Annotated in this window: 79 protein-coding genes (2 of these 79 cut by a window edge); 62 read left to right on the plus strand and 17 right to left on the minus strand. The window is 52.3% G+C overall.

All coding sequences use genetic code 11. From position 1 onward, the window contains the following. The 12 genes from MHI43_RS01555 to MHI43_RS01610 form a co-directional block, all read left to right on the plus strand. Positions 1-410: the 3' portion of a response regulator gene (locus MHI43_RS01555; protein WP_036664855.1), read on the plus strand. 355 nt of this gene lie to the left of the window's left edge; the window shows 410 of its 765 coding nt (coding positions 356-765); its start codon lies off the left edge, out of view; it ends in the stop codon at positions 408-410. A 170-nt stretch (positions 411-580) separates the two neighbouring features. Next, complete coding sequence (locus MHI43_RS01560; RefSeq protein ID WP_036664854.1) at positions 581-1873, plus strand: sugar ABC transporter substrate-binding protein; 1293 nt, start codon at positions 581-583, stop codon at positions 1871-1873. A gap of 26 nt (positions 1874-1899) precedes the next feature. Beyond that, positions 1900-2592 carry a hypothetical protein gene (locus MHI43_RS01565; protein ID WP_036664853.1) on the plus strand — a complete coding sequence of 231 codons (693 nt, stop codon included), beginning with the start codon at positions 1900-1902 and terminating at the stop codon, positions 2590-2592. A 26-nt stretch (positions 2593-2618) separates the two neighbouring features. After that, the gene (locus MHI43_RS01570) at positions 2619-3566 is read left to right on the plus strand and encodes a sugar ABC transporter permease (protein WP_036664852.1); all 948 of its coding nucleotides are present in this window, start codon (positions 2619-2621) and stop codon (positions 3564-3566) included. Further along, complete coding sequence (locus MHI43_RS01575; protein ID WP_036664851.1) at positions 3556-4413, plus strand: carbohydrate ABC transporter permease; 858 nt, start codon at positions 3556-3558, stop codon at positions 4411-4413. Before MHI43_RS01570 ends, MHI43_RS01575 begins: the two co-directional genes overlap by 11 nt. A gap of 35 nt (positions 4414-4448) precedes the next feature. Next, positions 4449-5804 (plus strand): FAD-dependent oxidoreductase, encoded by a 1356-nt coding sequence (locus MHI43_RS01580; RefSeq protein WP_036664849.1) that lies wholly within the window; start codon positions 4449-4451, stop codon positions 5802-5804. A gap of 304 nt (positions 5805-6108) precedes the next feature. After that, positions 6109-6705 carry a hypothetical protein gene (locus MHI43_RS01585; protein WP_036664847.1) on the plus strand — a complete coding sequence of 199 codons (597 nt, stop codon included), beginning with the start codon at positions 6109-6111 and terminating at the stop codon, positions 6703-6705. A 252-nt stretch (positions 6706-6957) separates the two neighbouring features. Then, positions 6958-7410, plus strand: coding sequence for an HNH endonuclease (locus tag MHI43_RS01590; protein ID WP_036664846.1), 453 nt, complete (start codon positions 6958-6960; stop codon positions 7408-7410). A 494-nt stretch (positions 7411-7904) separates the two neighbouring features. Next, a complete protein-coding gene (locus tag MHI43_RS01595; RefSeq protein ID WP_036664844.1) occupies positions 7905-8378 on the plus strand; it encodes a DUF5381 family protein in 474 nt (157 codons plus the stop codon). Positions 8379-8558: 180 nt separating this feature from the next. Then, positions 8559-9812 carry a mechanosensitive ion channel domain-containing protein gene (locus MHI43_RS01600; RefSeq protein WP_036664842.1) on the plus strand — a complete coding sequence of 418 codons (1254 nt, stop codon included), beginning with the start codon at positions 8559-8561 and terminating at the stop codon, positions 9810-9812. Positions 9813-9887: 75 nt separating this feature from the next. Beyond that, entirely contained in the window at positions 9888-10874 is a 987-nt protein-coding gene (locus MHI43_RS01605) for a glycoside hydrolase family 43 protein (protein ID WP_341283215.1), read from the plus strand. Positions 10875-11087: 213 nt separating this feature from the next. Then, entirely contained in the window at positions 11088-11762 is a 675-nt protein-coding gene (locus tag MHI43_RS01610) for a uracil-DNA glycosylase (RefSeq protein WP_036664839.1), read from the plus strand. Between the two features lie 120 nt (positions 11763-11882). On the opposite strand, the gene MHI43_RS01615 is transcribed toward MHI43_RS01610, so the two are convergent. Both MHI43_RS01615 and MHI43_RS01620 read right to left on the minus strand, forming a co-directional pair. After that, positions 11883-12653 (minus strand): response regulator, encoded by a 771-nt coding sequence (locus tag MHI43_RS01615; protein ID WP_036664838.1) that lies wholly within the window; start codon positions 12651-12653, stop codon positions 11883-11885. After that, a complete protein-coding gene (locus tag MHI43_RS01620; RefSeq protein WP_036664836.1) occupies positions 12653-15592 on the minus strand; it encodes a histidine kinase in 2940 nt (979 codons plus the stop codon). Before MHI43_RS01620 ends, MHI43_RS01615 begins: the two co-directional genes overlap by 1 nt. A 265-nt stretch (positions 15593-15857) precedes the next feature. Here MHI43_RS01620 and MHI43_RS01625 point away from each other — a divergent pair, with 265 nt between their 5' ends. The 3 genes from MHI43_RS01625 (at position 15858) to MHI43_RS01635 (ending at position 20667) form a co-directional block, all read left to right on the plus strand. Next, positions 15858-19478: an S-layer homology domain-containing protein gene (locus MHI43_RS01625; RefSeq protein ID WP_036664995.1), complete on the plus strand. Its 3621-nt coding sequence runs from the start codon at positions 15858-15860 to the stop codon at positions 19476-19478. 294 nt (positions 19479-19772) lie between these two features. Continuing rightward, a complete protein-coding gene (locus tag MHI43_RS01630; protein WP_012818536.1) occupies positions 19773-20192 on the plus strand; it encodes a DUF1259 domain-containing protein in 420 nt (139 codons plus the stop codon). Between the two features lie 55 nt (positions 20193-20247). Continuing rightward, positions 20248-20667, plus strand: coding sequence for a DUF1259 domain-containing protein (locus tag MHI43_RS01635; protein WP_012818537.1), 420 nt, complete (start codon positions 20248-20250; stop codon positions 20665-20667). 64 nt (positions 20668-20731) lie between these two features. Here the strand turns inward: MHI43_RS01635 and MHI43_RS01640 are convergent, their stop codons facing one another. The 5 genes from MHI43_RS01640 to MHI43_RS01660 all read right to left on the minus strand — a co-directional run bounded on the left by MHI43_RS01640 (position 20732) and on the right by MHI43_RS01660 (position 26270). Further along, on the minus strand, positions 20732-20908 hold the full coding sequence (locus MHI43_RS01640) for a hypothetical protein (protein WP_012818538.1): 177 nt from the start codon (positions 20906-20908) through the stop codon (positions 20732-20734). Between the two features lie 184 nt (positions 20909-21092). Beyond that, positions 21093-22094 carry a 4-hydroxythreonine-4-phosphate dehydrogenase PdxA gene (pdxA, locus tag MHI43_RS01645; RefSeq protein ID WP_036664834.1) on the minus strand — a complete coding sequence of 334 codons (1002 nt, stop codon included), beginning with the start codon at positions 22092-22094 and terminating at the stop codon, positions 21093-21095. Beyond that, positions 22091-23386: a four-carbon acid sugar kinase family protein gene (locus tag MHI43_RS01650; RefSeq protein WP_036664833.1), complete on the minus strand. Its 1296-nt coding sequence runs from the start codon at positions 23384-23386 to the stop codon at positions 22091-22093. The genes pdxA and MHI43_RS01650 overlap by 4 nt, the downstream gene beginning before the upstream one ends. A gap of 54 nt (positions 23387-23440) precedes the next feature. Then, the gene (locus MHI43_RS01655) at positions 23441-24424 is read right to left on the minus strand and encodes a 2-keto-3-deoxygluconate permease (protein WP_036664831.1); all 984 of its coding nucleotides are present in this window, start codon (positions 24422-24424) and stop codon (positions 23441-23443) included. 160 nt (positions 24425-24584) lie between these two features. Continuing rightward, complete coding sequence (locus MHI43_RS01660; protein ID WP_036664993.1) at positions 24585-26270, minus strand: sigma-54-dependent transcriptional regulator; 1686 nt, start codon at positions 26268-26270, stop codon at positions 24585-24587. A gap of 240 nt (positions 26271-26510) precedes the next feature. Between MHI43_RS01660 and MHI43_RS01665 the strand changes: the two genes are divergently transcribed. The 22 genes from MHI43_RS01665 (at position 26511) to MHI43_RS01770 (ending at position 59050) form a co-directional block, all read left to right on the plus strand. Continuing rightward, positions 26511-29297 carry a glycoside hydrolase family 3 C-terminal domain-containing protein gene (locus MHI43_RS01665; protein WP_012818543.1) on the plus strand — a complete coding sequence of 929 codons (2787 nt, stop codon included), beginning with the start codon at positions 26511-26513 and terminating at the stop codon, positions 29295-29297. 343 nt (positions 29298-29640) lie between these two features. Then, on the plus strand, positions 29641-29841 hold the full coding sequence (locus tag MHI43_RS01670; protein ID WP_012818544.1) for a cold-shock protein: 201 nt from the start codon (positions 29641-29643) through the stop codon (positions 29839-29841). A 222-nt stretch (positions 29842-30063) separates the two neighbouring features. Continuing rightward, the gene (locus MHI43_RS01675; RefSeq protein ID WP_012818545.1) at positions 30064-30306 is read left to right on the plus strand and encodes a cold-shock protein; all 243 of its coding nucleotides are present in this window, start codon (positions 30064-30066) and stop codon (positions 30304-30306) included. A 66-nt stretch (positions 30307-30372) separates the two neighbouring features. After that, complete coding sequence (locus MHI43_RS01680) at positions 30373-30600, plus strand: helix-turn-helix domain-containing protein (protein WP_012818546.1); 228 nt, start codon at positions 30373-30375, stop codon at positions 30598-30600. Between the two features lie 325 nt (positions 30601-30925). Further along, entirely contained in the window at positions 30926-31384 is a 459-nt protein-coding gene (locus tag MHI43_RS01685; RefSeq protein ID WP_036664830.1) for an Hsp20/alpha crystallin family protein, read from the plus strand. 157 nt (positions 31385-31541) lie between these two features. Then, positions 31542-32246 (plus strand): PspA/IM30 family protein, encoded by a 705-nt coding sequence (locus MHI43_RS01690; protein ID WP_187293020.1) that lies wholly within the window; start codon positions 31542-31544, stop codon positions 32244-32246. A 27-nt stretch (positions 32247-32273) separates the two neighbouring features. Then, entirely contained in the window at positions 32274-33305 is a 1032-nt protein-coding gene (locus MHI43_RS01695; RefSeq protein ID WP_009593950.1) for a TFIIB-type zinc ribbon-containing protein, read from the plus strand. Next, positions 33302-34102 (plus strand): TPM domain-containing protein, encoded by an 801-nt coding sequence (locus MHI43_RS01700; protein WP_036664829.1) that lies wholly within the window; start codon positions 33302-33304, stop codon positions 34100-34102. The genes MHI43_RS01695 and MHI43_RS01700 overlap by 4 nt, the downstream gene beginning before the upstream one ends. A 20-nt stretch (positions 34103-34122) precedes the next feature. Continuing rightward, a complete protein-coding gene (locus MHI43_RS01705) occupies positions 34123-35142 on the plus strand; it encodes an SPFH domain-containing protein (RefSeq protein ID WP_036664827.1) in 1020 nt (339 codons plus the stop codon). A 380-nt stretch (positions 35143-35522) separates the two neighbouring features. Continuing rightward, positions 35523-37748 (plus strand): AraC family transcriptional regulator, encoded by a 2226-nt coding sequence (locus tag MHI43_RS01710; RefSeq protein ID WP_036664826.1) that lies wholly within the window; start codon positions 35523-35525, stop codon positions 37746-37748. Positions 37749-37922: 174 nt separating this feature from the next. Further along, positions 37923-38858 (plus strand): ABC transporter permease subunit, encoded by a 936-nt coding sequence (locus MHI43_RS01715; protein ID WP_036664824.1) that lies wholly within the window; start codon positions 37923-37925, stop codon positions 38856-38858. Positions 38859-39042: 184 nt separating this feature from the next. Further along, complete coding sequence (locus MHI43_RS01720; RefSeq protein ID WP_012818553.1) at positions 39043-39909, plus strand: carbohydrate ABC transporter permease; 867 nt, start codon at positions 39043-39045, stop codon at positions 39907-39909. A gap of 107 nt (positions 39910-40016) precedes the next feature. Next, positions 40017-41567, plus strand: coding sequence for an extracellular solute-binding protein (locus tag MHI43_RS01725; RefSeq protein ID WP_012818554.1), 1551 nt, complete (start codon positions 40017-40019; stop codon positions 41565-41567). Positions 41568-41883: 316 nt separating this feature from the next. Continuing rightward, the gene (locus MHI43_RS01730; RefSeq protein WP_012818555.1) at positions 41884-44781 is read left to right on the plus strand and encodes a DUF4855 domain-containing protein; all 2898 of its coding nucleotides are present in this window, start codon (positions 41884-41886) and stop codon (positions 44779-44781) included. 413 nt (positions 44782-45194) lie between these two features. Beyond that, positions 45195-45383, plus strand: a complete 189-nt coding sequence (locus MHI43_RS01735; RefSeq protein ID WP_012818556.1) for a hypothetical protein — start codon at positions 45195-45197, stop codon at positions 45381-45383. A 368-nt stretch (positions 45384-45751) separates the two neighbouring features. Beyond that, positions 45752-46864 (plus strand): BMP family ABC transporter substrate-binding protein, encoded by a 1113-nt coding sequence (locus MHI43_RS01740; protein WP_012818557.1) that lies wholly within the window; start codon positions 45752-45754, stop codon positions 46862-46864. Positions 46865-47260: 396 nt separating this feature from the next. Continuing rightward, on the plus strand, positions 47261-48793 hold the full coding sequence (locus MHI43_RS01745; protein WP_012818558.1) for an ABC transporter ATP-binding protein: 1533 nt from the start codon (positions 47261-47263) through the stop codon (positions 48791-48793). Beyond that, the gene (locus tag MHI43_RS01750) at positions 48786-49841 is read left to right on the plus strand and encodes an ABC transporter permease (RefSeq protein ID WP_012818559.1); all 1056 of its coding nucleotides are present in this window, start codon (positions 48786-48788) and stop codon (positions 49839-49841) included. The genes MHI43_RS01745 and MHI43_RS01750 overlap by 8 nt, the downstream gene beginning before the upstream one ends. Before the next feature lie 6 nt (positions 49842-49847). Continuing rightward, positions 49848-50801 (plus strand): ABC transporter permease, encoded by a 954-nt coding sequence (locus MHI43_RS01755; RefSeq protein WP_012818560.1) that lies wholly within the window; start codon positions 49848-49850, stop codon positions 50799-50801. 221 nt (positions 50802-51022) lie between these two features. After that, positions 51023-57229, plus strand: a complete 6207-nt coding sequence (locus MHI43_RS01760) for a 5'-nucleotidase C-terminal domain-containing protein (protein WP_341283216.1) — start codon at positions 51023-51025, stop codon at positions 57227-57229. A 346-nt stretch (positions 57230-57575) separates the two neighbouring features. Further along, the gene (locus MHI43_RS01765) at positions 57576-58064 is read left to right on the plus strand and encodes a sigma-70 family RNA polymerase sigma factor (protein ID WP_012818562.1); all 489 of its coding nucleotides are present in this window, start codon (positions 57576-57578) and stop codon (positions 58062-58064) included. A gap of 68 nt (positions 58065-58132) precedes the next feature. Beyond that, positions 58133-59050 (plus strand): hypothetical protein, encoded by a 918-nt coding sequence (locus MHI43_RS01770; RefSeq protein WP_235201864.1) that lies wholly within the window; start codon positions 58133-58135, stop codon positions 59048-59050. Between the two features lie 138 nt (positions 59051-59188). Here the strand turns inward: MHI43_RS01770 and MHI43_RS01775 are convergent, their stop codons facing one another. Next, positions 59189-60064: an AraC family transcriptional regulator gene (locus MHI43_RS01775; protein ID WP_012818564.1), complete on the minus strand. Its 876-nt coding sequence runs from the start codon at positions 60062-60064 to the stop codon at positions 59189-59191. A gap of 155 nt (positions 60065-60219) precedes the next feature. Between MHI43_RS01775 and MHI43_RS01780 the strand changes: the two genes are divergently transcribed. Then, on the plus strand, positions 60220-61539 hold the full coding sequence (locus MHI43_RS01780) for a sulfatase-like hydrolase/transferase (protein WP_036664822.1): 1320 nt from the start codon (positions 60220-60222) through the stop codon (positions 61537-61539). A gap of 118 nt (positions 61540-61657) precedes the next feature. Here MHI43_RS01780 and MHI43_RS01785 read toward each other — a convergent pair whose 3' ends face one another. Further along, positions 61658-63574, minus strand: coding sequence for a beta-N-acetylhexosaminidase (locus MHI43_RS01785; RefSeq protein WP_036664821.1), 1917 nt, complete (start codon positions 63572-63574; stop codon positions 61658-61660). 442 nt (positions 63575-64016) lie between these two features. On the opposite strand from MHI43_RS01785, the gene MHI43_RS01790 reads away from it, so the two are divergent. From MHI43_RS01790 to MHI43_RS01830, 9 genes are all read left to right on the plus strand, one after another. Further along, a complete protein-coding gene (locus MHI43_RS01790) occupies positions 64017-65030 on the plus strand; it encodes a LacI family DNA-binding transcriptional regulator (protein ID WP_036664820.1) in 1014 nt (337 codons plus the stop codon). A 158-nt stretch (positions 65031-65188) separates the two neighbouring features. Then, on the plus strand, positions 65189-66859 hold the full coding sequence (locus MHI43_RS01795) for an ABC transporter substrate-binding protein (RefSeq protein ID WP_036664819.1): 1671 nt from the start codon (positions 65189-65191) through the stop codon (positions 66857-66859). Between the two features lie 101 nt (positions 66860-66960). Continuing rightward, a complete protein-coding gene (locus MHI43_RS01800; RefSeq protein WP_235201872.1) occupies positions 66961-68871 on the plus strand; it encodes an ABC transporter permease subunit in 1911 nt (636 codons plus the stop codon). Between the two features lie 12 nt (positions 68872-68883). Further along, complete coding sequence (locus MHI43_RS01805; protein WP_036664817.1) at positions 68884-69714, plus strand: carbohydrate ABC transporter permease; 831 nt, start codon at positions 68884-68886, stop codon at positions 69712-69714. Positions 69715-69741: 27 nt separating this feature from the next. Then, on the plus strand, positions 69742-71886 hold the full coding sequence (locus MHI43_RS01810) for an alpha-L-rhamnosidase C-terminal domain-containing protein (RefSeq protein WP_036664816.1): 2145 nt from the start codon (positions 69742-69744) through the stop codon (positions 71884-71886). After that, the gene (locus MHI43_RS01815) at positions 71886-74309 is read left to right on the plus strand and encodes an alpha-L-rhamnosidase N-terminal domain-containing protein (RefSeq protein ID WP_036664815.1); all 2424 of its coding nucleotides are present in this window, start codon (positions 71886-71888) and stop codon (positions 74307-74309) included. The genes MHI43_RS01810 and MHI43_RS01815 overlap by 1 nt, the downstream gene beginning before the upstream one ends. Positions 74310-74417: 108 nt before the next feature. After that, a complete protein-coding gene (locus MHI43_RS01820; RefSeq protein WP_036664814.1) occupies positions 74418-78251 on the plus strand; it encodes a DUF5722 domain-containing protein in 3834 nt (1277 codons plus the stop codon). A gap of 48 nt (positions 78252-78299) precedes the next feature. Further along, the gene (locus MHI43_RS01825) at positions 78300-80984 is read left to right on the plus strand and encodes an alpha-L-rhamnosidase (RefSeq protein ID WP_036664812.1); all 2685 of its coding nucleotides are present in this window, start codon (positions 78300-78302) and stop codon (positions 80982-80984) included. A 398-nt stretch (positions 80985-81382) separates the two neighbouring features. After that, positions 81383-88969, plus strand: a complete 7587-nt coding sequence (locus MHI43_RS01830) for a pullulanase (protein ID WP_036664810.1) — start codon at positions 81383-81385, stop codon at positions 88967-88969. A gap of 215 nt (positions 88970-89184) precedes the next feature. Here MHI43_RS01830 and MHI43_RS01835 read toward each other — a convergent pair whose 3' ends face one another. Genes MHI43_RS01835 through MHI43_RS01850 form a run of 4 tightly spaced genes read right to left on the minus strand, consistent with a single transcriptional unit; the run spans position 89185 to position 93624 of the window. Beyond that, the gene (locus tag MHI43_RS01835; RefSeq protein WP_036664809.1) at positions 89185-89961 is read right to left on the minus strand and encodes a PHP domain-containing protein; all 777 of its coding nucleotides are present in this window, start codon (positions 89959-89961) and stop codon (positions 89185-89187) included. A 37-nt stretch (positions 89962-89998) separates the two neighbouring features. Beyond that, a complete protein-coding gene (locus tag MHI43_RS01840) occupies positions 89999-90808 on the minus strand; it encodes an energy-coupling factor transporter transmembrane component T (RefSeq protein WP_036664992.1) in 810 nt (269 codons plus the stop codon). Continuing rightward, positions 90783-92741: an ABC transporter ATP-binding protein gene (locus MHI43_RS01845; RefSeq protein WP_036664808.1), complete on the minus strand. Its 1959-nt coding sequence runs from the start codon at positions 92739-92741 to the stop codon at positions 90783-90785. Before MHI43_RS01845 ends, MHI43_RS01840 begins: the two co-directional genes overlap by 26 nt. Continuing rightward, on the minus strand, positions 92734-93624 hold the full coding sequence (locus MHI43_RS01850) for a hypothetical protein (protein ID WP_036664806.1): 891 nt from the start codon (positions 93622-93624) through the stop codon (positions 92734-92736). Before MHI43_RS01850 ends, MHI43_RS01845 begins: the two co-directional genes overlap by 8 nt. A 198-nt stretch (positions 93625-93822) precedes the next feature. Between MHI43_RS01850 and MHI43_RS01855 the strand changes: the two genes are divergently transcribed. The 4 genes from MHI43_RS01855 (at position 93823) to MHI43_RS01870 (ending at position 98741) form a co-directional block, all read left to right on the plus strand. Further along, positions 93823-94665 (plus strand): MurR/RpiR family transcriptional regulator, encoded by an 843-nt coding sequence (locus MHI43_RS01855; protein ID WP_036664805.1) that lies wholly within the window; start codon positions 93823-93825, stop codon positions 94663-94665. Positions 94666-95097: 432 nt separating this feature from the next. Continuing rightward, a complete protein-coding gene (locus MHI43_RS01860) occupies positions 95098-95841 on the plus strand; it encodes a hypothetical protein (protein ID WP_012818581.1) in 744 nt (247 codons plus the stop codon). Between the two features lie 15 nt (positions 95842-95856). Beyond that, positions 95857-97545 carry a VWA domain-containing protein gene (locus MHI43_RS01865; protein ID WP_012818582.1) on the plus strand — a complete coding sequence of 563 codons (1689 nt, stop codon included), beginning with the start codon at positions 95857-95859 and terminating at the stop codon, positions 97543-97545. A 56-nt stretch (positions 97546-97601) separates the two neighbouring features. Then, a complete protein-coding gene (locus MHI43_RS01870; protein WP_036664804.1) occupies positions 97602-98741 on the plus strand; it encodes a toxic anion resistance protein in 1140 nt (379 codons plus the stop codon). A 77-nt stretch (positions 98742-98818) separates the two neighbouring features. Here MHI43_RS01870 and MHI43_RS01875 read toward each other — a convergent pair whose 3' ends face one another. Then, positions 98819-99442, minus strand: a complete 624-nt coding sequence (locus MHI43_RS01875; RefSeq protein ID WP_036664802.1) for a helix-turn-helix domain-containing protein — start codon at positions 99440-99442, stop codon at positions 98819-98821. A gap of 245 nt (positions 99443-99687) precedes the next feature. Here MHI43_RS01875 and MHI43_RS01880 point away from each other — a divergent pair, with 245 nt between their 5' ends. From MHI43_RS01880 to MHI43_RS01910, 7 genes are all read left to right on the plus strand, one after another. Next, positions 99688-100635 carry a phosphotransferase gene (locus MHI43_RS01880; RefSeq protein WP_144374186.1) on the plus strand — a complete coding sequence of 316 codons (948 nt, stop codon included), beginning with the start codon at positions 99688-99690 and terminating at the stop codon, positions 100633-100635. 313 nt (positions 100636-100948) lie between these two features. Continuing rightward, positions 100949-102547 (plus strand): ABC transporter substrate-binding protein, encoded by a 1599-nt coding sequence (locus tag MHI43_RS01885; protein ID WP_036664801.1) that lies wholly within the window; start codon positions 100949-100951, stop codon positions 102545-102547. A gap of 99 nt (positions 102548-102646) precedes the next feature. Then, positions 102647-103597: an ABC transporter permease gene (locus MHI43_RS01890; protein ID WP_036664799.1), complete on the plus strand. Its 951-nt coding sequence runs from the start codon at positions 102647-102649 to the stop codon at positions 103595-103597. A gap of 15 nt (positions 103598-103612) precedes the next feature. Beyond that, positions 103613-104518 (plus strand): ABC transporter permease, encoded by a 906-nt coding sequence (locus MHI43_RS01895; RefSeq protein WP_012818588.1) that lies wholly within the window; start codon positions 103613-103615, stop codon positions 104516-104518. A gap of 22 nt (positions 104519-104540) precedes the next feature. Further along, entirely contained in the window at positions 104541-105563 is a 1023-nt protein-coding gene (locus tag MHI43_RS01900; RefSeq protein ID WP_036664798.1) for an ABC transporter ATP-binding protein, read from the plus strand. Further along, entirely contained in the window at positions 105547-106533 is a 987-nt protein-coding gene (locus tag MHI43_RS01905; protein WP_036664797.1) for an oligopeptide/dipeptide ABC transporter ATP-binding protein, read from the plus strand. The genes MHI43_RS01900 and MHI43_RS01905 overlap by 17 nt, the downstream gene beginning before the upstream one ends. Positions 106534-106575: 42 nt before the next feature. Continuing rightward, on the plus strand, positions 106576-106995 hold the full coding sequence (locus MHI43_RS01910; protein WP_009593933.1) for an OsmC family protein: 420 nt from the start codon (positions 106576-106578) through the stop codon (positions 106993-106995). Between the two features lie 157 nt (positions 106996-107152). On the opposite strand, the gene MHI43_RS01915 is transcribed toward MHI43_RS01910, so the two are convergent. Beyond that, positions 107153-107566, minus strand: coding sequence for a DUF2500 domain-containing protein (locus MHI43_RS01915; protein WP_036664795.1), 414 nt, complete (start codon positions 107564-107566; stop codon positions 107153-107155). Between the two features lie 274 nt (positions 107567-107840). Continuing rightward, positions 107841-108434, minus strand: a complete 594-nt coding sequence (locus tag MHI43_RS01920; RefSeq protein ID WP_036664794.1) for an NAD(P)H oxidoreductase — start codon at positions 108432-108434, stop codon at positions 107841-107843. 203 nt (positions 108435-108637) lie between these two features. Between MHI43_RS01920 and MHI43_RS01925 the strand changes: the two genes are divergently transcribed. Both MHI43_RS01925 and MHI43_RS01930 read left to right on the plus strand, forming a co-directional pair. Further along, positions 108638-108976 carry a helix-turn-helix domain-containing protein gene (locus tag MHI43_RS01925; RefSeq protein WP_009593955.1) on the plus strand — a complete coding sequence of 113 codons (339 nt, stop codon included), beginning with the start codon at positions 108638-108640 and terminating at the stop codon, positions 108974-108976. A gap of 389 nt (positions 108977-109365) precedes the next feature. Next, complete coding sequence (locus MHI43_RS01930; protein ID WP_036664793.1) at positions 109366-111384, plus strand: bifunctional diguanylate cyclase/phosphodiesterase; 2019 nt, start codon at positions 109366-109368, stop codon at positions 111382-111384. Positions 111385-111488: 104 nt separating this feature from the next. On the opposite strand, the gene splB is transcribed toward MHI43_RS01930, so the two are convergent. Next, positions 111489-112514: a spore photoproduct lyase gene (splB, locus tag MHI43_RS01935; RefSeq protein WP_012818594.1), complete on the minus strand. Its 1026-nt coding sequence runs from the start codon at positions 112512-112514 to the stop codon at positions 111489-111491. A gap of 228 nt (positions 112515-112742) precedes the next feature. Between splB and MHI43_RS01940 the strand changes: the two genes are divergently transcribed. Both MHI43_RS01940 and MHI43_RS01945 read left to right on the plus strand, forming a co-directional pair. Then, positions 112743-113903, plus strand: a complete 1161-nt coding sequence (locus tag MHI43_RS01940; protein WP_051425403.1) for a GntR family transcriptional regulator — start codon at positions 112743-112745, stop codon at positions 113901-113903. 452 nt (positions 113904-114355) lie between these two features. Continuing rightward, a protein-coding gene (locus MHI43_RS01945; protein WP_051425402.1) for a glycoside hydrolase family 125 protein crosses the window boundary here: on the plus strand, positions 114356-115343 show its 5' portion. The gene runs 248 nt beyond the window's last position; 988 of the gene's 1236 nt are visible here — the first part of the coding sequence; it begins with the start codon at positions 114356-114358; its stop codon lies off the right edge, out of view.

Consider the following 115343-nt stretch of genomic DNA (forward strand, 5'->3'; position numbering starts at 1 on the left):
TTCGGCTAACCTTGAATTCTTCAAATCGATATGCGGGTGGGACTGAGCCTCATAGCGAGGCGGACGGGGGGCCGCCATCCAGCGAGGGGCGCAGGATGATCCGGAAGCTGAAGGCGTATATCGCTGAAAACCCCGATGGTGATTTGCGTCTGCAGACGTTAGCGGAGATGGTGCATTTAAATCCTTCCTATCTAAGCCAGCTCTTTAAGCAGGAAGGGGGCGGCAATTTGTCCGATTATATCGCCGAAACGCGCATCCGGCGTGCCTGCAAGCTGCTGGAGACGACGAACCTGAAGGTTTACGACATCGCCCGTTTATCGGGATATCAAAGTCCGAAGCATTTTATGCTGGTATTTAAACAGCATACCGGAATGACGCCGGGAACCTATCGGGAGTTATACAGTGTGTAATACTACATAACAAATTATGTTATGTAGTTCTTTTTTATGGACTAAAACGGAAATAACCTAAAAAAATCGTACCTTTTCTGAACGTTTAGTGATTTTTTATATGACCATATGTAAATATAATTAACCTCATCACAACCTTAACTTGAACAATGCAGAGGGGGAAGCGGTATATGAAAAAATGGTTGACCGGTTTATTGGCATTAACACTTGGTGTGGGGCTCATGGGCTGCGCCGGGAAAGAACAGCCGAATCATACGCCAGGCGAAGCCAGTGGCGAGAAGGTACTGCTCAAATTCGCGACATGGGGAAATCCGGCGCAGCTTGAGCTGTACAAAGGGCTGACCGACGCCTTCACACAGGAGCATCCGAATATTGAGGTGCAAATTGACACGATCCCGTTTGCGGACTATCAGCAAAAAATGTCCGTACTGGCGGCAGGCCAGGAGCTGCCCGACATTGCCTGGGTATCAGAGCGGATGGTACCGCAATTTATGGCCAACGACATTCTGGCCGATGTCACCGATATCGTTCAGGATGATGCTTTTGACATCGATGACATTATACCTTCGACGCTTGAACTGTTTCGCCAGGACGACAAGCTATATGGACTGCCGTTTTCCACTCCGCCCAGCGTGGTGTTCTACAACGAAGATTTGTTCAAGCAAGCGGGTTTAAGTACGCCGAACGAGCTTGCGGAAAAAGGAGAATGGACGTGGGAAACGTTCGAAGAAGCCGCAAAAACGATCAAGACGAGCGCTGCTTCACCGAACGTTTACGGGGCTAACTTCTTCCGCGATTGGAAGACATGGATTATTCTCGCTTCGTATTCTTGGTCAAACGGGAGCGGACCTTTTAATCCAGAGATGACGGAATACACATGGAATGATCAATACGGGGTTGAAACCTTGGACATGCTGAAGCGCATGATGTTTACGGAAGGCTCGCACCCGAAGGCGGGAGAGCAGGTTAATTTTGAATCTGGGCAAATCGGCATGATTTTCGACAACTATAGCTTTGTATCCAAAGCCAGGGAGATCCAAAATTTCAAATGGAGCATTGCGCCAATGCCATCGGGCTCGAAAGGCAGCGTTCCGATGATGGGTCAGGCGGGTTACGTGCTATTTAAAGAGGGAAAACATCCGGAGGAAGCCAAGGAACTGCTGAAATTCCTTGCCGGCAAAGAGGGTGTGCAGAAAACTTCGGCCTTCTTTGTGCCGCCGCGCCAATCGGTGTTGAACTCGGATGAGTTCCTGAGCGTGGAGGGCAATCCGGATGCCGGGCACATCAAGCAGGCGGTCATCGACGAAATGCCTAAAGCGGTTGTGCAGCCGGGACATATCCGCTGGCAAAACATCGACACGGAGATTTTGACGGGCTTTGACGAGTTATTTGCCGGGCGGGGCGAATCGCAGAAAATTCAGGATGAGGTAAAAAGCAAGGTGGATGCTCTGCTGAGCAAATAGAGGCAGTTACGTTAGGAGGAACGGGCATGAATCGTTTGGATAAAGCATTAAACGAAGCGCCGGGGCTGCAGCTGTTCGTCAGCCTCCCGGCCAATGACATCAAGCTTGCAGAGGCAGCCTTGGCTTCGGGCGCCGACGGATTGAAAGTCCATATCAACGTAGGGCACCGGGCCAGCGGCAATCGTTTCGGCACGCTGGACAGCTATGCCGACATGTTCAAGGACATTCGCTCCCGCTTTATCGGCCCCCTTGGAATTGTGCCCGGAGGCTCGGTGGAAGAGGTAAACGCGGAGGAAATCACCCGGCTCCCTGAGCTTGGCGTCGATTTCTACTCGATTTATGCCTTTCATCATCCTGCTTTTCTTCTGCAGGCCCCGGGATTGGCAAGAACGTTTGCGATCGATAGCGAGTTCGACCGGGGCCTCGTGGAAGGAGGCCGGACCTTCGGCATCAGCGCGCTTGAGGCTTCCATCGTTCCCGGCCATGAATATGGTACCAGGCTTACCCTTGCCGATCTGCTTCATTACCGCTGGCTGGCGGCACACGGCGGTTTGCCGGTCATTGTGCCAACGCAGCGTAAAATCGGCCCGGAGGATATCCCGGCCTTGGCCGATAGCGGCGTCAAGGTGCTGTTGGTCGGAGCGGTGGTCACGGGCAATGAAGCGGAAGGCATCCTTAGGGAGGTTGCCGCTTTACGGAATGCAATCGATCGTCTGTAGAGGTGCCCCACAAGGAGGAAAGCGACATGACCACACTTGAAACGATAAAATCTGAAGGGCCCGGCCGTCCATTCCGAAGGAAGGCAAGGAAGACCAGGTCTTTAAACCGGGGAGACCATTTGGCGGGCTGGCTGTTTGTGCTGCCGATGGTGCTGGGGTTCGTTCTACTGCTGCTTGTCCCGCTCATAATGGCGCTTTATATGAGTTTTACCGATTGGCCGCTGCTGGGTGAGGCCAAGCTCATCGGATTCGAGAATTACCGCACGATTGCGGGGGACGCAGAATTTTGGCGCGTGCTGGGCAATACGCTTTATTTTGCCGCCGGACTTGTTCCGCTGAACATTATTTTGGCATTGCTGCTTGCAATCCCGTTATCAAAAAATATTCGCGGAGCCGGCTTTTTCCGGACATTGATCTTTATTCCGGTTATGACCTCGCTGGTGGTCTGGTCGATTGTCTGGAAGTATATGTTTGCCACGGATTCCGGGTTCATTAACCAGCTGCTGCGTATGATCGGCATTACCGGACCGGCCTGGCTGTACGATACCCGGCTTGCCATGCCCGTTGTTATCGTGACCAGTCTCCTGAAAAATGTCGGTTTGAATATGGTGTTGTTCATTGCGGCGCTGCAGCAGGTTCCGGCGCAGCTCTACGAGGCGGCCAGGATCGATGGCGCAGGGAGAATGCGGATTTTTTTCCGAATTACCGTACCCATGATCACGCCGACGATTTTTTTGACCCTGATGATGACCATTATCGGTTCGCTGAAGGTGTTCGGACAAATTTACGTGATGACACAAGGGGGGCCTTCCGGAAGCACCAAGGTGCTCGTCTACAACATTTGGGAACGAGCCTTTAAGCTGTTCGAGTTCGGATATGCTTCTGCGCTGGCTTATGTGCTGTTTATCATCACCCTGCTGCTTACGCTGGCACAATGGCAGATGAGAAAAAGGTGGGTTCTGAATGAAAGCTAGTCTATTTGCTAAAAGGGGCAACCCGGCAGGCGGGAACCTGTTCCATTATCTGCTGCTGCTTGCCGTTTCCGTGGTCATGATGGCCCCGTTCGTGTGGATGGTCTCTACTTCGCTCAAACAGCCGGCCGATGTGTTTGTTTTTCCGCCGCAGCTGATTCCGTCGCCGATACGATGGGCGAATTATGCGGAAGTGCTGGAGACGATCCCGTTCCATCTGTTTTATGGCAACAGCGTATATATCGCCCTTCTGGTTACCGTGGGCACCGTGCTTTTCTCTTCCATGGCGGGGTATTCGTTCGCACGAATTCCTTTTTGGGGGAGAAGCCTGGTGTTTCTGCTGCTGCTGAGCACGATGATGATTCCGAACGAGGTCATTGCCATTCCGATGTTTCTGTTTATGCGTGAGCTGGGTTGGATCAATACGCATTTACCGCTGATTATTTTGCCTATATTCGGCGCGGGCGGTGTGTTCGGGGTGTTTGTGATGCGGCAATTTTTTCTGGGGATTCCGAAGGAGCTGGAGGAGGCAGCGATGATCGACGGCTGCTCGCGGCTGCGGATTTATTCCACAATCATGTTGCCGTTAGCAAAACCCGCGATCGCCACGCTGATCATTTTCACGTTTTTGACGAGCTGGAACGATTTTTTTGATCCGCTGATCTTTATTAATGACCGTAAGCTGATGACCTTGCCGCTGGGATTATCACTGTTTACCGACGAGTCGGGGACATCGTGGCATCTGCTGATGAGCGCTTCGGTTATGGCGACATTACCACTGCTCATTGTGTTTTTCTTTGCGCAGAAGCAGTTTGTCGAAGGGGTATCCATGACGGGTCTCAAGGAATAGGGGAAATAACGCTTAAAAAGGAGGAGTAAAAAGAGATGGACAGCAGGACACGGATCATGGAGGCGGACGTGGTAGTTATAGGTGCGGGGCCGGCGGGCATTGCCGCCGCCATTGCCGCCGGCAGGCAGGGGGCAAGCGTCATCTTGATTGAACGGTACGGATTTGTCGGCGGGATGTCTACGGCTGCCGGAGTTTATCCTTGGATGACGTTTCATACACAGCGAGGGGAACGGGTCATCGGCGGCATTGCACAGGAAATTGTGGAGCGCCTGATGGAGCGTGGGGGCTCGCCCGGCCATCTTCGCGATACCGTCGGTTTCGTGCATACGCTGACGCCGTACCATCCAGAGATATATAAGGTGCTTGCCGTCGATATGCTGCGCGAAGCGGGGGTGAAGCTCGTCTCGCACAGCTTCGTTGACGAAGTGGGACGTGAAGGCGAATACATCCAGTCCGTGACCCTTACTGGAAAATCGGGGCGAATCAAGGTGGATGGGAAGATGTTCGTCGACGCGTCCGGGGATGCGGACGTCGCTTATCTGGCGGGAGCGCCGACGCTTCAGGGGCGCGAAGGCGACGGGCTGTCGCAGCCGATGACGATGAAATTCCGGATGCGGGGTGTTGACGTGGAGGCGATTCGGAAGGCGATGATTGCTGATCCCGACAACTTTTATCACAAGACGCCGTTTGCCGAGCTAGAGAAGGAGCTTATTCCGCTCACGGGGGTTTCCGGCTTTTATAAGGAGTGGAAAGCTGCCGAGGTCCCGATCAACCGCGATCAGGTTCTGTTGTTTATCGGACCGGAGAAGGATGAGGTGCTGATTAACTGTACGCGGGTACAAGGCTTAAGCGCGACCGATGTCGAGGAACTGACTTTGGCGGAGGAGGAAGGGCGCAAGCAGGTGCTGATGATGGCGGAATTTTTGAAATCGCGGGTGCCCGGATTTGCCGAGGCCTCCATTTCCTCGGTTGCCCCCCAGATCGGAATTAGGGAGTCGCGCCGAATCGACGGTCTGTATCGGTTAACGATGGAGGACGTGGTGACGGGACGACATTTTGAAGACGGCATTGCGCGGAGCGGTTATCCGGTTGACTTGCATGATCCGTCAGGCAAAGGGATCATGGAGGCTACCATCGAGAATGACGGTTCCTACAGCATTCCTTACCGCTGCCTGGTGGCCCGAGGGCCAGTAAATCTGCTCGCGGCAGGGCGCTGCATTTCCACCACGCATGAAGCTCTGGCGACCACGCGCTTGACGCCAAGCTGCATGGCTACGGGAGAAGCGGCGGGCACGGCGGCGGCCCTGGCCAGCAAGGCGGGAATTACCGCGGCGGAAGTCGATGCATCGCAGCTCAGGGAGATACTGCATGCCCAAGGGGCGATTGTGTGAAGAGACGCGGGCTAGAAGAAGCAGGTTGTTGCTACTCTTGATTTTGATTCTCCAATCTGCACTGTTATTTTTTGGAGTCCAGCACATTGAAAGATTAAGTAATGGATATTATAATATTTTCAAACCAACTTTCACCTATTAATGGAAAATAAGTCCTCTAGATGATTAGGGGGCTTTGTTCGTCTTCCTTGGGATTGAGTGAAAAAAGGGCAACTCATTCTCAGCAGACACTTGCTAACAAGAACTCTAGGAATAAATTCTTTAGTTAATTTCATCCTTACTCTTACACAGGAGGTACAAGTAGATGTCCAACATAATCAAAGTCGGTGGGCTTAAACTACTGTTCTTCTGTGCAGGCCTGGGATTCATTCTGCTTGGCTCCGGGTGCGAATCGAAGACGGAAGAAGAGGTGCAACCAGAGGTTGTAAGCGTATCTGCGGAAGAAATGATAGCCATACCTTGGAATGAAGGATGGTCACCGGCCATCAGCGTCACCCCGGGCATCCCGTTTGAACTGAGGGGCAGCGATGAAATAGCGTATGACCTATCAGGCGATACCGACTACTTATGCGTGGAAATCGAGGGCAGGCTTGAAAGCATACGCAAGGCGGGAACCTCAAGGAAAGCGGGAGAGCGTGTTTACTGGAGTCCCCTTTGCGGGGAACCTTCAGCTGATCTCGCCGAAATTGAAGCCTCATGGGTAACCCTCGTGCGGAAGCAGGAGGGATATTCGACCGGATTGGTTCTGGTCGGGATTTCGCCAGAACGGGAGAACGGGAATGGAGGATCGACGTTCAAGGCAAACATCATCGCAAGCTTGGCTTTTCCCCAACAAGACGGGGCTTACCAAGAGATCTCCGACGAGGATTTAAGGGATCTTGAAGCCGAATATAAAAAATAATCCCATCGAATAGTGCTGGTTACGGGATGCTTCGGTATCACATACGATGTCGGCTAGAGTTGCGAAACAATGTAATCCAGGTGACATCAAAACTTGACTAAGCCCGTAGAAGCTTGTGTGTTGTCGTTATCTTCGGGCAGGGGTTCGACTCCCCTGCCTTCACCATGATGAACATCATCCGCATGAGGATGGTGTTTTTGTTTTATATTAATACTATAGGCTAGAGCATGTCGTACAGATGGAGTGAAACCGATGAATCATAGTCATGATGGAGAGGAACCATTGATAACGGTACTCAATATGGATGGTCAGCAACTGACACCATGTTTGCCCCATCGGGCTTGGCGGGAAGTTGAGCGATCGCGGGCTGTCTGGGTTGATGAGCAGACGATCCAATTGCTTTATAATCCGTTCTTATTTCGGGACTATCGCAAAGCTGCACTGAAACGAGATCATCACACTTGTTTGTGGTGCGGACAACACGCCACGACAGTGGACCATATGATCCCCTCAAGCAAAGGCGGCTCGGATCTTCCGTACAACCTGATCGCTTCATGCAGCGAATGCAATACGAAGCGAGGAAACCGTTCTGCACTGTCCTTTCTCAAAGAAAACGCACACGCTGTTCCAAATCTTATGAAGCTTAGCTGGCGTATCTTTATAGCTAAATACAGACATCGTCAATTGAAAAAAAGAGGCACTTAAGTAAAGGCTTAGAATTGTTGTTTTGACCGACCGAAGTCTATGCAGAAATCGTGACGCGCTCATTCATTTTGCCGACATTAAAACTGTGGCCTATGTGGTGTTGTCTTCGGACAGGGTTAAGCTCCCTCGCCTCTCTCATACCGATATAAAAGCGGCCGTGATTATGTTAGGAGGGGAGATAGTTCGGATTAGACAGCGTGCAGGAAATACCTAGAATACAGAGGTAAGTTGGAGAAAGACTTTTCGAAGAAGTGGAATTATCTTCCTTTGTTCAATGAATTTTCATTACCTTTGTGCTTTTAATCACAAGTGATGGGGCATGAGAATGCTAGTTTAGAGAAGTAAACAAGATAGAGCTTCATCATGATATATTGAGAGTAAAAGAAACGGCTCTTTGATACAATAGAGGTATCACCAGGCACAGCTAAAGCAGTCGAAAGTGGAGTTAGCTGGATTAAAGGATTGTTCAAATAATTTTTGAAAGGCGCTAAATCATGAACGCGATATCTTATCGAAAATCCGTGGCATGGGGCAAAGCACTTGGCAGTTTACTGTTTGTGCTGGCCTGCCTGTTTCTGCTGTACGCGGCCTTTTTTATGGATACTTCCTTTATTCGTAAATTTTTTTGTATCACTTCAGCCATAATAGGGATTCCGTTTTTTGGAGGTTATCTGTTTGTCAGCTTGCCAAAGGCGCTGAAATCAGACACGCAGCTGTTGATCTACGATCAAAATTCCATTTCAGATGGAACGCGGACCATGGCCTGGACGGAGATTACAAGTGTCAGCTATAGCGGCCCATCCATTCGGAAGTGGCTGCTTCCGAAATTCCCTGTGCTGATTTTTCATTTGAAAAACAGAAAGACCTGGACCGTGAATACGTATTATTTGTTGACTGATACCGAAATTCAGTCTGTCATGAAACGCCTGCGGGGGTTGATCAGCCGTAACGGGAAGGAAATGAAATAGATCTGATCGAATCAGACTAAGAGAGCACCCTTTCGGTGCTCTTTTTTTGTTTTTCAAACAGACCGTCTTACACCAAGCATCTTCCAAATAAACCCAGCGATGTCTTATCTTGAACTTTGCGCAGTACTAGAATCTCCTCTATAATAATAGGCTAATCTTAAACTGCGTCAGGAGGAAACAATGGACTTTATCAAAAATCAACTAGACGGAAATGGCATGAGCGAACAAACCATTGGATATCTCTCGAATATGATCATGGTCGTTTTTATCGCGGTGGTCTCCATACTGGCCAATTTTATTACCAAAAAAATCGTGCTGAAGACGATTATTCATATCGTCAACAACAATCGGTACACATGGGACAATATCATCGTGGAGAAAAAAGTGTTCCACAAGCTGTCGCATCTTGTGCCGGCAATCATTATTTATTTTTCGGCGTCCATCTTTCCGGCGTACCAAATTCTGATTGAAAAAGCGGCCATGACGTACATGATTATCGTCACCATCACGGTGTTGAATGCGCTGCTTAATGCTTTTGATGACATTTATCGTTCATTTGAAGTTTCCAAAATCCGACCGATTAAGGGATACATTCAGGTGGTGAAAATCGTTTTGTTCATCATCGGCGGCATTGTGGTGATCTCGAACCTCATCGGGCAGAATCCTTTGATCATTCTCAGCGGGCTTGGTGCTCTATCGGCTGTTCTGATGCTGGTGTTCAAGGACTCCATACTGGGCTTGGTGGCAGGCGTTCAATTATCATCCAATGATATGGTGCGTGTCGGCGATTGGATTGAAATGCCGAAATACAATGCGGACGGCGACGTCATCGACATTACGTTGAATACGGTAAAAGTGATGAATTTCGATAAAACGATCACGATGATTCCCAGCTATGCCCTCATCTCGGACTCGTTCAAGAACTGGAGAGGCATGCAGGTATCCGGCGGCCGAAGAATTAAGCGAAGCTTCTATGTCGATACGAGCAGCATCTGCTTTTGCACCAAGGAAATGATTGAGGAATTTCAGAAGATTCACTACCTTACCGATTATGTCACGACCCGATTACACGAAATTAATGCATACAACATCGAGCATCAGATCAATACGGAAAGCAACGTGAACGGCAGACAGCTTACGAATGTGGGCGTATTCAGGGAGTATATCCATCAATACCTGCGGAATCATCCGAAAATCCATAAGGATATGACGCTGATTGTCAGGCAGTTAGCGCCGGGAGATAACGGACTGCCCTTGGAAATCTATGCGTTCAGCAATGATACCAACTGGGGTGTGTATGAATCGATTCAAGCGGATATCTTTGACCATATCTTTGCCGTTGCGCCGACCTTCGGGCTCCGTGCCTTCCAAAATCCAACCGGTCACGATATCGTCCATCTCAAAGAAAGCCCGGAATATTCCCGGGGATATTGAGAACGATTCCGAGGGTAGTTCAACGAGTTACAAGGATTTCACGCGGGAGGAGATTGGCTATCCGTTGTAGAAGCAATGGTAGAACGAGGCTATCGCTCAATCGAGCGCCATTGGTCGGCGGGCGATGCCCTCTCGCTCGAACTCGACATGCCCAGCACAGGAAAGGAGTGTCTACCATTGAACATCAACAATCCGATCATACCCGGCTGGTATGCAGATCCCGAAGCCAGAACGTATGAGGGGAAGCACTGGATTTATGCAACGCGATCCTTCACGGAATATACGATGCAGATGAATCTGGACGCATTCAGTTCCGACGATTTGATCCATTGGGAGAAACATGAAGGCATTATCGAGATGGCGGATTTCCCATGGATATGGAGGGCGGTTTGGGCACCGACCCATATCGAGCACCAAGGGAAATATTATCTCGTGTTTGCATCGAACGATATCCAATCGAACGAGGAAACCGGCGGCTTGGAAATTGCCGTTGCGGACCGTCCGGAGGGGCCGTACAGAGGCTACTTGGGGAAGCCGCTCGTGGATAAGTTCATTCATCAGGCACAGCCGATCGATGCGCATCTATTCAAGGACGAAGATGGAACGATCTATCTGTATTATGGCGGATGGGGGCATTGCAACGTTGCGCGGATGAACGAAGAGATGACGGGATTCGTTCCATTGGCCGACGAAGGTAATGAAATTTTCCGTTCCATTACGCCGGAGGGATACGTGGAAGGTCCTTGTATGATTAAGAAGGACGGACTTTATTATCTGATGTGGTCCATGGGCGGATGGACGAATGGAACCTATCGCGTAGCCTATGGCGTAAGCGACAGCCCGCTCGGTCCATTCAAGAATGAAGGCACGATTCTGGAGCGTCAGGAGCCGATTGCCGAAGGACCCGGCCACCATGGCTACTTGCATTTGCAGGAGAGGGATGAATGGCTTATCGTGTACCACCGGCGAATCATTGGAGACACCGAGCCGGGCCATCGCCAGTTATGCATCGATCGCATGCGGATCGGCAACGGCAAGATTGAGCCGGTCATCATGACTTGATGTAGGGGAATCGATCAACATCCGTGGCCGAAGGTGGATCTGCTGAGCTATAATTCGCCTCCATATACAACCAAATTGAAAAAGCGACCGTAATCGGTCGCTTTTTTGCGTCTTCGTGAGGGTTAGGTGTCAGGAAAATACCGAAAATAATCCGTATGATATAATCTAGTTATATCTTATTTTTATGACCATGGCAGGAGGAAAGAACCCGAAATGGCGATATTGAAGAATGACTGGGCGACATATTTAGAGCAGGAGTTTACGAAGCCATACTACTTACAGCTGCGGGGATTTCTTATTGACGAATATCGGACGAAGACCATTTTTCCCGATAAATACGATATTTTTAACGCGCTGCACTATACGCCGCTGGCCGACACCAAGGTGGTCATTTTGGGCCAGGATCCTTATCATGGACCGGGACAGGCTCACGGCCTAAGCTTCTCTGTCAAAGAGGGCGTCAGCACGCCTCCTTCCTTGCAAAATATGTATAAGGAGCTTCAGGATGATCTGGGCTGCTTCATTCCCAATAACGGCCATCTGATAACATGGGCGAAGCAGGGGGTACTGCTTCTAAATACGGTGCTCACCGTAAGGGCCCATGAAGCGAATTCTCATAAAAACAGGGGATGGGAAAGCTTTACGGATAAGGTTATTGAGACGATCAACCGGAAAAATGAACCTGTCGTGTTCCTGTTATGGGGAAGCCACGCCCAGAAGAAGGCGGAGCTCATTACGAACCGGCAGCATAAACTGATTCGTTCGCCGCATCCGAGTCCGTTGTCTGCGCATCGAGGCTTTTTTGGCAGCAAGCCGTTTTCTCGCGCTAACGAATTTCTACGCAGTATGGGGATTCAGGAAGTGGATTGGCAGATTCCGAACTTGTAAGCGGAAGGAGAGGGCATTAGCGAAACCTCTGCATTCTGCAAGCGATAGTATCTAAACAAAAAACCACATCCGCATCAGGATGTGGTTTTCGTTTACTATTAAGGATGGACTTTTGCTTTTCTAACGGCCCGATTCGAAAGCGTAGGCCCACAGATATCCTTTCGATTCCAATAGAAGGGCATCCGGCCTTTCTTTCGGCTTCATGACGATGCTGTTGTTCGCATTCATGATGTAACCATCATTCACTCGTTCGATGACGATGGGCATATCGAGCTCCATAAACAGCTGACGCATCCGGTAAATCGTATTATACAGATTGGAAATTGCGCGTTTTTCCTCCACGTTCGTCCAGAGATCATCAATGATTCTCCACTTCGGGCACAATTTATTCTCATGCAGCAGCAAATAGTAAAACAGCTCCTCCGTGATGCGGGTAGGCCATTTTACAAGCTGCTCGCCTTTCGTAACGGAAGCTTCCCCATATAACTGGACATCGAACTCCTTCTTCTGTGCCTGCTTGGGTCTCTGGCCGTAATACTTCTGAAGGCGTTCATCCAGCTGCTTCACCATATTGATGGTCATCGGTTTCAAGAGATAATCCAGGGCTTGAACGCGAAAGGCTTGCACGGCATATTGCTGGTGAGCGGTCGTGAAGATCACAGGCACGTCGATCCCATTCTCCACCAAGTTCTGAGCCAGCTGAAGTCCCGTCATTCTCGGCATTTCAATGTCGAGCACGAGTGCGTCCAGATCCAGCTTCGGTATTTCCTGCAGCGCATCGAACGGCGATTCGAAGCAGCCTACAACCTGAAACGGGCCATGCGTTTCAAGCAAACGGGCATGCAGGCCCAGAATCGGTTTCTCATCCTCCACGATAATGATCTTCCACATTACCCTTGTCCCTCCTTCACGGGAATCGTTATTTGAATGGTTGTTCCGTTGCCCGGCGACGAGTGAAGTTCCAGGCTTCCTTGGGTAAGATCATGTACGCGACGACGTACATTCGTGAACCCGATTCCGGCATTGGCGGCCGTTCCCCCCATCAACTGAGCGCACTGCGCGGCCGACATGCCTACTCCATCATCGGCGACGCGTATGTTCAAGCAGGATGCGTGCAAGGAAATGGTGACCTGGACATGTCCCGGACCTTCCTTGTCGAATAGGCCGTGGCGTATCGCATTCTCGACTAAAGGCTGCAGGAGCAGGCTAGGAATCCGAACATGCTCCGCTACAATGGACGGATCGATGTCATAAGCAAAGGTTAAACGTTCGCCGAATCTGGCTTTTTCCACCTCGACATAGGCCTCGATAATCTCCAGCTCCTTCTGCAGGGTGGAGAATTGTCCATCCCGGCTCGTCTCGAAGATATAACGCAGGAATGAGCTGAGCATCGTTAGAAGATAGGCTGCACGCTCCCCATCCGTATAGCAAAAGGCAATGATGTTGCTAAGCGCGTTGTATAGAAAATGCGGTTTAATTTGGGTCTGCAGAAATGCCATTTCATACTCAATCGCCTTCAGCATCGACTGCTTTGTTTGTTCCGCAGCGTTCAAGCGGGCCATCAAGGTCTCTTTGGAAAAAGGCTTCAGCAAATAATCATTGGCGCCGGCTGCAAAAATCATTTCAACATGTCTGGGATATTCGGAAGAAATCATCATCAAGATCGGCAGATCCATTAAGGATGCCTGTATACGGATTTGCCGAAGCAATTCCAGACTATCCATGTCGCCTGGAATGATGTCATCCATGATCATCATCGCGATTTCCGGATGATTCCTGTAGTAGTCAAGCGCTTCTTGAGCCGAATAAGCGATTCGTACCTTGTAAGCGTCCCCCAGCATATCCCTCATGACTTCCGCATGCATCACGTCATCATCCACAATCAGGAGCGTTCCTAACGTCCGATCTTCTGCGTGCGCCGCAGACTGTAGATCGTATTCATGCTCCGCTGCGTTAACCGGCTCTTTACATTCGCTGAAAGCCAGGGTGACCGTAAAGCGAATGCCGCGTTGCAGGCGTTCATATGCGATGCATCCATTCATCTGTTGGACGAGTTCCTCCGTCATCATAAGCCCCGAAGAATGCGGGCGTTCCCGATTCGCTGCCATGGATTCGCCGCTTGACGTCACTCGAAGCAGGACTTCCGTGCCCACCTGTACGGCTTCAATGCTCAGCTGATCATCTACGGTATCGTGAGAGATCTCGGTCATGATTCGGATGAATACCTGCGTCAGGCGCTGCTCATCCGCCCATACGTAAAGCTGCTTCGGAATCTGTTCGTTGATTGCGATCTTCTTCTTCGTGAAGGTAAACTGCATCAGCTGAATGACATGGAGCATGACCATCCGAACATTGGTGGACTTGAGCTGGATCGCGTAATCATCAAACCGAATGCGGGTGAAATCATGCAGATCCCTCAATAAATACACCATGTTCCCCATCAGCTGTTCAGCCAAGTACAATTGCTCGCCTTGCTTCTCGCGATGGGGCTCCCGGTTGATGGACCCCACCAGATGAACGGCATCGTGCAGAGGCCTCTGCAGGTCCTGCGTCGTGACCTTCAAGAAGGCATCCTTCGCATCGTTAGCCTTCTGCAGCCTGGTGCTCAGCTTCTCCGATTCCTCGGCCCGGTTCATCAGGCGTATGCCCAGAAAAACATTCATCGTCATGACAAACCCGACCAGCCCGATTCGGTTCATATAGTTGCGCCCGGTGAAGAATAAGCTGTCCGATGAAGCGCTTATCGCGAATACGGCTAGAAACAGAAGCATTGACATGAGAATGACGGCTTCATTCTTACGGATGTTGATTCGCTTCTTCATCGTCAGATAGAAGATGCGAATAATAATGCCTAGGATTAATCCATCGTTGTAATAAAAGAGCGGATACTGCGTAATCGACATGGTTCTGGCCGGGAGAACCGCATTAAAGAACGCGTAGGCCAGGATCGGCAGAAACAGCAGATACATCGTCTTTCGGCTCATGATGGAAGGAATCATTTTGACGATAAAGACAATCAGCAAGGTGGAGGCCAAGAAGGTCAAGCTGTCCTGCAGGCGAAAATAGAGCTCAAAGGGAAATGACGGAAACTCCCGAATGAACAGCCGCTCTCCTCGCAGCACGATGACCCATGCCAATAGCAGAAAGTGCAGACCGCTGTACAAGAAAGCCTCGTCCTTCGTTCGCAGCATGTAGATCGTGATATGGAACATGCTGAACAGCAGCAAACATAAGGTAGCCGTCCATTCCAAGGAAAGATCCCGCTGTACGTCTTCCTTCATCTGCTCGGCGTCGCCGAAATCGATCGGCAGGACGATGCCGCCTCTCGTGTTATAGAAATTGGAGGCATGAATGGTAATCAGCAGCTGCCGGCCCTCCGGTTTAAAATACGCTTCATAGGCAGGATTGTCTGGGGTTGTCGCATGTTTGGTTGCTGCCACGGTCCCTATTTTCGATAGGGGTACGCCATCAATATAGATGGTATGGGCAGACCAGATATTCCGAACACGGAGACCGATCTCATCGGTCCAGTGGTCCGGCAGGTATACGATTAACTGGTAGGATCCCCACTCGACATCCGATGCCCAGGGACCGGGTACTGAAAGATAATCGGTTTCGCTTGAAAAGTCGGCCGGGTCGACAAAAGATTCGGCGGTGAATTTCCAATCGCCGGCTAGCGATACAAACGGCGAATCCTTGAGCTCTCGCAAGTCAAGCACGCCGTCTACGGCTTTGATATGGACGGCACCCGTATCCCGGTCGCTAAAAATCATATAGAGAATGGCGATTAAGGCGCAAATTGCACCCAGATAACCCATCCATTTCTTCATGTATAGTCACACCCTTATGGACTCTATCATATGGCAAAGATCTCTCAAAAATCTACCTGTCGATAATAGTCGAAATTTGAGAGATTTTTGAGAGATGCTTCTGATATGTTGAAATTAACAATTTTTACAATCTGCTTCGTTGGAGGGAGTTATCCGCACAAATTTATATATCTGAATGGTACAAGGGGTCAAGGGTCGTTGTTGGATGTCATACGATTACTAACTTACAGGATGGGTGAAATAGTTGAAGAAAAAGATAATTTCAATGATCGTGGCAACGCTGTTAATTGTTACGCATATGCCAATGGCATATGCGCTCTCGCCGGTAGCAGAGGTTTACTATAATGCCGGAACGAGCATCTATGATTCCAGTGATTTTGAGAGCCAGTTGAATGATGCAATTAAAGCCCGGTTGAGCGCACAAAGCGTAAATCCTAAATATGTGTCCATCATGGACGCGAGCGCAGACCGGACAACGGTAACAGATACGACGTATGTGCATGCCGGATATGACAGTTGGTATATAGATCAATTTGGCTATGCGATTCCCCCGGCGGTTGAAACAGCCGATTACAATCACGTTCAAGCTTCCAACGGCGGTAACACGTTAACCTTCTATGGTTATACCTCGCCCGCGTATAAGGATTTCATGCTGACGCAGGAAAGCCCTTCAGGTAAGAAGATCATTACCTTCGACATGGATGAATCCAAAGTGGATTACCACAGCATGGAAGGCGGCGGTTTTCTATTTAATACCCAAATCGACGTCAGCGGGAAATTAAGCGGGTATGCGATTTTATATGTTCAAGGTGCCATCAATGTATATAAGATCGATGGCGTAGACGCAGCCGCTCTGCACAATGAAACGTGGAGTCCTTTGAGTTCCATGTCAGGCGTTACCTCCATCGGAAGTTTTCCGAAAGGGGCATCCACCCACCACAGCATTAAAATCGTCGTAACGGATACGACGCTGAGCATGTGGGATAATGGCGACCAAATCATTCGTAATCTAGCCCTTCCGGACGTTTACGGAGATGAATTTGGTCCGATCGTCAGCCATATAGGCCATGGCTGCGAGATCATTTCGATTTTTTCATTCGACAATATGAAATTATATTCAACTTCGAGCAAGCCGTTGGATGTAGCGGTCGATAATATCCTGTGGGGGACGTCGCCGCTGCGCTATGTCGTGAACATTAACGATGACCCTCGCGGGGATTTGGATCAGGGATCGAATCAAACCAAGCTGACGGAAGCGTTCAATAACAAAGGCACACAGTATATCGGCGTTACGGAGTCGACTTATACGGACACCAACGATGATTTTATCCGCGGTTTGAACGAAGGCGGACTGCATGTCGATTCCGACAAATCAACCGACGACATCATTCAAGAAATTGCGAATCGGATCGCGGATCAACTGATTTCCGATTATAAAGAAGCCATTCAAGCCATTGAAACGGCAGAGGACAAAACCGATATCGAGTATCATTTTGCCGACACGAAAAATTCGGTGAAAAACAATCTAACATTGAAGCAAGACGATGACGTCACCACCGTCTGGTCCTCCGACCAGCCGTCGGTCATTGCACCTGATGGAACCGTGACGAGACCGGTTACGAACCAGTCGGGAACTTACGTGACCTTGACGGCAACCATCACCAAAGACGGGCTGACAAGCGAGAAGACGTTTACCGTCTATGTTCTTGCCGCAGATCCGGCTCCTTTAAGCACATTGAGCGCTGTTGCGGGCAATCAGCAAGCGACATTGAAATTCCCTGCTTTAACAGGTGCAACAAACATCGTGGTCGAACAGTCTACCGACGGTACCAACTTTACGCAGGTAAAACCATTGGAGGCGCTGGATGCGGCTTCAACAAGCGCAACCGTAACCGGATTAACGAACGGTGAAACCTACTATTTCCGACTGAACGTCGAATCCGGACTATATGACGGCGTATCCAACGTAGTCCAAGCCTCGCCGTCGAAATCGTTAACCACGTTATCGGCAGATGCAGGCAATGGGCAAGTGACATTGACTTTCCCGGCATTGACAGGGGCAACGAGCATTGTGGTTGAACAATCTACGGACGGCACCGCGTTTACTGCGGTTAGCCCGTTGGAGACATTAGATGCTGCTTCTACAAGTGCAACCGTAACCGGATTGACGAACGGCGAGACCTATCATTACCGATTGAACGTCAAATCGGGTCCATATGCTGGCTTGTCCAATGTGGTTCAGGCTTCCCCTTCGGAACCGATCACCACGTTGTCGGCCGTTGCGGGCGTCGGACAAGTGACATTGAATTTCCCTGCTTTAACGGGGGCAACGAACATCATTGTGGAAAAATCTACGGACGGCACCACCTTTACGCCGGTCAGCCCGTTTGAGACGCTGGATGCCGGATCAACGAGTGCAATCGTAGCCGGTTTATCGAGCCGCGAAACCTACTATTTCCGACTAAATGTCGAATCAGGTCCACATGCAGGTTTGTCCAATGTGGTTAGCATCAAGCCGAACGCGCCTGCGGTACCGGCAGAAGATCCGCCTGCAGGGAATACAAACGTTGTACAGCAACCTGCACCTACTATGAAAACGGACGTTGTTGTTTCCGATCAAGCCAACGGGGGCAAAGTCGTTCAGGACAAAATTACGAAGCTCGTCGGAGACAGCCTGAAAGTATCGGGGAAAATAAAATCGGCAAACGGTCAAGAATTGAATCTGCCGAATATCGCAATGAACCAGGACGGCAGCTTTACGCTTCCGAAAGTTGCACCTGGCGAATATACGTTGTCGCTGAACGTGATCGCGCCTAACGGGGAGAAGCTGGCTGGTCCTGCCGGCAAGCTGAGCGTCGATAGCAATGGAAATGCCAAGTTATCGGTTGATCTAGTCGATCCATATGGCACGATTCTCGATAAGGTGACGGAACAGCCTGTTGCAGGCGTGAAGATGCAATTGTATTGGGCAGATACGGAGCTGAATCGTTCCAAAGGCAGAGTGCCGGGAACGCTTGTCAATTTGCCTGAGCTTCCTGATTTTGCACCCAACAAGAACCATAACCCGCAAATGAGCTCAGACAGCGGTCAATATGGCTGGATGGTTTACGCCAATGGCGATTACTACTTCTTGGGCGAGAAGAACGGATACGTTGTTTTTGACAGCCGTACCGATAAGCGTGAAGAGCGCTTTGGCGCTGACAGCTATATTAAGGACGGAGTCATCCACGTCGGTGACACGATCGTGAAATTCAGCTTCTCCCAGGAGCCGAAAGTGAAGGCCGCAGGCGATCATCGCGCATACATGGTCGGATATCCTGACGGCACGTTCCAAGCGGATCGTGGCATTGTCCGGTCCGAAATGGCTGCGATCCTGTCTCGTTTGTATACATCCGCAGCGAGCTCGAAGAAAGTATCGTATTCGGATGTGAGTGCGAAACATTGGGCAACGAACGCGATTACGACCGCAACCAACAATAAATGGATGGTCGGTTTCGGCGACAATACATTCAAACCGAAGAAGCAGATCACGCGGGCGGAATTTGCACAGATTCTCATGAATTTGTATAAATGGGACGCTGTCCAGGAGATCACATACACGGACGTAGCGGGACACTGGGCTGAAAAAGCCATTGCAACGGCTCAGGAGCAAGGTGTGCTGTTCGATTTCACGGAGGAGACCTTCCATCCGAATCAGCCGATTACGAGATTAGAGGTTGTTCGAATCCTGAACCAACTGCTGGATCGTAAACCTTGGGATATCAAGGTTGAACCGAAGTGGACCGATGTTCCGGAAAATCACGACTATTATTCAGACATTATGGAAGCTTCGATTCCGCATGGGTTTGAGCAGCTTGAGACCGGAATTGAAGATTGGAAGGAATAGGGGCGTCAGTGAAATGTGGCTGTAAATAGTCACGGTTCGCCTCCACGCATACTTTAAAGACCACCTTTTTAAGGTGGTCTTTTGCCGTTGGATATACATTTTTGTTCTGCGAAACGACGTATATATATAATTTGAAGACGACAGCATCATAAGGCTGTCGCCTTTAAGTTTTAGAGTTGGGTATAGATGCAGATATATTAATATCTTTTTATTCTTATAAATAAGTTATTGGTCCAATACTATTTTCTCCTTCGATCATATGATACCAAGAATACGATTAAAGGAGGACTTATCATGGCTGAACAGGTTAGAGTGAGCCCGCAATTCAAAAGGCTTTGCAACCAATTTGGAAGAATCCTAGGCGGCGAATCGGAAATCGAAGAAGGTCCGGTTTGTTTTGTCACGCGGATGACGAACTTAAGAGAGACGATTTTGGGAAGAAGAACGCGTTCCCCTTTGGTTCAAATGCAAATGTTTTCGTTTGAATCGCTTGATCAGTCGGGCCGTGCGCTTTGTTTGGGTGAGACTGCCGTGCATCAAAACCAGGTGAATCGATTGATGTCGAATCTCCGCAAACGGGGAATTAAAGTAACGGCGCTCCATAATCACTGGCTAAAAGAACAGCCTCGTTTAATGTATATGCATTGGGAATCGATTGACAATCCGGTTGCGTTTGCCAGAAAAACAAAAGAATCCATTGCATTCTTGGGTTAATGCGGTTGAGTCATATCGTTCATATTTCTATCATTTCATGAGAGGATGATTACGTATGGCGGAAGTGCAAGCAAGTCCTCGCTTTAGAAGATTATGTGACCAATTCTCAAGTATTTTAGGCGGAACGGAGCATGAAATTACAAAAGGCCCAGTTTGCTTTGTCTCCAGAAATAGAAGAGTAAACGCATCTATCTTAGGTAGACGTACCACTTCTCCTTTGATCCGTTACCAACTCTTCTCGTTTGAATCCCTGGACAGTTCCGGTCGCGCGCTTTGTTTGGGAGAAACGGCTCTCTTCCAAGGCCAAGTGAATCGATTGCTGTCGAATCTTCGTAAGAACGGGATTAAAGTAACGGCCGTCCACAATCACTGGTTGTTTGAAAATCCCCGCCTGATGTATGTTCACTGGGAGTCCGTCGATGATCCCATTGCATTTGCAAGAAAAGTAAAGCGTTCTATTGCATTCTTAGGTTAACTATCGGATGGAAAAATATTAGAAAAGCGACCGTAATCGGTCGCTTTTTTACGAGGTTACTGCCCTAGTGATAGTTCTTGGACTCATTCTCCTTGTATTTGCCGTCGCTGTCATGCAGAGCCTGTTTCCGGCGATCATTGCGGGCTTGCTGCTGTTGCTGGGCCTCATGGCTGTTCACGGGTGTCTCTGCCAGTTGTTCCACCGTGTTGATCAGATTTTTGTCCGGTTGGTTCGTGCTCAATGGAAGGGTCCTCCTTATTTACTGGAATCGATTGTGATGTTTATTATGTGCTGGCGGTCGTGCAGCTATTCGTACTCCAGCTTTGGCTTGAACGAGGGCCTAGATTTGTTCTCTCCAGGCATAGAAAAAAAAGACCCGGCGGAAGCCGGGTCTTTTACATATGACATCTTCGATCGTCAAACGATTATATTTGATCCTTCGGGGCAAGCTCAATGGCAGAACGAATCGCGGCGAGCATGCTCTTGTCATCGGCGATGTTCTTCCCTGCAATATCGAAGGCTGTGCCGTGGTCGACCGAGGTGCGGATGATGCCGCCTTTCAGTCCGACCGTTATGTTCACGCCCTCTTCGATGCCCATGACCTTGATCGGCGCATGTCCCTGGTCATGGTAACAGGCCACGACGATATCGAAATCGCCTCGGCCAGCTCTGAAGAATAACGTATCCGCAGGGAGGGGGCCGACTACATTAATGCCTTCCTGCTGGGCGCGCTGGATGCCCGGGAGCAGCTTTTCTTCTTCTTCGCCGTTACCGAACAATCCGTTCTCGCCCGCATGCGGGTTGATTCCGCAGACCGCGACTCTGGGATTGTCGAAACCGGCCTTTTTCAAGGTATCGTGGGCCAGTTTGACGACGGTATACGTTCTTTCCGGGTTGATGCTTTGAATGGCCTCGATCAATCCCATATGCGTCGTCAGATGAATGACCCGCAGGTTCGGGGTCGTCAGCATCATCGAGAAATCCTTGGTATCCGTGAGATCAGCCAAAATTTCGGTGTGACCCGGATACATATGTCCGCCTTGATGCAGAGCTTCCTTGTTCAGCGGAGCCGTGCAGATGGAATGGATCTTCCGCTGCTTCGCCAGATCGATGGCTCTGGCCAGAAACTGAAAAGCGGCATCTCCCGCGACGGCCGATACCTCGCCGAATGCAAGGTCAGCCGGCACGAGGTCCAGATCAATGACGTCTACGGTGCCGAACTCGTATGTTGCTTCGGCTGGCTCTTGAATGGCGTTCACCTTCAGGCTTGAGCCGATAATCGGAAGCACGCGTTCTAGTATTTTAGCGTCGCCGATCACGAGCGGGTTGCAGTTATCGTACATCTCCTGATGGGATAAGGCCTTCATAATGATTTCGGGTCCGATGCCTGCCGCATCGCCCATCGTAATTCCAACCGTCGGTTTCATGCTGGATTACCTCCTTTTATCGTTTGAATCGCATGGATAAATACGTCCGGCTTGCCGAATCCGCCTGCCTTGGTGACCACATACAGATCGTCGATCCCCAGAAATTTCGAGATCGGCACGCCGATTTCCAGCTCGTCCAGCAATTCGAAGCCGCTAATGCTCCATTGCATGCAGATTTGTTTGGCCGTGTCTCCGCCTGTCATGGATACGCCCTTGAAATAGCCGTGCTCCAGCAGCTTGGCACAGATCTCTCCCATGGCGCGCACAATCTCATTACTGACCTCGGTGTGATTGAGCCCGCGGGCTTCGCCTACGGCACGGGCCTGTTCGATGTCGGAGGACTCCGCCGTGGAATAGATCACGATATCTTTGCCTTCCAGTGCGTGCAGCTTGACTTCTTGATAGACGCGATTCATTTCTTCCATACGCTCCGCTGAATCGGACACAGCCTTATAGGACTCGAAATGCACGGGAACCACGTCGGTATGTTCCAGCAAAAGCTTTAGCTGGGCACGGGAGTTCTTATTCACGCTGCCGACCACGGTAAGGATCGGTCCCTGATTCTGCGCGATGGCAAGCTCCCTCGGTTTGGACGAAATATGATAATGGGCTGGCAGATAGTTGGCAATGCCTGCGGAGCCTGCCCACGCGAACTTGTAGGGAAGCTGACCGGTGATGTGCAGGATGAACTCCAAATGAGCTTCTTCCGTGGAATCGATCAGCACATACGGTATGTTATGTTCTTGAAACTCTTTTAATTTGCCTTCAATGCGGCCTGCTCCAGCTTCCAGGTCACGGACTGAGATCTCGCCGACGGCATACTTGGTTTGCAGCTTCAGCAAGTCGGGAAGATAGGAGTGGGTGACAGGCGTTTTGGGATCATGGGCAATCTCGGTTTCGGCTAACGGTACTCCATTCAAGTAATGGGTAGCGTTGAGAATGGTTCGATTGTTCTTGGGATAACCCGGAGCGATCATCATAAAGTCCGGCTTCACCACATCATATAACGCATCAATTTCGGTCCCGATATTGCCGCGCATGGTGGAGTCCATTTTTTTGAAAATCGTATCAAACCCGGCATCGGTTAAAAATTGAGCGGCCCGGCTTACTCGCTGATAAGCTTCTTCAGGTGTTATGGAACGGCTGTCCGTATCAAAAACAACGGCATCGTAATGACGAATGTTGTCTTGGTCCATATCGAACAGAACGCTTGTTTTAAGGCCATGACGAGCGAGTTGGACCCCGCTGTCATTGGCACCTGTCAAATCATCTGCAATGATGGCTAATTTCATGCAGTTACCTCCTCCTTGAGAAAAACGATGCAATCGAGGGGTTAGGGATAACCTCTATGCTGCAGGGTTGTTGTATTTTTCGACGCCGCCTGATTTCTCCAGTCTCTTGGACAGGAAACCAATGAAGACAGGCAGCAGTATGGCGGTCGTCACGACGCTCGCGGCGATTTGCACGGTCGCGATTTCGGCAATCGGCGCGAAGGAAGCATTCGCGGCGACGATCGCAGCCGGCGTGCCTACCGCATTACCCGCCGTGGAGCCTTCGGAAGCACCGACAATCGGATTCCAGCCGATTGCCTTGAACAGCAGGAAACCAATGCCGCCCGTGAGCAGTACCGTCAGCACGCCAAGCAGAATACCGCTGAGTCCGCCTTGAATGATGGATGAGAAATTGATGCCCATACCGAGCGAGAAGGCAAAGAACGGAACCAGCTTGTCGCTGCCTTTATGCAGCCAATCGGCCATATTCCGGTCCAGGTTCCCGATGACGACGCCGACGAGCAGCGGAAGCAGTACGGCAACGAAAGACATCGGCGAGAACATGCCGTTGGCAAAGCCCATGGCGCCGAAGATTGAGAGCGCCACCATCGTCAAGAACGGTCCGTCGCTTAATGCGAGGAAAGGATAGGCAGCTTTGTCATCCTCTTTTCCGTATTGTCCGGCTAACGCAATATACAGTCCGCCGTTTGAATTCGTCATCGCGGCGATAATGGCAAGTGGGGCAAGACCCAGGAATAATCCATTGGAATCCGCAAACAGGATGGCGACCAAACCTAATAATGCGCCTATCGCCCATTTAAACACAAGCAGCGTGACGCCTTTTCCGACCGACGAACCCGCTGTTTTGAACGTAATTTGCGTGCCGGCAATCAATAAGAAAAGGGCGATGAGCGTACTCGAGCTGTTCACGAATAAGGCTTCCGTAAACCCGCCGATCCGCAAAGCGTTTGGTGCGAATGTATTGATGCACGCTCCGATGAGGAGGGGAACAACCATCATACCGCCAGGGATACGATCTAATGTCGCTTTAATTTTCATAATGTTAGCTCCTTGTGTAATCGTTTTATTGAAGCGCTTGCAGTAATTATACTAGTTCAAATTGTTTGTTTTAGCAACATATAATTTCTGTAAATGAGATAAATCTAATAAATTGTTTAAAATTGCAACACTAAAGATAAAAAAAGACGTAAACTTAAATTTATTCTTTAAGTTTACGCCAAAGCGTGGCCCGATTAATCCCTAATCGTTCGGCTGCTCTAGATTGGTTATTCTTTTCCTCGAGGAGTACGTATTGAATAATGCCTTTCTCGATCTCTTTAAGCGTCCCTTTCAACGGAATAGGGTTTGAGGCTGGAGGCTGATGATCGAGCAAGCGTGCTAGTGTATCGGCTGAAATCACATAGTCGGTTTCGTTCATCGCAGCCTGTTTAATGAGCTGCTTTAATTGGCCGATCGTCATGTGCGCAGCATTCTGTCTTATCAGCTGCAAGGCATCTTCCTTTATTTTGACCGCCGCCGTCCCGTATTTTTGATGGTATCGGCTTAAAAAGAGCTGAATAAGCGAAGGCAGATCCTCCAAACGGTCCGAAAGCGAAGGCATGATGATCGTATTCAGGCTCATGTTCGGGGTTTCGTGTAGGTCAAGTGCCCGATCGCTAAGTATGAATACGCCAATCCGCCTATTTAGGCAGGTCTCCACAAATGCTATCAAACTCGGATCCTGTATGCATTCTTCCACATGGATGAATTCCACGGTCCTGGCTTTGGACAGCGGAAGGGTTCCTAACTGATCCGGGGAAACCTGGGCTAAATCGATCTGGAGCAGCAATCCGCCGTCCGCGTACAATTGATGAATATACTTCACGATGAAAGATTTGCCCGTATTTTCCCGGCCAAGCAGATGAATGGGCTCATGATGTTGATACAGAGCTTGGATGCTTGCCAACGTGGTGCGCATGGCAGCGGATTCGGCAATCATCGGCTCTGCTAATGGTTCAGCGTAGGCTTTGATGCCTGACTGCGCAAATTCATAGGGCCGCCCTTTTTCCAAGGCGTATACTTTATAGCTTCTGTTATCCAATGTGGTTTCATAGGCTGTGACCGAAAGCTGGTAATCGTCCATCGTAAAAACATTCTGCACTTGGGATTTGTGGAATTCTACATTAGTATTGATCAGATAGATATGGTTATCCGTCAAAGGGCTGTGCTTAAAATCGGCTAATTGCTCATATACGATTTCATTCTGATCGTTAAAAATCACGAGATTGGGGTGTTCTTTGGCAACCAGGTCGTTCAGAATGGCCGAGACGGTATGGTTGTTGCTCAGGTAGCGGTAGATGAGCTGGGCATCGTCCAGGGCTCGCATGATGGATTCTTTGCCGGAATGGATGAGGAGGCCCTTTAACCCGTAAGCCTCGGCCGTATGGACGGTGATGACATCCCCGACTACCTGCCGGTATCCGGCAGCTTTCAGCTCCAGCAATAACCGTGCAACATCTTCGGAGCTGTGTATGGTATACACTTTTAAAGGCAGATCCATTAAATCAATAATCGATTGGGCGCCCGATGTAATATTGGAAAAGCCGACAATGGCGGTTTTTCCGTTAAACTGGCTCGCCAGCGTCAAGGAACGGATCATGTCGTATCCGGACAGGTGGACGTCAATGACGGGGATGGATACCGCGGCTTTAATCAGCTGGGCCGTTCCGCCGCGGCTGATAATCACCTCGGCTCCGTTGTTTTGAGCCGAAGCTGCCAGCTCGGCCCCTTTTTGCAAATCGCCGACGGCGTATTGTATGTCTAACTGGGGAAACAGAGGAATGCATTCTTGTATGATGGGAACCATCGCTTCATAAGGAGCGATCATATGGACACGTATACGCATAACTGATCCTGCCTTCATTCAAAATCATCCAATCGCATATCCGTGTTGACGGAATATAGATGTTTACATTATTATAGCCAACTTCATCGCATCCTGCGAACATTGCACTGTATTCCCCTACGGAATTTGTTACTATGATAGTACATAGATGCCTAATACCTATTATTGGAATTCGTCAGGCATTTACAATCTTTCTTCATATGGCTTGGTGATTTGGAGAAACAAACAGGAGGGAACATATTGAGTACACAGAGAGTGGGAGCTCCTTTGGAAGGCTTTGCGGAGTTCAGCCGAAAAGTTGCCGCCGAAGGTGCCGTACTGTTAAAGAATGAAGGACAGGCTCTGCCCCTGCAGTCGAACGAAACCGTTTCCGTTTTTGGCAGGACGCAGATCCATTATTACCGCAGCGGTACGGGGTCGGGAGGCAGCGTTCATGTTTCCCATACAACGAATCTGCTGGGCGGTCTTCGGGATCAGAAGGGCATCGCCGTCAATGAAGAATTGGCTGCTGTTTATGAGAAATGGATCGAGCAGAATCCTTTCGATAACGGCGGGGGCGGCTGGGCGGCTGAGCCGTGGCATCAGAAGGAAATGCCTTTGACCGATGAGCTGGTCTCCGCGGCAAGACGGGTATCCGACAAGGCGATCGTTGTCATCGGGCGGACGGCCGGTGAAGATCAGGATAATGCCAATGAGCCGGGCAGCTACCAGTTAACGTCCGAAGAAAAAGCCATGCTGCAGCAGGTGACCGCACACTTCGAGCAAACCGTTGTAGTCCTGAATGTATCCAACATTATCGATATGAGCTGGATGCTCGATGAAGGTTATGTGCACCCGATTTCTGCAGTCATTTATGCTTGGCACGGCGGCATGGAGGGCGGTAACGCCATTGCAGACGTATTGGCGGGCAAGGTGACGCCCAGCGGCAAACTGACCGATACGATTGCTTATTCGATCGAGGATTATCCATCGACCCGCAATTATGGCAATGAGCTTAAGAACCTGTATCAAGAGGATATTTATGTGGGCTACCGTTTTTTCGAAACGTTTCGACCCGCAGCCGTCCAGTATGAATTCGGGTTTGGATTATCCTATACGCAGTTCCGAATCGAGCCGCAAGAAGCCAGGCTCGCGGTTAGAGAGGGAGCACAAACCGTTGAGATCGGCGTGAAGGTGACCAATATCGGGACCGTCTATGCAGGTAAAGAGGTTGTGCAAGTTTATTATGAAGCACCGCAAGGATGGCTGGGTCAGCCTGCCAAAGTTCTGGCCGCATTCGGGAAGACGCAGGAGCTACAGCCGGGGGAATCGCAGCAGCTAACGCTCCAGTTCCCGGTTCATGCCATGGCCTCCTATGACGATGCAGGCGTGACGGGCCACCGTTCAGCCTATGTATTGGAGGCCGGAACGTACCGTCTGTACGCGGGAACCAGCGTGAGAAATGTGCAGCCTATCGGCTTGGATGGTCAAGAAGGTTATGTTGTAGAAACGCTGCAAGTTGTCGAGCAGCTTCAGGAAGCCATGGCGCCAACGGAGAGCTTCACGCGAATGAAGCCGGGCGTTCGCAGGGAGGACGGCTCGTACGAGCTTACATTTGCGGAGGTGCCGAAGCGCACGATTGCCATGGAAGAGCGCATTCACTTGAACCTGCCGCCGACCTTGGAGCAAACGGGCAATCGAGGCTATACCTTAAGGGACGTCCATGAGGAGAAAGTCAGCATGGAGGCTTTCATCGCCCAGCTTAGCGATCAAGATCTGGCGGTCATCGTCAGAGGAGAAGGCATGAGCAGTCCGCTGGTTACGGCAGGGACGGCATCGGCTTTTGGCGGCGTGAGCGACCGCCTGCTCGACTACGGCATTCCGGTGGCTTGCACCGCGGATGGACCGTCCGGTATTCGGATGGACAGCGGGCAGCAGGCAACGCAGGTAGCCATTGGCACCCTGCTTGCAGCTACGTGGAATACGGAGCTGGTCGAAGAGCTCTATGTGATGGAAGGCCGGGAGCTGCTTAGCTACAACATCGATGCGTTGCTTGGTCCTGGTCTGAACATTCGGCGCAGCCCGCTGAACGGTCGCAATTTCGAGTATTTCTCGGAAGATCCGCTCATCTCCGGCGCCTTTGCTGCGGCGTGCACGCGCGGGATTATGAAGGGCGGCTCCAACGCCACGCTGAAGCATTTTGCCTGTAATAACCAGGAGAAGCATCGGAGCAAAGTCGACGCCGTCGTATCCGAACGGGCCCTTCGGGAAATTTATCTGAAAGGCTTTGAAATCGCGGTGAAGCAGGGCGGGGCGAACTCCATCATGACCTCGTATAACCCAATCAATGGGCACTGGGCGGCATCCAATTATGATCTGAACACCACGATTCTGCGCGGAGAGTGGGGATTTCAGGGCATCGTCATGACGGATTGGTGGGCCATTATGAACGACGTGGTAAACGGAGGCCCGGCCGATCGGAAAAACACGAACTGGATGGTCCGTGCCCAAAACGATTTGTACATGGTGGTCATGAACTACGGAGCAGAAATCAACGCCTGGGAAGACAATACGCTGGCATCCTTGGAAAATGGTACGCTGACCCGTGGAGAGCTGCAGCGCAGCGCCATGAACATCTGCCAATTCCTGATGCATGCGCCGGTCTTCTCTAGAAAGCAGGTGATCGAGGAAGCCGTGGGTTCATTTAAAGCCGATCCTTCCCTCGAGTCGGTATCAGCGCAAGCCTTATCGGAGAGCACGCAAGTGAAGCCGGCTGCAGCGGGATCAACATATATGAAGGTGGAGGAATCCGGTGAGTACCGAATCATTGTGCGCATCATGTCGCCGGAATCGGAACTGGCCCAAAGCGCCTGCAACGTCACGCTGAACGATCAGCCGGTAACCACGATTCAAACGAATGGCACCGACGGCAGATGGATTCGGCAGAAGCTTGTCAAAGTGGAGCTGGAAGCGGGTTATTACGAGATGAAGCTGGACTTCGTCAAGCCGGGCTTGCAGATCGAGTGGATTGAATTTAAAGGGGTTTAGATCTAAACACTATGGGATATCGCAAAGTACCGTTTAGCCTGATTCATTGATACATGAAATTAAATGGTAAGTGTCCGATGCTTCTCTTTTGAAAATAACGAAGGCGGCCCGCTCATGGAGCGGGCTTCTTTTAGGGTTTCTTAAAAATTTCGGCAGTGAATTGGAAAACATTCGTCGTTTGCTATTCCACATCCATTGAGGTATAATAAGTTTATTGGGATTTTGACCTGAGATTCACATATTGCAGAGGGTTATTATTTTGATTAGGAACCTTGTGCAATATGTGAATTTTTTGTTTTTTAACCAAAAATGAGAAAATCATATAAATTTAGGAGGTGTTTCTATGCAAACAGGAACAGTGAAATGGTTTAACGCAGAAAAAGGCTTTGGTTTCATCGAGGTTGAAGGCGGCGAAGACGTATTCGTACACTTCAGTGCAATCGCAGGTGACGGCTTCAAGTCGCTTGACGAAGGACAGCGCGTTGAATTTAACGTAGTCCAAGGCAACCGCGGACAGCAAGCCGAGAACGTTGTAAAACTGTAGACTCGTGAAAGGATCCCCAAACGTATCGTTTGGGGATTTTTTTATAAGATATCAGAAAGTATAAATTTCGGAGGATCTGCTGCCTGATATCGCAAGAAAAACTACCGCTAAACGCGGTCCGTCTTCTTTTAGAGTACGTCGATTGACGTATTTCTTATAAAGGGTAGGCTTGCTAGTTTAAAGCACGAAAGTATTAAAAAATGTAGCTGAGGGGGAAATGCATTGTCTTATTCTTGGAATAAACCACTGGAAAATCTGCCGGAAGAGATGACCGCGATCTGGTCTTGTACGAAGGAAGGGTGTAACGGTTGGATTCGAGACAATTTCTCGTTCAAGGATGTTCCCGTTTGTTCACAGTGCGCCTCGTCCATGGTCAGCAGCAATAAAATCCTGCCGATTCTCGTTTCGTCGGATCAGCAAATCAAGCTTTACCGCAAGAATCAGCGCAAGGACGCGAAGTCGTAGGGCGGTTCTCACGGTCCCATAAACATTCTGCCCTCGTTCGTTGCGTACAAGAAAGGTTGAGATTTCATGCAGGCATTCGAAGATTGGAATCTAAAGGTGAAAAAAACGTTTAATGCTACAAGTAACAAGGAGGTATTAACCGTTTCTGAGGCAGGTCATTTGTTAGGTCTGTCCAAAGATCAAATGAAGATCTATGTCGATCAGAATAAGCTGACTAAGGTTCCGATCATGCGAAGTGTGCATCGATACCTTTTGTTGAAAAGTGAAATCGATCGAATTATGGAAAAGCAATAAAACAGAGCAGTATTGTGCTTATACAGAGACAGAGCCTCAAGCTCTTCGATCAGTATCGCCTTCCATATGAATATATAAGAGAAGAGGGTGCCCTAAGGGCGCTCCTTTTTTTCATGCTCCCAGTCGATCGGTGGAACTTTTAAACGAATCACATTAAAGGTCAAAAAAGGTCAAATTTAAAGATTCAAACAATTCTCTTAATCAAACCGCCCGATAACGAGCTGTTTTGGCGCAAATTCCTGCATCATCGGTTTTGGCATTTAAACGTTCCGGGCATATAATAAAAGCGTAAGGTCAAATAAGGTCAAAGAAAGGGGAATTCATGATGTTTGAATTGATGCCATTCGGCAAGCGCAGAGAGGATGCCTTCGGACAACTGATGAAGTCATTTCATGATGCCTTTAACGACGCTTTTCCTGATGATGTATTCGCGCCGTTCAAGGGTTCGATGATGTCGTTTAAGACGGACGTCAAGGAGACGGAGCACGCTTATCTGGTTGAGGCGGAGCTGCCCGGTTTTCGAAAAGACGACATCGAAATCAGCTACGCTGACCCTTACTTAACGATCAAAGCCGTGCGCAAGGAAGATCAGAGCGTGGAGGATACGAACCAGCACATCGTCCGCAAGGAGCGCCGTTACGGCGAGTATGTGCGCAGATTTTACGTTCAGAACATAGCCGAGGACCAAATCGACGCTTCCCTGAAGGATGGAGTCCTTAAGCTTGAAATACCAAAAAAGCCTGAACCTGGTAAGAAACGCATCCAGATCCGGGATGATGTCTAATATATATGCCCTCCGATCCATAAGGTCGGGGGTATTTTTTTGTGCTTTCTTAGTCATAAATTTACATATATGCCAATGAATTTCGGCAAATGAAACCTATCTGGAGTATATAGGGTATTATAAGTTAAATGTAAACTTTTCGAGGGGGACGCACATGATGGGAATCTTATCGAGGTTTAAGGATATTATGAGGGTGAATGTGAATTCGTTATTGGAACGGACGGAAGATCCGGAGAAAACGATCGATACCTATATGCGGAGTTTGAACGGCGATCTGGGTAAGGTGAAAGCGGAGACCGCTTCCGTGCTCTCGGATGAGCGGAGAGCGAAGCGGGCACTGGATGAGTGCAGCGCCGAAATCCAGAAACTGCAGCGATATGCGGAGAAGGCCGTGGAAGCGGGAAATGAAGGCGATGCCCTGAAGTTCCTGGAGCGAAAAGCAGCGCATGCCGAGAAGCTAAGCGACCTGCAGGCAGCTCACGAATCGGCTTCCGCAAACGCCGTCAGGATGAAGCAATTGCAGGATAAGCTGGGGTCGGATATGAGTCAGCTGGAAGCTCGCTATGCCGAGTTGAAAGGGAAGATGGCCGCTGCGAAAACCCAGCAGGAGCTGAATGCCGGCCGATCCTCCTTGGGCGGTGCCAACGCGGCATTCCATACCATGGAGGAGAAAGCGAGCCGCGCTTTGGATGAAGCGGAGGCCCTGGCTGAGCTGCGCGCAGGAGCGAAGGAAGATGACCTGGACGATTTGATCGCGGAGTTGGAGAAGAACATGGGCAAGGACGGAGCTGCCCCGACTTCACCTCCTAATGCCGAGGATGAACTGGAAGCGATCAAAGAAAAGCTGAACAAGAAGGAGTAACCATTTCATTGTTATCGAGGTGAGCAAATGCCGGTAATTGAATACAAATGTCCGAACTGCGGCAGCGGCATGGTTTTTGACGGCGATACGGGAATGTTGTCTTGCCCCAGCTGCGGAAGAAAAGACAATATCGAGGAAATCCCCGACCCGCTGAAGAAGCAGGTGTTCGCGGAAGACGAGGTAAAGGAGTACCATTGCAACAGCTGCGGAGCCGTGATCGTGACCGAGCCGGAGACCAGTGCCACGACCTGCAGCTTCTGCGGATCGGCCGTCGTGCTCAGCGACCGGTTGAGCGGCGAGCTGGCACCGGTGAAGGTCATCCCTTTTTCGATTACGAAGGAAGAGGCGATGAAGGCGTTCAAGAAATGGTGCCGGAACGGCCTTTTGACGCCAAGCGGATTTATGACAGCGGACCGGATCAAGGGCATCACCGGGATCTACGTCCCCTTCTGGCTGTATGAGCTGCATAATCGGGTTGAGGTTCATGGCCAAGGCACCAAGGTGAGAACTTACACGCAAGGAGATTACCAGTACACGGAGACCGAGCATTTCGACATCTACCGGAAGATTCGCTTGAATTACGTGAAGGTGCCGATCGATGCTTCGGAGAAAATGAACGATGAGCTGATGGATAAGCTGGAGCCATTTCCCTATCAGCAGCTGAAGGAATTCAAGACGCCGTATCTCGCCGGGTACATAGCGGAAAAATACAGCCATGACGACGAACAGCTTCTTCCGCGCGCTAAGGAAAAGATCAGCTCCTTCATTGATTCGTATATTTCGTCGGCGGTCTCAGGATATACGACCGTGAGTTATACCAACAAACGGATCGATACCACCAAGAAACAGGCGGATTACGTCCTTCTTCCGGTATGGATGGTGCACTATGACTACAACAAATCGGAGTATACGTTTGCGATGAACGGACAGACGGGCAAGGTAGTCGGCAAGCCGCCGATCAGCAAAGCGAAGGTGGCCGGGTGGTTCGCGGGCATTTCGGGCGTCTCCTTGTTATCCTTGAAGCTGATCTCCTGGGCGATGGGGGGAGGGTTCCTGTGAGAAGACGATATGCGTTATGGGCGGTCTTATTTTTACTAACGGTTAATTTGATAGCGCCCTCCGGGATCGTCAAAGCCGCGGATGATAAGCCTTTGATCTTTGATGAAGCGAATCTGCTTAGTCCGGAAGAACGGAATGAGCTGAATGCGATGGCGAATGAGTACGGCGCCGAACGCGAGACGGATTTTATGATACTTACCGTTAACAGTGTCCCGAATGATGATTATGAGTTATGGACCGAAAACTTTTACGATGAGTATGCCCCCGGATATGATAAGCCGCACGGGAATACCGCTATTTTAACCATTGTAATGAGTGCTCGTGACGGTTCTCGTAACGTGCATTTGGAAGGTTATTATAAGGCTGAGAAGTATCTCGATTCCGGGAGACTGACCAAAATACGCAGCAAGATTACTCCGGACTTGTCGAGCGGCAATTACAAGCAGGCTTTTGAAAAATACATCAAAACCGCTCATCGGTACATGGGCTTTGAGCCGGACGTGAACCCGGATAATATTGTATTTAATCTCTGGTTTCAGCTGGGAGCTGCCGCTGCCATCGGCGCGATCGCCGTGGGCATCATGGCTTACCGCTCCGGCGGGCGGGTCACGGTTAACAGCCGGACCTATGAGGATGCCAGCACATCGGGGATCTTGAATCAGCAGGACCGATATATCAGAACAACCGTGACAAAGCGGAAAATAGAGCGCAACACGAGCAGCGGCTCGGGTGGCGGAGGCGGAGGCGGCGTCACCGGCGGCGGCCATTCGCACAGCAGCAGCAGCGGGAAATTTTAATGGGAAGGGATGGAGCATCAATGGGATTTTTCAAGAACCAATTCTCCAACGTAGTGGAATGGGAAGAGTTTAGAGATGACATGATTTTCTGGAAATGGCGCAATCGGGAGATCAAAAAAGGAAGCAAGCTGGTCATTCGCTCCGGTCAGGATGCGATATTCATCAATAACGGCAAAATCGAAGGGATTTTCGAGGATGAAGGCGTATATAACATAGACTCAGACATCATTCCGTTCCTTTCTACCCTAAAGGGTTTTAAATTCGGCTTTAACAGCGGTATGCGCGTGGAAGTGCTGTTCGTTAACACCAAGGAATTCACCGTCCGATGGGGGACGCAGAACCCGGTCCTGATCCCGACGCCGCAGCTGCCGGGCGGCATGCCGATCCGTGCCAACGGCACGTTTAATTTTAAAGTGAACGATTACGTAACGCTGATCGACAGGATTGCCGGGATCAAAGAGAGCTACCTTGTGGAGGACGTGAAAATCCGGATCAGTTCGGTTCTCGATCAATTGTTGATGAAGTGGATCAGCCGCGAAGGCAAGGACATGTTCAATCTGCAGGCGAACGCTTCCGACATCGCCAGAGGGATTCGGGAAGACCTCGACATGGAAGTGATGGACAACGGGATGACGATCACCGGCTTCCAGGTGATGAGCTTCAATTATCCGAAGGAGATTCAGGATATGATCACGAAGACGGCCTCCCATGAAATGATCGGCAATCTGCAAAAGTACCAGCAGGTCAGCATGACGGACGGGATCGCGTCCGGCAAGGTGAAAGGCGGCGGTGCGGCTTCGGATATGGCAGGCATGATGATGGGGATGAACATGGCCAATGAAATGATGAAAAATATGAATCAGAACCAGGGCCAAAACAATCAAAATCAAAGCCAGCAGTCTCCGGCCGCGAAGGAGCAATCCGCCCCAGCAGCCTCGTCCTCTTCCGAAGGAAACAAGAAGCCCAATTTCTGCCCGAACTGCGGCGCGAAGAACGAAGGGGCGAACTTCTGTCCAAATTGTGGTCATAAGCTGGGTTGAATGAAAGCCAACAGCACGAATAAACGCACAACCTTGGGATGGACATAAGGTTTTGATGTCACGGTTAAAACGATGCGAACTGCGTTATTTCTTCTATTAAAAGTCAATTTAACTCACGACCCCCTCACTCATAAAGTGAGGGGGCTTTTTTGCTATGAACGCCGTAGCTGAGTTATGTATCTACCTTTCCGCAGGAAGTGGCTCACAACTGGAATGAAGAACAGCCTCCGAGGGCAGGAAGGAAGGTGCCGCAGCGCGAATCCGGAGAAATAGAACTTGACGGACAAATGAGAACTAGGCAAATGGAAAAGGGGTACATTATGATAGGACATATCGGTCATAAGAGAACTCCGAAAGACGAAGGGGGACAGGGGGATACTATGTTCAGATCGACATCCTGGCGCATATTTGTGATTAGCGGCATCTTTTTTGCAATGACCATCATACCGTTCTCGTTGTTTCTGGCCAACCGGTTTTCTCATTTCGCATACTCGCAGATGGGAACGTTTAATCAGGACCGCATCGACGAAATGGCGGAGCGGGTCGAGTACATCCTGGCCAAGCTGAAATGGTACAGCCTGACCATGTACGAGGATCATTCCGTGCAAAACTGGATGTATGCTTCAGCCGACAACCTGCTTCAAAATGCCAGCACGATGGGGGTGTTATCTAAATATTTATCTCACGAGCCTTATATTGAAACCGCTTACTTATTCAGCATCCGCAAACGTGAGGTGATCGACGCCAAAGCTGGATTAGTTTCGTTCGAGGAATTTGCCGATCAGGCGATGCTGCAGCGAATCGAGCGCACTCCCGGGAATTTCCTCCGCTATTTTGATCACCGGATAGGAAACCAATCGTATTTGGCGCTTCAGCTTCCTTCGACACCTGTGCAGAAAAGCCGGGACGGGTATCTTGTCGTCCTGTTTGACAAGAAGGAGCTGCAGAAGCATTTGATCTCAGGCGACGAGAGAGCTGATACACTGCTCTCGATCGTGGATGATCGAGGAAGATTGATTCTGGGCGAAGGGGATGGTCGGCTCGAGGAGACCATCGATAACATCCAGACAGGGCAGAAGCGGGGATCATTCGAGATGAACAGCGCCAGAGGAAAAGCATTCGTCAACTATGCGCGGATGGGATCGCCGGAGTGGACCATTATATCCGTCACTGAAATGAAGCAATTCCGCGAAAAGGCCGGGGCGTTCAAAACCGTCATCATCGTCTGCTCGCTCCTGCTGCTCGCGGCGCTGCTTCTGGTCGCCTATTGGAATTCGCGCCGTTTCGTCGGGCCATTTCGCCGGCTGGCGGATCAACTTCAGCGGAAGCTGGGCGTAAAGGGGGAGAACGATTACGGCGTCATCGAGCAGGGCGTCGTTATGCTTCGCGATCATTATCCGCTGATCAAGACCGAATATTTGCGGCAATGGCTGCTGCAGGGCAGGCTGAGCGACGGCGCCAGAGCGGCGATTGTCCGCGAATCGTGCCTGCTTGACTATGAGTGGCTTCGGTTGGCTGTTATCAAGATCGATTCCTATTACGAGATATCCGAGCGGTATGATTTCTTCTCTCGCAAGCTGCTCAAGTATGCAATCGGCAATATCGCAGAGGAGCTGCTTGGCACATCAGAACGGCCGATCGAGGTGGTCGATTTTGGGACCGACCATCTGGTCGTGCTGGTTGGCACGGCCAGTTCCCTCCCTGATCCCGAGTTGACCCAAGAGCTCAAGGAGCTTAGCCGTCAAGTCAGCCGTTACGTAAAGCTGGACGTGACGATCGCCGAAAGCGAAGCGCGGCGCGTACATGACGATTTACGCAAAGTATACGACGACATGAACGAACTGACATTATTCAAGTTTGTCAGCGGTGATGACAAAATCTACGTCGAACAAGACTTTGAACGGTATGCGGATTTACAGGCGCCGATCGACTCCGCCGTGCATGAAAGCTTGATCCAGACGATTCGCACCGGCAAAGAAGAGAAGGTGCTGGCCATGCTGGACGAGGTGTTCACGCGCCTGCAGACGATGAAATATACCGAGTGCCAATTCCAACTGAAGCTGCTTCTGTTTGCGATCGTCAAGTCGTTCAGCAAAGTGATGTCTATCCAGAGTGTTGAAGGGATTGAGCGCCATTTGAGGCAGTTCGCCACGCTTACCGAGGTTCGCGAATGGCTGAAGGAAGAGACCGGGCGGATGATCCGGCAGCTTAGCGACCAAAAGGGATTCAATCGCAAGGAAAAGCTGATTGGGGAAATCATCGAGTACGTCCGCTACCATACCCATGACCCGATGCTGTCGGTAGACGATATCGCTGACCATATCGCTTTGTCGGCCAAATACGTCCGGCAGCTGTTTCACGAACATTATGGCATGCCTCTATCGAATTTCATTTTGAACGAGCGGCTCGGGAAGGTTAAGGAGCTGCTGGAGCAGACCAGCATGCAGATCACCGAAATTGCAGAGCAGTCCGGTTTTCAGACGAAAAGCCACTTTTTCACCGCATTTAAAAAAGCGACCGGCATGACGCCGAGCCAATACCGCGACAGCAAGGCGGACGAGCGGATGGAGCGGACGCGGCAGATAGCCGGGAACTCTGCGAATTAGAAAGGTCAGCGGGCGATTGAGAACTCGCCAGACCAATAACAATCGGCCGAACGCTCGCGAATCGGCCGCGCGAGAACCGAATCTGGCCAATGAGAACTAGGCAAGCCGCAACCGTGAATGCTACGATGGCTCCGTTCGAATCCTGCAAGCCGCACAAGAAAGGAGGGGCGCTCTTTGGAGCGACGTAGAAGGTTCGGCGGGTCGTTTGTGCGCGAGCTGTCGCGGAACCGGTATTTGTACTTACTGGCGCTGCCCGGCATTGCGTTTCTGGCCGTATTTGCGTATATGCCCATGGCCGGGCATCTGCTCGCCTTCCAGAATTACCGGCTATCCGATGGAATATGGGGGAGCGAATGGGTCGGATTTAAAAACTTCGAGTTTTTCTTCAATGGGAAAGACTGGCTGCGGGTGACGCTGAATACCGTTTTCCTGAATGCACTGTTTCTCGTAACCGGACTCGGCAGCGCGGTCGTGCTGGCTATCTTTCTGAACGAAATCCGTAACAGGCTGTTCAAGCGAATCACGCAATCGTTTATTTTTTTACCGTATTTCATTTCTTGGCTTGTCGTCAGCATGATGACGTTGACGCTATTCAGCACATCCGAGGGGCTCATTAACCGCGCGCTTGCCGCACTTGGCAACGAAGGAGTGGACTGGTATTTGACGCCTGGCGTATGGCCGTATATCTTAACCGTCATTAGCGCCTGGAAGATCGCCGGCTATAATTCCATTATTTTTTTGGCCGTCATTACGGGCATCTCCTCGGAATACTACGAGAGCGCCCGAATAGAAGGCGCGAGCCGGATGCAGCAGATGCTCTACATAACGCTGCCGTTGATGCGGCCGACCGTGATGATATTGGCGCTGCTTGGCATTGGCCGTATTTTCTACGGCGATTTCGGCATGATTTACGCGATCATCGGAGATAACGGCATACTCTTTCCAACGACAGATGTCATCGATACGTATGCGTTTCGTGCGCTGAGGCAGCTGGGGAACTTCAGCATGTCCGCTGCCGTTGTCGTGTACCAGTCCTCCATGGGGCTTGTCACGATTCTGATCTTCAATGCGATCGCGCGCAAGGTGGACGCGGATTCAAGACTATTCTAAAAGGAAGGTTGGGCGAGTTGGCATGAGGCCGGATTCGGGCTTCCGATCGCTGTTGTTCCCGAATCGTTATGATCGTATAAGCTCGTTAAGCGGATACGATTCGGGAACAAAGGCGACCACTTGCGTTTCTCCAGCTCCGAACCGGCCCTTTGCTTCAGTCCCAACCAGTTAAGGTGTGATCGAAGTGAGAGAACGGTTGTTTCTTGTTTTGATGTACGCGGTGCTGGGCGCTTTTGCGCTGTTTTGCTTCATTCCGTTCTGGATTGTGTTCATCAACTCGTTCGCCGATGAATCGCTTCTGCAGACGGCGGGATACCAGTTGCTGCCGAGCAAATTCAGCCTCCATGCGTACAAATTTCTGCTTTCCGGCAAGCAGGTGTTTCTAAGCTACGGCATTACGATGATCGTGACGATCGCCGGCACGGCGCTGGGCGTACTCTTGACAGCTGCCTATGCGTACACGCTGAGCCACCGGAAAGTGAAGTACCGCCATATTTTATCGTTTCTAACCTTCCTGACGATGCTGTTCGGTGCAGGACTTGTCGGCTTTTACATGCTGATCGCCAACTGGCTGCAGCTGAAAGACTCGGTGTGGGCGCTCATTTTGCCCTATCTGCTTAATCCGTTCTATGCCTTCATTCTTGTCTCATACTACCGGACGCTGCCGTATGAATTGAATGAAGCTGCGACTGTGGACGGCGCCAATGATCTCTATATTTTCTTTCGCATCATCTGGCCGATTTCGCTGCCTGTTATCGCCACGGTGAGCCTGTTTTACGCGCTGCAATATTGGAACGACTGGTACTTGTCATTGCTGTTTATCGACAATCACAAAATGCTGCCGCTGCAGATGATGATCCGCCAGCTTATGTCCAATTTGAATGTTATGGCTTATGTGAGCGGGAGCCAGACGCAGTACAACGTCGTCGTGCCGACCTATGGCATGCAGCTGGCGATCGTCTGCGTTACCATCGGCCCGATCGTGTTCGTCTATCCCTTCATCCAGCGCTTCTTTATAAAAGGTTTGACGCTTGGTTCGGTAAAAGGGTAGAGCCGCAAACGTGAAGGCGTTTGGCCGGTTCGAGCTTTCCATCGCTGCTGTTTATGAACCGGCTCATCCGCCTATTTTCTCTATTATTGATTCAGGGGGAAGGAACCATGAAAAGATTATTGTCCATCGCGCTTGTGTTATTGATTGCGCTCATCGCGATTGCGGGTTGTTCGGGCAAGAACGAAGGGGAAGGGAAGACGCCCGGACCGTCGGGTCAAACCGGAGACAGCGCCAGCGATGACGCCAAACTTGAAGAGGTGACGCTGAAAATCATGATTCCCGGCGATCGGCCGTCGGATATGGATTTGGTCATCGCCGAAGCAGAAAAGCGGATGAAGGATACGATCAACGTCAAACTCGACGTCGTCTTCGTACCCTGGTCCGATCTGGCGCAAAAGACACAGGTAACGCTTGCTTCCGGCGAAAACATCGATCTCATCTTCGATGCGCCATGGCTGCACATCAATCAGATGATTGCAAACGGATTCTATGAACCGCTGGATGACCTGTTGGCCAAGTACGGCCAAACGGTGCTGGAGAAACGGCCGCAGCAAATGTGGGACTACAACAAATACGGCGGCAAAATTATGGCCGTTCCGCTCGGCGTCAGCTACATGTCCGGCAATTCGTACATGGTGCGCAAAGACATTCGCGAGAAGCTGGGCGTACCGCCGATCAAGACATATGAAGAATTGATCGCTTTCGCTTACAAGGTAAAGGAGCAAGAGAAAGGCATTATCCCGATGAGCGCAGGCTCCGCCACTTATTCATTTGTCGCTCACCATGCGCTGAACGATTACGAAACCCATGTCAGACCGACCCACGCCCTGGGCAACAGCCTGATGCTCTACTACAAGAACAATGACGGCAAAGTTTACAATTTGCTGGAGGATCGGGAGCCGATCGGAACGTGGCTGGCGAACACGCACAAGTGGTTTAAAGACGGACTGATCTTCAAGGACATTTTGACGACAAAAGATTTTCACCAGCCAATATCGGCAGGCAAAGTAGCAATCGTCACAAACGGCGCGTTCGGCATCGGCGATTCCCTCAAGAACACGTTCAAGAACAACGTACCGGGAGGCGAGCTGGAAACGGTCACCTTCTTTAACCCGGAAAAAGGCGCGAATTTGACCAATTTTAAACAGTGGAATTTCCTCGCTGTTCCGAAGGTGAGCAAGAACAAGGAGCGGGCGATTATGTTCCTGAACTGGGCGAATGAGAAGGAAAACTACGACCTGCTCTCTTATGGAATCGAAGGAAAGCACTGGGAAGCGGTAGGAGAAGACAAAATGAAAAACCTGGATACATCCGGCTACTCCGCATTCGGCTATGTCTGGCTATGGAATCCGGTCGATGAGCGCAGTGTTGTAGGCGGTGATCCGCAGAATGATGAAATGGATGCCGTGCTTCGCGATGCCGACATGTTCACCACCGACATTTTGGCCGGCTTCGAATTCGACAGTACCCCGGTGCAAAACGAGGTCAGCCAGTACAATACAGTCGACGGGCAATACTACACGGCGTTGTTTAACGGGGTTATTGATCCGGAGGACACATTGAAGAAATTCGAAGCGGAAGCCGGCCCCGCCCTCCACAAGATTCAGCAGGAGCTGCAAAAGCAAATTGACGAGTTCCTGGCGGCGAAGGCGGAATAAAACAGAATCACTTGAACAAGGATAACCGAAGTTTGCTTATCCACTGCCTATCCACGCCTCAGATCGCTTGAAGTGCGGAGTGTTTGGCTGCGCAGTATTACTGCCGTTGCCCACCTGGAAACTTCGTGCCGCGGCACTGGATGCGGCGGTGACGGCTTCCTCTTCCGGAGGAAGCCGATCTTATACACTTTGCTGCTTGCTTATGCGGAATACGCGAAAGGGGGGATTAAAATCTAGCGTTCACCCGGAACAGAAATAAGGGTTTAAAGTTTTTGATATTTCTGTACTCGAGAATAAAGAAAAGGAGCTGGCCTTGATGAATTTGAATAAAAAATGGTTATCCGGATTAATGGCAGCCGTATTACTACTGACTCCGCTCTCTGCGGTTCAGGCGAAATCGCTTGTTCCGGATGTGACTGTCCTGCAGGCGGCAGGTGCAGACCAGATGGAAGCAGGGAATGATTCGGGTAATCTACAGGTCGATCTGGATCAACTGACGGATGCTGGTGAACCGACAGCGGAACAGGCACCACAAGCAAAAGGCGATCAAGCGGTAGTATCTTGGGCTGTGCAGGAGACGCAATTCCGCAATCTCGCGGCCGGCCTTCCGTATGAATGGTCTGAAGCTCCGGAAGCTTCGCATCCCGATGACGGATACAAGCTTACGGACGGAAAATACGGCGCATTGGATATGAACGACCCGGCATGGGTAGGACATCTGCGCGGAAAGGCTCGCGAAGTCGTGTTCGATCTCGGTGAGGAAAAGTCAATTGGAAAGATCACGGCTAATTTCTTTCAAGATTTTCCTACGAATTCGATTCTCGTGCCGCTGTCGGTATCGATGTATGTCTCCGACGATAAGGAAAATTGGGGGCTGCTTTCCCATAACGCTACGCAGCTTCTGTGGGGAGAAGGACCGCCCAGACAGGAGACCTTTGAATGGGATGGCAGCCGGGATGGAATCAAAGGCGGGAATACGGATGGCAAGCTGGCTTATGCCCGTTATGTGAAGGTGACCTTTTTTATGCATCCTACACAGTGGGAATACATTGACGAAATCGAAATTATGGGTATGGACGGCAAGGTTGACGGTTCGGTAAAGGTTCCTGCCGAGCAGCCTCATTTCTTGGAGCCGGGGGAAGCTACGGCCGGGATCCGGAATCTGAATCTGCTGTATAACGGACAATACGCGAATGGTTTGGGCGATTGGAAGAAGGAACGGATTATCCCTAATATCAGTTATGTAAATAAAGACGGCGAGCCGGTCGATTGGCTTTATGACGGCGTTCTGTATCTCGGGATTGCTTCGCCTGCCGGTCGCGATTTCGGTCAGGGACAAACGAACCTGGACGATTGGAAATGGTATTTGGATAAAACATTTGCAGCCACGGGCGATATGCAGCAGTTGAATGAGGCTGCCAAGGAAGTTGGGGCCAAGCTGAAACAGCCCGATCATCAAGTCAAGGTTGTGTTAATGATTCCGAATCCAGGGGAATCCTTAACCAATTTTGGCGACATTGACGGTAGCGGCTCCTTAAATTTCAACGACTCCGTCGTAGGCAAAGAAAAAGCGTCTGAAAACAGAGGAAAAGCGGTGCAGTGGTGGCTGGACCAGACCCGGCAAAGATGGCAGGCTGCCAACTACTCGAATCTTGAGCTTGTCGGCATGTACTGGATGCCGGAACAAATCGACATATCCGAATCGGGACCGGACATAGCTCGCATGGTGTCGGATAAAGTGCACGCCATGAACATGAAGGTTTTCTGGATTCCACACTCATATGCTTACAAAATGTTTATGTGGAAAGACGTAGGGTTCGATGCCGCGGCGCTTCAGCCTAACTATTTCTTTGGCGGAATGGATTCCGACCGTCTGGACGATGCTACGGATACTGCAAAGCGATACGGAATGGGGAACGAAGTTGAATTTGATGACGGAATGCTGACAGATCCCGTACTTCGTCAGCGTTTTGTCGAATACTTAGACAGCGGCGTCAGATCCGGTCTGATGCAAAATGGCTTCAGAGCTCACTATCAAGGCAATAATGCAGTATACAACTTAGGGGTAAGCAAGGATCCAAGTTTGCGTTTAATGTATGACTGGCTGTACCAGTATTTGAACGGAACGTACGCCATCGATAGCAGCCCGGCGCCGGAGACGATGGCGGAGGTTGTGCAGCGTTATGTCGCATCGAACGAAATCAAGCCGGCTTTTGGTAATGATTTGACGTATCGATTGCAGACCATCAAGCTTCTTTTGGACGATAACAAGCCGAAGGAAGCCGTGACGTATATGCAGGATTTTCTCGCGCACATTCACGACCCGGCCGTCCAAGCGCAAGGGTTGATTTCGGTCCCGGCCGCAACGGTGCTTGATTCCTACGCCCAAGTTCTCATTCATACCTGGTCTGACGGAGGGGGACTCAGCAATCTGGTTCTTGGCCAAAGCTATACAATTTCACAGCAGCCTAACAGCAACTATCCCGATTCCGGGAACGAACTTACGGACGGCCGATTCGGCGGGACGGATTACCGCACCGAGCAGTGGCAGGCCCATGCGGGAAGCGACTACCCTGACGAACGAAGCCGCACCATCACATTTGATTTGGGCGGCAACAAATCGATCGGGGCGATTAGAGCCCATTTTCTTCAGGATAAAGGACCCGGCATCTATTTTCCTCCGAACGTTACTTTTTCCGTTTCATCTGACGGCCAATCCTGGAGCACGCTGGCAACCGTTTCTCCGCCACCGGCACAGGATGCTGCCTCGGCCGAGTTCGTGGGTTGGAGCGGGATAACAGACGGTGTGCCGGGGGAAGCGGGAGCCGATAAAGTGTCTGCCCGCTACGTTAAAGTGGAATTCCCGGTCAACGTCTGGGTCTTCCTTGATGAAATCGAAGTTCTTGGCATTGACGGCCATGCGGGGGGTGGCACTGCAATCGACGGCGCAAGAGCCCTGGTGGATGCCGCTGCGAAGAAATTGACGATCGACGGTCTGGTCGTGAACGGCAGTCAGTCCCAAGTGAATTTGAAAATACTCGATTCGAAAGGGAAAGTTCGGTACGAAGGCCAGACGACCAGTACGGAAACGGGAAGTTTCCAATTCACGATCAAGCTTACCGGCAATTTAAAGGGAACCTGCGATGCCTATCTCTCTATGGAAGGAATGTCGGCTCCCGTTAAGATTTCATTCGAGTACAATAAAAAGGACTGATGAGTTATTCCAGCACGAGCTCAAATTCCGATGGCATGCGGCCTGATTTCCATGATGTTGATTTAGGATGAGGGCATTCCGTGATAAATTCTGTCGCGGCATAATGCATGATAATTAATTTATGTTTCGTAAAAAAGCCATGGATGCAGCGTGATTTCCACGCTGTGACCTATGGCTTTTACTTTCGAATCGGTCTTGATGACCGTATGATAAATATCTGATGCATCCCGATGTTTATGAACACGTCTCATATAATGAAGTAATTGCGGGCTATCTAAAAAATTCATACTGCGAAAGTTAAGATTAATGTAAACGCATACTTATTCATGGTATAATGCATCTAATAGATGAAGCTAACCACTTAAGTGGTTTGTGTTTGAATGGTTTCGAAACTGCCTGGGGGTGTTGCGAGGATGAAAAGGTACAGCGTGTGGCGTCCAGTCATGCTGATTGCGGTGGCGCTGCTTACGAATAACTTGGTCACGAGTTTGGCGGGCGTGTTTGGCATGTCGCCGGAGTCGGCGAGCAATCTGGGTTTTATCGCGATGATTATTGCCGCATTCATTACATATAACCGCATGATGAAAATCCGTCGCAAGTGAATAATCATTCACAGCCATTCATCGAATGAACAGCATGTCTATAAGCACCTTGGCCAAGGTGCTTTATTTTCGTAATGCGCATTTATTTTTTTCCAAATTGAAGGGTCTGAACCCTTGCCCACGCTTCGTATCACACCGCCTGTAACCCCCGTGTTATCTATAAAAACTGTTAAATCAACGATACGAAAATTACGTCTTCCTATCTCTACTAGAATTGGAATAAAACATGTCTTAAACGTTTCACCGCGGCACAGATGCAGTTTGACAGATTCACCCAAATTTATGTTGAAAAGGGTCACTTTTATTAATATATTGTAAATAGCGCGAATCTAGTATTCGGGCATATATACCTAGGAGGGTTATCCTTAATGAAAAAAGGGGTCATATCTTTAATCAGTTTGGCGTTATCTGTCACAATGCTGGCGGGTTGCGGCGACAAACCAGCGTCAGAGCCAAGCGGCGGCGCAGGCGGCGACGCACCTAAGGCAAAATTCAAGGTAGGGATGGTTACAGACGCTGGAACGATCGATGACAAGTCGTTTAACCAAGGCACATACGAAGGTATCGTGAAGGCGAACGAGGACTTCAAAATGGAGTATAAATACCTGAAGCCGGCCGGAACCACAGAAGCCGACTATTCGAAAGAGATCGGTAACCTGTACGATGCCGGATTTAAATTTATCGTAACGCCAGGCTTCAAATTCGAAACAGCCGTGTTCAAAGCACAGGACAAGTATAAAGACGCTAAATTCGTAATTATTGACGGAACGCCTCAATCTGGAGAAGAAGGCGCAACACCGGTCGTTAAAGAAAATACCGTATCCATCTTCTTCGCTGAGCAAGAGTCCGGCTTCCTGGCTGGCGTAGCGACTGCCCTTCATGTGAAGGATGGACAAGCAGGCTTTATCGGCGGCATGGAAATTCCGCCTGTACAGAAGTTCAACTGGGGCTTCCAGCAGGGTGTAGCTTATGCTAACGAGAATCTCGGCACGAAACTAGTAATTAATAAAGAAAACGTGGTGTACCAAGGATCTTTTGACGACGTTGCGGCAGGCAGCCAATTGGCGGCTCAAATGTATGACCGCGGCGTAAACGTGATCTTCGCTGCTGCAGGCGGCGTTGGCGTCGGTGCGATTAACGAAGCGAAGACTCGCGTGCAGAACGGATCCGAAGTTTGGATCGTCGGCGTCGACGTTGACCAATACCAAGACGGCGTTTACGAAGGCGACAAGTCCGTTGTTCTGACTTCCGCTGTCAAGAAAATCGACCATGCGGCTTACGATATGATCAAAGCCGAAACCGAAGGCAAATTCCCGGGCGGACAAACGCTTACGCTGGATGCCACAAATGATGGCGTCGGACTTCCTGAGAATAACCCGAACTTGAGCGAGGACGTTCTGAAGCAAGTAGACGAAGTGTTTGGCAAGATCAAAGCCGGCGAAATTAAAGTAGCCGCAGAGCAAGGCGAATTGATTAAGTAATTCAAGACACCAAGTTATCTACGGAGCGTGGATAGGCTTACTTGAAAAGCAGCGATACCGCATGAAAAAAGACGGATTCCTTCCGTCTTTTTTTAAGGTATTAGAATTTATAGTTGTTTCAGTGAAGCGTAAGCAATTCTGTAATCGCATCTATATGTTTTGGGGCCCCTGCAAAGTATTTGGAACAAGCATCGAAGCATAGGCTCCACTTTGTGGGGCTATTTTAGGTAACAGACCGTATCACCGGCGCAAGCGATTGCATCCTGAAATTGAATGTAGAATGATCTCTATGGAACTGCGTTCTGGCTGTTTGGAAGTGAGTCGATCCGCGTTTTTTTAGCGGTTAATGATGAACAGGAAGATATCCAACAAAAAAGAAGGAGAGGACCCAAAACCATGGACTATGTTGTCGAGATGGTGGGCATCCGCAAGGAATTTCCGGGAATCGTGGCCAACGACGATATCACGATTCAACTGAAGAAGGGCGAAATTCATGCGCTGCTCGGCGAGAACGGCGCGGGCAAGTCGACCCTGATGAGCATCCTGTTTGGCATGTACCAGCCTGACCGTGGCGTGATCAAAGTCAACGGCAAGGACGTGCGGATTTCGAATCCGAACGTCGCGAATAAACTCGGAATCGGGATGGTGCATCAGCATTTTAAATTGGTCGAGCCGTTTACCGTGACCGAGAATATTATTCTCGGCAGCGAGACGCGCAAGTATTATTTTGGTTTAGACGTGAGATCCGCAGCCAAGCGGGTCGAGGAGCTGTCCAAACGATACGGGCTCAACGTAGACCCCTATGCCAAAATCGAGGATATCTCGGTCGGGATGCAGCAGCGCGTGGAAATTCTCAAAATGCTGTACCGCGATGCGGAAGTGCTCATATTTGACGAGCCCACGGCGGTGCTGACCCCTCAGGAAATCGAAGATCTGCAGGGCATTATGAAGAACCTGGTCAACGAAGGCAAATCGATCATTCTGATCACGCATAAATTGAAAGAAATTAAAGCGGTTGCGGACCGCTGTACCGTCATCCGCCGGGGGAAAACGATCGGTACCGTTGACGTGGCCGATACGAGCCGCGAAGCGATGGCCGAAATGATGGTAGGCCGCAGCGTTTCCTTTAAAGTGGACAAACAGGAGAGCCGTCCGGGCAAGACCGTTCTTCAGATCCAGTCGCTTACCGTGAAGAACAGTAAAAAAGTCGATGCGCTCAAAGGCTTCAGTCTGGATCTGCATGCCGGCGAGATCGTGGGCATTGCCGGCGTGGACGGCAACGGTCAAACGGAACTGGTGGAAGCCATTACCGGCTTGCGTCAAGCGGAGAGCGGGACGGTGATCCTGAATGGTAAGACGCTTAATGGACTTTCCGTCCGTCAGCGGAACGAGAGCGGAATCGGCCACATTCCGGAGGACCGCCAGAAGAGGGGCCTCGTGCTGGATTACACGATTGAAGAGAATCTGATCCTTGAGGTGTATAACCGCCCACCGTATTCCAAGAACGGGCTGCTGCAGCCGGCAGCGATCCGCAAGCATGCGGAGCATATCATTCAGAGTTTTGATGTACGTTCCGGAACGGGCGGCCGGTCGATCGTGCGTTCGATGTCCGGCGGTAACCAGCAAAAGGCAATCATCGGCCGCGAGGTAGAGCGCGATCCGGATCTGCTTATTGCCGTTCAGCCGACCCGGGGCCTTGACGTAGGCTCGATTGAATATATTCACCGTCGTCTGATCGAACAGCGGGACAAGGGGAAAGCCGTTCTGCTGGTTTCCCTGGAGCTTGATGAAGTGCTGAATCTGTCGGACCGCATTGCCGTTATCAATAACGGTGAACTGGTAGGTATCGTAAAAACCTCCGAAACGAACGAAAGAGAACTCGGACTGATGATGGCCGGGTATCAAAAAGAGGAGGCACCACATGAATAACAGCGTAAAATCGTTGCTTGCCGTCCTGTTCGGACTCATCGCGGGGGCACTGCTTATGGCGCTGACCGGGCATAATCCGATAGAAGGATATAAGTATCTCCTCCAAGGCGGGCTTAAAAATCCGGAGCGGATCGGAAATACGCTGGCGACGGCGACTCCGCTTATTTTGACCGGTTTGTCCGTGGCTTTTGCCTTCCGTACCGGGCTGTTCAATATCGGTGCTGCGGGCCAAATGCTGTTCGGTGGTTTCTGTGCAACGGCTGTCGGCCTTTCGCTGGATTTACCGCGGGCTCTGCTCCTTTTGGTCATGGTGCTGGTCGGTTTCATCGGCGGCGCACTATGGGCGGTGGTTCCCGGTTTCCTGAAGGCAAAATATAACGTGCATGAGGTCGTATCCACGATCATGATGAACTGGACGGCCTACTGGACCGTTTATTATGTCATTCCGGGTTACTTCAAAGGGGCGAGCCTGGAGACGGAATCGCGCCAGCTTCCGCCGGAAGCCATGCTGCATCAGCAGTGGCTCACCGATATGTTCCAAGGTTCTTATGTCAATCTGGGCTTTTTTATCGCGGTGATCGCCGTTCTGGTCGTCGCTTTCCTTATTAACAAAACAACGCTCGGATACGAATTGAAAGCGGTCGGATTCAACCGGCACGCTTCCGAATATGCGGGGATCGCTGTTAAACGCAGCATCGTGCTGTCCATGTTCATCTCCGGTGGGCTCGCGGGCCTCGCGGGTGTTGCACAGTATGCGGGGAATGCCTCCAGCATGCAGATCGGCATTCTGCCGAGCCAGGGATTTGACGGGATTGCCGTAGCCCTGCTTGGAATCAACGCACCTATCGGTGTTTTGGTGTCGGCCCTGTTCTTCGGGATTCTCTACTCGGGTAGAGGGTTTATGAATGCCATGACGGAGATTCCGCCGGAAATCGCCGATTCGATTATCGCCATCATTATCTATTTTGCGGCAACCAGCATCTTGATCGAGCGTCTGTACCGTAAATTCAAGCTGCGTCGCGCGGCAAATAAAAAGCAGGGGGAGTAAGGACATATGTGGACAACGATTGAACAGATTTTTCCGTATGCCATCGCTTACACGATCCCGCTTTTGATTACCGCCCTGGGCGCACTGTTCAGTGAACGAAGCGGGGTCGTCAATATCGGCCTTGACGGCTTGATGATTGTCGGTTCTTTCATCGGCGCTTTTGTCATATTCAAAATGCAGGCCCAATGGCCCGGCCATTGGTGGGTATTATGGGTAGGCCTATTGGCGGCGGCGGCAGCGAGCGCGCTATTCTCGCTATTGCATGCGTTTGCCAGCATCAACCTCAGTGCCAATCAGATCATAAGCGGTACGGCGATCAATATGATCGCGGGCGCCCTGACGATTTTTCTTGCCCGCAACATTACGGGCAGCGGCAAGATCAGCATCACCAGCGGATTCAAACCGTTTGATTTCCCGGGTCTCTCCAAGATTCCGATTATCGGGGATTTATTCTTCACGAAAACCTATGCCACGACATGGCTGGTTCTGATTTTGCTTTTGGTCAGTGCATTTGTGCTGTACAGGACACCTTTCGGTCTGCGGCTCCGGTCCTGCGGCGAGCATCCGCACGCGGCCGAAGCAGCCGGTATTAAGGTACAGTCCATGCGGTATGTCGGCGTCATGATCTCGGGTGCTTTTTCAGGACTCGGTGGGGCTGTCATTCTGTTGACATATTCCGGCGAATTTACGGGGAACGTTGCGGGACTCGGGTTCCTGGCTCTGGCATCCTTGATCTTCGGACAATGGAAGCCGCTCGGCATCCTGCTGGCGACCTTGTTCTTCGGATTTGCCACGACGGTAGCCAACGTATCGCAGGTCATTCCGTCCTTGGCGGTGATCCCGCCGGTCATTCTCAAGATTTTCCCTTATATCGTCACGCTGATCGCGCTCGTGATTTTCTCCAAATCCTCGAATGCGCCGAAAGCGGTAGGGGAGCCGTTCGATTCAGGTAAACGGTAACGAATTGCGCAAGTCGATGTAAGACAAATAGAACCTCTGATATGCCTATCCAGCTTTGGGTTTAGGTCTATCGGAGGTTTTTTTACATCTAGCATACTTTAGGTTAGAACTCCCAAAACATATCTGGTATATATAGTAAATAAGGTAAGAAAATTTAATAGAATAGAGGAGTGAACACCTGAATGCGCATTCGATTACATAGGTGCCAAAGGCCGTTAAGCATGCTTTTGGCTATCGTGATGCTTCTGAGTATCATCGTTCCTTTCAGCCCCGTGAAGGTGGCGGAGGCTTCTCCACGGCATGATCAGGTTGTGATCAGCCAAGTGTACGGTGGGGGCGGGAATAGCGGGGCATCTTTTACTCATGATTTTATCGAATTGTTCAATCCGACCAGCAGTCCGGTCGACCTGACAGGCTGGAAGGTGCGTTATGCGAGCGCAACAGGCACTTTTAACAACACGGCCTCTTTAACTGGCATCATAGAACCATATGCCTATTATTTGATTCAACTACAGAGCAGCGGCTCGGTAGGTGCTTCTTTGCCGACAGCTGATGCTGCAGGAGCATTGAACCTGAGCGGCTCCAATGGCAAAGTAGATCTGGTGAACACCGCTGGCGATCGCATCGATCTCATTGGCTATGGGTCCGCTTCAGAGTATGAAACGAGTCCGACCGCAGCTCTATCCAACAGCACGGCAGCGATTCGCAAGGAATTGACCTTTGGTCAAAAGGATCGCGGCCTTGACACGGATAACAATGCGGCCGATTTTATCGTTATAACCCCGGATCCCCGGAACAGTGCGAGTCCCGTTACGCCGGTCACGCCTGGCTCTGGCCTTGGAGCGGTAACGGCTAATCCGGAGCCTAATGCCTGGCCAGCCGGAACGGAGATTACGCTGAATCCGCCTACGGTGGGCGCTTCCGTTTATGCGGATGTATATCGGTCCGGCGGTAACGGGTCCGGCTACCAACTCGTCAACGGCCCGGTCATCCTTAACGAGCCTACGCGGGTGGAAGCCTATGCAGCCCAGGATGGCCAGCCGGATGGGCCGGTCTCCTCGTTCCAATATGATATATTAACGCAGACGTCCGTCGCTGATGCCCGCAGCAAGGCAAAAGGCGAGCATGTCTGGACGGAAGGCGTCATTACGCATATTGAAGGCAGAGAGACCTACATTCAAGATGACACGGCCGGTATTGTGCTCTATGATTACCCGCTTAATGCCAGCGTTGGCGACCGGGTGAGCGTGGCCGGCGTGATGGAGATTTACAACAATCTTCAGGAGATCAAACCGCATGCCTTGCTGCCGCACGACGTAACGGGGAACCAAGTCGGAGTGCCGCAGGCTCTCCAAATCACCGGAGCAGATCTATCTGCGGCTGCAGGGGAGAATTATGAGGCAAGATTAGTCTCCCTGAATGATGTCACCATCAAGTCCGAGAATAGACCTGGGGAATACACAGCCGAGCAAGGCGGGCATGAATTCATCATCTATTCCGGATTGTCCAAGCTGAAGACGGTGAAAACCTTCAGCCGCATCACGGGCGTGGTCAAGCAGTTCGGAAACATCTATGAGCTGATACCGTTAGGCGAGGATGCCTTAATCGAAGAGATGTTCTCCGTAATCGCAAGTCCGGGTGCCGGACCGATCATTACCGGGGGAACGGTGACGCTGTCCAGCCCTACGCAAGGCGCAAGCATCTATTATACGCTCGATGGATCGGTTCCTACGGCTGCAAGCACACTGTACAGCGCACCGATACAGATTGACCGTGACACGACCATCAAGGCGATCGTCGTCTCGGGTGCGGATGTGAGCAAGGTATACGAATTTGCTTACAAGGCCACTCAGCAGCCGCGTATTGCGGATATCCAAGGCGAGGACCATGCTTCGCCGTATAACGGACAGACGGTAACCGATATTGAAGGCGTTGTAACCCAGTACGGTTATACGTTCTCTAACGGCAGCATTAAGGGATTCTATATCCAGGATCCGAAGCCGGATTCCAATCCGAATACCTCGGACGCCATTTTCGTGTATTCCACGGATCCAAACCGGCCTCAAATCGGAGATCTGGTAAGCGTAACAGGTAAAGTGGCCGAGTATAACGAGGGAAGCTCCAGCAACCTGACTTCCACTCAAATCGAGCTGCAATCGTTCAAGAATCTGGGTCAGGGTCAACAACTGCCGGACCCTGTTACCTTAGGTAAAGGCGGGCGCCCGATTCCTGACGCCATTATCGATAATGACGGCATGACCACGTTCGATCCGGACGAAGATGCCATCGACTTCTATGAGTCGCTGGAGGGCATGCTGGTCAGACTTCCGCAGCCAACGATCATTAGTCCGTATTGGACAAGCGGCGGCACCTACAACATTGCGACCCGGGTCGACAATGATGTCGCCGATGTCATTACGCCAGCGGGCGGGCTGGTCCTGAAAGAGAACGGCAATTTCAACCCGCAGCGTCTCTTGATTGCTTACGGCAATCCGGGTCAAGAAGTGAGCACAGGCGATACGTTTGCCGATGATGTGATCGGCGTGATCGGGTATAACGGCGGGAACTTCAAGGTGATCCCTGCCAAAAACAGCTTGCCTCCAATCGACAGCAGTTCTTTTAAGCAAGAGGTATCTACTATTGACGTGAATGCCGAACAGCTCAGAGTAGCGACGTATAATATTGAAAATTTCTACCCGGGCGTAAGCTCTGCCAAAATCAACAAGCTTGCGGAGTCGATCGTAAACAACATCAAGTCTCCGGATATTATCGGCCTTGTGGAAGTACAGGATAATAACGGAGAGCAGAACAACGGAACCACCGCGGCCGATCAAAGCTACCAGACCTTGATTAACGCCATCAAGGCAGCCGGCGGACCAACCTATAGCTTTACCGACATTGAACCAGAGAATAATAACGACGGGGGAGCGCCGGGAGCCAACATTCGGGTCGGTTTCCTCTACAACGCGGATCGCATCCAGTTATCGGACAGCGTTCAGGGCAAGAAGGGATCCCCGACGGAATCCGTGGCGTATGATGCGGCGAAGGATCAGTTAACCTTGAATCCGGGCCGAATTGATCCGCAGAATGCGGCATTCAACGCATCGCGCAAGCCGCTGGCAGCACAGTTCGAATTCCAAGGGGAAAAAGTGATCGTCATCGCGAATCATTTTAACTCGAAATCCGGAGATCAAGGGCCATTCGGCAATACCCAGCCGCCGGTTCTCTCCAGCGAAACCCAGCGCCATCAGATCGCAGCGGTCGTGAACGGTTTCGTGAAAGACGTGGTGTCTGCTAATCCTGATGCTAACATCGTCGTGCTGGGGGATTTGAATGATTTCCAATTTACCGAGACGGCGAACATTTTAAAGGGCAACGAATTAGACAACCTGATCGAGACGCTTCCGCTTAAGGAGCAGTACACGTACACGTATGACGGAAACTCGCAGGTGCTGGATCATATTCTGGTCAGCAAGAACCTGACCCGTTCTACGCAAGTCGATATCGTGCATCTGAACGCCGATTTCCCGGCCTCCAAGGGCCGCGTATCGGATCATGATCCGGTCGTCGCCCAGATCGACCTGAAGGAAGAAGCCGTGGACGGCTTCCCGCTGACGATTTTGCATACCAATGACACGCATGCCAATCTGGACACCGTAAGCTCGCCGGATAATATTGCGCGCCGGGTTACGGCGATCAAGGAAGCCAAAGCGAATGTGGTCAATCCTCTGCTCGTGGATGCGGGAGACGTATTCTCAGGCACGCTGTATTTTAATCAATATTTGGGACTCGCCGATCTGGAGTTCATGAATTTGGTTCAATATGATGCCATGACCTTCGGTAACCATGAGTTCGATAAAGGCTCCGAGGTGCTGAACGATTTCATCGAGCATGCGGAATTCCCGTTTGTTTCCTCGAACGTGAATTTTTCGGCCGATGCTTTATTGACCCAGAAATTCAAAAATGAGGTAACCCGGGATGCCAAGGATGCAACCATCTATCCGGCCATCATCATGGAGGTAGACGGGGAGCAGGTTGGCCTCATCGGACTGACAACCGAAGACACGGCGAACATCGCTTCGCCTGGAGACGTAACCTTTGAGAATGCGGTGCAAAAGGCAAAAGATACCGTAGCGATGCTCAAGAATGAAGGTATCAACAAAATCGTCGTACTGTCGCACCTCGGTTATGACGTGGATGTCAACCTTGCGAAGGAAGTCGAGGGCATCGACATCATCGTGGGCGGTCACAGTCATACCAAGCTGGATCTGGCGGTCGTGGACCGTTCGGACAGCGAACCGAAGCTGATTGTCCAGACAGGTGAAAAAGGTCAATTCTTAGGCCAGCTGGAGGTCGTATTTGACGACGAGGGGGTTCTGCAGGAGTGGAACAGCAGCCTCATTTCCGTTGACGAGAAAGATAGCAATGAGCAGTATGTCATTCAGCCGGATCCCGAAGCCTTGCAAATTCTGAACACCAAATATAAGCCGGGCGTGGAGGAATTGAAACAAACGGAGGTGGGCACGACAGAAGTGAAGCTGAACGGCGTCCGCGCCGATGTCCGCACGAAGGAAACGAATCTCGGCAATCTGATTGCCGATGGCATGCTGGATGCGGCGCAAGCCGCCGGAACGAATGCGGTCATCGCCCTGCAGAACGGCGGCGGCATCCGCGAATCGATTGAAGCAGGCAAAATCACGATGGGTGACGTCATGACGGTGCTTCCGTTTAACAATGATCTCGTCACGATCACGTTAACGGGCGCTGAGATTAAAGAAGCCATGGAGAACGGGGTTTCCAAAACCCCGGCTCAGGACGGGCGCTTCCCGCATATCGCGGGCATGAGGTTCTATTATGATTCGACCAAGCCGGTTGGATCACGCGTCCTGCGTATCGAGGTGAAAGGCAAGAACGGATATGAGCCGATCGACATGAATAAATCGTATGAAGTAGCGACGAACGCATTTACCGCTAAGGGCGGCGATTTCTATGCTTCGCTCGAGAAGGCGTATCTGGAAGGGCGCGTGAACCTGCTTTATAAGCCTGACTATGAGGTGTTCTCGAACTATGTGAAAAAGGTAGGCACCATCACGGCCAAGACCTCCGCTGTCGAAGGACGGATTTCGGACTTGAAGGGAGCGCCGCTTCCCGGTGGTCCGGGAGAGCCTGGTCCGGGGAACCCTGGAACTCCAGGAACTCCAGGGCCGACGACGCCTCCCGTAAATCCATCGAATCCTGGCACAACGCCGCCGGCGGAACCAGGCAAGATCAAGGTGCCGGTTAAGGTGGAGAACGGCGCGGCGGCAGGCAGCGTGACCGGAGCGGCCATGAAGGAAGCCCTGAAACAGCCTGTTGGCGGAAAAGTTACCGTAGAGGTAACAAGCACGCAGTCCATCTCTTCTTCATCCGTCACCATCGAGAATGAAGCGCTGCGTGCGTGGCTTGATCAAACAAACGCGCAGGTGCTGGTGGTAGCGACGCCTTACGGAAGCTATGAGCTTCCGAAGGCGGAGATCGATCTTCAAGCGCTGGCAGCCCAAGCCGGCCCAGACATGAACAGCCTTCAATTGGTCATTCAGCTTGCTATCGATGCGGATGCCCTTAAATCAGCAGCGTCTAAAGGATATAAAGCGCTGCAAGCCGTGAGCTACACCGTGACGGTGAAGTCCGGCAGTGGCAAGACTTTCACGCTGGATTCGTTCCAAACGTATGTGAAACGGTCCCTGAATGTCGACAAATCGCATGCGTTGACAGACATTGCGGTCGTTCGAGTGGATGGAAACGGCGAATACACGCCAGTACCATTCAAGGTGAACGGCCAACGTATCGATATTTATAGCCGCACGAACAGCACGTATCTGGTGTTGCAGAACCCGGTAACGTTCCAGGACATCGCGTCCCACTGGTCGAAGGGTGACGTTGAATCGCTTGCAGCCCAAATGATCGTAACCGGGCGCACGGAGCAGACCTTTGTTCCGAACGCTCCAGTCACTCGGGCCGAGTTCGCAGCGCTTGTCGTCCGGGCATTGGGACTTTCTGCAGACGCTGCGTCAGGCAGCTTCCAGGACGTGGCTTCATCCGACTGGTACGCGGGAGCGATCCAGGCAGCCGTCGATGCCGATATCATTAACGGCTACACGGACGGCACTTTTAAGCCGAATCGGACGATCACGCGCGAAGAGATGGCTGTAATGGCCTACAACGCGCTGGAGTATGCCGGATACAACCCCGTCGACGCGGCAAAAGCTCATTTTGCCGATGCGTCCGCGATCGGAGCTTGGTCTCAGGCAGCGGTGTATGAATTGGCGGCACTTGATATTCTGAACGGAGATCCGAAGCAGCGCTTCCATCCTAAATCGAATGCCACCCGCGGCGAAAGCGCCGCTGTGCTCCATCGTTTGATGCAGGATTTGACGTACGTAAAATAAACGGGTTCTATAGCGGCTGGATGCATTTTGGGTTAGCCTCTTGGTTATAAACGAGAAGGGAACGTCCAACAGCAAATCTGCTAAAGAACACTCTATCGATCAACAAAATGGAAAATAGAAATGGCGGTGCTAAGGAGGCGATCCTTGCACCGCCATTTCTTGTTTTTTACTTTCGTTGCACCGCTTCTTTCGTAAATGGGTCGCACACGGAGCTTCTCCTAACAGAAAAAGGAGATAGCCATATCTATTGGGACACCCTCTTTTTTTTAATCCGAAAAACTTAAAAACAAAATGTGACCGATCCGCGTCCATAACTGTGTTAAGGGTAAAAGGAGGTCTAAAGGCGATGCAGATCGATTCGCTCCGGCCGGGCGGAGATATTACGGAAACCTATGAATTATATGGCGATATGCTTTTTAAAATAGCAATGGTGTATCTTGGGAACAAACAGGATGTCGAAGAAGCCATTCAGGAGACGTTCATTAAATTGATATATAAAGCGCCTGACTTCAGGGACCAGGAGCATAAGAAAGCTTGGCTCATTCGGGTGATTACGAACCACTGCAAGAACATGCAAGGGAGCCTGTGGCGCAAGCGGGTAACCAAGATGGAGCATATGAACGATTATTTTGTCGAACCGTCGGAACGGACGCTGATGGACCACGTCATGAGTTTGCCGTTCAAGTATAAGTCGGTCATCCATCTGTTTTATTACGAGGATTATTCCGTTAAGGAAATCGCCGGGATTTTGCAGATTAACGAGTCTGCGGTCAAGATGCGTCTTCAGCGCGGCAGGAAGCTGCTGCGCATGGACTTGGAAGGAGAGGACGATTGATGAATCGGAATGACTACAAATCATTGATAGATCGAATAGAACCTGATAAGGGATTGGAGGAGCGAATTATGAAAGGAATGAAACAAAATCAGCGTCAAACGACAAGAATGAGCCGAATGGGGGTCGCCGGCGTCACCGCGGCCATTATGCTGGGGCTGGTGGTAGTGACTTCGCTGGTATTGAATCTTGAGAACGAGCCAGCGGTCAGCGATATCCCGGTGGTTCAACAAGGGACTGGGGCGAATACCCCGCCGACCGCGAAGGTTGGTCACGATCCAATAACCATTCCGAAAATCGAACTTCCGGGCGAGAGCAACGTCAAAGCCGACATGATCGGTTTGGTTGTATACCAGGGCAATATCTACACCCAAACCGGTACGCAAATCACGCCGGAAATCGCCAAGCAGCTGCGGGGCGACAAGCTCGGACGGTCAAAGTCGGGGATTACGGAATGGAGCTCCTCCGATGATTATACGGAGCTTGCTTCGACGATCGGCGAAATGGATATATTCACGGTTAAGGGATATGACGCCGATTTTAGAATCATGTCCTACATGGAGCACGACGGGGAAGTCTACGCCGAATTGTATGAGCATTTGAACGGGATTACGGTGGCCAAGGGCGAGGATATCATCGGCAAGCTGAATCTGATGGGGAACATGACTTCGGTCAAATGGCAGGATTTCGATAGCTGGAACATGGGCGAGAACAAACTGCGCGAGCTTTCCGCCGATGCGGAGGTGCAAGCCTTCGTTGACGCTTTATATGAAGCGAAGCCGATAGCGGCAGAGCCTCTGTTTGAGCAAGGGATCTACGAGACCGGGCCTAGCGAGCAGAAATTTCTGTATATCCAGCTGCAGGACGGGACGGAAGTCCAGTTAAGACTGTTCAAAGGCGGCCAATATGTGCGATATGCCAATGCGCCTGTGTTCTTTCATTTGGAAGGCGCGGCATTCACCACGCTCTGGGAGCTGATGGAGGAGTAGGTTGTCCTGCCGTTTGTAGCCACGAAAAATAGGTAATGTAAAAAGACCAGAGGCTATCCCTAATCGGATAGCCTCTTTTCGTTGCTGTAGGGTCGATAACGGCGATCCCTTTATCGTTTATCGTATGGCGGTTCCTTGTTATTCGCTTGTTCTCGATGATGGGCGGTTCGCTTTCACGAATGCGCTCGGCGTCATTCCGAAATACCGGGTAAAGGCGCGGGAGAACGTAAACAAATCCGAATAGCCCAGGGATAAAGCGGTCTGCGTGATGCTGGTTCCCTCGGCGGATAACAGGCGGGTCGCTTTCTCCATGATCAACTGCTGCATGTAGCGGGACGGAGAGATGCCGTATCGGCGGGTAAACGCGCGGGTGAAGTGACTGCGATGCACGCCGGCCCAGGCGGCAAGCTCCTCCACGGACAGGTTCTCCGTGCAATGAAGCCCCATATATCCGGGGACGGACTCGAGCCAGTCCGAAGCAGCCGAAGCAGCGGGGAGGTGCTGGTCCCGGTTGGGATCGATGCTGTGGATCAACTGGAATCCCAGCGACATCAGCTGAAGGCTATGGTCCTGCTGGGGCTGCCGGAGCAATCGCTGAATGTCCTTGATGACAGCCAAGGCATCGTCCCTGAAGGCATTTCGTCGATAAGGCCGTTCCGGACATAAATCGACATGGTTCAATATGGACGGCATCAACTCGCCCATAAAGGCCGTCCAGGTGATCATGGTAGACGGCTCGTCGCAGTCCTTGACATACGTATAGACCGAGCCGGGGAAGAGGCAGAAGAGGTCGCCTTCCGAGAGGGAGACGCTGCTGCCGTCCCATCCGAACCGCACCTTGCCGCTGGCAACGAAATGTATACTGTAAAATTCGACGGACCGGGGACCGACTTTTTCGGTGAAAAAGGGGTGGGATCCGGATTTGAATATCCATAATCCCAGTTGTGTCTCAAAGTGAGCCGGGTTGTTAAAGTATTCTTCTCGGGATGGCCGCTGATTCACTGTTAAACTCATGTGTCCTCCTTCTACCTATAGCGATCATTTCTTTTTTGTTACTGCTATGATGCAACATATTGTATAACATTTGCAAGGATGGAGCATTCCGTATTCGTCGGCCAAAAGGTACGATGATGAGGAACAAGTCGAGCATAGTAGAGGTGAATGGAGATATGAAGCAACCGAATTTTATCGTGATTTATTGCGATGACTTAGGCTATGGGGATCTTGGATGCTACGGTTCGGACACCGTGAAAACCCCGCATCTGGACGGGTTGGCTGATGAAGGCATTCGTTTTACGAATTGGTATTCGAATTCCCCGGTCTGCTCTCCGTCACGAGCCTCATTATTGACGGGCAAGTACCCGGCCCGAGCGGGAGTCGGCGAGATTCTTGGGGCGAAGCGCGGTTCGCATGGACTGCCTGCCGACGAGGTGACGTTGGCCAAGGCGCTCAAGCCTGCCGGGTACAGGACGGCACTGTATGGAAAATGGCATCTGGGCTTGTCCGAGGAAACCAGCCCGAATGCGCATGGATTTGATGAGTTTTTCGGATTCAAGGCAGGCTGCGTCGATTTTTACTCGCACATTTTTTATTGGGGCCAAGCCCATGGCGTCAACCCCCTGCATGACCTATGGGAGAACGAAACGGAGGTTTGGGAGAACGGCCGGTACATGACCGAGCTGATCACGGAACGATCGGTAGATTTCATTCAGCGGTCGCGGGAGCAGGAGGCTCCGTTCTTCTTGTTTGCGTCGTACAATGCGCCGCATTACCCGATGCATGCCCCGCAGGAATACATGGACCGGTTTGCGCATTTGCCTTGGGATCGGCAGGTCATGGCCGCCATGATTGCCGCGGTGGACGACGGCGTCGGGAAGATCGTAAAGGCACTGAAGGAAGCCGGCTGTTATGAGGATACGGTCATATTCTTCTCCAGCGATAACGGACCGTCCTCCGAGAGCCGGAACTGGCTGGATGGGACGGAGGACGTGTATTACGGGGGAAGCGCGGGGATTTTCCGGGGGCATAAAGCAAGCCTGTTCGAGGGCGGAATCCGCGAACCTGCCATATTGAGCTGGCCGAACGGATGGGAAGGCGGGCAAGTGCGAGATGAGGTGGCGGCTATGATGGACCTCGCACCGACCTTTTTGGATCTGGCCGGCGTCGATCCGGCGGCAGGACCGCTTCAAGGCGTTGCGCTGGACGGAAGCAGCCTGAAGGAGATGCTGCAAATGCGCGAGCCGTCGCCGCATAAGCAATTGTTCTGGGAATATCAAGGACAACTGGCTGTCCGGGAAGGGGATTGGAAGCTGGTGCTGAACGGAAAACTCGATTTTGACCGCGTGGTTCCGGATCAGATTCACCTGTCCGATCTGTCCAGGGATCCCGGGGAGCGCTCCAACCTGGCGGACCGTTACCCGGAGATCGTGGAACGGCTTAGCCGGGATGTGCGAGACTGGTATGAGGAAGTGCAGCGGCACGGATCCTGAGCGTGAATAGAGCATATCGCCTAAGCCTCAGCGATAAATGCAAAAAAAGCCCCGGCAACCGGGGCTTTTTTTTATGTGTTGATGACAGGGTATCAGCAGAATCCGACAGCCGGAACCCTTAAAAAGGATTCAGCACATGGTAGAACACGTTCGGCGAAGCCATGCGGTAATAATGGCTGCACCAGCCGACGCCCTTGTGGTTGTCGCGGTTGGTCGTGCTGAACACCAGCCGTTCCTGCTCAAGCTCCTCGATCCGTGCCGTCCGTCCCTCCACGTATTCCAGAATGCGGAACGATGCAGTGTCCAGGCGGGTGATGACGCCGCCATAGCGGATATCGATGACCTCCCAGCCGAAGGGTTTGAACATCCGATGCCACTGCGTGCGATGGGCAATGCGCAGCTCTTGCACGGCTTTGGAGATGGCAGGGAGCACGTTCTTGGCCATATGCCTTAAGGTATCGACGTCCTTGGCATCATAGGCTTGCTTCAGCAGAATGCCGATTTCGCTCTTGCGTTTGAGGACGGCGCTCAGCTTCTCCGGCATTTCGAACAGATAGTCCAGCTCGGCCGTGCTATCGCGCTTCGCCCGCAGGTTTTGCTCCAGCTCGGCATAGTGGTTCGAGAGGTCCAGGCCTTCGATCTGTTTGTCGAACATCCCGAGGAGCACATCCTGATACAGCAAAAATTTCGACGGGTTGCTCTGCTTGGCGTTGTTTGGCTCCTGGCCGGGAATCTCGTCCAGATCCTTCAGCAGGAGGAACGCCTCCATGTCGATGCCCGTACAGAATTTCACCCGTTCCGCCAACTGAGCCGGGGAAGGCTCCTGTTTCGAGTAGGCATGCTCGGCATAAAGCTGCAGACCGAGCAGCGCCGCGAACGGATTTCCTTCGTTGCCGTCGTCGCCCCACATCGTGGCGTATACCTCGCGGATTCCTTCCTGCTTGCACACTTGAAGCGCAACATTCGATGCGTTCAGGGACAACCCGTAGTTGACGCCGAATGTGTTAAAGATCCAGACGGCTCCGGCAAACACGAGGTTGCAGCCCAGCGGGCGGTGATTGGCGATCAGCTGCTCATAGTCCGCCGGCTCCATGTGGGTGTAATCCCAGTACACCATGTCCACATCCTTCGGGATGCGGCGGGCCATATCCTCCGGAATCGAGGTGTCCTTGTCGTAATACGCCGCATCGCCGCCTCCGCCGGCAGCGAGCTTCAGGAACATGTCGCTCCACATCATCGGCTTCAGGCCGCGCTTGCGGACGGCAGCCAGGACTTTGTCCAGATGGGCGATCATAATGTCGAAACGGCTCACATAACCGTTGTGATCCAAATATTTACCACGTCCGAGCTCCTCCGCTTCGTCCATCCCGATATGAATCTTGTTGCTGCGGAACGGAGCGCTGGCAGCCTCGATCATCCGTTCGATCAGGGAATCGGTCTGCTCGCTGCCGACGAGCAGGGCACCCTTCGTATCGCGGTAATGCTTGATGGGCTCCCACTTCAGAAACTCCTCCAGGTGCGCCAAGGTTTGGATGCTTGGAAAAGCCTCGATGCCGAATTGATCGGCATAATCGTCCATCTCTTTCAGCTCCGCCTGCGTGTAGCGACCGCGCATATAACCGAAATACGGCTCGCCTTCGATCTGGTAGATGTCCTCCATGTACAGCATCACGCTGTTCATGCCCATCAGGGCCATTTTATTCAGCATGAGCTTAAAGCTGTCCACGGTCAGCACGGCGTTGCGGGACAGGTCGAACATCGGGCCGATTTGGTCAAATTGCTGGCGTTCGTGAAGGTGGAACGAATCGCTTTGGCGGCTATGTTGAACCAGCAAGCCGAGTCCCCGGAAAAATTGATGTTTTCGTCCGTAACGAATATAGGCGTGGTCTCGGTCCCTGCCGACCTCCAGATCGCCATCGGACAAGGCTACCTCAACGGGGATGCCGTTTTCCAAAAGTTCGACGCCAAGCTCATCCAGCAGCAGCTCAATGCCTGGCATGACATCCGTAACAGCGCCCTCGAAACGAAATTTCATATGAAATCCCCCTGTATCCATGATTTTGCGAACATTAAACATTATATCATTATAATGTTTAATGTTATGGGAATCGCCGCTGGAAATCAATCTTTTGTTTGCGAAGATAGAGGAGTTATCACGACCTACTTCAAACGTACAGCGGTTCGTGGATGAGCTATTCATTTACGAAATAGATAAAAAAAGAACAAAAAACAGGATTGACACTGCCGATAACCCGGTGTATTTTATATACAAATCGTTTTTGCAAAAACGTTTTGCATCATGAGGACATCAATCATTGCGTCATTCGGTGATTCTTTCCTCAACGCGATAGCGCCGTAATCGGCTAAGATCTGATAGCGTTTACATAAGTGGTTTGTACTCTGCAAATATTGTTTGCAACACCGCGTTTATAGTCTAATTAAATGTTCCCCTATAATTTTGGATAAGGATGATCATGATGGCAGCAACCATAAAAGACGTCGCCCGTGAGGCCGGCGTAGCGGTTTGTACCGTGTCGTTTGCGGTCAATGGCTCCGCGCATGTAGCGGAAGCGACCAAGAAGCGGATATTCGATGCAATCGAGAAGCTGAATTACCGGCCGAACCAATCCGCGCGCGGATTGGTTACGAAGAAGACGAACAACATCGGCCTGGTGGTCGAGGATACGGTGGACGGTTTGGAGAATACCATTCTCCTCGACGTCGTCAAGGGGCTTGGGGAGGCGACGGGAGACAACAATTACGATTTGCTGCTGTCCTTTCAGAAGCCGAGTACGAATAAATTGGCGGATCACCTGCTGGACGTCTACCGCAAGCAATCGGCGGATGGACTGATCCTGATGGGGGCGGCCATTAACCAGCCGTATGGGGAGCTGATCAAGAACCGGTTTCCGTTTGTCCTGCTCGGGAGGCCGACGATGCCCGGCGTGTGTCACAGCGTCAATGCGGATAACGAGCAAGGCGCCTATGAAGCCGTTAAATATCTGATCGGCAAGGGTCATCGCCGGATTGCGCTCATCACCCCATGCTCGCTGGAAGTGGATGCCTCGCTGGACCGGTATAACGGCTACCGCCAGGCCATGGAGGAATTAGGCGACGGATTCGACGAGCGGTTGGTTGAGATCGGTTCCTTCGAAGAAGACAGCGGGTATACGGAAACGGAGAAGCTGCTGAACGGAGCCGAGCGTCCTACCGCCATCATCGCCGGACGCGACGTGATCGCTTCCCGCGTCGTCGAGAAGGCTCAGGAGCTGGGTTACAAGGTGCCGGATGACCTGGCGGTGATCGGATTCGATAACACAGCCGTGTCCCAGTTGGCCCGGCCATCCATTACATCGATCGAGCTGCCGATGCGGCAGATGGGCCTGGAAGCAGCGAAGCTGTTAATGCAGCTGATTGACGGCGAAATTCGTTTTGACGATATTCAGACGATCGTTTTGCCGTGTACCGTCATTGAAAGAGAATCGACCTGAAAACGGATAGTTTCGTTGGACGATTCTTTTTTTTGAAGGGTGCAAAAACGTTTTTGTACCCTGTTATCCTTGAAGGGAGTGATGCGGGTCCAATTTAGACATCTAAGACTTCACATAAATGTAAGCGAATTCATTAAACGCTTAGGGGAGTGAACGTCATGATCCATTTTAGAAAAATCGTAAGCCTCATTTTGATTTCCTCACTAATGATCATCATCGCAGCGGGCTGTACCAGCAGCGGACCCAATACCGCCAGCCCGTCACCATCCGAACAGCCTACCCCAACGGATAACAAAACACCAGCCGAACCAGCCGGAGAAGATACGGAAAAACCAAAAAGCGGCACGATCCAAATATCCTTGCGCGGTGCCTCAGCCGAGGTTTGGGGCAAGGTAGCCGACGCTTACATGGCTAAGCATCCGGACGTGAAGGTCGTCGTGGATATCAAGCCGGCCGAGGGCTACCGCGAATGGCTGCAGGCTCAGTTTGCCGCCGGAGAGCCGGAGGCCGATTTTGTGAACACGAATGAAAACAGCGACCTGAACGAAGACCAGAAATTCGTGGACTTCAAGCCTTGGCTGGAGACGGAGAATCCCTACACCGGAAAGCTCTGGAAGGAAAGCTTCAACCTGGACGGCATGGGCGTCAATCTGGATGACCCTAACCTGCAAACTTTGCAAGCGCTTAACTTTGAATCGGTTCAAATCCTCTGGATGTACAACAAAGAGATGTTCGAGAAAGCGGGGATTACCGATACCCCTAAAACGTTCGATGAACTCATCGCGACCTACGACAAACTGAAGGCGGCGGGTTATATCCCGTTCACGATCGGCGGCAACGCGCTCTCCCTGTGGAGCGGTCAGGCGGGCTGGCTCATGCGCATTTATCCGGACCAGTACTTCCGCGATTACGTGGAGCTGATCAAATCAAAGCCGGAAGATTATACGTACATGCCAAACATCGACGATAACTGGAAGTTCGACCTGAGCGACCCGTACAACGATTCCCGTTCCAAAGTATCGACGAACGAGCTGCGGATGTACCAGGCGATCAAAAACAAAGTCGGCCCGTATAAAGTCGAGGGCAATCCGGCGTGGCGCGAAGTCATGACAAATCTGAAAACCTTGTTCGGTTACGCTCCGGACGGTTTCATGGGCATGTCCGAGGAGCAGGCCTACAAGCTCTTCCTGACAGGCAAGGCCGCAACCATGGTCGCGCTTCCGTCCTCCTACTGGCAGCTTCCGAAGGATTTTGCCGATGCGGAAAAAACGGGAGAGAGCGGTGGCGTGAAATCCTTCGACTTCGGATTCTTCAACATGCCTTCCATGGAAGGGGAGCTGGTCCAGGCTCCGGCGAGAACGATTCACATCTACACCGGCTTCTACGGCTTCGTGAAGAAGAATGCGGAGCAAACCGCCCTGAACGTGGATTTCATGATGTATTTGACCAGCCCGGAAGGATATAAAGTGTACCTGGAAGCTATCCAGAATTCCAAAGACGCCTCCTTGAACGGCGCGCCGCTGCTTAACGACATCGAGCTGCCGGAAGAAATGAAGAAGACGTTCGAATCGTTTGACGCGATCGGGAATACGGAAGGGCTGAACAGCCCGGGCAACGTGTTGGCCCGCGGTCTCCATGACTATCAGCCGTCCGTGCAAAGCTATATCGGTCTGATCTCCAAATACTTCAACGATGAAATCGATGTGGATCAGCTGCTGAAGCAGTACCAGGCGGATATTGACGCCAAATTCGAAGCCATGCTCAAGGAACGCAAAAAAGAACTCTCCGATATCGAGAATCCGGAGCGTCAGCCGCCTGTCAGACAGTAGCATTAGAAGGCTGTAAATAACTGTAAGGTGCAGGACTTCGCCTTCATCGGTGGAGTTCTGCGGGTTCACTTGGCATGGAAGGGAGTGTGAACACGAAGGTGATGAGAACAATATATTCCTGCCTGCTGGCTTCGCTGCTGCTATTTCTATATGCCCAGCCGATCCATGCCTCTGAGCCGATCTGGACGATGGAGCAGGGCCTTACGATCAAAGCCTTGTCCATATCGGAAAACGGCGAGCTGGTGGCGGTCGGTACGCAGAATGCGAGTGCCATTCTTCTTCAGCGTGACGGCACCCAGCGATTCGAATTCATGGCAAACAACGTCGTGACCGGTGTCGCCCTCCTGAATGACGGCCGCATGCTCGTCACTTCCGATGACCGGCATCTTTATATGCTGAGTGCTGACGGCAAGGAGCTGTGGAAGCGGGATTTTAAGAAAATGATCAAGAATCTGTCGGCAACGCCCGACGGCAAGCTGGCTATCGTGACGCTGCATAACGAAAGTTTGGTGCATGTGCTGGACGAACAAGGACAAACGCTGCGTGAAATTCCGATCGGCATCGCGGTGAAGAGCGCCGCGGTATCCCCGAACGGGCAATGGCTGGCAGCCGGAGCCGCGAACCAGTATGCCTATTTGTTCAATCCTGCCGGCGAGCTGCAATTCCAGACGCCGCTGGAGGGCGACATTCTTCATGCTTCCGTTGCGGATAACGGAACGATGGTGGTCGGAACGTCCAGCAATAAAGCGGTCTTCTATTCGGCGGAGGGCAGCAGGCTTGGCGAATTGTTGACCAAGGATAAAGTGACCTCCGTTCATGTCACCCATGACGGGGAGTTTATCGGGGTAGCGGATTACTCGGGCAATTATTACGTGGCCAATCAAGACGGCGATTTGTTGTGGAGCACGAAGGAGGCCGGAGCCGGCCAGCAAATCCGGTTCAGCAAAGACGGCACGCGGCTCTTCGCAGGCTCGGATAAAGGAGCCGTCTTCCAATATGAAGTCGGGGCCGTGCTGGAGCAAGGCAAACAGGCGGCGATGGTCAAAACCGTGGTACAGGTAGCGGCCGTGATCGTATTCGTTCTGTTGACGGCCCTGTTATTTTTCTGGTTATGGCGCAAAAAACCTTACATTCTTCACCGGTTGTGGAAGAGCAAACTGGCGTATGCCATGCTGCTCCCCAGCTTTACGCTCCTTATCATATTTCTGTATATCCCGGCGTTCTCCGGCTTGATTCATTCTTTGTACGACTGGAATCCCGGGGCAAGAAGCGAGTTTATCGGGCTGGACAATTTCAGGCGCATGGCGAACGATCCGTACGTCACCAAAGGCGTGGGCAATCTGCTCATCCTCATCGCCACCGGATTGTTCAAGGCGCTCATTCCGCCGCTGATCGTGGCGGAGCTGATCTATCATCTGAGAAGCAAAAGGTCCCAGTATGTATTCCGCACGTTTTTCGTCATTTCCATGGTCATTCCATCCGTTGGCATGCTGCTGGTCTGGCAGGACATGTACGATCCGAACATCGGCCTTGTGAACCAGCTGCTGCGCATGATCGGACTCGGCTCGCTAAGCCATCCTTGGCTGGGTGACCCGAATACGGCGCTGTGGGCCATCATAATGATGGGCTTCCCGTTCGTCGGCATCCTGCAGCTGCTGGTGATGTACTCGGGGCTGATTGCCATTCCGGAAGAAGTGATCGAAGCGGCGAGAATCGACGGCGCCAAATCCTTCCGCATTATCCGGGCGATTCACCTGCCGCTGCTGGCGGGACAATTCAAGCTGCTGATCGTGCTCGCGCTGATCGGCATCATTCAGGACTTCGGCTCCATCCTGATCGTGACCGGCGGGGGGCCTGCCGACTCGACCTATGTGCCGGCGCTGCAGATGTATTTTGCCGCAACGAAATTCAATGACCTGGGCTATGCGTCGGCGCTTGGCGTCAGCATGTTCGCCATCATCATGGTGATTACGGTCATCAATATGAAATTCATCAAAACCAATACGGATTAGGAGGGAAACGGCATGAATGCTAAGGCTAGACTCGTTCATCAGTCGGGGCTTTATGTGCTGCTTATCGTTTTTGTTGCGTTGACCCTCGCCCCCATCGCTTTCACCTTGATTTCATCCCTCAAAAATAACGCGCAGATTCTGGGCGGCATCTGGACGCTGCCCATCCCGGCGCAGACCGCGAATTATGCGGAAGCCTTCGCGGCGATCTGGCGGTATACCTTGAATACGGTGCTCTATGCGGCGGTGGGCGGCACGCTGGTCGTGGCCCTGTCCGCCGTTGCGGGCTATACCTTTGCCAAGAAGGACTTTCTCGGCAAGGAGGTGCTGTTCATGCTGATGCTGGCCATCATGATGATACCGGGCGTCATGACGCTTATCCCTTCTTACGTGCTGTATGCGAATCTGGGGCTGGTGAATACGCCGTGGGTCATCATTATCAGCGCGGCCGCGGGCGGCCAGATTTTCGGCACCTTTCTGTGCAGGAGCTTCATGGCGGGCATTTCCAACGAGCTGTTTGATGCCGCCAAAATCGACGGTGCGGGAGAGTTCGTGGTGTTCACGAGAATGGTGCTGCCTCTGTCCGTTCCCGTCCTCATGACCTTGATGATCATGCAGTCCGTCGGGATCTATAACGATTACATCTGGCCGCTTTTGACCATTAAATCGAACAGCATCCAGATGATTGGCGTCGGGCTTACGCAATTCACGAACCAGTTCGGCATCTCCAACATGGGCGTGGAATTCGCGGCGTACATCATTTCGGCGATTCCGCTGGTGCTGCTGTTCAGCTTCGGGATGAAGTATTACATTCAGGGCGTTACGCAAGGAGCTTTAAAAATATAAAACGACGGACCAAATGGAGAGAGATGGATGAATATACACAGACAAGCGGAGAAGATACCCAGCTGGATCTGGCACAGGGAACGTGAGGGCCGGCGGCATGTCGTACTGGAAAAAACCTTTGTCCTGCATGCCGCGGTTGAGCAGCTAGAGATGAGAATCGCCTGTACGGGAGAAGCCGAGATCAGGCTGAACGATGCCGTGATCGGCCATTTTCCGGAGCATGCCAGGCACACGTCCGCATTTTATCCGGTAGAGGGGCTCCCCGGCGGTTTGGAGCCTGGAGCCTATACGCTCCGAATCGAGCTCCGAAATACGGAGCCGATGCCGATGCATCCCATCAATATGCATCTGCATGACCGCTCGGTGGGATGCATCGCCTACTTGAGCGGAAGCGAAGGCTTATGGCTGGCAACGGATGATACCTGGGAGGCCGGGGACGGCCCGGCGGAGGTGGTATGCGTTTGGGGCGAGGAGCCTTTCGGAGACCTGGATCATGCGCCTCCTTGGTTTATTGCCGGAGGATACGGCGATATCGTGGTCGAGCCTGTTCAAGGCATAAGAGTCATGTCCGCATCCGGAGTGGAAGCGGTCAGCGGCATAGATGGTGTAATTCAGATGAATGGAACAGCCGGAGGGCGAATCGTCCTAGGCGAAGTGGAGTCCCGGAATGAACGGCATATTTTTTATCATCTTCTGAAGCAGGGCGAATGGAAGGAACGCAGGACTCAGCAGAAAGGGCTGGATTTGAGCCGGATGCCGGAGCTGCTGCTGGAATTGCCCCATGAGCTCAATGTGCGGATGCAGGTGACCAACCACGGCGATTCCGAGATCGGTTTGCTGTGGAATGGCGCTGAATCCTTGCAGGAGCTGCGGCATTATGACGGATGCATGACCGAGTGGTTGGCGATTCCGCCGGGGAGCCTGTCGGCAACGAATCCCCAGGGCATGCGGTACGTGCAAATTTACGTAAGCGGGGACGATGGAGGAACATTCCATATCGAGCTCCGATTGGAGGCTGCCGGTGCTGCGCTGAACCAGGCGGGGCAGCTGCAGACGGACAACGACCTTATGCAGCGCATCTATGACGTGTCGGTGCATACCAGCCGGGTCTGCCATCAAATCGGATTGTGGGACGGCATCAAGCGGGATCGCCTGAATTGGGCTTACGATATTTACCTGGCCGCCAAAACCGAATACTCGCTCTGGGACGATTATTCGGTATTGAAGCGGTCGCTCCGGGAGCTGGGGCGGACCCCTTACGGCTATTGGATGAACAATCTCCCCTCCTATACGCTGTGGTGGCTCAGCAGCATATGGGATTACTACTTCGAGACGGGAGACCGCGAATTCGTATGGGAAATCCGGGAGGATCTGCAGCGGCATATCGCTTGGGTGAAGGCGAATGCGGATCCGTGCAGCGGGATTTTCATGCCGGATGCCAGAGAGGCACATTCCTTTATCGAATGGTCGCCCATGGGGACGTCTGAATCGTGGGCGTGCCTGAACGCGATTTATGGCATGACGAAGAGCCAAATGAAACAGCTGGCGGATTACATGCCGGAGCTCGGGCTGCATTGGGATGAACCGCAAGCGGAGCTTAAGGAGGAGCAGTTCATCGGGCCATCGTACGCGCTGCTCACTTCTGTCATCGGCATTAAGAGCGGGTATGTGGGAGAAGACAGCGCACGCAAATTTCTCCTCGACTATCGGCTGGGGGACCCGCTCACGCCATTGTCCGCTTACTGGCTGGCGGAATGCTATTCGGAGTACGGCATGCACGAACGGGCGTGGGCGGTTATCGCTACGGTCTGGGGAACGATGCTGGATGCAGGAGCAACCACTTTCTGGGAGGGGATCAGGCTGACGCCGAGCAGCGATATTCACCATGCCCTGACCACGTATACCGCGTACGATTCCTACCGGATGAGTTTGTGCCACAGCTGGTCGAGCACGCCGGTGGTCTGGATTGCCAGGTATGTCCTGGGGATTCGCGCGCTTGAGCCCGGATATGCCCGCATCGCTTTCGAGCCTCATGCGATCGGAGGGCTCACGGCCGCACGGGGCGTGATTCCAAGTCCCAGGGGCTTGATTAAGGTGGAATGGAAGCTTGAGCATGGCCGCATGATCAAATCAGCTCGCATCGGGGAAGCCGAGCTGGCAGGGAGGGCATGATGAAAGATCACTGGCAAGCGAGCTGGATTTGGGGAGATTTCCCCCCGAATACGGCCAACGTGTATCTGGAAGCGAGAAGGAGCTTCGACTTGCAGGAAGCGCCGATGGCGGGCCGATTGTACGTGTCAGCCAACCAGGAGTACTTGCTCTATGTCAATGGTACCGTGGTCGGGAGGGGCCCTTCACCTGCCGACCAGCAGTGGAAATATTACGACGAGATCGATGTGACCCCGCTGCTTCCGAAAGGTAGGAATGTGCTGGCCATCGTCGCCTACAATTTCGGTTCGACCGATATCGTGACAGGCCAGATGCAAGGGCCGGGGGGATTGATTGCCGAGCTTGAGATCGAGAGCGAGAACGGAGTGTTCTGCGTGGCCGCCACGGATGCGGATTGGAAGGTCCGGCGATCGCCAAGATGGATGGCCCAGGTGTCGCGCCAGCATCAGTGGAACGGATTCCGCGAAGTTTATCTCGCGCAGCAGGAGGACGGATGGGAGGAATCCGCCTACGACGATTCCTCCTGGAGCGGGGCGGTGGTTATCGCCAAAGCAATGGATCCGGATTCGCCATGGCCGCGACTGCTTCCGCGGGAGATTCCTCCGCTGCACAGGGAATGGGTTAGTCCGGCAGCGATCGTGCGGACCGAGGCCAATTTCGGCGTCAGCCTGGGGGAGTCGGGCATGCTGCGGAATCGCTTAGGCAGCACGGAAGCGTTCGGTTCGCCGGAGCATGCCCCTTCGGGTCAAGAAGTTATTGGCTTGCAAGAGGACTCAGCGGGAACAGAAAGAGATCCAGGCGGGTTAGCGGCAGGTACAGCAGACTGGACGCTCGATGCTAGCACGCCCGGCTCGCTGCCGGGTGTTGTGTATGACTTTGCTAGCGAAATCGTGGGGTATCCCGAGCTGGAGCTGGACGCACCCGAGGGCGGCGTGATCCAGCTGTCGTACGGAGAATCGCTTGAGCTGCAGTTGTATGACACTTTCATCCTGCTCAAGGGGCGAAATCGGCTGAAGCCCTTTGGCCGCCGGGCTTTCCGTTTCCTTCAGGTTACGGCACAGGCGACGCCGGCCGCGCTGACGATATCGCGCTTCGGCGTCGAATCCGTCCACTATCCGTTTGACGAATCCGGCTTTTTTCGCTGCAGCGATGAGCGTCTGAACCGGATTTGGGAGGTCGGGGCGTATACGACGCTGGTGAACAGCCAGGACCATCTGGAGGATTGTCCGCTTCGCGAGAAGGCGCTCTGGGTAGCCGATGCCGTGGTCATGGGCAAAGTCATCTACCACGCGTTCGGCGATGATCGGCTGCTGCGCAAATGTCTCTTGCAAGGGGCGCGGATTCAGAACGACGACGGCTCCATACCCGGTACCGGCCCGGAACGAAACTCGTTTCTGCTGCCCGATTTCTGCGCGCATTGGTTGTTCGGCGTGCATTCCCACTGGCGGTATACGAAGGACCGCGGTTTCCTGGAAGAAATCTGGCCGGCCATTACACGGTTGATGGCGTGGTTCGCGCTGCAGGAGGATCGGGATGGCCTGTTTGCCGGCGCCGACCGGCCTGGCTGGTGGTGCTTTATCGACTGGGCCGATTACATCGATCGACGCGACCGGGTGACGGCCGTCTCCTGCTTCTATTACAAGGCGCTCGGGTTGGCGGCGGAGCTGGCGCAAGAGACCGGACGCGACGAGCTGGCAGGGCAGTGGAAAGACCAGGCGGTCCGGCTTCGCGCTGCCATAAGGGAGCGGATGCGGCCCCCTGGCGAGATCGTGTTTGCGGATTGCATCGGATCGGACGGATTATCGAAGCAGATCACGGCTCAGACCAACTTTGCGGCGATATGGTCGGGCCTGATGGACCCGGCGGAAGAGGACCGCTTCCTGGACGAATGGTACGACGGCGGAAAGCTGCCGCCGTTAAAAGGCGCTTTTTTCTATCATGTGGTTCTGGAGACGCTGATGAGCAAAGGACGCGTAGACCGCGCTTTGGAGATCATTAGAAGCTATTGGGGCGGCATGCTGGACCGGGGAGCGACCACCTGGTGGGAGACGTATGATCCATCAACGCCGGCCTGTACCGTGCCGAGCGCTTATCAAGGCAATACGCCAACTTATTTAGTTGATCATATTCCCGTGAGCTTTAGTCACGGCTGGGGCGCATCGCCGAGTTATATTTTGACGCAATCCGTGTTGGGCCTTGATTTAAGCAGACTCGGCGAGCAGGAGGTATATCTTGCCCCGCATGCCGGTGATCTCGATTGGGCGGAAGGCGCTGTGCCGACGCGCTTTGGCATGATGGAAGCAAGCTGGAAGAGGGAAGAGGGAGAGAAGGGAGGAGGAAGCCTGAAATACGAGCTGACGATTCCGAAGGGAATTACCGTGAAAGCAATCGACGGGACAGAGCTTGTGCTGAAAATCAGAGATTAAGGCATACCGGCTTGGTGCTGAGCGAATATTCGGTTTGGAAAGGGGGTGAATGGCGTCAAACTGCGGCAACCGTATCATCAGAATCCATTTTGAGGAGGAACAAGCGTGATGAAGTTGAAGAGGCTTAAGACGCTGCTGCTGTATTCCGTCCTGCTGGCGCTCACCCTGCAAGCGTATCCCGCCGGGATCGTGTTTGCGGGCACGTATGATCCGGATTTAAAGGCATCTCCCCATGTGCTGAACGTGACGGGTTACACGCCTTCGATTGTCATTGACGATTTTAACGAGTCTGATGCGGTAAACCAGCCGGGTAAATGGACCAGCGGAGCCGGGGCGGAGAAAGTCACCTACGCCGACCGTTATGCCAACGGCCCGAACTCTCCATATGAGGGAAGCCATGTGCTCGAAATATGGTCGGATGAAGTCAAAGCCTATGAATGGAGAACGGTATCCAGGGCTTTTGATCAGCCGCTGGACTTGTCGGGCGTGAACTATCTGACGTTTGCGGCCAATTGCTACGGGTGGCAGACGGAGGACTATCTGATCAAGGTTACCCTGTTCAGCGGCGAAGATTCCTATGAGAGCATTGCCCAAATCAATCCGAACAGCTGGAGCAAAGTGGCAGTGTCCGTCAAGGATTGGGCCCAGAGGGACCACGTCACCAAGATCGAATTCGCGTTCATGCTCAACTTCGATCACGGCGGACTGAAGCCGGGCGATCCGGGATACGAATTCTGGGGCGGCAATTACCAGATCGATTATCTCAGCGGCTCGAACGCCATCGGCATGGATTTTAACGTGGACGGGGAAACGGAAGGGTTTACCGCTCAAGGTGCCGAGGTGGACGCAGCCGGCGGAGAGCTCCGATTGGCACTGACAAGTGCCGCTCCCGTATTGCAATCTCCGGTGATCATCCAGGATATCGATCATTACAATACATTAAGCGTCAAATGGAGGAACGAGTCGCCATTCAACAAAGTGAAGGTCGAATGGATTACGGAGGAAAGCCCCGATTGGGATGACACGAAGTCGGAGGTGTTCGACATCGAAGCGAATAACAGCCAATCCGTTGAACAGGAATTTAATCTGTCGCTGCATCCGGAGTGGAGCGGCAGCCTGAAGCAGTTCCGGTTGACGTTCTTGAGCGACGGAGGGGCAAGCACGGGAGAAGTCGGCATCGATCAGATCCGATTCAAACAGCTGGCTCCGATCGAGGTTTTCCCCGGGGAGCTTACGAGGCATGAGATCGCGGCCTCCCGGGATCGGATCGTGATCGAGGGCGCATTAAAGCCCGGGGAAGCGGAGCTTTATGAAGGCGGAGAGCTCCAATTGTTTGAGCTGCAGCCCTATGAATCCGAGAGGGATCTGGCGAATCGAGAGCCGATTGCCGAACAGGGGATTCAAGAACAATTTATGTTTGAGCTGGATCTGGCAGGAGAAGAGGGACGTACCCGCCTGCAATCCAAATTTGCAGTCGCGGCCATGCTTCCGGACGGATCGCTGGAGCTCCTGGACCGCGCTAAATACGTAAGCAATCCCGAGATACTTGCGCCGAATACGTATCCGTTCCCAGTGGCGAAGAGCAAGAAGGGGCTGCAGGTGCAGATGGTCGGCGATGCGGAGGACCTCGGCATCAGCCATGCCGCACTGAACGTGGATTACAATAACGCCCTGTACATGAACGGGGCCGTCAATCCGGCCAATACGTTCGAATATTCCTACGAAGGGGAGACCTTCTACTTCAAGAAGGATTGGATCGAGGAGCGGGATAATTCCATCAAGAGTTTGTCCGATAACGGAGTGACGGTATCCCTGATCCTCCTCATGTATAAGGGGGGAATGGACGATACCACGCCTAACCGGTATTTGCTCCATCCGGATGCCACGGAAGGCATCGTCTATGCATTTAACACGACGGATGAGCTAGGAACGAAATATTATAAAGCCATCACCGCTTTCCTGGCGGAGCGCTACTCGCGCGAGGACGAGAAATACGGCAGAGCCGTCAATTACATCGTTGGCAACGAGGTGGACGCCGGGGAGACCTGGTACAATATGGGCAACGATAAAACGGTCAGGGAATTCGTTCAGGACTATGCCCGGACCGTGAGAATAACGAATACCGTCGTAAAAAGCTTTTACAGCAACGCCAGAGTGTATATCTCACTGACGCATAACTGGGATCAGCAGCTGCCGTCCACGCAGATCGGCTCGTTCGACGGCCGATCGATCATCGATACGCTTCAGTCGGAGATCGCCGCAGCGGGCGACATTCCGTGGCATATCGCTTATCATCCTTACCCGGAAAACCTGTTCGATCCGAGAGCCTGGGTTGCTCCGCAGTCGCTCGAGCAGTTCGATACGCCGAAAATTACGTTTAAAAACCTGCACGTCCTCGTTGATTACATGAAGCAGCCGAAGTTCATGTACGGCGATGAGGCGCGCCGGATTATCCTGTCCGAGCAGGGCTTCCACAGCGGCGACAATTCGCCGGAAGGCCAGCAGCTGCAGGCGGCAGCCTATGCGTACGCCTATTACATTACGGACTTCCTTGACGGCATCGACTCCTTCATTCTGCACCGGCATGTGGACCATGCCGAAGAGTACGGCTTGAATCTCGGATTGTGGACGCATGATCCGGATACGAGCAGGGGCGCCAGCATCCCTGCGGAGCACAAGCTGGTGTATGATGTCTTTAAGTATATCGATACGGAACGTTCGCTGGAGGTGACGGAATTCGCGAAGCCGATCATTGGCATCACCGACTGGGAGGATATCGCGCCATCCTTCGATGCTGGCATGCTTGCTCGGCGGGAGATACCGGATAAGGCGCAAGCAGCTGTCATTCCTCCGGAGCAGCTGGAGGGCGCGGAAATGCTGTTTGATTTTGAGAACGGCGATGAGGGCTGGACCCATGCAGAGTATGTATCCGGCGTCGAAACCGATGCTTCCGTCACCTGGACCGGCAGTCAAACGCTCAAGGCTACGGTGATGACCAGAGATCAGCTGGGCGACAGCAAAGGCATCGCCAAGCGGTTCGACGAGCCGCTGAATGCCGAGGGCAAACCCTACCTGTTCTTTGGCATCAATCCTTCGAACGGGCCTACGGCCGAATCCTATACCGTTCGGGTAAAGGTGTACAGCGATCAGCATGTGCTGGAAGCAGAGGGGAATGTTCCGCCGAAGCAGTGGAGCAACCTGGCGGTTGACTTAGGGGATTGGGCCTATAAGGACCGGATTACCAAAATTAAAATCGGGCTTGTCCCGGCAAGTCGGGTGCATTGGCAAGGAGGATATTTCCATGTGGACGGCATCGGATTAGCCAACGGCATGGAGGCGGCAGAGCTTACCGCCGCTTTGACACCGGAGCAGCCGGACGGCAACGACGGCTGGTACCGAAGCCCGGTAACCGTGAAGCTCGGCGCAGCGAATGGCATGCCGGACGGCTACGGCATTCAGTATCGCGTGAATGACGGAGAATGGCAGACGTACGGTTCTGAAATCATCATGAATACGGACGGGATTCATGGGCTGGACTATCGGACGATGAGTCCAGCCGGGGAACCGGGTTCCATCAAGTCGTTGACCTTGAAGATCGACCAGACCGCGCCCGTGGCGACCGTAACGGCGGATCCGGTTAAGTTGTGGCCGCCTAATAAGAGGCTGGTCCAGGTCACGGCTTCCGTCGACGCCAGCGATTCGGGCTCGGATATCGGTTCCGTCGTGCTGTCCTCCATTACAAGTAATGAGGAGCTGCAAGCGGAGGATATTCAGGGTGCGGAGCTGGGCACGATGGATACCTCATTCAGCTTGCGCGCGGCAAGATCGGGTGCAGGTTCCGGCAGGATCTACACGATCACTTACACGGTCACGGATCAAGCCGGCAATGAAACCGCGGCCGTGACCCAGGTGAACGTGCCGCATGATCAATCGAATCCATGATGGATGGATTCTAACGCCCGATAGACAGTCTGGAAGGGGAGAGGCAACGTGCTTACGATACAAAAACCGCTTGTGCATGGTCTGGAGAATCCATTGGGGCTGGATGTGTCTTCTCCCCGTTTTTCCTGGCTGCTGGAGAGCGATCGGCGCGGAGAGGCGTGCACGGCTTACAGAGTGAGGGTTTGGGTGTCCCTTTCCGCGGAGGGTCTCACTAACAGGGACGAAGATTTGGCGTGGGACAGCGGCAGGCGAAGTGGCCAAAGCCTAAGCCTCCTGTATGATGGTCCGCCGCTGCAGAGCAATACGCGTTACTGGTGGCGGGTTACGGTCTGGGACCGTCAGGGTACGGAAAGCGAAAGCGTACCGGCATATTGGGATACGGGCTTGTTTCCCGGCGATTGGAGTGCTGAATGGATATGGCGGTCCGAGGAGATGAAGCCCAATGATTTTGCCTATTTCCGCAAATCCTTTGATCTCCGGGGAGCCGTTGCGCGGGCCAAAATATTCGTATCCGCCCACCATGTATTCCAATTGTTCGTCAACGGACAACGGGTTGGAGGCTATGGTTCACCCGCACCGACGGGGGTGCCTCACCGCAAATATTATTTGGCTTATGATGTAGCCTCCCTCTTGTCGACCGGTTCCAACTGCATCGGCGTTGCCGCTCATTATTTGGGCGGAAGCGGCCAGAACTATGTGAACGGCGTCCCGGGAATGCTGCTCCAGCTGCACGTGGAGCATGAGGACGGGACGGAGCAGCTGGTTGTATCGGATCTGACATGGCAGGCCTTAAGGCAGATTCCGCATCGCATCGGGTCTCCTTATCAGCAGAACCGCCGCTTATCGGCCATAGAGGACTATGACGCGGCTATTCTGGAACTGAACTGGCTGCAGCCCGATGTTGGAGAGGAACACTGCAGTTCGGTTGTTCTTGCTCATCCATCCGCACAGCAATGGTCACTCCATTGGCAGCAGCTCCCTGAGGCGGAAGAGCTGGAGTCTATCATTCCATCCGTGGCAGCGGCGCCGTCGTTCGTAAACGGGGAAGAGGGGCTCATTCAGGTATTCGACGCTGGGAAAATCATATCGGGCTGGCCGCAGTTGGCCTTGCCCGGTATGGCAGGCGTCACGGTACGGCTGCGGTACGCCGAAACGCTCGATGGCGACGGGCGGGTCGTTCATCAAGTGTGCAACGAGACTTCGCATCATTATTACGACGTGTATACGATGCATGGACGCGGAGGGATCGAATATTGGCAGCCGGATTTCAGCTTTAAAGCCTTTCGTTATGTGGAGGTTACCGGCTATCCGCAACCGATTGAGGAAGGCCAGCTGCGAATTTGCTCAGCGGGTACGGCCATGGCACGGACGGGACACTTTCGGTGTTCGTCTGACTTCTTAAACAAGCTGTACGACGTTTGCCTGCAGACGCAGCGCAACAATGTGCTGGGCCAGGTGGTCGATTGCCCGCATCGGGAACAGGCGCAGTATCTCGCGGATACCGATCTCCAAGCCGAGACGCTGCTCTATAACTTCGATGCCTATCCGGTATTGGATAAGACGCTGCAGGACTTTGCGGACGGCCAATTGGAAGACGGCTCCTTCCCTTTTGTGTTCCCATCGAACTACGAGCATCCAGACTTTTTCATTCAAATCCCGGAATGGGACCTGCATTATGCGACCTTGCTGTGGAAGCTTTACCAGTTTAGCGGAGATACGGAGCTGCTCTTGCGATATTATGAACCGCTCCGGGTCATGATCGAGGGTTATCTATCGCTGATATCGCCAGCAACAGGCCTGATTCCGGTCGGCCGCGGATGGCATATTAGCGATTGGCCCTACCCGACGGTTGAGCATGAAGGCGAACATCTGACCGTGCAGCAGATCAAGGCATGGCAGGCGTTGCGCATTCTGTCCGAAGCCGCTGCCTTGCTGAACCGGGCAGATGACAGCGCAGCGTATGCTGCCTATGCCCAGAAGCTGCAAGTCAGCGTCCTGAATGGGCTGTACGATGCTTCCGGCAAGCTGCTGCATGACAGCTCGGGATCGACTGCCACCCACCAAGGCGTTAATGCGTTGGCATTATATGCAGGGTTGCTGCCGCAGAAAGACCGGGGGGCTGCATTGAAGGCCGTGGCAGGCAAACCGTGGGAGAGCAAGACGGTCTTGTCGCTCCCGCTGCTCCGTCTTATGTTCGAGGAGGGATTGCAGGATCAGGCCTACCATTTGCTGAGTAAACCGGATTATCCGGGGTGGGGCTACATGATTGCACAAGGAGCCGAGACCATGTGGGAAGGCTGGGATGATATCGAGTCCCATTGCCATGCATGGAACGGTTATCCCGCCCGCTTGCTGCAGGAGTATGTCTGCGGGATTCAGAGCGGAGCTCCCGGATTCGCGACGGCACGAATTCGCCCCTTTTTCGCGCCGGATCTGGACTTTGCCGAGGCTTCCGTTTCCACCGTAAGAGGCAAGATCGCCGTACGCTGGGAGCGGGTCAGCGAAGCCGGCATTCGGATGCGGCTTGAGCTGCCCTGCACGATGAGCGCCACCGTTGCATTGGCATCACCGAGCTCCGGCCCCATAACCGGTCTCCTGATCGATGGTGTTGAGATATGGGGAGGAGCAGCTTCAAGCTGCATGCCGGACGGCATCGTCCGCTGCGGACTGGACCATAGCATGCTTGAACTTGAGCTGCTGTCCGGACGTTATGAGTTAACGGTTCGCTATTAGTAGGCAGCGTTATGCTTGCGGCCGACCATACCATACATGTAAACCTTAGTAGGGGGATCCGTCATCTGGATGACGGATTCCCTTTATTTGTTAGAGCTAGATGCTGCTGGAGAAAACCCGCTTGAGCCGTAAAATTCATGATGAAAACAGGTCAAAATGTGGTTGACGAGAAGGAGACTCGATACTACAATAAATGATGCAAACGTTTCCATTGTAATCGCTTTCATCTATTTTTGTTTCATTCTATATTTCGAACATATTCTCTAACTTTTGTCAGTAATTGTCGTACTTTACTTGATGGAAGCTCAAACCTGTTTATGCAAGCGTTTGCGCAATGATTGGCATCAACATCGTACCAGCTGTACCTAATCCAAGAACAGAAGGAGGTTATTTGTTTCATGAGAATGACGGTTTCAAGCAAACGAACGTGGTCCATCATCATGATTGTTTCGCTGATTTTCTCCATGCTCGGCATTCCGCCATCAACGGCCGATGCCAATAGCGCGCCAAGCCAGGTTACGCTGGTGGGGACTCTGCAATCCGAATTAGGCCATAGCGGGGATTGGGATCCGGCTGCCGCCGCGACAACCATGAACGATATGGGGAACGGAGAATACAGGTTCACCGGCAGCTTGCCCGCGGGATCGTACGAATACAAGATCGCGATCGACGGCAAGTGGGACGAGAATTACGGCTCCGCCCACTATTCCAATCCGAGCGGAGCAAACAAGGATGGCAACATCCTCATAACGCTCGCCCAAGATTCCCAGGTTACCTTTTATTACAACCATGGGACCCACCGGATCGCGGATTCTACATACTACGCTCCGATCGAGGCGGATAAGCTTCCCCGAGTGATCGGCAGCTTCCAATCGGGCATCGGCGAAGCGGCCGACTGGTCGCCTGCGGATGCGAGATTAATCATGCAGGATTCCGATTATGACCATGTATACACGGTGACGGCCGACGTGTACGAAGGGGATCATGAGTACCAAATCGCTTTGGGCAGCGATGCGGCAAGTCCGGTTCACCCCGCTAATCGGGAGGCCCTTCAGCTGCCGCAGGATGTTAAGGTTACGTTCAGCTACGATGCGGCCAATCACGGCGTTGCCGCTCATTTCACGGTACCCGCCGATCCGGGAACGCCGGTGCCGGCTAACCATCTGCGCGTCCATTACAACCGGGCTGACGCGAATTACGGGAGCGTCGGACTGTGGATATTCGATGACGTCGCATCTCCGTCCGCCAATTGGCCGGCAGGCGCAACGCCATTCCCTGGCGGGCAGCAGGACGCCTACGGGGCCTTCGTCGACATACCGCTCAAGGACGGCGCGCAAAAAGTCGGCATCGTCGTTGTCGATCGCATCAGCGGCAATAAAGACGGCGGCGACAAGAAACTCACCCTAGCCTCGCCGGACATGAACGAAGTCTGGCTCAAGGAAGGCTCCGATACGGTATACAGCTTTGAGCCTGTTGACCTGCCGGCGGATACCGTGCGCATCCACTATCAACGGCAGGATCAGAACTATGATCCGTACGGTTTATGGTTATGGGGCGACGATGTCGCTGCGCCTTCGAAAGACTGGCCGACGGGGGCTACCATGTTCCCTTCAGGCCAAACCGACCGATATGGCGCTTATGTGGACATTCCAATGAAGCCGGGGGCCCAGAAGATTAACTTCCTCGTGCTGGATGCGGCCAAAGGAGACGCCGGCAAAGACGGAGGCGACAAAGGCTTCACCCTGGTAGACCGATACCAGCATTTGTTCATTCAAGAAGGCGACAACACCGTCTACACATCCCCGTATGGGGAAGTGCCTACCGGGTTGGTCTCGGCCGAGGTATTGGCTCCCGGAAAGCTCCAGCTCGGATTTACCATGACCGATGGTTTGGAAGCGGATACGCTGAAGAATGAGCTGCAGATTAAGAATAAGGACGGCCATCCGGTTGCCATTCAAAACGTGAAGATTACCGGAAACACGACCATCGAAGTATCGGCATCATTTCAGCTGGATCAGATTCCGCTAAGCGTAACTTACGCCGGAAAAACCGTATCCGCCTCCACCGGCTGGAGAATGCTGGATGAGATGTACGCTTACGACGGCGATGACCTCGGGGCGACTTATCAGGCTGGAGGAGCCGAGCTTAAACTGTGGGCACCGACGGCGACCGAAGTCACCGCAAAGGTGTACAGCAAGGATGATGCCACGCAGTTTATCGGCAATGTCGCCCTCCAAAAGGGCGATAAAGGGGTATGGTCGGTTCGGTTGAAGCCGGGAGACCTCGGCATCCAAGATTTTAGAGGATATTTCTATCAATATGAAGTGACCAACAACGGCGTGACGAAAACCGTGCTGGATCCATATGCCAAATCCATGGCGCAATTCAGAGTGAATACCAAGGGCGAAGTTGGACCGGACGGCGATGCCGTCGGCAAAGCCGCGATCGTCGATTTGAGTCAAACGGATCCCGCCGGCTTGGATTTTGCGGACATTCCGGGCTACGAGCAGCGGGAAGACGCCATCATCTGGGAGATTCACGTCCGGGATTTCACGTCGGATCCGACGATTGAGAATGACCTGCATAACGCGACTTGGGGATCCTACGACGCGTTCAAAGAGAAGCTCGAATACATCAAGTCCCTGGGCGTTACCCATGTTCAGCTGCTGCCCGTGATGGCTTGGTATTACGGTGACGAAGCGGCCATGAAGAACAGGGAGCTGGATTATTCGGCCAAAGACAATGAGTACAACTGGGGGTATGACCCGCACAGCTATTTCTCCCCTGACGGTGCTTACTCCGAGGATCCAACGGATCCCGAGCTTCGCATCAAAGAATTGAAGGCGATGATCAACGCCATTCACGAGGCCGACATGGGCGTCGTATTGGACGTGGTCTACACCCATATGGCCAAGGCGGATTTCTTGAATGATATCGTGCCGAACTATTATGCTTTCCAGGATGCCAACGGCAATTTCATCGGCGGCTTCGGCAACAATCTGGCGACCAACCACAAGATGGCCGAGAAGCTGATGGTGGACTCCGTGAAATACTGGTTCGACGAATACAAAATCGACGGCATGCGCTGGGACATGATGGGCGACGCCACCTATGAGGCCGTGCAGAAAGCCTATGATGCCGCTGCAGCCATCAACCCGAAAGCGCTGTTTATCGGCGAGGGCTGGGTCACGTTCGGCGGTCATCTGTCGGATCCCTCCCTGGCAGGCAAGGGCGCGGACCAGAATTGGATGGATAAAACGGACGACGTCGGCGTTTTCTCCGACGAGTTCCGCAACGAGCTGAAATCCGGCTTCGGCAACGAAGGCGAGCCGCGATTCATTACGGGCGGCGCGCGCGACATCCAAACCATTTTCAACAATATCAAGGCGCAGCCGAGCAACACGAAGGAAGATGATCCGGGTGACATGGTTCAATACATTGAAGCCCATGACAATTTGCCGCTATACGACATCATTGCGCAGTCCATCAAGAAGGACCCGTCGATTGCAGCGAATGATCTGGAGATCCATAAGCGCATTCGCCTGGGCAACCTGCTCACCTTGACCTCGCAAGGAACGGCTTTCCTCCATGCAGGACAGGAGTACGGGCGGACCAAGCAATGGCTGGGCCCAGGGGTTCCCGAGCAGAAATACCATGAATTAGAGGACGAGGCAGGAAACCGCTTCGGTTATTTCATCCATGATTCCTACGACTCCTCCGATGCCATCAACATGTTCGATTGGGAGAAAGCGACGGATGAAGCCAAATATCCGGAGAATAACAAGACGCGGGAATATACGGCCGGACTGATCGAGTTAAGAAAATCGTCCGACGCTTTCCGTCTCGGCGATCAGTCGATGGTGAATTCGAACGTAACGCTGCTGCAGATTCCCGAAGTAAAGGCGCAGGATCTGGTCATTGCATATAAGAATAAAGCGACGGACGGAACCGGCCATTATTATGTGTTCGTTAATGCGGATAACCAGTCGAGAACGCTTACGCTAAGCGAAGATCTGAGCTCCGGCACGGTGGTGGTCGATAACGATGAAGCCGGCACGACCGGCGTCAAAGCGAAGTCCGGCTTCACGTTAACCTCCGGCTCGATCACGCTTGAGCCTCTGACGGCCGTTGTGATCAAGGCGGACGCCGCGGCGGCCGTACTCCGCGCGATATCGGTAGATCAAGATAGTTACTCTTTGCAGACCGGTAAGACGCATCAAACCGCGGTATACGCTGAATACGAGGACGGCAGCAAACGAGCCGTAACGAAACAAGCAACCTATGCATCCAGCAACCCGCAGGTGGCTTCGGTAACGGCCGCAGGCGTGGTGAAGGGAGTCGCGGAAGGAACGGCGGTCATAACCGTTTCCTATCGGGGGTTCCAAAAAGAGATTATCGTAACCGTTACAGCCGATGTAGTGGACAATAAACGGTATGTGCAGCTTAACTACATTCGGCCGGATCAGGATTATGCGGATTGGAATTTGTGGGTTTGGAATACGGGGGTAAAGAACGATCAGATCGACTTTGAAAAGATAGAGAATGGCGTGGCTACCGTTCAGATTGAGGTGGCACCCGAAACAACAGGCGTTGGTTTCGTTCTGCGCAAAGGAACGAATTGGGATACGGCCAAACAGGATATCCCGGATGACCGGATCATTCCGCTTCAGCCAGGCGAGGCCTTCACGAAAGTGAATGTGACCAGCATGGTGCATGAGCTGGGGATTTTGCCGAGCATTGCGGGGCCGACGCTTGAAGGCGGTAACATTACGTTCCATTATCGGGACGATCAATTGTTCAGGGACGGCCGGATGGATAGCATCTCTGACGTGAAAGTGAAGATTAACGGGAAGCTGGAAACGATGGCCTATGTTCCTGACAAGGAATGGTTCAGTTATACGCTTAAGGGCGTTGCTCCCGGAACGTATGATTACACGTTTATCGTCAATCATAACGGAACCACGAAGGAAGTCACCGATCCGAAAAACACGGTGAACGGAAAGTCGCAGGTGGTTTACCGCGATCCGACCGTGACCATCGGGGCGAAGGTAACCCCTGGTTCCATCTCTTATGATGAAAATGCGGTGCTAAAATTGAATGTAACCTCTTCGGAGCCCGTTGCTTACAAGGAAGCGTTCGTCGACTTGACGGAACTGGGCGGACCGGCCCGAGCGAAGGTTGATACAGAGCTGCTGGAGCACAGCATTGCCGTAAAAGATACGGTCACGGCCGGCAGCAAGAAAATTGGAATCACGCTAGTCGACCAATACGGCAATAGGCATACCGGCGAAGCCGCGGTAACGGTGAAGCCAAGAATCGCAGGCGGCAAACTCGATTTCGATTGGGACGAGGCGCGCATTTATTTTGTGCTGACCGACCGTTTCATGGATGGGGATGCTTCCAACAATGCGAATGTTGACAAGGATCACCCGGAAGCCTATCATGGCGGGGATTTCAGAGGACTGATCGATAAACTCGATTACATCGAGGATCTGGGCGTGAACACGCTGTGGATCACGCCGATTGTGGATAACATCGATTTTAATCAGGGTGCAGGCTTCGGCGGCAAGCAATATGCGTATCACGGCTATTGGGCCAAAGATTTTACGAAGATCGATGAACATTTGGGCGATCTGGATACCTTTAAGGAGCTAATCGACAAGGCGCATGACCGGGGCATCAAAATTATGGTGGACGTCGTGGTCAACCATACGGGATATGGTCTGAAGCCGGGAGACAGTGCGCCCGGTATCACGCAGGAAGATAAGGACCGGTTTAAAGATATGCTCCGTACAGACGGTCTGTCGGCCGATACGGATCCGATCAAAGGCGAACTAGCGGGGCTTCCTGATTTCATAACGGAGAATCCGGCTGTTCGCCAGCAGATCATCGATTGGCAGGCAAGCTGGCTGGAGCGTGCCAAAACCGACCGCGGGGACACGATCGACTACTTCCGCGTGGATACAGTGAAGCACGTGGATGAAACGACATGGAAGGCGTTCAAAAATGCGCTGACCCACCTCGATCCGAGCTTCAAAATGATTGGCGAATATTTCGGAGCAACGGTTGACAGCGATGGCGGAACGCTTCAGAGCGGACAGATGGACAGCTTGCTGGACTTCGGTTTCAAAGGAAAGGCCAAGGAATTCGTGAACGGCAGCGTGGAATCGGTTGAGGCCTACCTGGCTGACCGCGAATCGAAGCTGGATAACACCCGAATGATGGGGCAATTCCTGAGCAGTCATGACGAGGATGGCTTCCTGTCCCACTACGTGGATGGCGACAAGGCGAAGCTGATGGCGGCCGCAGCGCTGCAAATTACATCCAAAGGCCAGCCGGTCATCTATTATGGCGAAGAGCTTGGGCGCTCCGGTAAGAATGCCGGTAAAATGGAAAACGGCGAATTTTCCGAGAACCGCGGCGATATGCCATGGGACCAACTGGAGGCCGAGAAGAAGCTGCTCACGCATTACCAGAAGCTCTTGAACATTCGAGCGGCAAACTCGAAAGTATTTTCAAAAGGAACGCGCACATCCATTGCGGCTTCGAATGCGGATGGTTATATCGCATTCGACAAGCAGTATAACGGAGAGCATATCGTTACCGCGATTCATGTGAAGAACGAACCGAAAGAAGTCGTCCTGCCTGTGCCGTTTAAGGCGGGCAGCAAGGCGAAGGACTTGTACGGCGGCAGCGTGTATAACGTAACGGCCGATCAGAAAGTCACGCTAACGCTCCCTGCCATGTCGGATGGCGGTACCGTCATTCTGGCTGCAGTGCCAGCTGAAGGCGGCGGCAACGGCAGCAACCCCGGCAGTGGAAACGGAAGCGGAGGAGCAGGCGGCAATCCGCCTAACGATCCGGGAACGAAGCCAAATCAGGGTCAGCGGATCGTTAACGAAGAATCGCTGCGCGGCGGGCAAGAGAAAGTAACGATTCAGCTCGGTGCCGAGGATATCGAAGTTCTCCTGCCGCTGACGGCAGGGGATATTCTGGGGGCGAAGCCGCTGGAGCTGAAGCAGGACGGCGTGATGGTACAGCTTCCGTCCGCGCTGCTCAAAGCGCTGCGCCAGCTCGTACCGGCCGAGCAGGCTAAGGATGCGGTCATCTCGTTTAAGCTGAAGGAGGTTGGAACGCAGACAGCCGCCTCTCTCGTAGCCAAAGCAGCTGCTGCCGGGAAGGCTAAACTGAAGCAGGGCAGCAAGATGTACGAATTAGATCTTAACGTCCGTACGAAAGACGGCAAGGCATATAAGCTGGAGCATTTCATAGCACCTGTAACAATTGCTTTTCCCGTCGACAGCGCCATTCACGGCGAGCTGGCCGGCATCTACGGCATTTCGGAATTGGGACCATTGAAATATGCCGGCGGCAAGCCGGTAAACGGGCAGCTGACGGCTGAAGTCAGTCAATTGAGCTACTATGCTGTGCTGGAATACGACAAATCGTTTGCCGACCTTGCCGGCCATTGGGCTGAGCAAGCGGTAAAAGAGCTGGCAGCCAAGCATATTGTGAATGGCACCGGCGATACGAAATTCAGTCCGCATCAGCCGCTGACACGCGCGCAGTTCGCCGCGATGCTCGTTCGTGCCCTGGGCCTTGAAAGCACGCAAGACGACACGACCTTCACGGATATGGACGGCGATGCTTGGTATGCTTCGGCGGTTGCGGCGGCTTCCCAGCACGGGCTGGTGAACGGCAGAGGCAAGGACACGTTCGCGCCGAACGCGGCCATCACCCGCGAGGAGCTGGCTGTGATGCTTTATCGTGCTTACCAGACCAAGGGAGACGCTTCCTCTTTAGAGGGAGCACCTAACCTGAAAGATAAGCAGCGAATTTCTTCATGGGCACTCCAAGAGGTGAATGAAGCCTTGGCCCTTGGCTTGATGAAGGGGCATGCCAATGGCATGTTTACGCCTCAAGCCAAAACCACCCGTGCGGAAAGCGCGCAAGCCATGCTGAATCTGTTGGATCGACTGCAGTAATTCCGCCCATCCCACCGATTCGTGCAACGCTGGAATGGGGTTAGAGAGCCGGTTCGGGAGGGAATGACATGGGTCGAGTCGCAATGTAACAATCTTTCGGAAACGCAAGGAGCCTGGACATGGATACATGACCAGGCTTCTTTTTCGTACATGAATGTAAATGAATACACGGCGGGGCGGCCTATCGAACTTTGGCGTAGTTCACGTTTCACTAGCTAGATGACGGCTGAGGGGGACTGGAGGCGGATGATCTCCTTCATGAGCTTTTTCAGCATGACGGATGCTTTGACCTTAATAGGCAGGCTGTCCGAGACATGAATCTGGTAAGCGCCTTGCATAATGGCATCCTTGAGCTCGGCAGCGGATTCGCAAGGCATTTGCAGCTCGTTATAGACGCTTCCAAATTGGAGGCATTGATGCGTATCGCTTCCCGCCGTAACAGGTTTGCCGAGATCGGCGGCGAAACGTTGAACCTGATCTTGATTGGCTTCGCTGCCGTACTGGTACATATCCTTGGCATTGAGATCAAAGGCGTCCAGGCGGCTCAACTGGCTGCGCGTGAGATGGCGGAGCGGCGTGCTCTCTCGGAACGGATGGGCTCCGATCTTGAGCAGCGGGAAGCCTTCGGCCAAGTCCATCAGATCATCGAAAGGGATGAAGGCGCCCTTCTCCGTATACCCGTCCAGGCGACGGCGGGTTTCCAGAATGAACTCCTTCCGGCCGATCAGCAGAATGTGGCCGGTTTCCCGGATGTCCACTTCCATCCCCGGAAAGATCTTCAATCCGCCTGCATCGTAGTATTCGCCGTTATAGGGGAACATGCTGTCAAGCTGCCGGTAGACCTCGTCAAAATGGCGCGTGTTAAAATGCTCGGTCAAAGCGAGCGCATCAAGTCCGTTGTCCAGCGCCTCCCGGATCATCTCCTCATAATAATGTTTAGAGAAATCGGACGCTTTGGACAATTTGGCGTGGGTATGGAGATCAATTTTCATATTCGAACACTCCTTGTCGAAGTCAGTAATTTTAAGGTCAGCCGAACCAGAACAACAATGCGGTATATGCTGCCGTTCCGGTCAGGAACACCGCATCCCGGGCCGACAGGGTCAGGTGGGACAGCTTCAGCTTCTTGGCAGCCGGATTCTTCATGCCGTAGGAGAACCCGCGGGTCTCCAGCGCTTCTACCGTCGTGCGGGAACGTTTGGCGGTGGCCAGCATCAAAGGAAAAAAGGATAGCATCAGCAGCTTCATGTAATAGGCCGCGAGCCGCCAGTAGAGAAAACCGGGATGTTCCGGCGCTTTTCCCCGAAGCCGGTAAGAAAGCAGCACATGTCGAAATTCTTCGAACAATACGGGGAGAATCCGATAGCCGTACGACAAGCTGAACGAGAAGGCGGCAGGCATGCCGAGCGCAAGCAGGCCGTCGCTGATTTTCTCGGGATCCATGCCGGAGAACACCGTAATGCTCGCAAGCGATACAACCGACAGCTTTAAGGTGAGTTTCAGCAGCGGAAGCGCCGAGCTGACGTCCCCGCCGAAAAAGAGGGACACCACAAACAGCCATCCGACCTGGCCGATCAGGCCCAGGCATAGTACAACGATAATAAACGGCGTAACCCGGGACAGAATGGTGGTGACCACCATCATGAGAAACAATCCGGTCAGCACGGTAATGCTGGAAATAAACCAGGGCGCAATGGCAAAGAACAGGTACCAGATCAGCATGCATCGGGGATCGAGCCGGGATAGGGCGGCATGGCCGCTCCCGTAGGCGGTATTCATCAACTCGAGCTGAATCCGTTCAATCGAAATCTTGTTAAACCAGTTGCGGACTAGCTGCATGACGGTGAATCTCCTTTCCGTTCAGAATGCCGTCCATATGCCGGGCAAACTCGTCCGGCGAGCTGGTCGGGGGCATGACGCCCAGCCTTATAGATAAATCCATCATCTGGGTCGGTGCGAGCCCGGCCCGGGAAATAAGCTCCGAATCGGCGAAAATCTCGGAGACGGTGCCATCGCCGGCCACGACGCCTTGATTTAAGACGATCACTCTGGTCGCCCATTCGTGAACCAGCTGCATATCATGGGTGGCGATGACAACGGTACGGACATGGTCCTCCAGCTCCTGCAGCGTATCCAGAAGCTCTTCACGAGTGGACATGTCCAGATTGGCCGTCGGCTCATCCAGCAGAATCAGCCGGGGCATCATGGCAGCTCCAATAGCAAGGGATACGCGGCGCTGCTGACCACCGCTGAGGAGACGGGCATCCCGTTCCTGGAGAGGCTGAAGCCGGAAATGGGTCAGCATGCGATGAACCCGATCCTCCGCTTCCGGGTGACGGCGGCTCTTCAAACCGTAGGCCACTTCTTGATATACATTGTCTTCAATGAACATATCCTCGGGATTCTGGAAGACGTAAGCCACGTTAGCGGATATTTGCTCCATCGATACATCCTTTGTTTTCCGGCCCATGAAAGAGACAGAGCCGCCGGAAGGCTTGGCGATGCCGGCAATCAGCTTCAGAAGCGACGATTTGCCCGCGCCGTTGTTGCCAACAAGAGCGATGCGTTCGCCTTCATACAGGCGAAGATCAATGCCTCGAAGAACCTCGTACTCCGTTTTGTGAATCGTTCGGTAGCGAAGTACGGCATGGTGGAACTCCACCAGTGCACCATGCTCTCCTTGCCGTTCTGATTCATCGCCCTTCAGGATGCGGCGCTGGTCGGAATCCGGGTTTTTCACGGTGGTGTCAGCGGGGGAAGCATCGTCTGCTCTAGCGTCGGTTAATGGATGATCAAGCAGCGCTGGGCTATCCGCGAGGCTGTGCAGAAGCTCTCCGAAATAGACTTCTGCTTCTTCGGCCGTAATAGGGTAAGGCTGCTTAAGCTGATATCCGGACAACCCCATAGAGTAAGAGTCGGAGCCGACCGTTATCGAGTGTCCATCCTGCGGACGGCCGGGAGCCATGCCGCCATTCAGCAGAATCGCAGACAGCTGTACCGCGGCTTTGGTCACCTGGGGCGGCTGGATGCCAAGCCGCTCCAGATCATCAAGGCTGTTCAGCGCTTTGATGACCGGGCGCTGCCACAGCACCTTCCCCTGCTCCATCAGGCATACTTCCTCGCAGTAGTCCGCAATAAACTCCGCATGATGCTCAATCACGATAATGGTCTTTCCATGGACGTGATTTAACTGGCGCAGCACATCATATACTTGCCTGGCGTGCTGGGGATCGAGCTGGGATACCGGTTCATCCACCACCAGAATGTCCGGTTCCAGCGAGAGGGCTCCCGCCAAGGCGAGCAGATGCTTCTGCCCGCCGCTCAGCTCCCAAATATAGCGGTCCTTCAGATGGGTTAATCCGCACATATCGAGTGCCCTGGCGCCCATGGCCCGGTAGTCCGGGAGCCCGTAATTGAGCGGAGCGAAATGCGCTTCATCCATGACGGTGGGGCGGACTAACTGGTTATCAAAATCCTGATAGACGTACCCCACCATTCGTGACAGCTCGGAGACCGTCCGATTCTCGGCGGAAACCCCGCAGATTTCGACGGTACCCGTGAAATCGCCTGAATAATAGTGGGGAATCAATCCGTTGAACAGCTTGCAAAGCGTGGATTTGCCGCAGCCGTTTCCTCCGATGATCGCCGTAAAGCTGCCGCGGCGAATATATAGGGAAGCTTCCTTCAGCACAGGCTGCTCCGAACCGGGATAGGCAAAGGTGACGCCTGCGATTCGGATGGCCGGGTTGTCTTGAACGGACGGCTTAAGCATAAGGCGGGTTCTCCAGCATTTTCTCTTCTTGAAGGCTGCGGTTTTTTCTGGCCCGCATGAACGCCAGTACCGCAATAGCAACGATGGCGGCTGCACCGATGCTGATCCAGATCGCGCCGATGCCGAACCGGTCTGCAAAACCGCTGTCCCACTCGCCGAGGTTCCAGTCCGTTTCCGAAAGGGATTCCGCTCCGAAGGCAATCAGCGCCAAAACGATTCCGACCAGGACCAGCTTGGGCGAGACGATGCCGGCGGCTTCGTATTGGGTAAGCTTCTGGCGGGGTTTGATGCCGAGCAGCGGCTCGATTTTTCCATACAATCTTGGAACCAGATATAATGTAGGCAGAAGAGCGAACAGAATGCCGGAGAACAGCACATCGTTCAGGAAACCGATGCCTTCGACCAGGACCACGCTTTGTGCAAGCCCCGGCACGGCTTCGAATTCCTCGACGCCGATCCAGACCTTGCCGATATCCACCAGAGAGCTGCACAGCTGGTGGATGATAACGCCCGACATGGCGGCGATGCCGACCTGAGCGCGGCTGAGGGGGTTTTTGACCAAGCGGCCGGCAACGTACATGGCGAAGGAGAAGGTAAGAAACTTCTCCAGCTCTCCGAGACCGCCGAATTGCCCGAGCATCAGTTCACCGAAGATAACTTCGCCGAGGGCAGCCCCTACAGCAGCATAAAAAGGATGAAACAGCATGCAGAGGGTTAGGGGAATGAATGCGAAATATTCGACCGAAAGCTCGATCGGACCCAGGCGAAACGCGGGAATGAGCTCGGTGAACATGTTGGACAGGCCGTACAGCGACATGGACAGCACGAAAATCATCATTTTCTGCGAAGAGGTCAGGGTATAGACCCGTGAATTGCTTGCCATTAGAGAGAAGCCTCCTTGGGAATGGGATTTGCTATCAGTATAGGAGGCGATTATTAAAATGAACGGAGTACTATGTCAACGCATTGTAATATTTTTTACATAAATATAATCATGAAATAAAATTTACATAACAATCACAGCGTATGATGAACTCATGCTCAATTACGAGGATTTCATTGCAGAAGGAGTGCATCACCATTGAAAAATTGGTTTCCCGATACATCCGGGCTGTCGCCGAGCCAGCTCAAAATCGCCGATTTTATCGAACGTAATCCCGAGGAGATGCTGTTCATGACCGAGCAGGAAATCGCCGACAGGCTTGGCACAAGCATCGCGACCGTTTCCCGGTTTTGGCGTGCCGTCGGGCACGAGAATGCCAAGGCGTTCAAGCTGAAGCTGCGGGAATCCTCGGATACGACGCCTGCCATAAAGCTGGAAAAAACGATATCCCGGCTGGACGCGTCCAGTCTGCCCGCGAAAATGCTGGAACAGGCGAAGCATCATCTGCAAGACACGATGGAGAAGAACCGCCCGGACGAGCTGGAGGAGGCAGCCCGTCTAATGGCTTCGGCAAGACGCGTGTATGTGCATGCGCCTGGTCCGTCCCTCTCGCTGGGCGAGCTGTTATCGTACCGTCTAACCCGGTTTGGCATGTCGGTGCGAATCATGGCCGGCAGCGGTCATGAACTGCTGGAATCGCTCGCGCATGTAGAAAGAGAAGACGTCGTGCTGATCTTCAGCTTTACTCGGATGCTCCCGGAAACGGAGGTCATCCTGGACTGCGTAAGCCGCGTGCAGAATGCGGCGATCATGATCACGGACCGGGAGGAGTTCCGGTATGGAACGCCGGCGCAGATCTCCTTTTTTGTCAGTCGGGGGGATATGGGCGAATTTCATTCCATGGTGACGCCATTGCTGCTGATCGAGCAGCTCATTCTGAGCATGGGCATGCTGAATAAAGAGAAGGTGCTCGGCAAGCTGGATTACTTGGGCGAGTTGCGGACCCGATATGCGGATAAGCTGCCCAGAGGCAAAGCTTGAAGGTTTATAGTCCCGTCGGCAGGCCATCCATAATAGAAGTCGTTCAGGCAAGCCCTGAAGGACTTTTTTTGTGTCTTTTGTCGCAGAACCATTGGATTATTTATGTAATTTTGATATAGTTACCCTACCTCTATGAACTTGCTCGCCTCGGCTTGGCTCCTCTGTTTTTGCTGCGGTTCTCTGCGTATTCGCCATGGCTTTCTTAAACACGGGACGGTCATGCCCGCATCATGTTATCCAAGTGAAAATCCGATAAAGAAATGAATGGATTACATATCGGCAGGGCTGCCTGGAGAGGAAAATGCATCTAACTTCGAATTGAGACGTAGTATGTGTTATATCCTTTAATTACCTATGTTTTTACGGATGTTTTATAAGCGGTTATAGGTCGAATCAGTCATCGCTCTATAGGAGTAGGGGAGGTGTTAATTCTTGAATGGCTCGAAGTCCGCGAAGCTGCTCCTGCTTATGGCGGTTATCGCGATCGTGAATATTGTCCTGGTTTCGCCCGGGCTGCTCGGCTTCCAAGTCGGCGGCGATAACGCTTTCCAGTCTGCACTGGTCATCACCGTATGGGTGGTCAGCATGCTTGCACTCTTTTATGGAAGTTATGTTTTGTTGTTCAAGTCTCCGGCTGCAAAACCGATCCAAACGATTCAGACCCGCGAGGATTACATAGAGGCGCTTCACCATTACCGCAACGTGAAAGTGCTGAAGAATGATATCGCTCTTGCCCTGGACCAATTGGAGCGAATCGAGAAGAAGAGAAACGCGCTGCTGGGCGTTCTGGGTCAGCGTTTTCAGCCAACGGAGCTCAGTTACAAGAAATTCATGGGGGTCATCGATGAAGTCGAGAAGCTGTTCTACCTCAACATCAGAGGGATACTGAACAAGCTTGGCGTCTTTGCCGCATCCGATTTCGCCCGCATGGCGGATCAGCCGAAAGCCTCCCAGCTGTCCAGCAAGGTGGCGCAGAAAAAAACGGCGTTATACCAAGAGTACTTGGCTTACGTGACCGGTTATCTGGAGGCGAACGAGGAAATCATGCTCAAGCTTGATAAGCTGCTGCTGGAGATCTCTTTGCTCGGCAGCACCGATTACCGGGATGTGGAAGATATGCCGTGCATGAAGGAAATCGATGCGTTAATCAAGCAAACCAAATTATACAAGCAATAAGAGAGGGAGATGATTATGCGAAGCAAGGGTAGTGCCTTTGTCGTATTAGTGGCCATTGCAGTGGTCGTGTTTGTTCTAGTGTACGCGGGGATCACGTTAACCTCCAATCTGGGCAAAAGCCAAGCCGAGGTCGATTCGGAAGGCGCGGCTAAAAAGATCAACAAAATCTACAAGGATATAACTGTCACGACAGCCGATCCCATCAAAGGCCAAGTCGATCTGGACCCGGTGGCCGTCGCGGATTCCCTGCCCGATATATCCAAGTTCCCGATCTCGGTCGAGAATACGACGGACTTGTACGTGGAGATTTTCTCCTCGCCGGAGAAGGCGGGACCGGGCATTGACGGATGGCTGAACGAAGTGGCAGAGGAATTCAACAAATCCAAGCCGGTAGTGAACGGCAAGCCGGTATCCGTGAAGATCCGCAATATCGCTTCGGGAACCGCAACCGATTACATAACATCCGGGAAGTACGTGCCGGACGCTTTTACGCCTTCCAATGAGCTGTGGGGGGAGATGGTCAAGGAATACGGCGTCAAAGCCGAGCTGGTATCCAAGCGCCTGACGGGGAACGTCACCGGCGTCGTCACCCGAAAAGCCAAATACGACGAGCTGGTGGAGAAGTACGGCTCCTTGAACGTCAAGACGCTGACGGATGCGATAGCGAATAATGAATTGGCGATGGGATACACGGATCCTTTTGCCAGCTCCACGGGTCTCAACTTCCTGATCACGGCCCTTGAAACGTTCGACAGCAACAACATACTGGGTGAGAAGGCGGTACAGGGCTTCGAGAAATTCCAAGCGAACGTTCCTTTCACGGCTTCCACCACGATCCAGATGCGCGATGCAGCGAAGTCCGGCATGCTGGATGCCTTTGTCCTGGAGTATCAGACCTTTGTCAACGCGGCGGATATGAAAAGCGGTTACGTCTTTACCCCGTTTGGCGTAAGGCACGACAGCCCTTTGTACGCGCTCGGGAAATTGCCGAAGGAGAAGCTGGACATCATCAAGAAATTCGCGGAATTCGTTGAGCAGGACAAATACCAGCAGATGGCCGACAAAAAAGGGTTCAACGGTCTTAACGATTACCAATCCGAGCTCGAGGTCGTCGACAGCAGCCTGCTGCCGTCCGCCCAGAAGCTGTGGAAGGAGAAGAAGGACGGCAACAAGCCGGTTGCGGCCGTGTTCGTGGCGGACGTATCGGGGAGCATGGACGGCGAGCCGTTAAACCGTCTCAAGGAATCGCTGTTGACGGGACAGAAATATCTGGGCCGGGACAACAGCATCGGCTTTGTATCGTATTCCACGGACGTTACGATCAACCTTCCGATCGGCAAGTACGATTTGAATCAGCAGTCGATGTTTGTCGGTGCGATCAACAGCCTCGAGGCCAGCGGGAATACCGCGACCTTTGACGGCATCGTCGTGGCGATGAAGATGCTGCAGGACGAGATGGCGGCGAATCCGGACGTGAAACCCCTGATTTTTGTGCTGAGTGACGGGGAAACGAACGTCGGGCATTCCCTAGACGATATCCGCGGACTGATCCAAGCCTTCAAAATCCCGGTGTATACGATTGGCTATAATGCCGACATTCAGGCGCTCCAAAGCATTTCCAGCATCAATGAAGCTGCCAGCATCAACGCCGATACCGATGATGTCGTATACAAAATCGGCCAGCTGCTGAATGTGCAGATGTAGCAATTTTTCATAACGATGTGAATCTGGTATATCAGAAACTTGTAGGAGGGGTTATATTGTCATTTACGATGGAAGTCATTCGTCCCGAAGAGATTAAGACGGCAATCGAGGAGCAGGTGAAGCCTGAGCCGGAAGAAGTCACGCAGCTGAAGGAACTGGCAGCGAGCAATGTGCAGGCCATCATGGAGCTGGATATCGAATCGCTCGAGAAACGGAGACAGGTGCTGCAATCCATTGACAGCTTTGGGATCAGCACGATGAGGTCCTCCTCGGAGAAGAACGCGCTTCTGCAGGTTCAGGTGGGGAGATTATCGAAAACCGGGGACGAAGGCGGTCAAGTGGCCAAAGGGTTAACGGAACTGCAGCTGCAGCTGAAGGATCTGGATCCGAGCGTCGTGGATTTTGCGAAGAGCGGGCTGCTGGGCATGGTGTTTAACCCGCTGCGCCGATATTTTGCCAAGTTCCAAAAGGCGGATGCCGTCATTTCGGACATCATCATTTCTCTGGATAAAGGAAAAACCGTATTAAAGAACGACAACACCACGCTGGAGATTGAACAGCAAACCCTCCGCGAGCTCACCAAAAAGCTGCAAAAGGAAATTCAGCTGGGCATGCTCATGGATGCAGAGATCGAATCCCAGGTCGAGGCGGCCAAAATACGGCAGGAGTCGGAGGATAAAATCCGGTTTATTACCGAAGAGGTGCTGTTCCCGCTGCGCCAGCGCGTGATGGACCTGCAGCAGATGCTCGTCGTGAACCAGCAGGGGATCATGGCCATAGAAGTCGTCATTCGGAACAACAAGGAGTTAATCCGTGGTGTGGATCGGGCAAGAAACGTAACGGTATCGGCGCTGAAAATTTCGGTCACGGTCGCAAGTGCCCTTTACAACCAGAAGATTGTCCTGAAGAAAATCGAGCTGCTGAACGAAACCACCAACAACCTGATCAGCGCCACCTCCAAAATGCTGAAGGATCAAGGTGCGGCGATCCACAAGCAGTCGCTGGAAACGAGCATTTCCGTCGATACCTTGAAGCAAGCGTTCACGGATGTGCTGTCGGCGCTTGATTCCATCAGCACTTACAAGCAGGAGGCTCTCCCGCGCATGCGCGAGACGATCCATCAGTTCAGCGAGCTGGCGGTCACGGGCGAGCAGCAGATTCAGCGCCTGGAGCGGGGGCAGAAGCTGGGCCTGTAGGAGAAGCCAGGGATACCAACAAGAAAAGAGTGTGCAGTTGTGATGCTGCGCACTCTTTTTACTTGGCTCCAAGTCCCTTATGCCCGCAAATAATTAAGCAGAATGTGCTTGAGAATCGCCAGCTGCTTCTCCGGCGCGAGGTCCGGCTCGACCACCAGAATGTTTTTCTGGAGGGACAGCTTTCTGGCAAAAATGCCGAATGTATTCACGATGGTGGTCAGCGTCTCGGCAATCGGAAGGTCGGCTTGAACCGATCCATCCTCGATGCCCTGCTCCACGATGGTCGAGAATACCTGGGATATATCCCGGTAGACGGCGTTAAACAGCTCGATATCCTCAAGAGGCTCCGTGAACTGAGCCGCATAGCTCTCGAAGTTCTCAAGCAGCTTGACGTTCGAGCTGGTCTGCTGCTCCAGCAGGGAAATGAAGTGGTCAAACAGCAGCTCCAGCTTCTCCATGCAGGAAATCGGCTGTTCCGCGACGGAGCGGAAGGTCTCGAGAACGGTTTCCAGCATTTTCGTGGCAACGGCAACGACGAGTTTCTCTTTGCGGGGAAAAAAACGAAAAACGGTGGCTACGCCCATGGCAGCCTCGGTGGCTACATCCTGCATGGTGGCTTTTTCAATGCCTTTATGTGTAAATACGCGCTCGGCTGCTTCGATGATGAGTTGGGTTCGGGCGTTTCGGGTTTCGGGATTCATAATAAGGCCCTCTTTCTTGCATGACGATTTTATTTTACCCGTATTATATCCTCCCGCCCTTTTGACGACAACAAGAGCGTATACATCGGCGGAAAAAGCGGCCGGCACAAGGACCGCTGTTGATGGCGTTATTTCAATGGAATATTCATGAGGACCGGGCTTTGCATGTAGGAGCCGCTTACATATTTGTAGAAATCATTCATCATTGATGTCAATATCATCCGGCTTGAAGGGAGGCGCTGCAATTGGAACGACGGAGCGAGCTTATGGCCGCGGCTGCGAGCAGGTTCGGACTTTTGGAGCGGGATAGACTCCAGACGCATTTTTCCGAACACAGCCTTGTCCGTTCTTATCGAAGGGACGAGAAGACCGTGTATGTGCGCTTGACCGACGAGTCCCACAAACCCTATGCGAAGATTGCCGGGGAGGTGCAGTGGGTAGAGTTTCTTGGGAGTAAGGGCGTTTGCGTTTCGAGGCCGCTCCATTCGGCAGCCGCGAACCTTGTGGAGCGGATCCGGATGGAGGACCGGGAATATACGGCGGTCTGTTACGAGGAAGCCAAGGGGCGTCCGGTTGGGGAGAACGAAGCCGGCGAGGATTTATACAGGCGAATGGGCCAATTCATGGGAGGCATGCATCGTATCACCCAAGAGTATATCCATCAGGACCCCTTCACGAGACGGCCGAATTGGTCGTACGAGGCAGAGAAGGTTCGACATCTCGATTTACCGTCGTCTGAGAAGGGAATTGCCTCTCGTTATCAAGCCTTGTGCCGGTATATATCGAAGCTCCCGGTTTCTAGGGAGACTTATGGATTGATTCATGCCGATTTTCATTACGGCAATTTTTTTGTCCAGGGGGATGCGTTGTGCCTGATTGATTTCGATGCGAGTCGTTATTCATGGTTCGTGGATGATATAGCCGTCGCCGCCTTCTTCTCGGGTTTGACCGAAGGAGCCGATCCGGACAGAGGTAAATTCCTGATCCCTTTCCTGGAAGGATACCGTCTGGAGCGTTGCCTGGAGGAGGAGTGGCTTCGGGAAATCCCCTATTTCATGAAGCTGAGAGAAATGGGGCGGTATATGAAGCTGTTCCATGCCTGCCGCGGAAATTTCGACAAACTTCATCCCTGGGGACAGTGGTATATGAAAGGGCGCAGGGAAAAGATTTTGCAAAGCGATCTGCCACTTTAATAAACGAGCCTTGGTTCGAAAGACGGACCAGGGCTTTTTTATATTTCGGGGGAGGGCCGGCTGCGGCGGTTAAGGCGATGGAGAGGAACGAAGTCCTTGCAACTCAGATCTATTAATTTTCGCCAATAGGAAATTAATTCTAGTGCGATCAATTATTGCATTGACAGCCCATAGCGAATCTATTAGTATGTGCATAGCTTATTAAACCTACCAGATAACTTAGATTTATGGGGTGCGTTTGTTTTACGAGTTTTTTGACAGAGCATGATGCATACAATTCGTATGCATATGTCTACTACATGGGGGGATTACAATGAAAGCCAGAAAGTTAGGTTTACTCTTATCGTCGATCGTGCTGATGCTGTTGATCGCGGCATGCGGCAACGGCTCCGATCCGGCGGCAGAGGGCGCAGCCGAAGACAAAGGAAGCGAGAAGCAAGCCGAACAACAAGAGTACAAAGACGAGCTGAACATCGCGCTTACGGCTCAGCCGCCAACGCTGGATACGGCCTTGACGGTATCGGCGGTTGCGCTGGATACGGCCGGCAATATCTTCGAGCAGCTCTACACGCTGAATGCAAACTATGAGCCCGTACCGGCTCTGGCAGAGTCGGTCGAACGAAGCGAGGATGGTTTAACGTATACGTTCGCCCTTCGCCAAGGCGTGAAGTTCCACAACGGGAAAGAGATGACGTCCGAGGATGTTGTAGCCTCGATGAACCGCTGGCTGGTGACTTCGTCCCGGGCGAAGGTGCTGCTGACGAATGCCAAATTCGAAGCCGTCGATACGTATACCGTGAAGCTGACCGTAGAGTCGCCTACGTCGGACGTGTTGATTCTTATTGCATCGCAAGCGCAGTTCCCTTCCATCATGCCGAAAGAGATCGTGGACGCAGCGCCGGCTGACGGAATCAAGGAGTACATCGGCACAGGACCTTATAAATTTCAGGAATGGAAGCAGGATCAATACATCCATTTGGTGCGAAACGACGATTATCAGCAGGTGTCGGATGCGGAGCCAAGCGGATTTGACGGTCGAAAAGAAGCTCCCGCCAAAGACCTGTACTTCCATTTCGTCACGGACCACTCGACGCGCATTGCAGGCGTGAAGACCGGCCAGTACGATGTGGCGGACAGCATTCCGATCGAAAGCTATGATGAGCTGGCTGCCGACAACAACATCAACCTGCTCTCGTTCCCTGGCGGTGCCCTGACGGCATTTTTCAATACCAGCGAGGGATTGTTAAAGGACGTGAAGATTCGCCAGGCCATTCTCGCCGCGTTCAATAATGAGGAGATCATGTTGGCGAGCTTCGCCAAGCCGGATTTGTACTCTTTGGCGCCGGGTTACCTGAATACGAATCAAGTCCAATGGTCGACCGAAGCCGGAGCGGAGTATTACAACCAGTCCAATCCGGAGAAGGCCAAGCAGCTGCTGCAAGAAGCCGGGTATAACGGCGAAGAAATCACGCTGCTGACGACCAAGGATTATAACGAGATGTACACGGCTACGTTGGTCATCCAAGAGCAGCTTCGTCAGATCGGCATGAACGTAAAAGTGGAGAACTTCGATTTCCCGACGTTCCTGGAAACGAAGAACGACCGTTCCAAGTGGGATATCTTTGTTGCCAGCACGGGCTATCAGCTTACCCCGCCGCAGCTGCTGGCCGTTAATCCGGATTGGGCCGGACTCGACAATGAAACGGTCAAGCAGGCGCTGATCGATATTCGCGGCGCAGCCACGCCGGAAGCCGCCAAGCAGGAATGGGAGAAGCTGCAGGGCTTCCTGTACGAATTCGCTTCCTCCACCGTAATCGGCCATTATAATGGCGTCGTCGCCACATCGAAGAAGCTTGAAGGTTTCGAGCTGTTCGAAGCACCGGTGGTTTGGAATGCCAAAGTAGCGAAGTAAGCGTATATGGAGGGTGTTACAAGTTACCGGAGTAACTTCGATAACACCTTCCTTTTTTGAAATTGGATTCATAGACCATGTACAAATGAGGGATTTGCCGTGCTGGCTTATATTACGAAAAGACTTTTGTCGCTGATTCCCGTACTGGCCGTTGTCACCATCGCTATATTTCTGATCATCCACATAACGCCAGGGAATCCGGCGGCGGCCATCTTGGGAATGGAGGCGTCGCAGGAGGAAATAGAGCAGCTGAATCAGGACCTTGGACTGGACCGCCCGATACTCGAACAATATACGAGCTGGGTAGCCAACGTGTTCAAGGGGGATCTGGGGGATTCGATTTTCATGAATCAGCCGGTCAGCGAAGCCATTGCGGAGCATATTACCCCCACGCTATCGCTGGCCATTCTGGCACAGGTCATCGCGATCCTGCTCGCGATTCCCTTCGGGATTATCGCCGCTTACAAGCGAGGGTCCATCGCCGATTATACATTGATGGGGATATCCTTGCTGGGCATGGCCTTGCCCAGCTTCTTGCTGGGATTGTTCCTTATGCTGTTCGTGGGCGTCAAGCTGCAGTGGCTGCCGGTCGCTGGATATGAACCGCTTAGCAGCGGGCTATGGGAACATATGAAGTATCTGATTCTTCCCGGCATTTCCCTTGGAACCATACAGGCGGCCCTGATTACGCGGATGACCCGTTCGTCCATGCTGGAAGTGCTGAATTTGAATTTCATCAAGACAGCCAGATCCAAAGGCCTGCATGAAATGAAGGTGCTGTTCAAACATGCGTTTCGGAGCGCGTTTCTGCCCATTCTGACCGTCATTGGACAAACCTTCGGCACGTTGGTGACGGGAGCGGTGGTCGTGGAGGCCATATTTAACATTCCCGGTCTGGGTCAATTGATCTTGAATTCCATTGCCAGAAGGGACTTCGCGGTGATCCAAGGGGTGGTACTCGTCGTCACGCTGATGTACGTCACCATCAACTTGATCATCGACTTGCTGTACGGCGCGGTGGATCCGCGCGTTCGATTGGATCGCAAATAAAAGAGGTGTAACGGGATGGCTACAGTTCAGGAAAAGGAATATGTCGCTCAAGTCAGCAAAAAGCTGAAAAAAGAACAGCGAGCCTTAGGATATCGCCGCCTGAAGTCCAACTACGGGCTTTTGATCGGAGCGACCATCTTTGTTGTATTGGTGATTCTGGCGCTGATCGGACCGCTCTTCACGAACTACGGTCCGTACGATATGAAGGTTGTGGACCGTTTAACGCCACCCGGGGCCGAGCATTGGCTGGGTACCGACGAATTCGGACGGGATTTGTTAACCCGGCTTCTCTACGGGGCCAGGGTATCGATTAGCGTCGGACTGGCGGTTGCGCTGCTGTCCTCCGCTCTGGGACTCGTGATCGGCGTCTATGCGACGTATTACAAGACGTTGGACCATATTCTCATGCGCATTTGCGACGGGTTGATTGCGATTCCGGGAATCTTGCTTGCCATTGCCTTAATGGCCGCGCTCGGCGCATCCGCTTTGAACGTTATCATTGCGCTGACGATCGTGTTCACGCCGAATATTGCCCGAGTCGTCCGCTCGGCAGCACTGGTGGTGCGCGAGCAAACCTACATCGAGGCGATGCATGTCCAGGGGGCCAGCTCCACGCGCATTATATGGCAGCACATCGTGCCGAATGTACTGTCTCCTCTATTGGTACAGGCGACATTCGTATTTGCCGAAGCGATTATCTCGGAGGCGGCTTTAAGCTTTCTCGGTGCGGGCATTCCTGCGCCCGAAGCCAGCTGGGGGAACATTTTGCAGGCAAGCAAGCTTGTTATTTACAAGGCATGGTGGATGGTCGTATTTCCCGGGGCAACGCTCGTTCTGTCCGTCCTCAGCTTAAATTTGCTGGGAGACGGGCTGCGCGATTTGCTGGACCCCCGCGTGAAGCAAAAGTTTAGAAAGCGATGAATATAAGGCTGGAGGTGTTTCCATGAATAAAGAGCCTCTATTGGAAGTGAAAAATCTTAAAACGCATTTTCATACCGAGCGCGGAAAAGTGACAGCGGTGAACGGGGTCAGCTTTTCCATGAATACTGGCGACATCATCGGTATCGTCGGGGAGTCCGGCAGCGGAAAAAGCGTGATGTCCCAATCCATCATGAGATTGCTGGATCATACGGATGCGATCGAGTACGAGGGAGAGGTCGTATTCGAGAATCAGAACCTGCTGTCCCTCCCGCATTCCAAATTACGGGCGATCCGGGGAGATCAAATATCCATGATATTTCAGGATCCGCTAACCTCCCTGAGCCCTGTCTACACGATTGGAAACCAAATCGGAGAAGCGATACGCCTTCATCAGAAGAAGTCCAAGAAGGAAGCCCATCAGCAAGCCATCGAAATTTTGCGGATGACGGGCATTCCTTCGCCCGAAATCAGGGTTAACGAATATCCCCATCAGCTGTCGGGGGGAATGCAGCAGCGGGCGATGATCGCCATGGCGCTCTCCTGCGAGCCGAACCTGTTGATCGCGGATGAGCCGACAACCGCGCTCGATGTGACGATTCAGGCGCAGATTTTGGAATTGATCGCCGACTTGAACCGCAAAATGGGCATGGGCGTGCTGTTCATTACGCATGATCTGGGCGTGGTCTCGGAAATTTGCACGGGCGTGAAGGTGATGTACTTGGGGCAGATCGTTGAGGAAGCTCCCACGGAACAGCTGTTCCAAACGCCGCTGCATCCTTATACCCAGGGGCTGATCCAATCCATCCCCAAGCTGGAAGGGGACAGGGACGATGAGCTTTACGTCATTGAGGGAACGGTACCATCCCTGACGGATATTCCGCAGGGCTGCGGCTTCTCAACGCGGTGTCCTTATGCCGACGAGCTGTGCCGTACCTCCGAGCCCCCGATGCAAACGGCCCAAACGGACCATCGAGTGAAGTGCTGGCATTATGAGGCCCTAAACAAGCCGGAAGGGAGGGAGACAACCGTTGGAACAAGCAGCTGATCATTCGATTTTAAAGGTCAGCTCCCTTCACAAGCAGTTTCCGGTGTACGGATCATTCGGCAAATTAGGGGGCGCCAAAGCATACGTCAACGCGGTCTCGGACGTTTCCCTGCAATTGAACGAGGGAGAAACCTACGGTCTGGTCGGCGAATCAGGCTCCGGGAAAAGCACCACGGGACGCACCATCCTCGGATTAACGCCGGCGAGCCAAGGGCAGGTCCTGTATCGGGATCGGGAATTGGCGGCCATGACGAGGGAGGAAATGCGGAATTTCCGCAAGGATGTGCAGCTTGTTTTTCAAGATCCGTTCTCTTCGCTCAATCCGAGGAAACGAATCGGCCGGATGCTGGAGGAGCCCTTGATCATTCATAAAATGGGGGACAAGGCGGAGCGTCAGGAAACCGTGTTCCAAATCCTGAAAACCGTCGGCTTGCAGCCGGAGCATGCCTTTCGCTTTCCCCATGAATTCTCGGGCGGTCAACGCCAGCGGCTGGGCTTGGCGCGCGCGCTGATCATGAATCCGAAAATCATCGTGTGCGACGAGCCGGTCTCCGCCCTGGACGTGTCCATCCAGTCGCAAATTCTGAACATGCTCAAGCGCCTGCAGCGCGAAATGAAACTAACGCTATTATTTATAACGCATGATATCAGCGTGGTTCGGTATATTTCGGATCGGATCGGCATTATGTATCTCGGAAAAATAATGGAAGAGGCTTTGACGGACGATTTGTTCCATGAGCCGTTGCATCCCTATACGAAGGCGCTGTTCTCGGCCGTACCGGATTTCAACCGCAGCCGATTAAAGGAACGGATCATGTTGCGGGGGGAAATCCCGTCCCCGATATCGCCGCCGAGCGGCTGTGTTTTCCACACGCGCTGTCCCTATGCGACCGATGTATGCAGAACAGACATACCGGCTGTAAGAGAAGTGCGGCCGGGCCATAAGGTCGCCTGTCATCTTGTTGACTAGAACAGATAAGTTCGCAACCCCAACCAAAAGGAGAGAAGGACCATGACAACGTTGCAAATCGTAGAAGGCCAGGATCGGATATTCAATGAGGCCGGGTTTCAGATTGCAGGAAACCACGGCCCGAATTTGGAGGGCGGCTTGTCACCGAGAGAGCTGCTGGAAGCGTCCCTGGCGCTGTGCGTATCCATCTCGCTCCAAAAAATAATGGCTTACGACGGCGTGGAATATGATAAGTCTTCCATTCATATCGAAGTGTCATCAGTAAAAGCAGAGGATAAAAGCAATAAGTTCTCGCATTTCAACGTCCTTGTCTCGCTGCCGCCAACGCTGGAGCCTGCCTACAAGGAGAAGCTGAAATCCGTCGTAGAGCGTGCATGCACGATCGGCAATACGCTGAAAAGCGAGGCCGTCGTTGAACTGATCGAAGTGAATGAGCCTATCGAAACGAGCAGCAATGCGTAAAGGATTAGATGAAATATTAACCATTCAAGTCTATTCAACAAGAAAAGCCTTAGTCCGTGTTTCACCGCGGACTAAGGCTCTTCTGTTCTTAAGGGACCGTACGAATAAAATACGGAGACGTGATGCTTCTTCATTTTTATATTGTAAACGCGTCCGGTCACGACTGCGGCTGCATATTCCGCTCAAACGCGACGATCCAGTCGCCCTGGATGGCGGCATAGCCGGTATCCCCCTCCACGACAAGACCGTACAGATTCTTGACGTCAAGATACTCGTTTCGTTCTCCATTATCAAATTCGAGGGTGATGTAATAATACGTACGGGATGAATGGTTGGCGTGCATCATTCCGTTATCGCTGTTGTGGTGATTGGTATGATGGCGGACATCCATCCGTTTGGAGACGACCCGGGCAAACTCGGAAGTGCGCGGGGACTTGGCGTTCTTAACATAGCGGGCGCCATTGGAGATGAAGCCCACGATCACAATGACGAATACAATCCCGATCAGAATGGGAACCAGCGTAAACATAAAATCAAAACCTCCGCCAAAAGACGGGCCTTGGGGCATCATCGACGGCACTCCTCCTGTTCCGTTATTTTTCCATTGATTATATGTACGGTAAAAATGACTAAAATGTTTCAAATTTTGGTTGGGGCAATGGATGTTCCGAGCAAGTAATGACCAACGGTTGAGTTGTGGCCAACCTGGATTCCGCCGTTCCTTATTGACGTATCAATGACATGAGAGCGAGCGATCCGAAGCGCGGTACATAAAAATCGGCCTCAAGAGCGAGGCCGATTTATTTTTATTGTATGAACAAAGCTCTAACTCCACTAGGGAGCCTTCACTTCACATGTACTCCCGAGCCCGCATAATGCAGCCCCAGTTGATATGCCCGCTCCAGCAGGCTCTCCATGTGCTCCGGCCTGCCCTCTAACGTATCATAGAAGAATTCCACTCGGGAATCTTCGATTCCGGAATAGTTGGCCATGCCGACGTTGAGGGAATGGGACAGCATCGTATCATAGCTCCGCTTGGCAAAATGGTCCTCCGACGCTCCTGCCAATGCGATCCATAACGCCTTCTTGTGATGGAGCTTGGAACCGCCGCCATATGCGAAGCCGTGATTCCAGACACGGTCGATATACCCCTTCAGCATAGCCGGAACCCCGTACCACCATACCGGGAAAATATAGGCCAGCGCGTCGTGCTGTTTCATTCGCGCGATCTCATTTTCAACCTCAGCGGAAAAAACCTTGCCAGCATCAGACCAATCGGGTTCGTCCGCCTCCCACAGAACCGGATCGAAACCGATGCGGTGAAGATCCAGAACCTCCGTCTCATGTCCGGCATCTTGAAGCCCCTGCACAAATCGCTCCGTGACAGCAAATGTAAAGGAGTTCACTCTGGGATGAGTGACAACGGTCAGTACTTTCATCATGAATCACCTTCGCTTTCTTCTATAATGTGTTGAATGTGCTTTGTTTTCTTGCAGTACTGGTATAAGGGGATTATGTATCATATAATGGCTGGAAGGAAGTACGCACTTATTTGTTCTATAGGTACCTAAAGGTGCTATTAGCACCCTAAAGTGCCCTTCATAGTCGCAGTAATTTTACGTCCGGGAGGTGAGAGGATCTTATGAATCGCGATCGACAATACCATATTCCGTCCGAAGCCACCATGGAGGTGATCGGCGGCAAGTGGAAGATCGTTGTGCTGTGCCACCTTAGTTATGGGCCCAAGCGTACGAGTGAAATTAAGAAAGAGATGCCGGATATTACGCAGAAGATGTTAACCCAGACCCTTCGGGAGCTGGAGGAGGATGGGATTATTACGCGAACGGTCTTTAATCAAGTGCCGCCGAAGGTCGTGTACGAGCTGAGCGAATTGGGCGTTTCACTGCAGCCCATCCTGGATCAAATCTGTGAGTGGGGCGAGAAGTATATGAATGGAGAAACGAAGGTAAGTGCTCCATGAAGTCATGATAAAAGCTGCTGACCTTAGGGAATGAGTCGGCAGTTTTTTTGTTTTTCACGTTATCCATCCGGTTGAAATGTCCGTTCTGCGTGCCATTATTTTAAATCGGTTAGAAGGAAAGGCAGGGATATTGTGGAATATATAGTCCTTTAGACTCATGCGGGTTCTGAAAGTTTCGGCCAAAACGGAGTTTGTCGAGAAATTGAATAGTTACTAAAGATATAATAGGTAGAAGACTCAGGGCCGGGCGGGCTGTAACCATAAGAATTATCATCTTAGGGTATGCAGGGAGAGCCATCCTTGAATTAATAGAAACGTTTGTCTCTCGGGTAACGTATGAACTTCATAGGACCTAAGGATTACTCACAAAAGGAGTGTGCACAGCTCAGATGGACGGCAATTATAACTTGTATATTGTTGGGCTTTCAATTGCGATCGCTATACTTGCTTCATACTCGGCTTTGAATATTACGTCCAAAATTTCGGACGCGAACGGCAAATCCAAGTTTTTTTGGCTATTCGGGGGAGCCATGGTCATGGGAAGCGGCATTTGGTCCATGCATTTTGTCGGCATGCTGGCGATGCACATGAATATGAACGTGAAGTACGATGCCTTTCTGACCATCATGTCGATGCTGGCCAGCGTGATTTCCTCATTCATCGCGTTTTATATCACCATGCCCAAGGATATTAACTGGTCCAAAATCGCCATTGGCGGTTTCGTTATGGGAAGCGGCATCGTGACGATGCATTACATGGGAATGGAAGCCATGGTCGTACACGCCGACATACGTTACGATCCCGTCTTTTGGATATTGTCCGTCGTCATTGCGCTGGCGGCCTCCTATGCGGCCTTATTATTGTTTCTTCGTTTTCGCAGCCATTCCAAGTCCAGCTTTCTCAAGTGGGGCTCGGCGGTTGTCATGGGATTCGCCGTGTGCGGGATGCATTATACAGGGATGAAGGCGGCGCGCTTTGAAGCGCATGCCGGCATGATGACGCATCAGCCGCAGTCTGTGGATTTCTTCCTTTTGTACTGCGTGACGGTCGCGATTTTTGCTATTCTGTTGATTTCCTGGGGCGCGATGTTCTTTGACCGGCATGTGCTGGAAAAACTGGCCTATCAGGATACGATCACGGGATTGCCCAACCGCAATGAGATGAACCGGTTCTTCAGGACGAATGCCGAAACGGATAAGATTACGATCCTGTTTCTGGATCTGGACCAATTTAAGGCCATCAACGATACGCTGGGTCATAATGTCGGGGATTTGCTGGTCCAGGAAGTGGGCAAGCGGCTGCGCCAATTCATTCGAAGCGGCCAGCAGGTGTTCCGGATCGGGGGGGACGAATTTCTGGTTATTTTGAAGCAAAGCGACCCGAATTATGCCCAGCGCTTAGCCGATGATATACTCCAACAAATTAAAAAGGTGTACCATATCGACGGCAACGAGCTGTATGTGACGGTTAGCATCGGCATCAGCATCGGTTCCGTCCATAGCTCGGATCGTACGACGCTGCTGAAGAATGCCGACACCGCCATGTATAAAGCGAAGGGGCTCGGCAAGAATCAGCAATGCCTTTATGACGAGGAGATGGGGCTTCAAGAGGTTCGCAAGATGGAATTGGAGAAGGACCTGCAAAGAGCGCTGGAGATGAAGGAGTTCTTCATCGTGTATCAGCCGAAATGGAATGTGCAAAGCGACCGCTTGGTCGGATTCGAGGCGCTGCTCCGCTGGAAGCATCCCCGACTCGGCGTGATTTCTCCTCAGGAATTCATTCCGATAGCGGAAGAGACGGGGCTGATTATTCCGATGACCCGCTGGACGCTTGAAGAAGCATGCAAGCAGTGCAGGGTGTGGCAGGATAGCGGGGTTGTCCAGCCGGTCTCGGTGAATCTATCGGTCCGTTTATTTCATGGCGACAATCTGCTGGAGCTCATTCAAAACGTGCTGCGCAAGGCGGATTTGGAGCCGCGGTTGTTAGAGCTGGAAATTACGGAGTCCATGGTGCTGCACGATGTGAACGATATCATCCGTCAGCTTGGGAGTATCCGATCCTTAGGGGTTAAGGTCTCCATGGATGATTTCGGAACCGGCTATTCCTCGATTGGGCTTTTGGACCGGATTCCGATTGATGCCCTGAAGCTGGACCGCCAGTTCACCAATGATTTGGACACGCCCAGCAAGCGCGCCATCGTCAACGCCGTCGTTCTTATGGCGGAAAAGCTGAATCTGGACGTGATCGCCGAAGGCGTGGAGAATAAGGAGCATATCGACTTTTTGACGGGGCTCGGGTGTCATGTCATGCAGGGTTACTATTACGGAAAGCCGATGGATATCCATGAGATTGAGGTCTGGATGTACGACCAAGATCATAAGGCCGAAGAGTTCGCGGTCCTTCGATGAAGGGCGGAAGGGAATAGATACGGTTCATAAGAATAACGGGCACCGGGAGGTGTCCGTTATTTGTTGCTTTTGGGTACATCAAATGACTGGCGTTCCCAGGTATTTTAGACAAAATAGGCAATTTCCGCGCGCGGGAAATATTCTTGGATTCCCTTTTCGAACAGCTGCTGAAACTCCTCGACGGTTTCGGCCTTATAGACATACTTGAATTTTCCATACCTTCCCCACTTTAACTGCCGGTCCTCCTCATCCATGTCCAGCTTGGTTTTGGGGTACCGTTTCAAAATGGTGTTTTTGGCCGTTTTGGTAAACCGGTGCTGAATGAGCTCAAACGTCAGATCCTTAACCTCCACATGGCTCAATCGCTCGTGGAGCTTCTCCAATAAATGCCAGTATCCTTCCTGCCATCCGTCATATTTGACGATCGGGGCAATGATGAAACCTAACGGATATCCGGCTTCGGCAATTTTCCCTGCGGCTTCAATGCGTTCTTCGAAGGAAGAGGTACCCGGCTCGAAATAACGGATCACATAATCGGAATTGATGGAGAAGCGTACCCTGGTATGGCCGCCGTGATCGATATTGAGCAGGGAATCGATGTTGGCGAATTTCGTCACGAATCGCAGTCGGCCATGTTCCTGCTTGGCCATAAATTCAATGTAATAGGCCAGTGCCCCGGTCAAATGCTCCAGAGATACGGGATCGCCGGTACAAGCGGCCTCGAACCGGGTGATTTCGGGCGACCGCTCAGCGATGTACTGCTTCGCTCGGCCCAAAATTTCATCCAGGTTGACATAAATCCGGACATAAGGCTTCGAGCTCATGGTGGTTTGCAGGTAGCAGTAATGACAATGCCCTGCACATCCCGTGGTCAGCGGGATGGCATACTCCGCAGAAGGCTTGGACGTGTCGAAATCCAAGGTCTTCCTAATCCCGACGACTAGGGTGCGTTTGGCGTTTCGGTATTTTTCGGTTTCGGTCTCCCCCGGAATGCCGGTTACCCGATTATGGGAGGTGGTCATTTTGATGGGTGTGCCTAATTCCTCAAACCATGCATGCAGCTTCTTCCCAAGCGGATACTCCAACGCATCCGGCTCAAAAAAGACGAGTTCCGGGTCAAAACGCTCCAACGAATCTTCCTCCCCCGCAAAAATTTAAGGATATGGATTATAGGATGGGCAATGGTCAGGTTGAACATGCATTGTACAAGTTATGAGTTTGTATGGTGCTGTTTTAAGCAAATAGGGGATGTGATGAATCTGTGAGCGATCATCGTTCAACATGGACAATTTAAATATATCATGTTATATTGTTATATAAATTAGCAGGTTTTGGAGTACCGTTGGAGGGATATCAATTTGAAAGATGCAGCTTCCACGAAGCCGATGTATGAACAGATTTTTAACGAGATGAAGCGAAAGATCTCAACCCATATGTTTCGGATTGGAGATAAAGTTCCATCAGAGAAGGAACTTGCGGATGAGTACGGAGTTAGCCGAATCACGAGCAAGAAAGCCTTGGATCTGCTGGCGGCAGAAGGCGTGATCGTGCGCAAGCCGGGCAAGGGATCGTTCGTAGCCGATCCGGATGAGCCTGTGGTACACAGGGAACCCATCTCCTCAGAGAGCACAGAAACGGGAACGGCCGGCCGGGAGAAAATGATCGGCCTGGTCATCACGGATTTTTCTTCAAGCTACGGGACGCGGCTGATCTACAGCATGGAGCAGTATTCCAGGGAGAATGACTGCTTTCTGGTCCTGCGCAGAACGTTCGGGGACCAGGATAACGAGGAATTGTCCATCCAGAAGCTGCGCAATCTCGGCGTGAACGGTCTTATCGTATTTCCCGCGCAGGGTGAATATTTTAATGCCGAAATATTGAAAATGGTCATTGCCCGCTTCCCGCTCGTCCTGATTGACCGCAAGCTGAAGGGGGTCGCTGCGGCTTCCATCAGCACGGATAATCTTGGGGCAGCCGTGCAGGCGGTGGAGCATTTATTCGATTTGGGTCATCGCCATATTTCCCTGCTGTCTCCTCCGCCGAGGGATACGACGGCGGTCGAAGAGCGGATTGAAGGATTCGTTCAGGCTCATGCCGCCCGGGGCATCGCGTTTGACAAGGAAATCTGGATCAGTGACGTAACGGCCACGCTGCCCAATGCTTTCTACGAAAGCAATATTGAACGGGAAATACAGCGGATCATGCAGCATTTGCAGGATCATCCGTCGATTACCGCTTTTTTTGCGATTGAGTACAATATTGCATTGCTTGCTAAGGTTGCGGCTGAACGCCTCGGTTTGCGGGTCCCGGAGGATCTATCGATCATATGCTTCGACAGTCCGCAATTAAATATCGGTGAGGGGTATTTGTTTACCCATATGCGGCAGAACGAGGAAGAGATGGGAAGGCTGGCGATCGAGACGGTGCTGGGCATCATGAACCACGACGCGGTTGCGGTCGAGAAGAGATTGCCTGCGGAATTGGTGGTTGGCGCATCTACCGGTCCCGTCAAGGAATAGCAGAAACTTGTTCAAACGTCTGCGCAGCTGGCGCAGCCTTCGATGCATAGTGTGTTGGAAAGTGACCGGCGAATTGGTAATTCCCTGACCGACCAAATGAAAATTCGAATTCGATAACGAAAACCTTGGAGGTTGAACCTTACAAACAGGAAACGTGAATACGGAATGTTTGTAATGTCTTCCCTTACCCATGCACGCATGCAAACCATGCGCTCACGAAGCTGTGAGCACATGGTTTTTTTTGTTCTTAATTCGGTGAGGAGCAGCGTTGTTTTGTGTCGACGTTTACCAAATACCTAATATAACATTTAATTTATTTTATATATTGACATATTAACTAGATAACAATATACTGATTCGTGATAGCGGTTTCATAATTCCATCAAGTGAAAGGGGAACATCACGTGCAATCCATAACTGAACTGCCAGAGGCCATTAGGCGGTTATCGGACATGGTTCGGGCGAAGCAGCCGAAACGAACGGCTGACATGTTCGAGAGATGCCTAGCCAATACCTGGAATACCACCTTGAAGCGAATGGAGGACGGCACGACGTTTGTCATTACCGGGGATATTCCTGCCATGTGGCTGCGCGATTCGGCTGCGCAGGTCAGGCCCTTCCTGGTGCTTGGAGAGGACCGCGAGATCGGCGACATGATCCAGGGCGTGGTCAGACGCCAGTTTGACTATATTCTGCGGGATCCGTATGCCAATGCGTTCAATGAGTCTGCAAATGGGATGGGACATCAGGATGATGCAACCGAGATGAGTCCGTGGATTTGGGAACGCAAATACGAGATCGATTCGCTGTGTTACCCGATCCAGCTCAGCTACCTGCTGTGGAAAAACTCCGGAAGAACCGGCCATTTTGACGAAACCTTTCGGGCAGGCGTGCGGCAGATTATCGAGTTGTGGACGACAGAGCAGCACCATGAACAGAAATCGGCTTACACCTTCGAGCGAAGCAACTGCCCTCCGTCGGATACGCTGGTCCGTCGCGGAAAAGGAGCGGAGACGGCATATACCGGCATGACCTGGTCCGGCTTCAGGCCGAGCGACGATGCTTGCGCCCACGGTTACCTGGTTCCGTCGAACATGTTTGCGGTCGTTGTGCTGGGGTATGTGACGGAGATTGCCGAGGAGATTCTGAAGGATCGGGAGCTGGCAGCGGCGGCGGAGGGGCTCGCGGCACAGATCGAAGCCGGCATACAGCGGTACGGCATTGTGGAGCATCTGGAATGCGGCCCTATCTATGCATACGAGGTGGATGGATTGGGTTCGGTTAACCTGATGGACGACGCGAATGTGCCCAGCCTGCTGTCCATTCCGTACTTGGGATACCGAAATGCGGAAGATCCGATATACGCGAATACGCGGAGGTTTATCTTGAGTGAGCGGAACCCGTACTACTTCTCCGGGACCGCTGCATCCGGCATCGGCA

Source organism: Paenibacillus sp. FSL H8-0457, assembly GCF_038051935.1.
Taxonomy (GTDB): Bacteria; Bacillota; Bacilli; order Paenibacillales; family Paenibacillaceae; genus Paenibacillus_AQ; species Paenibacillus_AQ lautus_A.

Excerpts from the sequence above, each read along its gene's own strand:
- MHI43_RS01590 (WP_036664846.1), top strand. The coding sequence starts at position 6,958 with ATGAATCATAGTCATGATGGAGAGGAACCATTGATAACGGTACTCAAT.
- MHI43_RS01805 (WP_036664817.1), top strand. The coding sequence starts at position 68,884 with ATGAATGCTAAGGCTAGACTCGTTCATCAGTCGGGGCTTTATGTGCTG.
- MHI43_RS01650 (WP_036664833.1), bottom strand. The coding sequence starts at position 23,386 with ATGAAATTAGCCATCATTGCAGATGATTTGACAGGTGCCAATGACAGC.
- MHI43_RS01915 (WP_036664795.1), bottom strand. The coding sequence starts at position 107,566 with ATGATGCCCCAAGGCCCGTCTTTTGGCGGAGGTTTTGATTTTATGTTT.
- MHI43_RS01575 (WP_036664851.1), top strand. The coding sequence starts at position 3,556 with ATGAAAGCTAGTCTATTTGCTAAAAGGGGCAACCCGGCAGGCGGGAAC.
- MHI43_RS01795 (WP_036664819.1), top strand. The coding sequence starts at position 65,189 with ATGATCCATTTTAGAAAAATCGTAAGCCTCATTTTGATTTCCTCACTA.
- MHI43_RS01660 (WP_036664993.1), bottom strand. The coding sequence starts at position 26,270 with ATGCGTATACGTGTCCATATGATCGCTCCTTATGAAGCGATGGTTCCC.
- MHI43_RS01630 (WP_012818536.1), top strand. The coding sequence starts at position 19,773 with ATGGCTGAACAGGTTAGAGTGAGCCCGCAATTCAAAAGGCTTTGCAAC.
- MHI43_RS01865 (WP_012818582.1), top strand. The coding sequence starts at position 95,857 with ATGCGAAGCAAGGGTAGTGCCTTTGTCGTATTAGTGGCCATTGCAGTG.
- MHI43_RS01685 (WP_036664830.1), top strand. The coding sequence starts at position 30,926 with ATGTTTGAATTGATGCCATTCGGCAAGCGCAGAGAGGATGCCTTCGGA.
- MHI43_RS01735 (WP_012818556.1), top strand. The coding sequence starts at position 45,195 with ATGAAAAGGTACAGCGTGTGGCGTCCAGTCATGCTGATTGCGGTGGCG.
- MHI43_RS01885 (WP_036664801.1), top strand. The coding sequence starts at position 100,949 with ATGAAAGCCAGAAAGTTAGGTTTACTCTTATCGTCGATCGTGCTGATG.
- MHI43_RS01790 (WP_036664820.1), top strand. The coding sequence starts at position 64,017 with ATGGCAGCAACCATAAAAGACGTCGCCCGTGAGGCCGGCGTAGCGGTT.
- pdxA (WP_036664834.1), bottom strand. The coding sequence starts at position 22,094 with ATGAAACCGACGGTTGGAATTACGATGGGCGATGCGGCAGGCATCGGA.
- MHI43_RS01635 (WP_012818537.1), top strand. The coding sequence starts at position 20,248 with ATGGCGGAAGTGCAAGCAAGTCCTCGCTTTAGAAGATTATGTGACCAA.
- MHI43_RS01585 (WP_036664847.1), top strand. The coding sequence starts at position 6,109 with ATGTCCAACATAATCAAAGTCGGTGGGCTTAAACTACTGTTCTTCTGT.
- MHI43_RS01580 (WP_036664849.1), top strand. The coding sequence starts at position 4,449 with ATGGACAGCAGGACACGGATCATGGAGGCGGACGTGGTAGTTATAGGT.
- MHI43_RS01800 (WP_235201872.1), top strand. The coding sequence starts at position 66,961 with ATGAGAACAATATATTCCTGCCTGCTGGCTTCGCTGCTGCTATTTCTA.
- MHI43_RS01730 (WP_012818555.1), top strand. The coding sequence starts at position 41,884 with ATGAATTTGAATAAAAAATGGTTATCCGGATTAATGGCAGCCGTATTA.
- MHI43_RS01610 (WP_036664839.1), top strand. The coding sequence starts at position 11,088 with ATGGCGATATTGAAGAATGACTGGGCGACATATTTAGAGCAGGAGTTT.
- MHI43_RS01820 (WP_036664814.1), top strand. The coding sequence starts at position 74,418 with ATGAAGTTGAAGAGGCTTAAGACGCTGCTGCTGTATTCCGTCCTGCTG.
- MHI43_RS01560 (WP_036664854.1), top strand. The coding sequence starts at position 581 with ATGAAAAAATGGTTGACCGGTTTATTGGCATTAACACTTGGTGTGGGG.
- MHI43_RS01765 (WP_012818562.1), top strand. The coding sequence starts at position 57,576 with ATGCAGATCGATTCGCTCCGGCCGGGCGGAGATATTACGGAAACCTAT.
- MHI43_RS01620 (WP_036664836.1), bottom strand. The coding sequence starts at position 15,592 with ATGAAGAAATGGATGGGTTATCTGGGTGCAATTTGCGCCTTAATCGCC.
- MHI43_RS01670 (WP_012818544.1), top strand. The coding sequence starts at position 29,641 with ATGCAAACAGGAACAGTGAAATGGTTTAACGCAGAAAAAGGCTTTGGT.
- MHI43_RS01615 (WP_036664838.1), bottom strand. The coding sequence starts at position 12,653 with ATGTGGAAGATCATTATCGTGGAGGATGAGAAACCGATTCTGGGCCTG.
- MHI43_RS01770 (WP_235201864.1), top strand. The coding sequence starts at position 58,133 with ATGAAAGGAATGAAACAAAATCAGCGTCAAACGACAAGAATGAGCCGA.
- MHI43_RS01850 (WP_036664806.1), bottom strand. The coding sequence starts at position 93,624 with ATGGCAAGCAATTCACGGGTCTATACCCTGACCTCTTCGCAGAAAATG.
- MHI43_RS01605 (WP_341283215.1), top strand. The coding sequence starts at position 9,888 with ATGGTAGAACGAGGCTATCGCTCAATCGAGCGCCATTGGTCGGCGGGC.
- MHI43_RS01830 (WP_036664810.1), top strand. The coding sequence starts at position 81,383 with ATGAGAATGACGGTTTCAAGCAAACGAACGTGGTCCATCATCATGATT.
- MHI43_RS01760 (WP_341283216.1), top strand. The coding sequence starts at position 51,023 with ATGCTTTTGGCTATCGTGATGCTTCTGAGTATCATCGTTCCTTTCAGC.
- MHI43_RS01740 (WP_012818557.1), top strand. The coding sequence starts at position 45,752 with ATGAAAAAAGGGGTCATATCTTTAATCAGTTTGGCGTTATCTGTCACA.
- MHI43_RS01910 (WP_009593933.1), top strand. The coding sequence starts at position 106,576 with ATGACAACGTTGCAAATCGTAGAAGGCCAGGATCGGATATTCAATGAG.
- MHI43_RS01815 (WP_036664815.1), top strand. The coding sequence starts at position 71,886 with ATGAAAGATCACTGGCAAGCGAGCTGGATTTGGGGAGATTTCCCCCCG.
- MHI43_RS01745 (WP_012818558.1), top strand. The coding sequence starts at position 47,261 with ATGGACTATGTTGTCGAGATGGTGGGCATCCGCAAGGAATTTCCGGGA.
- MHI43_RS01755 (WP_012818560.1), top strand. The coding sequence starts at position 49,848 with ATGTGGACAACGATTGAACAGATTTTTCCGTATGCCATCGCTTACACG.
- MHI43_RS01900 (WP_036664798.1), top strand. The coding sequence starts at position 104,541 with ATGAATAAAGAGCCTCTATTGGAAGTGAAAAATCTTAAAACGCATTTT.
- MHI43_RS01785 (WP_036664821.1), bottom strand. The coding sequence starts at position 63,574 with ATGAAATTTCGTTTCGAGGGCGCTGTTACGGATGTCATGCCAGGCATT.
- MHI43_RS01930 (WP_036664793.1), top strand. The coding sequence starts at position 109,366 with ATGGACGGCAATTATAACTTGTATATTGTTGGGCTTTCAATTGCGATC.
- MHI43_RS01600 (WP_036664842.1), top strand. The coding sequence starts at position 8,559 with ATGGACTTTATCAAAAATCAACTAGACGGAAATGGCATGAGCGAACAA.
- MHI43_RS01710 (WP_036664826.1), top strand. The coding sequence starts at position 35,523 with ATGTTCAGATCGACATCCTGGCGCATATTTGTGATTAGCGGCATCTTT.
- MHI43_RS01655 (WP_036664831.1), bottom strand. The coding sequence starts at position 24,424 with ATGAAAATTAAAGCGACATTAGATCGTATCCCTGGCGGTATGATGGTT.
- MHI43_RS01570 (WP_036664852.1), top strand. The coding sequence starts at position 2,619 with ATGACCACACTTGAAACGATAAAATCTGAAGGGCCCGGCCGTCCATTC.
- MHI43_RS01895 (WP_012818588.1), top strand. The coding sequence starts at position 103,613 with ATGGCTACAGTTCAGGAAAAGGAATATGTCGCTCAAGTCAGCAAAAAG.
- MHI43_RS01925 (WP_009593955.1), top strand. The coding sequence starts at position 108,638 with ATGAATCGCGATCGACAATACCATATTCCGTCCGAAGCCACCATGGAG.
- MHI43_RS01725 (WP_012818554.1), top strand. The coding sequence starts at position 40,017 with ATGAAAAGATTATTGTCCATCGCGCTTGTGTTATTGATTGCGCTCATC.
- MHI43_RS01625 (WP_036664995.1), top strand. The coding sequence starts at position 15,858 with ATGATCGTGGCAACGCTGTTAATTGTTACGCATATGCCAATGGCATAT.
- MHI43_RS01565 (WP_036664853.1), top strand. The coding sequence starts at position 1,900 with ATGAATCGTTTGGATAAAGCATTAAACGAAGCGCCGGGGCTGCAGCTG.
- MHI43_RS01920 (WP_036664794.1), bottom strand. The coding sequence starts at position 108,434 with ATGAAAGTACTGACCGTTGTCACTCATCCCAGAGTGAACTCCTTTACA.
- MHI43_RS01695 (WP_009593950.1), top strand. The coding sequence starts at position 32,274 with ATGCCGGTAATTGAATACAAATGTCCGAACTGCGGCAGCGGCATGGTT.
- MHI43_RS01595 (WP_036664844.1), top strand. The coding sequence starts at position 7,905 with ATGAACGCGATATCTTATCGAAAATCCGTGGCATGGGGCAAAGCACTT.
- MHI43_RS01840 (WP_036664992.1), bottom strand. The coding sequence starts at position 90,808 with ATGCAGCTAGTCCGCAACTGGTTTAACAAGATTTCGATTGAACGGATT.
- MHI43_RS01835 (WP_036664809.1), bottom strand. The coding sequence starts at position 89,961 with ATGAAAATTGATCTCCATACCCACGCCAAATTGTCCAAAGCGTCCGAT.
- MHI43_RS01810 (WP_036664816.1), top strand. The coding sequence starts at position 69,742 with ATGAATATACACAGACAAGCGGAGAAGATACCCAGCTGGATCTGGCAC.
- MHI43_RS01775 (WP_012818564.1), bottom strand. The coding sequence starts at position 60,064 with ATGAGTTTAACAGTGAATCAGCGGCCATCCCGAGAAGAATACTTTAAC.
- MHI43_RS01680 (WP_012818546.1), top strand. The coding sequence starts at position 30,373 with ATGCAGGCATTCGAAGATTGGAATCTAAAGGTGAAAAAAACGTTTAAT.
- MHI43_RS01750 (WP_012818559.1), top strand. The coding sequence starts at position 48,786 with ATGAATAACAGCGTAAAATCGTTGCTTGCCGTCCTGTTCGGACTCATC.
- MHI43_RS01705 (WP_036664827.1), top strand. The coding sequence starts at position 34,123 with ATGGGATTTTTCAAGAACCAATTCTCCAACGTAGTGGAATGGGAAGAG.
- MHI43_RS01845 (WP_036664808.1), bottom strand. The coding sequence starts at position 92,741 with ATGCTTAAGCCGTCCGTTCAAGACAACCCGGCCATCCGAATCGCAGGC.
- MHI43_RS01690 (WP_187293020.1), top strand. The coding sequence starts at position 31,542 with ATGGGAATCTTATCGAGGTTTAAGGATATTATGAGGGTGAATGTGAAT.
- MHI43_RS01780 (WP_036664822.1), top strand. The coding sequence starts at position 60,220 with ATGAAGCAACCGAATTTTATCGTGATTTATTGCGATGACTTAGGCTAT.
- MHI43_RS01875 (WP_036664802.1), bottom strand. The coding sequence starts at position 99,442 with ATGAATCCCGAAACCCGAAACGCCCGAACCCAACTCATCATCGAAGCA.